Source organism: Leucobacter chromiireducens subsp. solipictus, from assembly GCF_016758195.1.
GTDB classification, from domain to species: Bacteria; Actinomycetota; Actinomycetes; order Actinomycetales; family Microbacteriaceae; genus Leucobacter; species Leucobacter solipictus.
On sequence record NZ_QYAC01000001.1, the window covers coordinates 389,766 to 501,946 of the forward strand.

The window sequence follows — 112,181 nt, forward strand, 5'->3', positions numbered from 1 at the left end:
CCGAGCCCGTCGAGACCTATTCTTCCTCCCCGCATCTCTTCGAGGATCTCAAGATCCCCGAGGGCTCGAAGGGCCGCCTGAAGGCGACGCCGACGAAGGAGCGAGCACCCCGCGCGGGCGGCGACCGTGATCGCGGCCGCGGGCGCGGCGGTTCTGGCGCGGGCCGTTCGACGAGCTCCGGCTCGGACGCTGGCTCGGAGACGGGGTCCAGGGAGACGAGCAGCCGCACGCGCACCCGGCGTCGGTCCCGCGACGCGAACCCGCAGGGGCCGGGTCGCCACGAGGCACACGGGCACGAGCAGCACGGCCACGATGCCGCCGGCGGCGGCGAACCCGGAGCTCCGCTCGCGGGCGACGGCGAGGGCACCCCGCGCCGCCGGCGCCGGCGCCGGGGCGGCTCGGGACGCTCGAACGGCGCTCAGAGCACCACGGCCGAGGGCGGTCAGGGCGCGGCGGCGCCGGGCGATGCGAGCCCCGCGAGCGAGGCCCCGGCCGCGTAGTCAGCTGGTGGGCTGAGACCTCACGGTGCCTCAGCCCACCATCGTCCGCGCCAATAGCGCGTGCAACTCCGCCTCGAGGGGCGGCACCCGCGGATCGAGCAGGAACGCATCACCGCGCGGGATCTCGCGCGTCACCGCGACCTCGCCGACGATCCGGGCCCCCGCCATCCCGTCCGTGCTCATCGCGCCCACGCCCTTCGCGCCCGGGACCGGGTCGCCCGAGTCCGCGGTGCCGGCTGGCACGCCCAGCACCAGCACTCGATCACTGAGCCGCACCGCCTCGCGAATGTCGTGAGTGACGAGCAGAATGCTCCAGCCGTGTGCTCCCCAGATGTCGAGCAGCCAGCGCTGCAGTTCGTCGCGGGTGATCGCGTCGAGCGCCCCGAACGGTTCGTCGAGGAGCAGCACTGGCTTGCCCTGCACCACGGTGCGGAGAAACGAGACGCGCTGCCGCATGCCGCCGGACAGCTGCCGCGGGTAGCGTCGTTCCGCCCCCGCCAGCCCGAACGGCCCGAGCAGCGCGGCCACCCTGGCGCGCGCGTCCCGGCGCGGCATCCCCGCGACCTCGAGCCCGATCCCGGCATTGTCACGGATGCGCCGCCACGGCAACAGCACGTCCCGCTGCGGCATGTACGCGAAGGGGCGGTCGTGGCCGAGCGCCGCCGGATCGACGGCCGCACCGCCGAAGCGGATCTCGCCGGCATCCGCCCGCAGCGCACCGATGAGGAGCGAGAGCAGCGTCGACTTCCCACTGCCGCTCGCCCCGACGAGCGACACGATCTCCCCCGCCCCGACGCGCAGGCTGAGATCGCCGAGCACCGGCTGCTCCCCAAAGGCCTTCGTGATCCCGCGCAGTTCGAGCGCGGCCCGCGGCGCGGCCGCACCGCCGGGGCTCTGCACCCCCGTCACCGTGCCGCCCCCTGCTCGATGCGGAGCCACGGCACCGCGACGCGTTCGAGCAGCGCGACGAAGCCAAACAGGGCGAGGGTGAGCACGGAGCTCACCGCCACCGCGGCGAGGACCAGATCCGTGCGGAACACGTGCTTCGCGGATTGCATGTAGACGCCGAGCCCCGCGACCGCCCCGGCGTACTCCGCGAAAATCGTGCCGACCACGGCGTACGTGATCGAGATCCGGAGCGCCGAGAAAAACGACGGGATCCCGGCGGGCAATCGCAGCAGCCGAAACACCTGCCAGCGGCTGGCCCCCATCGAACGCAGCAGATGCTCCGCGTCGGGGTCCGCGGCGGCGAAACCGCGCAGCAGCCCCACCACCATGGGAAAAAACGTCACGAACGCGACCAGCAAGATCTTGGGGAGCAGCCCGAAACCGAACCACAGCACCACGAGCGGCGCGAGCGCGATCAGCGGCAGCGTCTGACTGACGACGAGGAGCGGGAGGATCGCGCGGCGCAGCACGAGCGAGAAGTCGAGCGCCGTCGCCACGAGGAACGCGACCGCCACCGACAGCGTGAAGCCCGTCAGGGTCGCGGTGAGCGTGGGGATCGCGTGCCGCCACAGCGACGCACGCTCCCCCGCCCCGGCGGCCACCACACGGCCCGGCGAAGGCAGGAGTTCCGCGGGCACCCAGCCGGCGGACGTCGCGAACTGCCAGAGACCGAGGATGGCCACGACGGCGAGCGCCGGGGGCAGGACGATCCCGGCGACACGGCCCAGCGCGCCCGGGGCGTCGGTGCCCACCCGCACTACCGCAGCTCGTCGGTGTAGTACGTCGACCAGTCCGGCTCCGACGTGAGCGGGGTGCCCTCCGCATCGTTCAGGAAACCGCCCTCGAACAGGAACGCCCCGAAGGCGTCCCACGCCGCGGGGTCGACGGCCCCGATCTCGCGTCCCGTCGAGCGGAGGTAGCCGTCCTCGGCCATGAGCTGCGCGCTGCGGTGCACGAGTTCCGTGGCCGTGCCGAGGGTATCCGGGTTCGCCGCGATGAGGATGTCCGCGGCCTTCTCGGGGTGCTCGACCGCGAACTCGTAGCCGCGCGCCACGGCCTGCACGAACGCGCGCGCATCCTCCGGGTGCTCGGCGAGGTATGCGTCGCTCGAGATGATCCCCGTGGACTGCTGCTCCGGCACCCCGAAATCCTGGTAGCGCCAGGCTCGATAGGGATGCCCGTCGATCTCCATCTGCAGGTCTTCCCAGGTGGCGACGGAGAGGGTGAAGTCGATCCGGCCCTGCGAGAGCGCCTCGTACGCACCGGTGTCGAGCACGACCTCCTCGAACTCCCCCTTCCCGCCGTCGCCCTGGATCGTGGAACTCGCGAGCGCGCCGAACAGCGGGGCACCGAAGCCGCCGAACACGAGGCCGTCGAGGTCCCGGGGGCGCTGCAGATCCTCGCGGTCCCCCAGGACCACGAGCCGCCCGGTGTCGGTCTGGGTGATCCGGTACACCGAGATGACGTCGAGCCCGGCGGTGCGGGCCATCTGCACGCCCGACTGGCCGCCGATCCCGAAGTCCGCCTCGCCCGCGGAGACGAGCTGGCTCGCCGACGTGGACCCGTACGGCAGGATCTCCACGTCGAGCCCAGCGTCGGCGAAATAGCCCTCCGCCTCGGCGACGTACACGCCGATGTGGTTCGTGTTCGGTGCCCAGTCGAGCGCGAAGGTGACCGGGGCGAGATCGGCCGCGGCGGTGCCGGATCCGGCAGCCCCCGAGTCGGGGGACGCCGGGGCCGCGCAGCCCGCGAGGGCGAGGGTTCCGGCGGCGAGCGCCGCGGCGGCGGCCAGCAGTCGTGGGGTGCGGACAGGGGTGTGGTGACGCATAAGCGTGCCCTTTCACTCGTTGAGGGGCACGGGTACTTCAAGAGTGTCTCCCTGCGCTGGCATGATCCAGATCAGGTTCGACGGTCGAAAGTTTGAGCACTTTCCTCTCAGCCCGGCCTACCGGACTCCCGTGTGCTCCACACCGTAGCAGATTCCGTATTCGGTGCCGGATCTCCTATGGTGGTGCCGTGACCACGAACCCAGCTGCTCCCCGCCCGGCCCTCTCCCCCGTCGACTACGGCGTGGGGGCGCGCTTCACGCTCTCCGTGTACGACTCCGACTACGTGCGGATCATTCTCGACGCCCTGGCGGGCGCGAACCGCGACGGGCTCACGATCGAGACGAGCGACATCTCGACGTTTGTCGGCGGCACCGAGGCGCGCGTGCTCGAGTTCCTGCGCGAGGTGATCGCGGCGGCCGCGGCGAGCGGGGCGCACCTGTCGGCAGCGGCCCTGCTGTCGCGCGGGTGCCCGGGCGAGCTGGCGTGCGCGCTCCCGGACGGGGTGGCCGCACTCGGGGCCGAGCCCGTGGCGCTCGCGCCCACCGGGGTCCGTGCGCGGGCGCACTGGTCGCTCTACCCGCTGCTCGACGGCGGGGCGAACGGGGATCACATGAGCCCGATCTACGCCGCGATCGAGGACGCCAAATCGGCGGGGGTCTACGCGGGCTCCGACCACTTCGCGACGCGGCTCGACGGGGACCTCGCCGAGGTGCTCGCGACGGCGGCCAACGGCTGGATCGGCGTGGGCGGGGTCGTGCAGCACGTCACCACCCATCTCACGGTGTCGATCAACAGCCCGAGCCCGATCGCGGAGTAGCACTGGCGCGTCACACGGCGACACACGCTTCCGCACGGCTCGAAACCTCCGTACCGTGAGGGCATGAGCATTCACTTCCCGCCGCTGCCCGACTCCGTGATCGCGGAGCGAGTCGCGGTCGCCCCTGACGTTGAGCTCCGCGTGCTGCGGGCCGGATCCGGCGCCCCGCTGCTGCTCGTTCCCGGCTGGAACTTTTCGGGCGAGGTGTTTGTGCACCAGCTCACCCAGCTGGCCGAGCACTATGAGGTGATTGCGCTCGACCCGCGCGGCCACGGCGAGTCGAGCAAGCCGCTCACCGGCAACAGCTTCCCGCAGCGCGGCCGCGATCTCGCCGCCGTCATCGAGGCGCTGCACCTCCCGGACCTCGCGCTGGCCGGCTGGTCGTTTGGCGTGCTCGATGTGCTCTCGTATCTGGAGCAGCACGGCCACGCGCGGGTGGCGAAGCTGATCCTCATCGACGAGCCGCCGCGCGTTCCCTTCGACCCGCGTGATCCGGCCGAGTGGGGCGAGGCGGCGCTCAGCCACGACGGGCTGCCCGCGTACATCACCTTCCTCTCGACCGATCGCGCGGGCTTCCTCGCGTACATCGCGAGCGATGCGCTCGGCGTGGACCCCGCCGATGCGGCCGCGGAGCCCGCCGTGGCGCGGCTGATCGCCGACGGGGCCCGCACCCCGGAACACATCGCGATCATCACGGGCGTCGAGGGGCTCGCCACGGATCTCACGGCCCCCGCCGTCGCCTACCACGACAGCGGCAAGCCCCTGCTGTTTCTCGCGCAGGAGCGGTGGGCCGCCGAGGCGCGGCGCTGGGTCACGGCGCAGCTGCCCCGCGCCGAGTTTGACACGATCCCGGTGCACGCGGGCTTCATCACCGCCCCCGAGGCCTTCAACGCCCGCATCGCCGCGTTCCTCGACTGAGGCGCGGCAGCGGCCGCTAGCGCGACACGGCGAGGTCCGCGCGGAGCCGATCCACGACGTCGCCCGGGGTGGTGCGCTCCCCGAGCCGGTTCGTTTTCCCGGCCCCGTGGTAGTCGCTCGCGCCCGTCGTTTCGAGACCGAGCTCGGCGACGGCGGCGACGAGCGGGGGCAGCCAGTCCTCCCGGTTCTCGGGGTGGTTCAGCTCGACGCCCCAGAGCCCCGCGACGGCGAGCTCGGCGATATCCTTCGGCGTCGCCGCGCTGCGCTGCCGCATCGCGGCCGGGTGCGCGAGCACCGCGCGTCCGCCGGCCCGGTGCACCATCCGGATCGTATCGCTCGTGTCGAGCGCGTAGGTGCCGAGGTAGTACGGGGAGCCGGGATGCAGCGCCACCTCGAACGCCGTGCTGCGGTCCGGGAAGTATCCGCCCGCGACGAGCGCGTCGGCCACGTGCGGGCGCCCGACCGTGCGGGCGTCGCCATCCCCCACCACGTCCTCCCACCGGATCGCGTAGTCCCGGGACACGCGCCGCACCATCTCGCGGGCCCGCTCGATCCGCGCCGTGCGCACGTGGTCCAGGGCGGCGAACAGCTCCGCAGCGGCCGGGTCCATCCCGTACCCGAGCAGGTGGCGCGAGTACCCCGCGTGCTGGGTCGTGAGTTCCATCCCCGGGAGGAACTCGATGCCGTGCGCGGCGGCGGCCTCGCGCGCCTCGGGCCAGCCGGAGATCGTGTCGTGGTCCGTGAGCGCGAAGCCCGCGAGCCCCAACGTGGCGGCCTCGCGCGCGATCTCCTCGGGCGTCGTCGTCCCGTCGGAGTGCACGGAGTGCGTGTGCAGATCGTACGCCCGCATCGCCTCGGAATCTGCCATAGGGATCATTCTATGTCGGTGCCGCGTTCACGCATCTCCGGGTGAGAGGATGGGGGCATGACCGACACCGCGCAGACGACTCACGAGGTCGAAATCGATAACAGCAACCGCAGCACCACCCCGCAGACGCAGAGCTTCTCGGACTACATTTCGAGCGGCTGGGCAGAGCAGCCCGCCACGCTCCCCGAAGCGCTGCCCGTCGCCCCGTTCGCGGCGGCCCGCCGCGACCGCCTCGCCGCCCAGTTCGTGGGCGAGCGCCTCGTCATCGCCGCGGGCGCGATGAAGCAGCGCTCGAACGAAACGTTCTACCAGTACCGCGCGCACAGCGCCTTCGCCCACCTCACCGGCTGGGGCTCGGAGAGCGAGCCGGGGGCGATCCTCGTGTTGGATCCGGCGCAGGATCCGGCAGCGGACGGTGCCAGCCACACCGCGACCCTGTACTTCCGCGAGCGCGCGGGCCGCGACAGCGACGAGTTCTTCGCGAACCCCGAGATCGGCGAGTTCTGGATCGGCCCCCGCCCCTCCCTCGGCCAGGTCGCGGCGGCGCTCGGCATCGCGACCGCGCACCTCGCGGACTTCGTTCCCGGCGACACCGACCGCACGCTCGAGGACGCCGATCTGGCGCGCGCGGCCTCAGAGCTGCGCCTCGTGAAGGACACCTTCGAGCTCGCCGAGATGCAGGCCGCGGTCGACGCGACGGCGACCGGCTTCACGGAGGTGCTCGCGGCGCTCCCCGCGGCCAGCGCGCACCCCCGCGGCGAACGCATCGTGGAGGGCGTGTTCAACCAGCGCGCCCGGCTCGACGGCAACACCGTCGGCTACGAGACCATTGCGGCGTCCGGCCCCCACGCCTGCACGCTGCACTGGATCCGCAACGACGGCCCGGTGCGCAGCGGCGACCTGCTGCTGCTCGACGCGGGCATCGAACTCGACAGCCTCTACACCGCCGACATCACGCGCACCGTTCCCGTGTCGGGAACGTTCAGCGAGGTGCAGCGTCGCGTCTACGACGCCGTGCTCGAAGCGGCCGATGCCGCGCGCGCGATCGTGCGGCCCGGGATCCGCTTCAGCGACGTCCACGCCGCCGCGATGCAGGTCATCGAGCGCCACACGCGCGACTGGGGCTTCCTGCCCGAGGACGACGGCACGGCCTACTACCGCCGCTACATGGTGCACGGCACGAGCCACCACCTCGGCCTCGACGTGCACGACTGCGCGCAGGCGCGGCGCGAGATGTACATGGAGGGCATCCTCGAGCCCGGCATGGTCTTCACGATCGAGCCCGGCCTGTATTTCCAGCCCGACGATCTCACCGTGCCCGCGGAGTTCCGCGGCATCGGCGTGCGCATCGAGGACGACATCGTCGTCACCGAGGACGGCTGCGTGAACCTCTCCGCGGGCATCCCGCGCACCGCGGACGACGTGGAGGCGTGGATCCGCGACGCGCAGGCGTAGGCGGCAGCCGCGCGCGGGCCGGCTGAGCTACTCCGCGAGCAGCTCCAGCGCGGCGTGCGCCGCGTTGTGACCGCCGATCCCGCTCACGGCACCGCCGCGCCGCGCTCCCGAACCGCACACGAGCAGGTTCGGGAGCGCGGTCTCGACGCCCCAGCGCGCGGCCGGGGTGTCGAGCGCCTCGTCGTCCTCGGCCCAGGGCCACGACAGGGCACCGTGGAAGATATCGCCGCCGATCATGCCGAGGGATTCCTCAAGATCGGCGGTGGTGCGCGCCTCGATGCACGGTGAGCCGTCCGGGGCGATGAAGATGCAGTCGGCAATCGGTTCGGCGAGCACCGAATCGAGCGAGCGCTGTGCCGCCGCGAGCAGCTCCGCGCGCAGCTCGGCGTTATTCTCCTCGGTCACGAGCCGGTCCGGAACGTGGAGCCCAAACAGGGTGAGCGTCTGGGCCCCGGCGGCCTGCAGCTCCGGGCTCAGGATCGACGGGTCCGTCAGGGAGTGGCAGTAAATCTCGGCCGGGAGCGGCTCGGGGAGCTCCCCCGCCGTCGCCGCGGCGTGGGCCGCATCCAACTGTGTGAGGGTTTCGTTGATGTGGAATGTGCCGGCGAACGCGGCGCGCGGATCGACCTCGGAGTCCCGCAGCTTCGGGAGCCGCGTGAGCAGCATATTGACCTTCACCTGGGCACCCTCGGGGCGTGCCGGGGCCTCCCGCACGGCGGCGGCCGGGGCATTCCCCGCCGCGAGCAGGCGTTCGAGGACCGCCGGGCCGACACCACTGAGGACCAGGCGCCCGCGGACGGGAGCGGCCGCCGGATCGGCGAGCTGCACGGTGCCGTCGGCCGTGATCGCGCGCACCTCGGCGGCACCGCGAAGCTCCGCCCCCGCGTCCCGGGCGGCGCGTTCCAGCTCACCGCTGACCCGCCCCATCCCGCCGACGGGCACATCCCAGTCCCCGGTGCCGCCGCCGATCACGTGGTACAGGAAGCATCTGTTCTGGCGCAGCGACGGATCGTCCGCCGTGGCGAAGGTCCCGATCAAGCCGTCGGTGAGCGCGATCCCCCGCGCAATGTCGGTGGTCAGCGAGTCTCGGATCAGCCCGCCGAGGGGACGTTCGAACAGCGCCGCCCACAGCGCGTCATCCCCGAGCCGCCGCTGCAGCTCCGAGCGTCGCACCAGCGGATCCGTCACCGTGGGGAACAGCAGCTCGGCGACGGGGGCGAGCCGCGCATAGAACGCGTCGAAGCGGTCCGCCTCGGCGGCGTCCCCCGTCACGCGCGCGAACGAGGCGGCGGTCGCCGCAGCGTCGCCGTTGTCGATCAGGATGCCGCGGCTCGGATCCGCCGGATCCGGCGTGTATGAGGAGACGCGGCGTCGGGCCAGCTCCAGGTTCAGGCCGAGGTCCGCGACGATCTGCGCGGGCAGCAGGCTCACGAGGTAGGAGTAGCGTGAGAGCCGCGCCCCCACGCCCGGCCACGGCTCCTCGGACACCGCAGCCCCGCCGAAGTGGTCGAGGCGTTCGAGCACCACCGTCCGCTTCCCCGCCCGGGCGAGATATGCCGCGGCGACGAGCGCGTTGTGCCCACCGCCCACGATAACGACGTCGTGCGTGTACTCCAAGGCTTCATTGACCATGAGCACCACTGTAGTGGTGCGGGAGGCCGCGCCGGATCCGGCGCGCTAGCGTTCTTCCCCGTCCACGTAGCGCCAGTGGCCGTCGGGGCCGCGGCGGAACACGCTGCGCTCCGCCTGCTCGAACCGGCCGTCCGGGCCGCGCCCGATCGCGGTGAAGCTCACCCAGCCGCGGTCGTCGCCGGGGCCGCCCGCGGTGGTGTCCGAGATGAACAGCCGGCGCCACTCGATCGTGTCGTCGAGCGTGAGCTCCTCGGGACGGGTACTCGGATCCCAGCTGCTGAGCAGGTACTCGGGGAGCCCGAGCGCGAAGGCGCTAAACCGCGAGCGCATGAGGCGCTCCGCCGACGGCGCGGGGCGACCGGCGTGCAGCGGACCGCAGCACTCGGGGTACGCCGCGCCGCTGCCGCACGGGCAGGGGGCGAGCGTGTCGTCCGCGCTCACGCGCCGAGCTCGCCGCGCAGCGAGCGCTGCAGCGTGTCAAGCCGCACCCCGCCGAGCGCGAGGGCATCGCGGTGAAAATCGCGCACGTCGAAGCCGGAACCGGCCGCCGCGGCGGCCTCGTCACGCAGCTGCTCCCAGATGCGCTGACCCACCTTGTAGGAGGGGGCCTGGCCCGCCCATCCCAGGTAGCGCAGCACCTCGAAGCGCACGAAGCCCTCGTTCATGTTGACGTGCTGCGCCATGAACTCGAACGCCTTGTCCCCATTCCACGCCCCGCCGTCGGGGTGCGGTTTTCCGAGGTGCACGCCGATGTCGAGCACGACGCGCGCCGCCCGCATGCGCTGCCCGTCGAGCATGCCGAGCCGATCCGCCGGATCATCGAGGTAGCCGAGCTGCTCCATGAGCCGCTCCGCGTAGAGTGCCCACCCCTCCGCGTGCCCCGAGGTGCCCGCGAGCTGTCGCCGCCACTCGTTCAGCGTGCCGCGGTTCACCACGGCCTGGCCGATCTGGAGGTGATGTCCCGGGACACCCTCGTGGTAGACCGTCGTGAGCTCGCGCCAGGTGTCGAACTCCGTGACGCCCTCGGGCACCGACCACCACATGCGGCCCGGCCGCGAGAAATCATCGCTCGGCCCCGTGTAGTAGATCCCGCCCTCCTGAGTGGGCGCGATCATGCACTCGAGCGCTCGGATCTCCTGCGGAATGTCGAACTGCGTGGCCCCGAGCTCCGCCACGGCGCGGTCGCTCGTCTCCTGCATCCACCGCTGCAGCGCGTCGGTGCCGTGCAGCTTGCGGCGCTCGTCGCGTTCGAGCAGCGCGATCGCCTCGGCCACGATGCCCGGGTGTCGCGCGCCGCCCACGATCTCCGCGGCGATCCGCTCCTGCTCATCGACCATGCGGGCAAGTTCTTCAATGCCCCACGCGTACGTTTCGTCGAGGTCCACGCGCGCGCCCAGAAACGCTTCGGAGGCGAGCGCGTAGCGTTCCCGCCCAAACGCGTCGGTGGTGGCCGCACGCGGGGCGAGTTCGGTCTCCAGGACGTCTGCGCACTCGGCGTAGGCGCGCGCGGCGTCCGCCGCAGCGGCCTCGAATTCCGCGCCGCGCCCCGCCACCAGCTGCCCGAAGAACCCGGGGGCCGCGGCCGTGCCCGCGGTGCGCCGCGACTGGGCGGCAACCTCGGTCACCTGGCGAAGCGCGGGGGCGAGGCCGCGCTCCGCACCGAGCGTCAGCGACGCGCGGTACCCGGCGAGCGCGGCGGGCACGGCGCGCAGCCGCTCCCCGATTTCGGCCCAGTCCGCGTCCGTCGCCGTGGGCATGAGGTCGAAGCTGTCTCGGATCTGCTGCAGCGGCGACTCGATCACGTTGAGATCCCGCAGCTCCTCCCCCGCTTCATACTGCGCGAGGCCGAGCCGCAGCTCCGCGGTCAGATCCGCCCGGGTCACCGCGTCCACCGCGTCGACCGGCTGCTCGGCGTCAAGCGCCGCGAGCGCGCTCCGCTGCGCGTCGGCGAACGCCGCGGCACCCTCCGGCGAGTAGTCCGGCAGCCCGCCGCCGCGCCGACCAATGTAGGTGCCCGTCGTGGGGTCGTGTTCCACCAGGGTGTCCACCCAGGCCTCGGCGATGCGATCAATGGGGCTCAGCGGCCGCGAATTCGTCATGGTTCCAGCCTAGGGCGGGGCGGCACCCCCGGGCGAGAAAGCACGCTAGGATGAGAACATTGGCGTGTGGGCCACAGACCCGCGTGCCGCTGAGACCCGCGAGGAGAACAATCGTGAAGATCCGTACCCGTATCGCCACCGCCGTAACCGTGGCTCTCGCTTCGGTGTTCGTGGCAGCGCCCGCGTTCGCGTCGCCCATCGGACAGGACAACTCGGATTCGATGTTCTCCTCCGTTGGCCAGCCCGTGGACGTGGTGGCGATCTCGATCGTCGGCGTGATCCTGCTCGCGGTCGTGCTCATCGGCTCGACGCTCGTGGGCAACCTCTTCGAGAAGAAGTAACCTCACGCTTCCCCGGCGCGGCCGGGACGGAGTGGCGGGCGGCGATCCTCACGGGTCGCCGCCCGCCACTGTTGTCTTGGGGGCGGACCGGGCGTACGGTGACAGGCACACCGGAACTTTCGAGGTGAGCGCAGTGCGCACAGTGAGCACAGTGAGCGAGGTGAGCGCAGTGGCGGGCAGTTTGCGAGGCGGCGAGCCGACCGCGCTCCCCTGGCACCGCGTGCTGCAGGACCTGCCGCCCGCCGACCGCGACGAGGTGCGCGCCGCGGTCGCCGAGGGGTGGGCCGTGCGAATCCCGGAGCTTCGGGCGCCCGCTCAGGAGTGGGCTCTCCTCGTCAGCGCGCACTCCGGGGCGCGCCTGCTCCGCCACTGGGGCTATCTGGCGACACTCCTCGGTGCACCGCTGCTTGCCGCCGTGTCCCCGTGGTCCTGGGGGTGGGCGGTGCTGATCGCGTGTGCGCTCGCCCTCATCCCGGTGTGGACGCAGCGCCGCGGGGTCCGCGCGCAGCGCGCCGCAGAGGCCAACCGCTAGGCCACGCGCGCCGGGCTCCGTCCCTCGGGTCGTCGCCGACAGATCCGACCCGTTCAGACAGAACCGACCTGCTAGGCGCAGAAATCATGCGCGCAGCAGGTCGGTTCTGCGTCAAGAGGTCGGATCTGGGCCTACGCCTGGGCCTACGCGCCGGCGCGCACCACGCGGAAGGTCCCGACCGCGGCGTCGGCCGCGCCGCGCACGTAGCCGGTGGGCGAGGCGGCGACGGCGCGGAGGAACGCGACCGTCTCGGCCGTAATTTCCTCGCCGGGCAGCAGGTTCGGGATCCCGGGCGGGTAGGCGGCGAGCGTGTCCGCCGACACCCGGCCCACGGCGTCCGCCGCGGACACCGTCTCGCTCTCCCCAAAGAATGCCTCGCGGGGGCGCATGCGCAGCTCGCCCGCCTCCGGAAGGGCAGGGAACGCGACGGCGTCGGTCGCGGGGAGCGCCGCGGCCTCGTCGGCGACGGACGCGAGATCCCGCATGAAGCGGTCGACGTCCACGGTGCGCAGCGCGCCGATCACCAGCACCACGCTCGTCGCGGTCGACATCTCCGTGTAGGTGCCGTGGCCGTCGATCAGCCGGGCGCGCACCCAGTGGCCGCTTTGCCCGAGCGCCGACACGTCGATCGGGATGCGCAGCGCGTCGGTTTCGACAATGTCGGGGAACGCCGCGAAGTCGTCGCTGATCACGCGGAAACGGGGGTCCTGCCGCAGCCGAGCGCGAATCTCGGCGGCGGCGGCCACGGCCTCGCCGATCTGCGCGCTGCCCTGTACGAGGGCGCGGCGCGCGGTGTCGAGGGAGCCCATCAGGATCCCGCTCATGGAGGTGGACGCCGTCATCGAGAACGCGCGCGCCACGAGCGGTTCGAGCCGCTCCGCCATCGCGGTGTCGCCGAGGTGCAGCATCGCGGACTGGGTGAGGGACCCCGCGAGCTTGTGTGTGCTCGAGATCACGAGGTCCGCCCCGAGTCGCACCGGCGACTCCGGCAGACCCGGGTGGAAGCCAAAGTGGGCGCCCCAGGCACCGTCCACGATGATCGCGGCACCGTGGTCGTGGGCCACGCGGGAGAGCCCGGCGACGTCCGCGGTGGAACCGAAGTAGCTCGGCGAGACGACCAGCACGCTGTCGACTGGACGGCCGGCCTCGGCCTCACGCGTGAGGGCGGCGTCCAGCGCCGCGGGGGTGAGCCCGTGCGCGATGCCGTGGTGCTCGTCAACGTTCGGGGAAACGAACGACGGGATCAGGCCGGCCAGGAGCACGCCGTCGGTGAGGCTCGAGTGCATGCTGCGCTGGATCATGATCCGCTCGCCCAGGCCGCGCACCGCGATCGCGGCGGTGCGGTTCGCCTGCGAGGCCCCGTTCGTGAGGAACCAGGTGCGCTTGGCCCCCCACGCGTCCGCCGCGAGGCGCTGCGCCGCCACGAGCGGCGAATCCTCGCCCAGGTCGATGCCGGGCAGCATCAGCGGCACGTCGAGCTCGGGGACGCGATCGCCGAAGAGCTCGGCCAGGTGGGCGCCGCCGTGCTCGGGATCGTTGCCGTGACCCGGCACCATGAAGGAACGCGGCTCGGACGCGGCAAAGCGCTGGAGCGCCTCGGCGTAGGGAGCGCTCGCGTGTTCGGGACCGAACTGATGCGCGGCGCGGGGCGCGACGCCCGGATCCCCCGCGGGACCGGTCACGGGACTCACCACGGCGTCTCCCGCGGCGCTGATGGCGTCACCGTGTGCGGTGCGGTCGTCGTGGGGAGCGTAGTGAGAATCCTGATGCAGCATGTCTCCAGAGTGGCGGGGATCCCGGGCCGCCGGAACCCCCGCTTCACCTCCCGGGCACCAGAGACTATATTGAACTGAGGGGGCCTATTCACGCAGCGGGGTCCAGACAGGAGCGGGATACTCGATGATCGACCTTCGCCAACTCCAGGCACTCAGCGCGGTGGCCGCCGAGGGATCCGTGGCGCGCGCCGCGACCCGCCTCGGCTGGAGCCAACCCACCGTCGATTACCACCTCCGCAACCTCGATCGGCTCGTGGGTGCCGATCTCACCGTGCGCAGCACGCGCGGCAGCAAGCTCACCACCGCGGGCACCCTCATGCTCGAGCGTGGTGAGGAGATCCTGAGCCTCTCCGACCGGGCGCTGACGGACGTGCGTGACCTCGCCCAGCTCGGCCGGATCCGGCTCCGCTTTGGCACGTTCCCCACGGCCGCGGCCCGGCTGCTTCCCGGCATCACGAGCCGCGTCGCGGAGCTCGGGATCGAACTCGACGCGACGTTGGAGGAGCTCGCACCGCTCGTCACACGCGTGAACCAGCACACCCTCGATGCGGCGCTCGTGTACGCGGCCGGCGGCTACCAGCTCCCCTTCCGCGCGGAGGTGCACACGACGCACCTGTTCACGGACCCGATGCTGCTCGCCCTGCCCGCCACGCACCCGGCGGCGCACCACCGCAGTTTCGACCGGGAGACGTTCCTTTCCCTGGCGGACGACAGCTGGGTGATGGGTTCGACCCCCGGGGACACCCTCGACGACCTGGTCCGGGAGGTGTTCCTCGCCGAGGGCCACAAGATCGACGTGGCGATCCGCACGGACGACTATTCGGTGGTGCTCGGCCTCATCGCCGCCGGGATGGCCGTTGCGCTCGTGCCGAGCCTCGTCGGCAATCACCCCCCGGAGGGCGTCGTGCTGCGTCCGATCGACGACCCCCGGTTTGCGCGGGAGCTCCTGCTCGCCGCGCCCGCCGGCCCCAGCGGCCCGTCGGCGGCGGTGCGCCAACTCGCTGAGGCCGTGCGGCGCTCGATCAGCGCGCTGGGGTAGCCGGGGCCTCGGTCCCGAGTTCGGTCTCGGGATCGGCCTCGGGCGGGGCGTCGCGCACGAAGAACGCCACGAGTACGCCAATGGTCGCGGCGATGCCGCCGATGAGGAACGCCATGCGCGTGCCCGCCGCGAGCGCGTGCGGGTCCACCGCCGTCGGGCCCCCGGCGGCCTGGGTCGACACGAGGGTCATCACGGTGATGAACAGCGCGGTGCCCGCGGCCCCCGCGACCTGCTGCACCGTCGAGATCATGGCGCTGCCGTGCGAGGCGAGCTGCGGCCGCAGGGATCCCAGCGACACCGTGAACAGCGGGGTGAACACCCCCGCGAGCCCGATGCTGAGGAGCAGGTGCGTGCCGAGCACCTGCCAGAGCTGCGTCGTATCGGTGAACAGTGCCATGCCCCAGAGCGCCAGCGCGGCGACGATCGTGCCGGGGATCAGCACAAATCGAGACCCCCGCGCGTCGACGAGGCGCCCGACAAACGGTCCGAGCAGCCCCATCACCAGGCCGCCGGGGAGCAACAGGAGTCCGGTCTGCAGGGTGTCGAAGCCGAGCACGTTCTGCGTGTAGATCGGCAGCAGGATCAGCGAGCCGAACAGCGCCATCGAGCTGAAGGTGAACAGGATCACCGACAGCGCGAAGGGCCGCGACTGGAAGGTGCGCAGGTCGAGCAGCGCCCGATCCTCGCGCTGCAAGCGCAGCTGGCGCCACACGAACAGGAGCATCGCGGCGACGCCGACCACGATGGGGATCCACGGCGCGATCGGGGGTGTCCCGCTGGCGCTTTCGCCCACGAGGCTGAGCCCGTAGACGAGCCCGCCGAAGCCGAGCACCGACAGGAGCACGGAGACGAGGTCCACGCGGGCCACGCGCTGCTCCCCCACGTTGGGCAGGCGAAGCGCCCCGATCAGCAGCGCGAGCGCGGCGATCGGCAAGACGATCAGGAACAGCCACCGCCAGCTCAGCACCTGCAGGATCAGCCCGGAGATCGTCGGGCCGAGGGCGGGAGCGACCGAGATCACGATCGCGATCCGGCCCATGAGGCGGCCGCGCTGCTGCTCGGGCACGAGCGTGATGACGGTGGTCATCAGCAGCGGCATCATGATTGCCGTGCCGCTCGCCTGCACCACGCGTCCCACGAGGAGCACGGCGAAGCCCGGGGCGGTGGCCGCGATCAGGGTGCCCGCGGTGAAGAGGCTCATCGCGGTGATGAACAGGTGCCGCGTTTTCACGCGCTGGATCAGCATGCCCGTGATCGGGATCACCACGCTCATCGTGAGCAGGAACGCGGTGGTGAGCCACTGGCCGGCCACCGCCGTGATGCCGAGATCGTGCATGAGTTTGGGCAGCGCAACGCCCATGATCGTCTCGTTGAGGATCACCACAAACGAGGAGATCAGGAGCACCCAGATCGCGAGCTGCTCACGGGGACCAAACTCACGCTCGGTGCTGCGGGTGGGCGGATCGACTGGGGTGTTGCGGGAAGAAGACATAAGAGATCGATCTTATCCCAAAACCGCTCGGGATCACGACATTCTCCCGAACGGCTACTCGTCGTTCTCCGATTGTTTGTCCGACGGCGACGGCGTCGCAGGCGACTCGGTCGACTGCTGGTCCGCCCACTGCGTACACGCGGCATCGGCGTCCTCGGGCAGCCCCAGTGCCTCGCGCGCCCGCGCAGCGGCCGTGGCCGTCTCCTCCGCCCCGTCCCATTCGTATCGGGTGAGCTTGTGCGGGGGGAGCTTCACGACGCGCTTGACTTGTTCGCGGTCGGTCACGAGCGTCTCCCGGACGTCGTCGACCGCGGCCTGCGCGTCCTCCGGCCAGGTCGTTGCCGTCGGGGCGAGCCGTTTCGCCGCCGCCGAACTCGCTGCGGCGACCCGCTCGAGCGCGTCGCTCACCCGTTTCGCGTCCGCGAGCTTCGTCTCCGACGCGGTGCCCCGCGCCAGCGCCAGGCGCAGCTGCTCGAGTTCAGCGTCCGCGATATCCCAGGCCGCGTTCACCGGGCACACGGCGTCGAGGTAGGCCCCGCCAGCCTCGCTCGCGGTGAGCACCTCCGGCTCCGGCTCGGGCTCGGGCGTGCAGCCCGCGAGCAGGAGGAGCCCGGCGACGATCCCGAGGGCGGCGGACACCCGACACAACTTCTGCACCCCTCGACAATAGCCGAGCAGACCTGGCGTTCCCGGGTTAGGCTGAGCCACATGGCACGATATCTCACGGAAACGCAGGCTGCGGCGGACGGAATCCGGATCGTCCACCAGCCTGATCAGCACCGCTTTGCGCTGCTCGCGGGCGGCGATGCGGCAGTCCCCGAAGCCGGCGACCGGCTTATTGGCGAGGCCCACTACTCACTCCAGGGCGAGGCCGGCGAGCCCGAGGCCAGCGTGAACTTCGACCACACGCTGGTGCACCCGGATTTCCGCGGCACCGGGCTCTCCGGCCTGCTCGCGCACCGCGCGGTCACCTCCGAGGTGGTGCGCGGGCGTCGCGTGCTCGCGTCGTGCTGGTTCATCGAGGGGTACCTCGCTCGACACCCGGAGCTGCTGACGCCCGACGCGTAGTGCCTCGCGCGGCAGCAGCCCGCGGGCCGGCTTACGGTGCCGTGTAACCGCCGTCGACGAGGTGATAGCTGCCCGTGACGAACGAGGCGGCGTCACTCGCGAGGAACGCCACCATGTGGGCGATCTCCTCGGCCCGACCGAGGCGCCCCATCGGGTGCTTCGCGATCAGTGCGTTGCGGGTCGCCTCGTCCGCGTTCTTCAGCAGCGGGGTGTCGACGTAGCCGGGGCCGACCGAGTTGACGCGGACCCCGTGCGTCGCCGACTCGAGCGCGGCGGTCTTGGTGAGACCCACGACGGCGTGCTTGCTCGCCACATACGCGGGCGATCCCGCGCTGCCCACGCTGCCCAGAATTGACGCCATGTTCACGATCGAGCCGCCGCCGTGCTCCATCATGTGCGCCTGGTGGGCGCGCGTGCCGCGGAACACCGCGGAGAGATTGATGTCGATCACGCGCTGCCAGTCCTCGTCCGAGTACCTCGCGGTCGCCCCGACCGCTCCCCCGATGCCCGCGTTGTTCACCGCGATCTTCAGCGGGGCGAGCGCGACGGCCGCCCGGATCGTCTCGTCGATCACCTCGGCAGAGCCGGCGTCGCCGGTCACCGCGACGGCCGTGCCGCCCGCAGCGGTGATCTCCTGCACGACGGCCTCGGCGTGCGCGGCGTCCAGATCCTGCACCACCACCTTCGCCCCATTTTCGGCGAGCAGCAGCGCAACCGCGCGGCCGATCCCCGATCCGGCGCCGGTCACCACCGCGGATCGATCCGCAACCTCATACTGTGCCATAGCGTGACTCCCTTTCCGTGCGAGCTCCGGGCGAGGGCCCCCGTCCGTGTTCCCCACGCTATGCTCCGCCGGGGAAGACGGCAAGGATCTCCCGCCTATCCCACCCGACGGCGGTACATCATGGTCGCAACCAGGAAGCCGGCGATCAGAATCCCGCTGAGCCAGGCGAGGGCAGCCCACAGCTCTACGCCCACGGGCTGCCCCGTAAACAGCGCGCGGATGGTGTTCACCACGGCGGTGACCGGCTGGTGCTCGGCGAACCACGCCAGCGGGCCGGGCATCGAGTCCGTGGGAACGAACGCCGAACTCAGGAACGGGAGGAAGATCAGCGGATAGCTGAAGGCGCTGGCGCCGTCGACGGTCTTCGCGCTCAGGCCGGCAATCACCGCAACCCAGGTGAGGGCGAGCGTGAAGAGCGTGAGTATCCCGGCCACCGCCAGCCAGGCCAGCGGGGACGCCGCGGTGCGAAAGCCCAAGAGCAGCGCCACCCCGATCACGAGCGCTACGGACACGAGGTTCGCGGCGAGCGAGGTCAGCACGTGCGCCCAGAGCACGCTCGAACGGGCGATCGGCATGGAGCGGAAGCGCTCGGTGATCCCGCCCTGCAGGTCCTGGAACAGACGGTATGAGGTGTATGCGACGCCCGAGGCGATCGTAATCAGGAGCACCCCGGGAAGGAGGTAGGTCACGTACGAGGTGCCGGAACCGGTGCTGATCGCGCCGCCCAGCACGAAGACAAAGAGCAGCATGATCGCGATGGGCATGATCGCGGTCGAGATGATCGTGTCCGGGCTGCGCAACACGTGGCGCAAGGAACGCCAGGTGAGCACCCGCGTATCGGTGAGCGCATGCGTGGTCATGAGGCGGCCTTTCGTGCCGGGTCTTCGACGAGCGAGAGGAAGACGTCTTCGAGCGAGGGCCGCTTCTCGACATATTCGACCTTCGCGGCCGGCAGCAACCGCTGCAGCTCCGCGAGGGTGCCCTCTTGAATGATGGTGCCGCCGTGCAGGATCGCGATGCGATCGGCCAGGTGCTCGGCCTCGTCAAGCGTCTGCGTCGTGAGGAGCACGGTGGTGCCGCCCTCGGCGAGCGCCGCGATCGTGCGCCAGACCTCGATGCGGGACTGCGGGTCGAGCCCCGTGGTGGGCTCATCAAGGAACACCACGGGCGGGTTCCCGACGAGACTCATCGCGATGTCGAGCCGGCGGCGCATCCCGCCGGAGTAGCTGCCCGCCCGGCGTGATCCGGCGTCGCTCAGCGCGAAGCGTTCAAGCAGCGCGTCCGCGAGGCCGCCCGGGTCCGGGAGACGCCGCAGTTGCGCGACGAGGATCAGGTTTTCGCGCCCGGTGAGGACCTCGTCAACCGCGGCGAACTGGCCGGTCAGGCTGATCGATTCGCGCACCTGTGAGGCGGCCGTGGCCACATCGTAGCCGCACACCGTCGCGGTGCCGCCGTCGGCGGGGAGCAAAGTCGCGAGGATCCGCACCAGCGTTGTTTTTCCTGCGCCGTTGGACCCGAGCAGGGCGGTGATCCGTCCGCGCGGGACCGCGAGATCGACGCCACGCAACACCGTGAGGTCCCCGAATGACTTCTCGAGCCCGCGCACGCGGATGGCGAATTCACCGGGATCGCTGCGGCTAGCCATGACGTTGCTCCCCGCTCGCGACGTCGACGGCCGCGATCAGTCGCGCCCGTTCCTTGTCGATCCATTCCTTTCCGGCGTAGGACCGCGCGAACGTTTCGGCGAACTCCACGGGGTCGTCACCGACCACATCGCGGACCGGGGTATCGTCGACGGCGGCCCGCTCCCAGAGATCGACGTGGTCGCTGAGCAGTTGCACGAGGGTGTCGCCGTCGGTGAAACCCGCCCAGTACGTGAAGTAGCGCTGGAACGCTTTCGCCGCGGCGCGATAGGGCTCCGGCAGGGCCTCGAGCCTGGCGGTGTCGGCCCGGTACTGCTTCTTCTGCTCGAGCGAACCGACGAGCGTGTCCATCCATTTGGGGATCATGAGGTGTCTCCTAAGCCAGAGGTCTTGCGCTTGGCGCAAGCGAGTGAGTGAGTGTTGCGGTGCCCGTGGGCGGGTGCGCGGCGGGTGCGCGGGCGGGATCAGCCGCGCAGCTGCGTGATGCGCGCAGAGAGGGTCGTCCAGGTGTCCCAGAACTCGGCGAGCTGCGTCCGGCCGGCGGGGTTCAGGGAATACACCTTGCGCGGCGGGCCTTTTTCGGAGGGCACCTTCTCGACGTCAACCAGGCCCTTCTGCTCGATCCTGATGAGCAGCGCGTAGACCGTCCCCTCCGCGATGTTCTCGAACCCCTCGTCGCGCAGTCGGGACGTGATCTCGGCACCGTAGGCCGGCTGATCCTGCAGGATCGCGAGCACGATGCCCTCGAGCGTCCCCTTGAGCATTTCGGTCATTACCGATGCCACAGCTCCCCTTTCCCGAGTCGGGACCGCCATTCGAGCGACTCCCTAGCGTTACTACCTACCACTAGACAGTAACACTAGGTACCGGTACTTGGCAACACTAGCTACCGTACAGATTCGTCGTCCGCGAATTGCCCACGACACCCGTGCCACGCGCAAGCCGTCGCCGATCACCAGCACCGCTGCGGGCGAGGATCGGACGCCGTGCGGCCGGGAGAACCCACGTGTCCCAGATCAACTCCAGGTTCTGGAGCGCCGTCGCAGTCCCATCGCGGCGCTCAGCTATCGCGCCCTCGGGTCACGCTCGGAGGCGGAGAACACCACTTCAGGAGACCCCTCGGAGTTGGTTACGGCCCGCGCCGGGCGAACACGCGGCGATCACGCTCACGCACCCGCGGGCGGGGAGACACTGCCACAGCGCTGGGGCGAGGTTCGATCCGAGCGCATCACCGCCGTGTGGGCGCTGCGCAATCCGGACAAGCTCACCCGGTGGGGCGGCCGCTATTCCCGCTCTTTGCGCTTAAAGAAGCGCACCTTCTCCGGCTTGCTCTCCGCGGGCGTCGCGTGACCCTTCATGAGTTCCGTGAGATCCTTCTCGATGAGCTGCTGGATCCGGCTGTCGCGCGCTTCCTGGTACTCCTCGGAGTCCCCACCGCTGTAGTAGGGGTGCGTAGCGCGCTCCTTCAGCGAATCGCCAATCTCGTGCCACGCGAGATCGCGCGCCCGGAGGGCGGTCGCCTGCAACCCGGCCTCGTCAGCGGCCTTAGCGTGCAGCTCTTCGGCGACGCGCTCGTAGACCTCCTGACGGTGCCGCAGCGTGCGATTGTCGTCGTTGCCGTAGTCCGATTCGCTCCAAGAGCTGCGGCCCGTGTCCCGGATCTCGCCGCGCATCCGGGCGATGTGCTTGGCGTCGCGCTCGCGCTCGCGCGCGAGATCCTCCGTCGCTTCGCGGACCATCTCCACGATCTGCGCCTCGTCGTAGTCGACGTGCTTCTGCAGGGCATTCATGATGATCGCGTTTTTCACCGTCATCCGGATCGCGACGTCGGCGACCAGGAGCCCCTGCTCCACGATCTCCTCCACCGGCGCCAGCACACGCTTCGGCAGTCGTCGCAGCGGGCGCGATCCGCCACGCTTGCGCTTCTTTGACCAGCCGAACACCGTGCTCCTCTCGCGCGCCCGGGAGGGCACTCCCCCATTATCCCGGATTTCACGCCCGTTACGCAGTCCCCACTCCGGGCGAGTCTGTCGCCACCGTTCTCCTCGCATGGCATCCCGATGTGCGCTGGCTGGAACGGTGTGAGAAACTCCCAGACGACCCCGCACACGGGGTGCGGACGAGGGAGCAGTACCCGCACAGTGACGACTGCCAGAAAGCACCACCATGACGCTTGCCTGGATCGTGCTGATCCTGAGCGGACTGCTCGAAGCGGTCTGGGCGACAGCGCTCGACGCCTCCCGCGGATTCCGGAGGCTCTGGCCCACCGTCGTCTTCGTCGTGAGCTACCTTGCGAGCATGCTCGGGCTCGCGTACGGCATGACCGAGATCGCCGTTGGCACGGCGTACGCGGTCTGGGTCGGGATCGGGGCGGTCCTCACCGCCGCCTGGGCGATGCTGACCCGGAAGGATCGGGCGACCGTGCTCCGGGTGGTGCTGCTGGCCGGGCTCATCGCCTGCGTCGTCGGCCTGAAGGTGGTGAGCTGATCATGGCAGCACCGAGTCAGCGCAGCCCCAAGGTGGCGGGCACCCGACACTGGGTGGTGTTGCTCGCGAGCGCGGTCCTCGAAGCCGTGTGGGCGCTCGCCCTCAAGGAGTCCCAGGGATTCACCCAGCTCGGCCCCTCCGTCGTGTTCGCGATCACCAACCCGCTCAGCATGGTCGGGCTCGGCTATGCGATGCGGGGACTCCCGGTGAGCGTGGCCTACGCGATCTGGACGGGCCTCGGTGCCGCGCTCACCGTTGGCGCGTCGATCCTGCTCGGGATGGAGGCTCCGTCGGTGCTCAAGCTCTGCTTCCTGGGCGGGATCGTCGCGTGCGTGATCGGGCTGAAGTTCGCGAAGGATCCCGCGGCGAGCGCCTAGTGCGCGGCTGCCGCCGGGCGCGCGTCGCTCAAACGGCAGGAGATTCACGAAGTCCTAGGAGATGTTCTCCGGGAAACCGGACCTGGACGCAGGATCTCCGTGGTTTTGGTGGTCACGGCTGGGCGGGGGTCACGGCTGGGCGGCTGCACCTCGGGTACACTGCCAGGCCGGCACCAGACGCCTAGGCGAGGGGTGCGTCGAGGCCGTGGACGGACACCCACATCGAGGCCGCGGCGGCGGGCCCCAAACTCACGGGGTCGGCCGAGCCGGCGACCCGCACAAGCACGGCCTCGGAGTACGGTTCGCCGGGCAGGACCTCAAGCTCCGCGTCGACCACGAGGCCTCGGCTCGCGAAGTACTGCAGCATGGCGGTGTCCGAGTCGGAGATTCGCTCCACCCGCACGCGCGCCGGGGCCTCGACCGCGGCGAGGATCACGGCGTCCGGCCGGTGCACGCGGCCATCGGCGCTCGGGATCGGGTCGCCGTGCGGATCGCGGGTGGGATACCCGAGCGCCCGATCGACCCGGTTGATCAGTTCATCCGAGACCGCGTGTTCCAGCCGGTCGGCCTCCGCGTGCACCTCGTCCCACTCGTAGCCGAGCGCCTGCACCAGGAACGTCTCGAGGAGCCGGTGCCGCCGGATCATCGAGACCGCGTTCTCGCGGCCCGTGTCGGTCAGCGTTACGCTGCCGTACCGGGCGTGGCCGATCAGTTCCAGGTCGGAGAGTTTCCGCAGCGCGTCGGAGACCGTCGAGAGCCGCACCCCCGCGGACTCAGCGATCGCGGAGTTCGAGACAGGCGCGTCGGACCACTCCTGCAGCCCCCAGATGACCTTGAGGTAGTTCTGCATACTCGGGGAAAGATTGTCGACGCTCACGCACTCAGGATAGCCTGCCCGCTGTGGCCGGGCCCGGGCAGATCCCCGTGATTCCGGGCGAGTTGCCCCTGCTCAGAATGCTGAATCGATTTGGCACACCGCTTCCGGCACCCCTACGCTGGAGGAATCCACCCCGAGGACGAGGAGAGCACCCGAATGGCAGCCCCGCACCAGCCGCAGCTCCGCCCCGAACCGGCCCCCGGGATCCGGGACGCGGGGCGGCCACACACCGCGGACACCGCGAACACCGCGGCCGAGGTGGACGCGCTCCTCGCGGCGACGGTGCGCACCATGGCGGGAATCGTTTCGGACCGCGTGGCGCGCAGCCCCTGGGCGCAAGACAACCCCGCGGGGCTCCCGCCGTTGACCGGCGGCAAGTATGTCCGGGCGCGGGCGTTTCTCACGGCAGCGAGCGCGTACGGCGCCCTGCACCGCCCGGGCGCTCAGGACGCGCTCGTCGGGATCGCTGCCGCGCTCGAACTGCTCCACACCGCCTCGCTGGTGCACGACGACATCATCGACGCATCCTCCACGCGCCGCGGCGCGCCAGCCCTGCACCGGCTCACCAGCCCCGCCACCGCGATCCTGGTGGGCGACCAGGTCTTTGCGCTCGCACTCGCACACAGCGCGCCGTACGGCGTGACCGTCACTGCCGCGCTCACCCGCGCATTTGCGGACCTCTGCGAGGGTCAGCTGCTGGAGTCCGCGCTCCGCTGGGACGCGGATGCCCTCCCGGTACTCGAACGATACGGCTCCCTGAAGACGGGTGCCCTGTTCGGTGCCGCCTTCGAGCTTGCTGCGCATGTTGCCGGGCTTCCGGACCCCGAACAGCTCAGCGCGCGCGACGCCGGGATCCGGCTCGGCCTGGCCTTCCAGTTCGCCGATGACCTGCTCGACATCCACGGCGACCTTGCCGAGCTGGGCAAGGACCACGGTGCCGATCTGCGCAATGGCGTGCCCTCGTTCCCGCTGTGGCTGGCCTCGCAGCAGCTCGCGACGGAGGTCGGGCTCGCCCACCCCACCGACCTGGACGCGCTCGCCGCGACGGCAAGTTCGGCATCGATCGATGCCCGCACCCGCACCCGCATTGCCGAGTTGGTCGCGGAGGCACGATCCTCGCTCCCCGCAGCACCGGATCCGGAGCTCCTCGAGGCAGCGATTCACGCGGTGGTCGCAGTTCCGCTCAGCGCTCCGGCCCCATCGACGACCACCGAATCCGAGGAATCATGAAGCAGCGTCGCACCACCATCAAGGACGTCGCTCACGAGGCGGGGGTCTCGATCGCCACGGCGTCGGAGGCGCTCAATGGCAAGGGGCGCGTCGCTGCGACAACCCGGCAACACGTGATCGACACGGCGGCTCGGCTCGGGTACACCGCGAACCGGCTCGCCAAGAACCTGAATGCGGGCCGCACCGGCTCCCTGGTGCTCTCGGTCTCGCCGATGTCCGCGAACACGACGGCGTCGGGAGTCCAGCCCGAGTGGGATATTGACTACTACTTCCGCGTCCTGAGCGGGGCGTCTGCGCACGCATTCCAGCGGGGCTTTCTGCTGTCCATGCTGCCGTCGAGCAGCCCGTCCCCCGCGTTTCTGTCGGCGGCGGATGGCCTGATCGTCGTCGACCCCAGCGAGAACGATCCGCTCGTCCGCGCCGCCACCGCGGCCGGTCTCGCGTGCGTGACGATCGGCCGCAACTGGGACGACCTCTCCTGGGTCGACAACGATTTCGCTGCGGGAACGCTGACGGCGCTGAGCCACCTGAGCGAGGTGCGCGCCGCACGCCCGGCGCTCTTCCTGAGCGAGACCAGTTCCTCCTACGTGCGCGATGAGCTCTCCGCCTACCTCGACTGGTGCTCATCTGCCGGGGTCGATCCGGTGATCCTGCGCTCCCCCGGCCCGCGCGTCGACGAGGCCGAGGCGACCATTCGCACGGCACTCGCCGCCCCGGATCGCCGCTTCGACGCGGTGGTCACGACGCTCGACACGCTGGCGCACGCGACCGAGCGCAGCGCGCAGGCGCTCGGGCTGCGCATTCCGGAGGATCTGCAGCTCGTGAGCCTCACCGATAGCCGTTCGCTCGACTACGGGCTGAACACGCCCGTCACCGCGCTCGACCTGCAGCCGATCCGCCTGGGCGAACTCGCCGTCGATCTCCTCCTGGCGGGGCTCGACGGCACGGCGGAGCGCCGCCGAGAACTGGTCCCGACGGCGCTCACGGTGCGCGGTTCGACGCTGCAGCCGGGGCGCGCGGACTAGCCGCGAGCCGCCGCGGACGATGCCCGAGCGCGCGCACCGGGACGCTCCGCGTCATCCTCCGCATCGTCCTCGGATTCGTCGCGCTCGAAGACCACGATCGTGGATCCCGTGGTGGCGGCATGGAGGCGCTTGCGATGCACCCAGCGTTCGACGATCACGCCCAGCACGCCGACCGCGGCGACGCCGATCACCGTGGACCAGTCGCTCGCCCACCCGGCACCGCTCTCGCGGGGCCACGCGACATTCACGATCTGGAACACGAGCCAGACGAGCGCGAGCAGACTCACCGTTTTCCCGGCGCGCCCGAGGAACAGGCTCGGGTCGTCGCTCCAGCGGCCGCGGATCCGAGCCACGGCGAGCCCCAGCACAGGGAACAGGAACGAGAGGAAGAACCCGACCGACGAGAAGGAGATGAGGGCCATCTGGATCCCCTCGCTCTGGAACGGGATGAACAACAGCGCGGCGATGACCGCCGCGATGAGCACCGCGCGTCGGGGCAACCCGGTCTCCCCCGAAAGCTTCGTCAGGAACCGCGCGAACGGGAGCTCCCCGTTTCGCGCCGTCGCCCAGATGATGCGGGACACCGTGATCTGAATGGTCATCAGGCTCGCGGCGAACGCAATGACGAAGAGGGCGAGAATGCCACGGAACACCGGTTCCGGGAACGTCGCGGCGATGATCGCCACGGCCGGATCGGCAGCGTTGTCCGGATCCTGCAGGAACGCGTCGTTCGGGACGGCGAGGGTAAAGGCGAGGGTGCTGAGGAGCACGATTCCCATGATGGCGAAAAACGACACCACCATGGCTTTCGGCACGGCCTTCTTGGGGCGCTTCACCTCCTCGGCGATAGAGCTCGCGCTCTCAAATCCGATGGCAAAGTAGCTCGAGAAGGCGATGGCCATCACGAGGGGCGCGGCGAAGAACGCTCCGCGGTAGTCCCCGAGCGATTCGGGCGACAGATACTCGAGCCCCTGGTGCCGCTGGAAGAACAGCAGCCAGACCGCGACGCCGATGGATCCCACGGCTTCCGCCACAATGACGGTGACCATCAGGATCTTGATGAAGACGCGGCCCGCGAGGTTCACGAGCGTGCTGAACACCAGCATCCCGACCGCGAACCAGGTGACGATCTCCGGACCTGCGGACGGCATGTCGAAGATGGGCGGGATCAGCACGGCACCGGCGTACGCCACGGCCGGAAGCGTGATGAGGAGCGTCCAAATGTACGTCCACGAGGCGAACCAGCCGTAGCGGTGTCCGAGCAGTCGACGCGACCACTGGTAGATCCCGCCCGAGTCCGCCCACTTGGACGCGAGCATACCGAGGGTGAGGACCACGATGAACTGGCCCGCGTACAGAATCAGCCCGCCCCAGATGAACGCCGGGCCCGAGGTCGCAAGCCCCACTCCGAGGACGCTGTAGACCGCCACGATCGGCGAGACGAAGGCAAATGCCACGGACAGGGCAGAGAACATGGTGAATTCACGTTTCATCACCGTCGGCGCCGTACTCATAGAAACTCCCTTGCTTCACATCGGCGACGGGCGCGACACCCATTGGCGCGCCCGGAGGTGGATCGTCCGCGCCGGAGTGGCCCCCGTCGCGGTCGAGAGTCACGCTACCCTGGCCGAAACGTTTTAGCAAGTGGCAAACTGGCCTGCTATCGCCTAGAGTCAGCTAGTGAAACGATTTGGCACTGTGCCCGGTCACCACCCCCAAACTCGAGCGAGTCGCGCGCCCGTGCGCGGTCCGCCCGCCACACCCGAGGAGCCCCATGCACCCCCGCACGCTGCACGTCACGGTGATCCAAGACGCGCCCCGGTCCCGCGACCTTGCCGAGAATCTCCGCCGAGTCACCGCGGCCCTCGCCGCGCACCCAGACACGGATCTCCTCCTGTTCCCGGAGCTGTTCCTCAGCGGGTATCAGACCACCGCGCTTGCGGAACTCGCGCTCACGCGCAACGACCCGCGAGTCCGTGCGCTCGCCGCGGCCTGCCGAAACGCGAACACCGCGCTCATCGTCGGCTGCATCGAGGCGGCCCCCGACGGCGCGTACGACGCGATGCTCGCCATCGATCGCGACGGATCCGTGCGCGAGATGGTGCGCAAGACTCACCTCTTCGGCACCGAACGCGACGCCTTCGCCGTCGGCGACACGCTCGCCTCGGTCACCCTCTGCGACGTGTCCGTCGGCATCGTCAACTGCTTCGAACTCGAGTTCCCCGAGGTCTCCCGCACACTCGCGCTCCGCGGCGCGCAACTCATCGCGGCGGGATCGGCCAACATGCACCCTTACGCGCTCGACCACCGCATTGCGGCCACCGCTCGAGCGCTGGAGAACCGGGTTCCGGTCGCCTACGCAAACCGCATCGGCACCGAATCCGGGCACGCGTTCTGCGGCGGGAGCCGGATCGTCCTCCCGGACGGCGACACCCTCGCGGAACTGGATGCGGATGAGGCGGGATCCATCGCGGGCCAGCTCGCGATCGACACGCGCGGCACGAGCGCGACACCGGCCTCGACCACCCCGACGGACATGCTCGCCCAGCGCAGGCCGGAACTCTACGCGCACTAGCCCCCCGGCACGCCTCGGCCCCACCCCGTCGTCACTGCACGGGGTGGGGCCGAGGCGTCGACGGGGCTAGCCGATGTAAATGGGCTCGCTCGGCGATCCCGCGTGGAACGCGAGCGCTTCGAGGGCGAGCCGGCCCGCGATCAGCTGGGTGCGGGTGGAGTGATCCAGCGAGGGCGCGGGCTCCGCGATGTCCAGGCCGATGAGCCCGGCCGGGGAGATACCCCGGACGATCTCGAAGGCCTCCCGGATCGTCATGCCGCCCGGTGTCGGCGCGCAGGTGCCCGGCGCAAACGCGGCGTCGAGCGCGTCAATGTCGAAGGTCAGATAGAACCCCTCTTCGCCGACTCGCTCGAGGATCTGCTCGACGGCCCACGCCGTGCCCTTCGCCCAGATGTCCTCGAGCCAGATCACCCGGATGCCGTGGTCACGGCAGTACTGGAGCTCGGTCTTCGGATTCATCCAGCCGTTGATGCCCACGAGCACCATCTTTGCCGGGTCGTAGCCGTTGTCGACCGCGCGAGTGATCGTGCAGCAGTGGCTGAGCAGCTCACCGCCGACGTCCGGTGCGCTGTCGAGGTGGGTGTCGAACTGCACCCAGCCCGGGCTGGTCCCCGGCTTCTTGGCCGCGTTCCCGACCGGGATACTGACCGAGTGGTCGCCGCCGAACACGACGGGGATTGCTCCGCCCGCAACGATCTCGGCGATGTCAGCCTCGACTCGCGCAAAGGTCTTCGGCGTATTCCCGAGCGCGACGTGGCAGTCGCCCCCGTCGAACAGCGGCAGGTGCTCGAAGAGATCGAAGCCGAAGGTGGCCTGGAAGTTGGTGTACTGCACCGACGTCTCGCGGATCGCGCGGGGGCCGTAGTTCGCCCCGCTCCGGCTGATCGTGGTCGCATCGAAGGGGAAGCCGTACACGACCGCCTTCGCCCCCGACGCCGCGATCGCCTCGCGCGTCAGCTCTACCCGAGGCACCCCCATAAAGGTGCCGCCCAAGCCGCCGTGCAGCAGCCCATTCCACATCGTCTCGTCCACCGATACCGACGTCTCTTCACTCATGGTTTCCTCATTTCACGTGTCTCGCGGCACACCGCGCATCATTGATGAAACGTTTTGGAGCGCCATTGCTCAGCAAGGGCTGCACTGCCGAAACGCTTCGGCAAGCGTAGCAAGAGGCACCCGGGAAAGTCCAGCCCGTCTCACTTCGGAGATGAGGCACGTCGCGAAACTCGCGCGAACATCGACGTCCGGAAGCCGCTCCCGCCTGGAAACCGCTCCCCGCCCCGGACCCCGCGCGGACGCGCGGAACTCGCCGCCCCGGAAGAACTCCCCGCCCGGGACGCCCCGCGGGCGGGCGAAAACTATCCGTCGAGGATCCCGCGCAACCGCACGAGCGCGCGGTCAAACTCGGCGTCGTCGGGGCCACCCACGCCCAGCACCAGGCCGGCCAGGCCGGGCGTCCGGTCTCGCTGCTGCCAGTACCCCGCGAGGCCCTGCACCCCGAGCCCGGCCGCGTGCGCCGCCGCGAGCACCGCCGCCTCCCGCGCTGGGCCGTCGGCGCTCGTGAACTCGATCACCGTGTGGAGGCCGCCATCCATCGGGCGGACGCGCACCCCGCGCGCCGCGGCCAGGCGATCCGACACCGCGTCGCGTCGCGCCGCGTAGCGCCGCAACATCCGCGCGGTGTGCCGCCGCAGCTCTCCGCTCGCGAGGTAGTCGGCGAGCGCCGCCTGCACCACCCCGGACACGGGGCCGCCAAGCTCCCGCCGCAGCGGCTCGATCCGGGCACGCAGCCCGGCCGGCGCGAGCAGGTACCCCGCAGCCAGGCTCGGGGCCAGCGTGCGCGAAAACGTGCCGAGCAGCACCACGGATCCCTGCGCCGGATCGTCGAGCGCCGCGAGCGTCGGCAGCGCGCTGCCCGTATAGCGCAGCTCCGAATCGAAGTCGTCCTCGATCACCACCACACCCGTGCGCCGCGCCCACGCGAGCAGCTCGCGCCGCCGCGGCAGCGGCAGCGAGCCTCCCAACGGGTACTGGTGACTCGGCGTGACGATCACCGCGTCGAGCATGCCGCTCGGCAACCGGGCGGTGTCGAGGCCCTCCGCGTCCGTCGGCAGGGCCACGATCCGCGCGCCGTGCGCCTGCACCACGCCCCGCAACGAAGGCAGTCCCGGATCCTCGACCCCCACGACCAGCTCTCGGCCCCGGCCGCCGCCGAGCGCCGCAAGCAACAGCCCCAGGCCGTCCCGGGTGCCGGCGGTGACCAACACGTCGCTCGCCGCGCGTGCGGTGCCACGCATGCGCCGCAGGTGCTCGGAGATCTCGTGCCGCAGCGCGGGGTCCCCGAGCGCGGGCGGTGCCACGTCGACCCGCCCCGCCGCGCTCCGCCAGGCGGTGCGCCAGGACGGACTCACGACGGTGTCGGTGATCGGTTGCCCGGGCGTGAGCGCCGCCGGGACGGCGACGGGTTCCGGCGCCGATGCGCCTGGCACCGCCGCGCGCGTGGCGGAGCTCGGTTCCACGAGCTCCAGCGCGGGGTTCACGCGCGTCCCCTGCCCGTGCGTGGCCACGAGATATCCCTCGGCGACGAGCTGCTCGTAGGCCACCACGACGACCCCCCGCGCGACCCCGAGCCGCCGCGCGAGCTCCCGCGTCGCGGGAACCGTTTCTCCGGGCCGGAGCGTGGCCGCGTCGATCGCTTCGCGCAGTGCGGCCGCGAGTTGCACGGTGAGCGGGGCCTCCGCGCCGCGGTCGAGGTGCACGGGGAACCCCGCAGTGCCGCCGCGTTCGAGCTCGGTCATGCGAACCTCACGTCCTGATCCGCGAAGCGCTCGCGCATCACGTCGATTGCCTCGGGGTTGTCGTCGATCAGGACGAAGCGGCGATCGAGCTCCGCCGCGGCGGCCCCCGTCGTCCCGCTCCCGGCAAAGGCGTCGAGCACCCAGTCCCCCGGCCGCGACGAGGCCTGCACGATCCGGCGCAGGATCCCGACGGGCTTCTGCGTCGGATAGCCGGTGCGTTCGAGCCCCGTCGGCGAGACGATGGTGTGCCACCAGGTGTCCGTCGGGAGCTTGCCCCGCGCGGCCTGCTCGGGCGTCACCAGCCCGGGGGCCATGTACGGCTCGCGATCCACCGCCTCCGCATCGAAGTAGTAGAAGTCCGGCAGCTTCGCGTAGACCAGAATGTTGTCGTGCTTCGCGGGCCAGCGTCGCTTCGTCCGTGCCCCGTAGTCGTAGGCCCAGATGATCTCGTTGATGAAGCATTCCGGCCCGAACATCGCGTCGAGCAGCACTTTCGCGTAGTGCACTTCGCGGTAGTCGAGGTGCAGGTAGAGCAGTCCGTCCGGCGACAGCACGCGCCACGCCTCTTCCAGCCGAGGCTCGAGAAAGTCCCAGTAGTCACGGAATCGGTCGTCATAGGCAAGCGTCATCTCGCGCGTCACGTCGTAGCCCTGTCCGCGGAACCCGAGTCGGCCGCCCTCTGCGCGCACCCCCGTCACCCGCTCGGCCTGCCGGGACCGGCCCGTGTTGAAGGGCGGATCGAGGTAGACCGTTGCGAAGGCGCTCCCCGGCAGGCGCCGCAGGATCGGCAGATTGTCGCCCGCGTAGACCACGCTCGGGCCGTGGGGGTCCCAGGGTTCGCGCATCGTCCCAGCGTACCGGGCCGGATCGCGCGGGGTCCCGGCAGACGCGCGGTGCCGAATCCCGAACGTTTCGTCAACGTGCCCTTCCCGCTACGGTACAAGGAGTGGGCGGCGACGGCGGCCCGGACCCCGGAGGACACCATGATCAGACTCAGCATGATCACCATCGACACGCCAGATGCGCGGGCGCTCGCGGCCTGGTGGGCGGATCGCCTGGGCGGGGAGGTCGTGCAGGACGTGGACGGCTGGTTCTGCATGGTGCAGGCCCCGAGCAGCCCGGTCGCGCTCGGTTTCCAGAAGGTCGACACCCCCACCCCGGGGAAGAACCGCGTGCACCTCGACCTGGACCGTACGCCCGACATCGATCGTGACGCGCTCGTGGCCGAGTGGACCGGCGCGGGCGCCACACACCTCGGACGCCGCGGCGAGGAGGGCTTCTCCTGGGACACCTTCGCCGACCCGGACGGCAACGAATTCTGCATCGGGGACCCGCACTAGCTCGGCGACGGACCGGCACACACCGAGAGGACACCCCAGTGGGCACACGAAAGACCCCCGAAGAACGCGCGGCGGAAGCGCAGCGGTACATTCGCGCGCAGGGTGCCAGCTCGGACGCCGAGCTCGCACCGTTCCTGACGGACCCGAACCAGTCGATCCGGAACGCGGCGGCGCTGAATCCCGACGCGAGCCCGGCGATCCTTGCCCAGTTCGCGGCTGACCGTTTCTGGAGCGTGCGCGTCGCCGTCGCGGAGCATCCGAACACCTCGCGGGAGACGCTGCTCGGCATGCTCGAGGCGACCCCCGCCCGGCGCGGCGTTGTCCACCACGCGGCCCGTGAGCGCCTCGAGCGCGAGGGGGTCCGTTTCGGGGAGGATGGCCTGCCGAACGCGGCCGACTGAGCGCGACCCCCGGGCCCCGCCGGATAGTGTGGAAGCCTCACCGAAGAGAGGACGTCACATGGGAACCACGCGCGTGCGCGAACACCTGAGCGCGCAGGGCTGGACGGGCGAGATCCTGGAATTTGCAGAGTCGAGCGCCACCGTTGAGCTCGCCGCGGAGAAGGTCGGCACGGCACCCGGGCGGATCGCCAAAACGCTCGGATTCTCCGATCCGGCGGACCCCAGCCGCGCCATCATGGTGGTGGTCGCGGGCGATGCGCGAGTCCACGGCGGACAGTTCAAGCGCGCGTTCGGCGCGAAGCCCCGGATGCTCCAGGGCGAGGAGGTGCTCGCGCTCACCGGCTACCCGATCGGCGGGGTGTGTCCGTTTGCGCCGGCCGAGCGCGCCCGCGTGTTCCTGGACGAGTCCCTGCGGCGCTTCCCCTCGGTGTTCCCGGCGGCCGGCACCGCGACGTCCGCGGTCGAGATTCCGATCGACGCGCTCGCACGGCTCTCCGGGGCCGAGGGCTGGGTGGACGTGTCGCGCGGCTGGCAGGAGCCGGCACCCGAGGCGGAGCCGACACCCGGAGCGTAGCCGGCACCCGGGGCAGAACCGCTCCCCGAGGCAGCGCCGGCACTCTGGGCAGCGCCCGCCCTCGCCCCTCAGTGCTACGCCGCGGCGGGCAGCGCCGGATCGAGGTCGAGCGGCTCTTCGCCGGCCGCGAAGGCGGGATCCAGGATCGCGTCGAGCTCGGCGACATCCAGCTGCTCGATCGTCGCGGGCACCCAGACCGGAGTGCGGTCCTTGTCGATCACCTGCGCCCGCACCCCCTCCGTGAAGTTCGGCATCGGGGCGAGGCGTCCCAGCACCCGCAAATCGTCCGTCAAGACGGCGGCGAGGTCCAGGCCCGCTGCCCGAGTCCGCGCGAGCTGCGCGAGGGTGACGGCGACCGAGGTCGGGCACATTGCGCGGATCGTCGCCGCCGCGGCCTGAGCCTCAGCACGATCGCTGGCCTCGAGGCCAGCGATCAGACGTGCCGCCGCCGCCGCAGCGGCCGCCCCGAGCGATCCGCCAGCCGGTGCGTCCGCGCCGAGCGCGCGCTCCGCGATCGGATCCCACCACTCGGCCGCGGCGAGCACCGCGGAGCGCTCCGGGGCGGGTTCCGAGAACCGCGCGCACGCGGCACCCGGCTCCTCGCCTGCGGCGAGCGCTGCCCGGAGCGCGTCGAGGCGCTCGCTCGGCACAAAGTAATCGGCGAAGCCCAGCGCGAGCGCGTCCGCGCCGGTCATCTCCCCCGCGGTTGCCGCGAGCAGTTCTCCGAGCCGGCCCGGGACCCGGGCGAGCAACAGGTGCCCGCCGACATCCGGCGCGATCCCGATGCGGACCTCGGGCATCGCCAGGCGGCTGCGCTCGGTCACCACGCGATGCGAGGCGTGCCCGCCGAGCCCGATTCCGCCGCCCATCGCGATGCCGTCCATGATCGCAACGACGGGGACGGGCGCGGTGGCGACCCAGTGGTCGACGGCGTATTCCAGGGCCAGAATGCGCGGTGCGTCCTTGCCCGAGAGTTCCTTGATGTCGCCACCGCCGCAGAAGCCGCGCTCCCCCGCGCCGTCGATCACCACGGCACCGGGTGCGGACTGGCCCGCGGCGACCGCCTCCCGCACCTCGCGAAGCGCCTCCGCAAGCATGCGGAACATCTCCCCGGACAGCGCGTTGATGGCGCGTGGCCGGTTCAGGGTGAGGTGCGTGACCGCGCCGGAACGACGGGCGAGGACGAGCGGTTCGGGTGCGGAGGCGTCGGTGCTCATGTCAGCACCGTAGCAGTTTCCGTACCGCAGCAATCCCGCCGCTACGGCGTCGGGTGATGCGCGTCGTAACGCATGAAGCCGCGCGCCGTGCGCGCCAGGACCAGCATCGTGCCGCAGATCACGAGCCCGCCGAGCAGCGGCGGTGCCCAGAGCGCGATGAGCGTGGCCACGCCCCCGGCCAGCAGGTCGCCGACCCGCGGCCCGCCCGCGACCACCACGTAGAAGAGCCCCTGCATGCGGCCACGCACGTCGTCCGGGGCGGCGGTCTGCAGGATCGTGGTCCGGAACACCGCGCTCGCGTTGTCCGCAGCTCCCGTCCCGGCGAGCGCGATCCCCGCGAGCACGATCGCCAGGGCGAGCGGCCGATCCGGCGGGGTATCGCCCCGTATCAGCATGGTGCCGAGGAGGACCACCCCGAACAGCGCCGTACACGCTCCGAACGCGGCGATCGCGAGCGTCACGGCGCGGCCCTGCTGCCGCACGCCACCGAGCGGACCGGAGAACAGGCCGCTCAGGAGCGCCCCGACCGCGAAGGACGCGGTGAGGATCCCCACGGTGACGGGGCCGCCGCCCAGCACGAGCGCACCCGCCGCAGGAAACACCACGCGCGGGGACCCGAAGATCATGGCGACGAGATCCCACAGGAACGTCGCGCGCACGTTCGGTGCGGTGCGGAGAAATCGCAGGCTTTCCAGCACGGAACCGAGGCCCAGCGCTCGGCGTTCTCCGTCGGGCACCATCGCGGGCAGGCTCAGGATCCCGAGAAACGCCCCGGAGAAGAGCACCGCGTCGAGCAGATAGGTCCAGGAAAAACCGACCGTGGCGACGAGAACGCCCGCGACCGCCGGGCCCACGGTGATCGCCAGCCCCATCGTGATCCCGCTCAGGGCGGCGGCAGCCGGGAGCAGCTGCGGGGGCAGGAGGCGCGGCAGGATCGCGCCGCGCGTCGCCCCCAGGATCGTCGCGGACGCCGCGTTCACGGCGGCGAGGGCATAGTACGGCCAAGTCGCGGTGACCCCCAGAAACGCGATCACGGTCATGGTGCATATGCTGCCCCAGGCGATCAGCGCGGTGACGAGCGAAACGAGCCGCCGGTCGAAGGTGTCCGCGAGCGCACCGCCGACAAATCCGGCGAGGATCATCGGGCCGAGCGCCCAGAGTGCCACGAACGACACCGCGAGCGTCGAGCCGGTGAGCGCGTAGACGTGCAGGCCCACCGCGACAATCGTGACCTGCGCACCGATCTGCGCCACCGAGGTCCCCGTCCAGAGCCGCGCGAAGGCGGGGCTCTCCCGGAGCGGACTCAGGTCCACGAACACGGATCTCCGCGGCTGGGGAACCCGGTCGTCGTCGTTGCTGCTCACCGCTGTACGCTATCAGGCACCCCAGAACGGCTAGGATTTGGGTCGTGTTCGATGAGCGGTATGACGGCGATCCCCTGGCCCGCATGAAGCCCCGGCGGGGTCCCGTGGAGCGACGCGAGGTGCCGCTCGCGCGCGGCCTCGTGCTCGAACACACCGAGACCGAGTTCTGCGGTGCCGTCGTGGGCGCGCGCGATGGCCTGGTGCAGCTTGAAGATTTCGGTGGCGCGGTCCGGGCCTTTGCGCTGAGCGACGGATTCTTGATCGACGGCCTGCCGGTGCGGCTCGTCATGCCGCAGCGCGCGCCCGCGGGCCGGCAGCGCACCGCGTCCGGATCCTTCGCGGTCGAGCAGCAGCGGGCAAAGGTCGCCATGCCGAGCCGGATCTTTGTGGAGGGCAAACACGACGCCGAGCTCGTCGAGCAGGTCTGGGGCGACGACCTCCGCGTCGAGGGCGTGGTCGTGGAACTCCTGCAGGGTGCCGACAACCTTGCGGAGGTGCTCGCCGAGTTCCGGCCGGGTCCCGAACGCCGCGCCGGCGTGCTGCTCGACCATCTGGTGGAGCGCAGCAAGGAGTCCCGCATCGCCGAGTCGATCGCGCGCGGCCCGCACGGCGCACATGTCCTCATCGTGGGGCACCCGTTCGTCGATATTTGGCAGGCGGTGAAGCCCGCCCGGGTGGGGCTTGAGGCGTGGCCGACGATCCCCCGCAGCATTGAGTGGAAAAAGGGCATCTGCCTGGCGCTGGGCTGGCCAGCCGACGAACAGGCGGATATCGCCGACGCCTGGTCGCGGATTCGGGGACGTGTGCGCAACTTCCGGGATCTTGAGCCGGAGCTGGTGGGTCGCGTCGAGCACCTCATCGATTTCGTCACCGTCGGGTAGCGGCCGCGCGTTCGCCCCGCGCGTACCGGGCACCCGGCTCCGCGGGTCGCGGCGACCCCCGGAGTACGATGGGACCCTGAACACACGTGCAGGGAGGTCCCGGTGTCACAACCCGCATTTCTGGTGATGCCCGAGTGGCAGGGTTCGTCCTCATCGCGCGCCATGCGCATCGCGGAGGGTGCCGCGCTCCTGCGCGAAGATCTCCCGCTCGCCGCGCGCACCGACGTCCCGGTGCCGCTCGAGGCGGGCGACGCCCTCGGCACGCCGGTCGCCCGGCTCAGCAGCCTGATGCACGCGCGCGCGTCCGCCCGCACCGCGATCGCGGCGAGCGCCGCGAACGGCTACGACGTTCCGATCGTGCTCGGGGGTGACTGCGCCGCCTCACTCGCTGGCCTCGAAGTCGCGGCCGAAACCGCGGCAGCCGAGTCGGGCCGCCTCGCGGTGCTCTGGTTCGACGCGCACCCCGATCTCCAGCACCCCAGCACGTCACCCTCCGGCGCGGCATCGGGCATGACGCTGCGCCACGCGCTGGGTGACGGCGCTCCGGATCTCGCTTCGGCCCACCCGATCGATCCGGCGCGCACCGTGCTCGTCGGCACCCGCGAGATCGACCCGGAGGAGCGCACCGAGATCGTGCAGCGCGGGATCCGGCAGCTCGCAGCGCACGGCGACGCGGACACGCTTGCCGCCGCTGTCCTTGCGGCCATCGACGGCGCGGATCGGCTGTACATCCACATCGACCTCGACGTTCTGGACCCTGCCGAATTCATGTCCGTGCACACCGCGGTGCCCTTCGGGCTGAGCGTGTCGCAACTCACCACCGCGGTGCGCGCGGCCGTTGCCGCCGTCCCCCTGGTGGGCGCTGCGATCAGCGAGTTCGCGCCGGCGAGCCCCGAGGCGGCGGCTGATGATCAGCCGACCGTACTGCGCATCTTGGCCGCCCTCACCTCCGGCAGCGCGCGGGCGGCCGCGTGAGCCCGGCAGCTCCGACCCCGCCGCTGCGCACGCGCGTCACGGCCGGTCGCCGACCGCTCCCGTTCGCGCGGCTGGGCTATGGCTACGCGAGCTTCGTGGGATTCGTCTGGGGCGCGATCTGGAGTACCGGGCGGGTGGAGCGGCACGACGGCCTGTGGGTGTTCCGTGGCATGCCGAAGTGGACGTTCGGACGCGGTGGCAGCTGCGTCGGATCGTGCTACCTGACCGACCAGAACGTCAGCCCCGCGGTGCTCCGTCACGAGCGGGTGCACCGGGAGCAGTGGCGCCACTACGGTCTCGCGCTGCCGCTGCTCTACGCGCTCGCGGGCAGAAATCCGCTGCGCAACCGCTTCGAGGTCGAGGCGGGGCTGCGCGATGGCGGGTACGTGCGGGGGCGAAACCCCCTACACTGAGCGCATGAGCAGCGACGTTCGCCCCGGCCCGGACACCGACGACGAGTTCCGCTTCCTCGTGAGCGATGCGGCGCGGGTAGCGCGCGCCGCACCACTCCCGGAGGTCCGGCGGATCACGGTGCCCGTGAGCGACGGGCGTGTGCTCAGCGGGCTCGCCTTCGATCCGGCGCAGCCGCCGCGCCTCGTCGTGCTGCACGGTGCCGGGCTGAACGCGCACAGTTTCGACCCCGTGCTGCTCGCGCTCGACGTACCCGCGCTCGCCATCGACCTGCCCGGGCACGGGCGCAGCGATTGGCGCGCCGACGCCGACTACCGCCCGGATCATCTCGCGATCGACATCGCGACCGCGCTCGAAACGCTCGCCCCTGAGCCGGTCGTGCTCCTCGGGCACTCGCTCGGTGGCCTCACCGCGGCGCTCGTCGCGGCGGCCCGCCCCGAGCTGGTGCGGGAGCTCGTGATCGTTGATATTACCCCCGGGGTGTCGCCGGGCGGCGATGCCGGGGCGGTCGCCGAGTTCATCGGCGGCCAGCGTGATTTCGGCAGCATCGACGAGATCGTTGACCGCGCGGTGCGCTTCGGGATCGGCTCCGACCGTGCGGCGCTGACCCGCGGCGTCGCGCTGAACACTCGACGCCGTCCCGACGGCCGACTCGAGTGGACGCACCACTTCGCGCACCTGAACGGGATCTCGGCGAGCGACGACCCGTTCCCGTACGCGCCGGTCTGGGGTTCGCTACAGTCGCTCGAGCTGCCCATCACGCTCGTGCGCGCCAGCGCCGGCATGGTGAGCGCGGCGCTGGCGGCGGAGTGGACGGCGCAGTTGCCGGCGAGCACGCTCGTCGAGGTGCCCGGGCCGCACAATCTACACGAGGCCGCACCGACCGAACTCGCGGCGGTGCTCCGGCCGCTGCTCGGCCCGGATCTCGGTGCCGGCCCGGCGCGGCCATCGCACGACGCACCTGGCCGGGTGTCCGGCGCGTAGCCGGCCCGGGTGTGCCGCGCGTAGCCAGCCCAGGTGTCCGGCGCGTAGCCGGCCCGGGTGTGCCGCGCTTAACCCGCGCGGAGGTTGTTCAGGATCGCGTCGCGCAGGTCGACGGGGGCGCTGTCCGCGCGTTCGTCCTCGCAGGTGCGCCGAACCACCTCGGTGAGCCGTTCGCACACGCTCTGCTCGTTCTGGCATCCCGGGCACTGCTCGATGTGCTCGCGAATCGGCGCGGACTCTTCCGCGCACAGCTCACCGCGCAGCACCTCGTACAGATTCTTCTGGGCTGTCTCGCAATCGCAATCGCTCATCGCGCGTCTCCCTTCGCTGCGGTTGATTTCTGTGCACGTTCCGTAGTAAGTCCAACGCCTTGCTCACGCGCGTATTCCCCGAGCGACTTCCGGAGCCGCGCGCGGCCGCGATGCAAGCGACTCATCACGGTCCCGATCGGCACTTCGGCGATGTCGGCAATCTCCTGATAGCTGAACCCTTCCACGTCCGCCAGGTACACGGCCATCCGGAAATCCTCGGGAAGCGCGTTCAGCGCGTCCGAGACCACCGTGTCCGGCGTTCGGTCGATCGCTTCGGCTTCCGCGGAGCGGGAGGACATCGCCGTCGTCGATTCCGCGCCGCCCAGTTGCCAGTCTTCGAGCTCCTCGACGACACCGAGGTAGGGTTCGCGCTGCTTCTTGCGATACGTGTTGATGTAAGCGTTGGTCATGATCCGGTAGAGCCACGCCTTGAGGTTCGTGCCCTCCTGGAACGACGCGAAGGCGGCGAATGCCTTGGCAAACGTCTCCTGCACGAGGTCCTGCGCGTCCTGCGGGTTGCGCGTCATCTTCATGGCAGCGCCATACAGCTGATCGAGCAAGGGCAGCGCCTCGTCGGTGAAGCGGCGTTCGAGCGTCGCCTGATCTGCAGTCTCAGTCACACCACCGATCTTACTCGGAGGCCGACTGGGAGGCGCGGACGAGGGGAGCCGGTAGACTCAGTGGGGATGCTGATAGGAAAACTGAACCCTGGCAAAGACGGCGACGCGGTACGGGCTGGCGAAGGCACCCCCGAGGCCGTGGCGCACTGGCCCGCCCCCACCGCTGCGGGCCCCATCAGCGCGCGCGTCGCGCTCCCCGGATCGAAGTCGTTGACCGGGCGAGAACTGGTGCTCGCCGCGCTCGCCGACGGCCCCGGGATCCTGCGCGCCCCCCTGCACTCCCGCGACTCCGCCCTCATGATCGACGCTCTCCGCGCGCTCGGGACCGACATCGCGGAAATCCCCAGCGACCGCGCGTTTGGCGCGGATCTGCGGATCATCCCGGCGGCGGAGCTCACCGGCTCCACCAGCATCGGCTGCGGTCTCGCCGGCACCGTGATGCGGTTCGTGCCGCCGCTCGCGGCGCTCGCGCTCGGCCCGGTCGCGTTCGACGGCGATCCCTACGCGCGCAAGCGCCCCATGCGCCCCCTGCTCGACGCGCTCCGCGCGCTGGGCGCTGACATCGCGGACGAGGGCCGCGGCGCGCTCCCCTTCACCGTGCACGGTGCCGGATCGCTCCGCGGCGGTCGGGTGGAGCTCGACGCGTCGCTGTCGAGCCAGTTCGTGTCCGCGTTGCTGCTCGCCGGTGCCCGGTTCGACGAGGGCGTGCACGTCGTGCACACCGGAGACCGGCTCCCGAGCGTGCCGCACATCGAGATGACGCTCGCCGCACTCCGCGCCCGCGGCGTCGCGGCAGACTCCCCCGCGCCCGGCGAGTGGCGCGTGGCGCCCGGCCCGATCGGGGCGCTCGACATCACCATCGAACCGGACCTCTCGAACGCCGCCCCGTTCCTCGCGGCGGCGCTCGCCGTGGGCGGCAGCGTCACCGTCCCGAACTGGCCCGGCACCACCACGCAGGTGGGCGATCAGCTGCGCACGCTGCTCCCGGAGTTCGGCGCGGACCTCATCACGAACCCCGACGGCTCCGTCACGGCAACGGGCGACGGCACCCTGCGCAGCGTCACGCTCGACATCCCCGAGGCGGGAGAGCTCGCCCCCACGCTGATCGGCCTTGCCGCGCTCGCGGCCCACGGGACGGACGGGACCGACGGCGTGGCCAGCGAGATCACCGGGATCGGCCACATCCGACACCACGAAACCGATCGCATCGCCGCGCTCGTCGCGGAGATCCGCGGGATCGGCGGCGACGCCGAGGAACTCCCCGACGGGATCCGGATCGCTCCCGCCGCGCTGCACGGCGGGGTGTGGCACAGCTACGCCGATCACCGCATGGCGACCACCGGTGCGCTCATCGGGCTGCGCGTGCCCGGCGTCGAGGTCGAAGACATCGCGAGTACCGGGAAGACGCTGCCGGAGTTCCCGCAACTGTGGGCGCGGATGCTCGGGCATGAGTCCTGGAACGGTGCCGCTGTCGTCGAAGCCGCAGCGCCGGCGGCTGACTTCAGCGCGATCGGCATCGCGGGCCGCGCGGCCCGCTCCTTCCTCGAGGGTATCTAGACGTGAGCTGGCTGACCCCGGACGAAGACGACGAGGACGTTCCCTACGGCGAATACGCCGACCACCGGGTGCGTGAGCGCCCGAACCCCAAGGCGAACCGGCCGCGAACCAAGCGCCGCCCCGATCACGATGACGCCGTGATCGGGATGGTCACCGGCGTCGATCGCGGACGCTACGCGGCGCTCGTGCCCGCGGGATCCGACCCCGCTGATCCGAGCGAACGCGACATCGTCGCCGCACGAGCCCGCGAACTGCGACGCACGCCGATCGTGATTGGGGATCGCGCCCAGCTCGTGGGCAACACGAGCGGCGACGAGGGGACGCTCGCGCGCATCGTCGGCATCGAGGAACGCCGCACCCTGCTGCGCCGCAGCGCGGACGATAGCGATCAGGTGGAGCGGATCATGGTCGCGAACGCCGATCAGATGCTCATCGTCGTGGCCGCGGCGAACCCGGAACCCCGGGTGCGACTCGTGGACCGATACCTGGTCGCCGCCTACGACGCCGGGATCCAGCCGCTCATTTGCATCACCAAGGTGGACCTTGCCGATCCCGAGCCGTTCCTCGCCCACTTCGCGGCGCTCGAGGTGCCCGTGTTCCGTTCCGCGCAGGGTGCCGAGCCGCTCGCCGCGATCCGGGAGGTGCTCGCCGGGAAAACCACGGTGTTTGTGGGCCACTCCGGGGTCGGAAAGTCGACGCTCATCAACGCCCTCGTGCCCGAGGCCGGGCGGGCCACCGGCCACGTCAACGAGGTCACCGGCCGCGGCCGCCACACCTCCTCGTCCTCCGTCGCGCTGCGCGCCGCAACCCCGGGGGCAGTGGGCGGCGAGGCGGGCTGGGTGATCGACACCCCGGGCGTGCGCTCATTTGGACTCGGACACGTTACCAGCGACGGGATCCTGCGCGGTTTCACGGACCTCGCGGAGCTGATCCTGCGGTGCCCGCGCGGCTGCACGCACCAGGACGATGCCCCGGACTGCGAGCTCGACGCCGCGATCGCGGACGGCAGGCTGGACGAGATGGGGGCGCTGCGCGTGGAGTCGCTGCGCCGCCTCCTGAAGTAGCCCGCCGTGTCGGCGGCGCTCGCTAGGCTGGGAGCATGACTGCACGTGTGATTCTCGAACCCGGCCAGGCCGCTCCCGATTTCTCGCTCCCCGACCAGGACGGGGTGACCCGTTCGCTTTCCGACTACCGCGGCGAGAAGGTCATCCTGTTCGTCTATCCGCAGGCCATGACGCCCGCGTGCACCACGGAAGCCTGCGAATTTCAGGAGTCCACGGCCCCGCTGGCCGCGGCCGGGTACCGGGTGCTGGGCCTGTCCCGGGACTCGGTCGAGAAGCTGCGCCGCTTCGCGGACCGGGACGCGCTGGAGTATCCGCTCCTCAGCGATCCGGAGCACGCCGTGCACGAGGCATATGGGGCCTACGGCGAAAAGAACAGCTACGGCCGGATCGTCGAGGGCGTCATCCGCTCGACCTTTGTCATCGATGAGGCGGGGAAGATCGAGCACGCGCTCTACAACATCAAGGCGACGGGACACGTCGCCCGTGTGCGGAAGCTCGTCGGGGCCGACGCCGCGTAGCCGAGGCCGCGTAACCGGTGCCGCAGAGCCGGCACCGCAGAGCCGGCACCGGGCTGCCCCGCCGCCCGAGGGGGCTACTCCCCCTCGGGCGCTTCCGGCGCGTCCGGGCGCGCGAGCAGGGCGGCGACGAAGCCGACAAACGCGAGCACGAGCAGTTCGAGGCCCAGCACCGTCTGCGGGCCGATCAGCCCCTGCAGGATCCCGGTCGCCGCAGCGAAGAGCAGCACGTGGATCGTGATCGCGGAACTGCGGACCCAGCCCGGGCGCGCGCGCCGCGCACCCCAGGCGGTGATTAGGATCCAGCCCCACCAGAGGGCTGCGGCGATGAGGAGGATGATCCGGTCGCCGATCGGCTCGTCACCGGCGGCAAACATGCCCTGCACCACGTTCCACACGAGCCAGGCACCGCCGATCGCTTCAAGCACCAGCACGATGCGCAGCGCGATCCAGCCCGCGCGGATTCGCGGGTAAGCGGGAGGTGTCGCGGTCATTTCGGCTCTCTTTCCAGACAATTGCAAATTGGCTATTGATTTGCATCTGTATCCGTGAAACTATATATTCCGTCGAGTTTCGCGCACACCGACGTGAGCATTCTCAGCCACGTATCAGGTAATCGCGGCGCGAATTCTAGACTATCCAGTCTCTGCTGATTCGCGCGTGTGCGTCGTACTAAGGAGAACACAAATGGATTGGCGTGAACAGGCCGCGTGCCTCACTGTAGACCCCGAGCTCTTCTTCCCGGTCGGGAACACGGGCCCGGCGGTCGAGCAGATCGAGCGTGCGAAGTCGGTGTGCGCCCGGTGCACCGTGACGGAGATGTGCCTCCAGTACGCGATGGACACCGGCCAGGACTCGGGCGTGTGGGGCGGCCTCAGCGAGGATGAGCGCCGCGCACTGAAGCGTCGCGCAGCTCGCGCCCGCCGCGCCTCCTAAGGTTTGATGCGTGTGGCCCCGGATCTCTCGAGATCCGGGGCCACACGCATGTTTCCACGCCTGGGCTAGGCGGGCTCGATCTGTTGCCGCGGCTCGCGCCCGCCGGATCGAGACGCGCCGATCCCCGCGACGATCACCAACACGAGGCCGAGCACCGCGAGTGGCTGCGGGACCTGGGCGAGCGCGACGAAGCCGACGAGCAGCGCGATTGCGGGTTCGAGGCTCATCAGCGTGCCGAAGGTCGCGGCGTCGAGGCGGCGAAGCGCCAAGAACTCGAGCGAGAACGGCACCACCGGCAGCAGGAGCGCGAGCCCGAAGCCAGCGGCGAGCATCGGCCAGGTGAGCAGCGGAAACAGCTCGGGCGTAATCGTGAAACTCGACACGAGGGCGGCGGTCGGGAAGGAAATCGCGAGCGCCTGCAGCCCGGTGACCGTGTCCCCGGCGCGCTGCGTGAGGATGATGTACCCGGCCCAGCACACGGCCGCGGCCAGGGCGAAGCCGATGCCCAGCGCGTCAACGGTTCCCTTCCAGGGTTCAGTCAATGCCAGGACTCCGGCCGCGGCCACGAGCGCCCACAGGCGGCCGCGGCCACGGCCCCGCGCGACGGCGACCCCGAGCGGCCCGAGAAACTCGAGGGCGCTCGCCGTCCCCAGCGGGATCCGCATCACCGCGGCCATGAAGAAGATCGTCATGCCCGCGCTCGCGATGCCGAGCAGCACGCAGGTCAGGAGCGACCGGCGCGTGAAGCGCGCCCGCCACGGGCGCGCAACGACGAGGAGGATCAGGGCCGCGAACACCAGGCGGAGCCACACGACGCCGGTCGCGCCGAGGGTATGTGCGAGGTCGACGGAGACCGCAAGTCCCACCTGCACGCACCCCATCGATCCAACCGCGAGGGCCGTGCCCACCCGTGCATTGCGCGAAGAAGTTGCTGCCATGCGCCCAGTAGATCAAATCTCGCCGTCCACGTCCACGTGACGGAACTGGACGATATGTTCGAGAATCCTGGACAATGTGAGCATGGATACACGTCGTCTCTCCTTCCTCCTGGAGCTGTCCCGTCTCGGGTCCATGCGCGCGGTCGCCGACGAGCTCGGCACGTCAACCTCCACGGTCTCGCAGCAGATCGCGGCCCTCGCGCAGGAGTTCGGGACGGAGCTGGTGTTCCCCGTGGGCCGTGGGGTGCGCCTCACCCCGGCCGGCAAGCGGCTCGCGGAGCACGCGGCGAAGATTCTCGCCGAAGTGCAGCGCGCGCGGCTGACCCTCGACCCCGCCGGTGAGCCCTTCGGGACGGTCCGCGTAGCCGGATTCGCCGGCGCGATCCGGCGTACCGTGTTGCCTGTGGTGCGTGAACTCACCCGCACACATCCCGCGGTGAGCGTCGAAATCCACGAGTATGAGCCGCGGGAGGCGCTCGGTTTCCTCGCCTCCGACGCCGTCGACATCGCACTCACCTACGACTACGACCTGGCGCCCATGCCCGAATCCACGGAGTGGCACACGGCCCCACTCTGGGAAACCCCGTGGGGGTTGGGCGTCCCGAGCACGGCGGCCGAGACGGGCACCGGTACGACGGCCGCAGCGGGCACTGGCATGACGGTCCCAGCGGGCAGCGGCACGGCGGTCCCCACCCCGGGCCGCCCGCTGTCCGCGTATCAGGGGCACACGTGGATCGGGAACTCGCGGAACACGGCCGACGAGGACGCACTGCGGATCCTCGCCTCGCTGGAGGGGTTCCCCCTCCGAATTACGCACAAGGTCGACAACATTGAGCTGGCGCAGGAGCTCATCCGGTCAGGAATGGGCGTCGGGCTCCTCCCCGAGGACCGGACTCTCCTCCCCGGGGTCACGCTCCTTCCGCTGCGCGCCCCCGGCGTCACGCTCCGCGCCTTCGTGCACGCCCGAGTGGGGCGCGATACCTGGCCCGCACTCGCGCTCGTGCGTGATCGCATCATCGCGCACGCGGGGAACGGAGCCGGAGTTGCTTTCGGAACCGAACCCAGGACCGGAGTAGGAGCAGGACCGGAGTAAGAGCAGGACCGGAGTAGGAGCAGGACCGGAGTAAGAGCACGAGCTGAGGCCGGGGATGCTCGCTTGGGACGGGGAAGCCTCACCACGGGGATGCCCGACCAAGCTGCGGCGATTTCGCGCGGGGAATGCCCCCTCAGCGCGTGGTTCGTCAGAACGGGTGTTCTGTGTCGGATGGGCCGCTTCCCGGACGCGGCGCGTCCTGGGGTGGTGCGCCCGGGCCCCGTGGTGTCCGCACTTCGGAGGGGTGTACCGGGAGCGACACAAACCGCACGCGGCCCGGTGGTCGCTGCACATAGCCGCGCCCCGTCGGGCTCACCCACCGCACCGTCCCGGCCCTGTCCTGGGTCACGTCCCACCCACCATGATGCTTCACCACGTGGTGGCCGCGGCACAGATGCGCGAGGTTGTCGGTACTCGTCGCGCCGCCACGCGCCGCATCCACGGTGTGGTCCAGATCGCAACGGATCGCAGGCACCCGACACCCCGGTGCTCGGCAGTGCACATCCTCTGCGCGCTTCCGCCGCCGAATCTCGGCTCTCGGCACATACCGTTCCACCCGCAACACGGCCCCCTCACCAGTCACCGCGACCCGCTCTCGGTCCTGCTCCCGCGCACCGATCGCGAGCCGAGCCGCGGTCTCCGCGTCGATCACCCCGTGCCCCACCAACTCCCCAACCCGCGCCAGTGAACGCTTGGGCGCAGCACGCTCGGGCGCAGCACGCTCGGGCGCAGCACGCTCCAAAGTCGGCACGGTGTCAGCGGTCTCCGCCGGCGGATCCAGCCCCGATGCCACCGGGAGCCCGGAACTCGGCTGCCGGGGATGCATTGGCCCATCGTCGGCCGGCTCCGTGAGCAGCGTCTCTGGGACAATCACCTGGATATGTCCACGTATGCCCTCGCTGCCTGGCACATCGCGGCCCAGCAGCAGGTCCCGCAGTACGTCAGCGCGAATATGATCCAGCGTCCGCGCGTCTCGCCCCGACACCACATCGGTGCCGGCATCAGCACCGGCATCGGCACCGGCATCAGCACGGGCACCGGCATCAGGACCGGCACCGGCAGAGTCCTCCGCGGCGTCGACGTTCGCAGCTTCGTGGACCCGGACCACCGCGTTCTTCGCGAGGCGAGTCACCCGGTCCTTCACCGCGACCGCGTCCTCGGCCGCCAGCCGCACAATCAGATCCGCCATCCCGTCGCCCGCGTCCACGATCCGCACTCCGCGCAGCAGCAACGCCTCACGGTGCCGCTCAACCAGCGTCATCTCACACAGTGCCGCGGCAATCCGCTGCGCGATCGGTCGTAGGCGATTCGGCGTTTCCTCCCCCGCGACCCGCAACACCTCACACTCATACCGGGAACGCCGCTCCCGTTCCCCGCGGGATTCGCCCTGGCCGAGCACCCGCCCGGCATCCGCAATAACTTGCACGTGCTCTCTCGAGACCACACCCGACTTCAACGCAGCGAGGGTCCCCGGAAATTGCTGTGTCGACGAAAATGCGAGCGACAACAGGCGATCCACCATGTGCTCGCTCTGTCCCAGGGCCGCCGAGAGCTCAAGCCGCAGTGAGCGATGCGATACCTCGCCGCCCACGCCAAAACCCCGCACGATATCTTCGGCATCGTCCCGGAGCGGATCGGTCTCGCCATCAGCATTGTCATCGCCATCAGCATCGCCATCAGCACCAGCATCCAACTGAGCAGCGGACTCGGCACCCGCGGAAGGCTGGGACCCTGCGTCCCCGTCCCTGGAGTTCAGCGCCACCTCTCGCAGTCGTTCCACCAGCACCAACTGCTCCGCGTCCGTCGCCCGGCGCCGCGCCTCAAGCTCTTCAAGCTCCCCCAGCAACGCATCAGCCGTCCGCACACGCGCCGCAGCGCGAGCCCGCTGCTGCGGCGTCTGACGTCCTCGGGTCCTGGCCATGCAACAAGTACAGCAGCAGCCACCGACATTCACGGCCTGAAAACCGTTGAAAACACGAGGAACTCGGGCTCACCGCAGCGGGGTTCGAAAGACCCCCTGATGGGATCAAGCAGACTCAAGGCAGGGAGTTTTTCGACACCGTGCCCGGGACGCATGAACGCGCCCCGGGCACCGTCACACCCCGCGCCTTCGACTAGCGCTGTGCGGCCCGGTAGAGGAACGCCGCCATCGCTTCACGCGAGACCTTCCCCTTCGGCTGGTACACCGCGCCCTTCGCGCTCTGACTTCCGGTCGAGATCCCGCTTGAACGCATCCAAGCGATCTCCTTGGCGAACTTGTGTGACCTCGGCACATCCACGAAGGGTGCCTGTGCGGGTGCTTTCCCGGCACCGGGACCCTGCAGGCGGTACAGGAACGCGGCCATGGCCTCGCGCGACACCGCGGCTCCGGGCTCGTAGTATCGCTTGCCGTTCTTGGTCACTCCCGTCGAAATCTTCGCGTGGGCCATCCACGAGATCTCCCGATAGAACTTGTGATTCGTGGGCACGTCCACGAACGGCGAAACACGCGGTGCCGTGAACGATTTGGGAGCACTCTGACGGAACAGGAACGCCGCCATCGCTTCACGCGACACCGCTGCCTGGGGCTGGTAGGCCAGGCCCCGGGAGGTCTTCACACCCGTTGTGCGCCCGGTGCTCCGCATCCACTCGATCTCCGTGAAGAACTTGTGGTTCTTGGGCACATCGACAAACGCGGGCTTGGTGTCCTTGCGCAGCAGCGACACAGTGAGCCGGTATTCCTCGCCGATATACGCATCAGAGCTGGGGATCACGGACACGTAGGCGATGCCGCGAGGGAGTCGAACGTCGACCGTCTTCCCACGCCAGTCACCGGCCTTCACCGCCCACCGCTTGATCTGGTCACCCCTCGAGTTCAGCGCGGCCACGGTGTAGTAATCCGTCGACGCGGGATCGTACGCATTCCCGAAGGAAATCTTCACGCGGTACACGCCGGCTTCGGCCTTCACCGAGTAGAAGTCCTTGTCGTAACTCAGCCCGATATGCCCACACAACGTCGCCCCCAACGGCAACGCATTCGGCCGGTACGTACTATCGTTCCCGTCCCAACCATTGGGATTCTCACCCTCTGCCAGGCACCCCTCCCCGCTCGGCGGAGTATTCGCCGCGGCACCCGACACCTTCGCCACACTCACGGTGTACTTCTTCCCCACCACCTTGTCGTCCAACGGCGTAATCGCCAGGTACCCGCCGCCATTGCTCAGCGTGGAGATCTGCTTCGCGAGCCACGCGCCGTTCCCGGCCGAACCCGTCAGGTTCCAGGACTTCAGGAAATTCGCCTTGCCGTCATACAGCCACACCTTGTAGGCGTTGCCCTTCACCTTCGGATCATCGAACGTGAAGCTGACGCGATACCGGCCATCACCGTTGCCAAATTGGTAGAAGTCCTTGTCGTAGCTCAGGCCGATATGCCCACACAACGTCGCCCCCAACGGCAACGCATTCGGCCGGTACGTACTATCGTTCCCGTCCCAACCATTGGGATTCTCACCCTCTGCCAGGCACCCCTCCCCGCTCGGCGGAGTATTCGCCGCGGCACCCGACACCTTCGCCACACTCACGGTGTACTTCTTCCCCACCACCTTGTCATTCAGCGGCGTCACCGCAATGAACGATGTCCCGCTCGGGAATCGGGTCAGCTGCTTCGCGATCCACCCGCCGCTTCCGGCAGTCCCGGTGAGGTTCCAAGATGCGAGGTAGCGCTGGTTCGCGTCATATGCCCACACCTTGTACGCGTTGCCCGTCGTGTTCGGCGTGTCGAAGCTGAAGGAAATCCGGTGGGTACCCGCCGAACTCGCGAATTTGTAGAAGTCCTTGTCGTACGTGGTGCCAATCCGGCCGCAGGTGCCAGTCCCGAGCGTCAGCGTGGTGGCTGCACTCAGACTGTCGTTCTGTCCGGACTGATTTGCCTGCTCCGCTTCGGAAGTCTTGCACGTCGCCGCAGCATTGGGGACGGCGTCGGAAATCGGCCCGGGCGTGGGCACCTCTTGACCAGTCTCCGAGCCGGAGGTTCCCGCCGCGTCTCCGCCTGCGGCAGGGTCGGGCAAGACGTCCTCTTCGGGGCTCGGTGCCACGGGCTCAGGCAGTTCCGGCTCGCTGCCAAGATCGCTGGCCCCGTCGGGATCCTGCGAGGGATCTTCGCTCGGTTCGCCGTCTACTCCCCCGGCTTCGTCGGTGGGGAGCGGTTCCACGTCCGGGGCCACTTCCTCCCCGACATTCACCGGGTCAAGTGTTTCGGCCTGGACTGACTCGGCGGTGGTGGGGCTGAGCTCGCGCTCCGGGATCTGCGGCGCAAACGTCAGCGCTGACATCGCGATCACGGCGGAGGAGACCACTCCTACGCTGCCACGGAGAACTCGCCGCGCACCCCACCTCGAAACAACAACTTCACCTTTGAAACCCAATTGTCCCCCACGAAACTCACAAAGCCTATTAATAGCCCTTTCATCTTAGGGGGCGCGACGGCTCCGTGCGGACCGAGAGGTTACGCTCCCCGAGCCTGCCAGGATCCCTCTGCTCCCCGAGCCTGCCCGGGCCCATCCGCCTCCTGAGGCTGCCGGGCCCCCGCTCCCCGCCGCCGAGGTTCGGCGGGAGTTCCCGGTTCGCTCACCTCGGACAACGGTCCACGCCCCACGCAGCACTGCGGCCCCGCACCCAGAAGGGTGCGGGGCCGCAGTGCTGTCCAGCGAAGCGCCCGGCGTCGCGGGCGGCGGAATCTAGTCCGTGCCAGCGTCGAACGCGGCAGACAGGCCGAGCTCGTCCGCGTTCTCATCGATGCCGGTGACGGCCTCAGCGATCTCCGCTGCGCCGCCCTTCTCCAGCTCGCCGACGAGATCCGCGACCGCGCCGCCGACCATGCCCATCTGTGCGTACTGCTCGAGGCGCTGACGCGAGTCGGCGATGTCGAGGTTCCGCATGGTGAGCTGGCCGATCCGGTCCTCGGGGCCGAACGCCGCGCCCACGGTCCGCTCCATGGAGAGCTTCTCGGGGTGGTAGCTGAGGTTCGGACCCTCGGTGTTGAGGATCGTGTAGTCGTCGCCGCGGCGCAGACGCAGGGTGACCTCACCCGTGATCGCGGAGCCGACCCAGCGCTGCAGCGACTCACGCAGCATGAGCGACTGCGGATCAAGCCAGCGGCCCTCGTACATGAGGCGGCCGAGCTTGCGACCATCGGTGTGGTAACTGGCGAGGGTGTCCTCGTTGTGGATTGCATTGACGAGGCGCTCGTAGGTGATGTGCAGCAGGGCCATGCCCGGGGCCTCGTAGATGCCGCGCGACTTCGCCTCGATGATCCGGTTCTCGATCTGGTCGGAGACGCCCAGGCCGTGGCGGCCGCCGATGGCGTTCGCCTCAAACACGAGCGCGACCGGATCGGAGTACTCGACGCCGTTGATCGCGACGGGGCGGCCCGCCTCGAAGCGCACCGACACCTCCTCGGTCGCAACCTCGACGTCGTCGCGCCACGCAGCAACACCCATGATCGGCTCGACCACGTCGAGGCCCGCGTTCAGGAACTCGAGGGTCTTCGCCTCGTGCGTCGCGCCCCAGATGTTTGCGTCCGTCGAGTACGCCTTCTCGGTGGCGTCGCGGTACGGGTAACCGCGCTCCACGAGCCACTCGCTCATCTCGTGCCGGCCGCCGAGCTCGCGCACGAACTCCGCGTCGAGCCAGGGCTTGTAGATGCGCAGCGCCGGGTTGGCCATGAGGCCGTAGCGGTAGAACCGCTCGATGTCGTTGCCCTTGTAGGTGGAGCCGTCGCCCCAGATATCGACGCCGTCTTCCTTCATGGCGCGCACCAGCAGGGTGCCGGTCACGGCGCGGCCGAGGGGCGTCGTGTTGAAGTACGTCTTGCCGCCGGATCGGACGTTGAACGCGCCGGTCTGCAGCGCAACGAAGCCCTCCTCGACGAGGGGTCGCTTGGCGTCAACGTGACGGGCCAGCTCGGCACCGTACTCCTTGGCACGATCGGCGACGCCGTCGATGTCGGGCTCGTCGTACTGGCCGATATCAGCGGTGTAGGTGCAGGGCACAGCGCCCTTTTCGCGCATCCACGCGACCGCGCACGAGGTGTCGAGACCACCGGAGAAGGCGATGCCGACGCGCTCGCCCACGGGAAGAGAAGAAAGAACCTTGGACATACTCTCTATCCTAGAGCGCAAGCCGGGGTGCCCGCGCACGATCGCGCGAGCACCCCGTCATTTCTGCGGCGGACGGCCGCAGCGCTGGCCGCGTTAGGACGGGGGAATCAGCCCCAGCTCGGCAACCTGGTCGCGCTCGGCGACAAGCTCGGCAACCGAGGCGTCGATCCGTTCGCGCGAGAACGCGTCAATCTCGAGCCCCTCGACGACGTGCCAGCTGCCGTCCGCGGCGCGGGCGGGCACCGAGGCGATCAGGCCCTCGGGGATCCCGTATTCTCCAGTGGAGTACCGCGACACCGAGGTCCAGGCCTCACCCGTGCCGAGCGTCCAGTCCCGCACGTGGTCAATCGCCGCGCTGGCCGCGGACGCGACGGAGGATCCGCCACGGACCTCAATAATCTCCGCGCCGCGGTTCGCGACGCGCTCCACGAATGCGCCGCGTCCCCAATCCTCCCCGACCACCTCAATGGCCGGCGCTCCGGCGATGGTGGCGTGGCTCAGATCCGGGTACTGCGTGGTCGAGTGGTTGCCCCAGACGGTGACCCCGGCGATATCGGAGACGGCGGCACCGCTGTGCTGCGCGAGCAACCCCACCGCACGGTTATGGTCTAGGCGCGTCATCGCGGTGAAGCGATCCGCGGGCACGTCCGGGGCGTTGCGCTGGGCGATCAGCGCGTTCGTGTTTGCCGGGTTCCCGACCACGAGGACGCGGACGTCAGCGGCGGCGTGGTCGTTGATCGCGCGTCCCTGCGGGCCGAAGATCGCGCCGTTCGCGGCGAGCAGGTCGGCTCGCTCCATGCCCGCGGTGCGCGGCCGCGAGCCGATCAGCAGCGCCACGTTCGCCCCGGCGAACCCTTCATTCGGATCCGTGGAGATGTCGACGCTCGCGAGCAGCGGGAAGGCGCCGTCAACGAGCTCCAGCGCGGCACCCTCGGCACCCTTCACCCCCTGCGGGATCTCGAGGAGGCGCAGCGCGACCGGCTGCTCGGGCCCGAACATCGCGCCCGACGCGATGCGGAACATCGCGGCGTAGCCAATCTGGCCTCCGGCGCCGGTGAGCGTGACGGTAATCGGCGACAGTGCAGTGCTCATCTATTTCGCTCCAAACTCACGGGGATCCGGCCCGTAATTCGTGCCGGACTCGAGTGCCGTCACGAACGCGTGCTCGGTCTCGGTCAGCGCGAAGTCGAACAGGTCCGCGTTTTCGATCAGCCGCGAACGGCTGCTGGTCTTCGGAAAGATGATTGTCCCGTTTTCGATGTGCCACCGCAAGACAATCTGTGCCACAGACTTTCCGTGCGATGCGGCGATCTCCTGGAGACGGGGCTGCATGAGGAGGTCGCTCTTACCCTGCGCGAGCGGCCCCCAGGCCTCGATCTCAATGCCGTTCGCGCGGCAGTAGGCGGTCAGCTGCTGGCGCTGATGCTCCGGGTGCAGCTCGATCTGGTTGACGGCGGGGAACTCCCCGGTGGCCTCAATAATTCGCTCGAGATGCTCGATCTCGTGGTTGGAGACGCCCGCGTCGACGGTCAGGCCGGCCTCGCGAAGATCGAGCACCTGTTCCCACGCGGCGACATAGGTGTCCTGGCTCGGCACGGGCCAGTGCACGAGGTACAGATCGACGCGGTCGAGGCCGAGCTTGTCGAGACTCTCGGTGAGCGCGGCCCGCGCATCGCCCTGGCGGTCGTTCCACAGCTTGGTGGTGATGAAGAGCTCCTCGCGGGGGATCCCGCTCTGCGCGATCGCGGCCCCGACCTCCGCCTCGTTGCCGTACGCCGCGGCGGTATCGATGTGGCGGTAGCCCACCTCCAGCGCCTCGGACACGATGCGCTCGGTATCTCCCGGTTGCACCAAGAAACATCCAAAACCGAGCTGCGGGATCCGCGCCCCGCTCGTGAGTTCAATCGTGGGAATGGGCAGTGCGACGGTCATAGAGTCTCCCCTGCGAGTGTGATCTGGGCTTCGGTCAGTCCGCAGTCTACGCGCGCGGCTCACATTCGGTCCTGGGAGCTGAAATAATGGGGGGATTATGTCAAACCCCGCCGTGCGCATCGAGTTCCCCGAGGACCTGCCGGTCTCCCAGATGCGGGAGGAGATCGCCACCGCGATCCGCGACCACCAGGTGGTGATCGTCGCGGGCGAAACCGGTTCGGGGAAAACCACCCAGCTCCCCAAGATCGCACTCACGCTGGGGCGCGAACGCATCGCGCACACGCAGCCGCGCCGGATCGCCGCGCGCACGATCGCGGAGCGGATCGCGGAGGAGCTGGGTTCCGAACTCGGGGGCCTCGTGGGCTACCAGGTCCGGTTCACCGACAAGGTCTCGGCAGACACGAAGATCCGCCTCATGACGGACGGCATTCTCCTGAACGCGATCCACCGCGACCGCGACCTCACCGCCTACGACACGATCATCATCGACGAGGCGCACGAGCGCAGCCTGAACATCGATTTCCTGCTCGGCTACCTGCGGACGCTGCTCCCCCGCCGCCCCGACCTCAAGGTGATCATCACCTCCGCCACCATCGATCCCGAGTCGTTCGCGACACACTTCGCGGATCAGCGCACGGACACCCCGGCCCCGATCATCGAGGTGTCCGGCCGCACCTTCCCCGTGGAAATCCGCTACCGTCCGCTCATCGAGCGCACCGAGGTGCCGGAGCCGAAGGGCGGACCCGCCAAGGTCCGCACGGTCGAGCGGGACCTGTTCGACGCGATCGGCGATGCTGTGGACGAGCTCGCGAAGGAAGCGCCGGGCGACGTGCTGGTGTTCCTCTCCGGCGAGGCCGAGATTCGAGACGCCGCCGACGCGTTGACCGGGCGCCTGCGGGCGCACGCCCGCGCGCAGCGGACGGAAATCCTGCCGCTCTATGGCCGGCTGAGCGCCGCCGAACAGCACCGCGTGTTTGAGCGCCGCAGTGGTGCGAACGCGGGGGCGCGGCGGATCGTCCTTGCCACCAACGTTGCCGAGACCTCGCTGACGGTGCCGGGGATCCGCTACGTCATTGACGCGGGCACCGCGCGCATTTCCCGCTACAGCGCCCGCAGCAAAGTGCAGCGGCTCCCCATCGAGGCCGTATCTCAGGCGAGCGCGAACCAGCGTTCGGGCCGTTCAGGCCGCACGAGCCCGGGCATCGCGATCCGGCTCTACAGCGAAGAGGACTTCCTCGGCCGCCCCGAGTTCACGGAGCCCGAGGTGCGCCGCACGGGCCTCGCGTCCGTGATCCTGCAGATGCTTTCGCTCGGGCTCGGCGATATCGCCGCGTTCCCGTTCCTCACGCCGCCCGATCAGCGCGGGATCGCGGACGGCCTCGGGCTCCTCACCGAGCTCGGCGCGGTCACGACGGCGGCGGATCCGCGCCGGCGAACCGGAAAACGCAGCGGCGAGCGCGGCGGCGAGCGCGGCGGGAAGCGCGGCGGCGAGCGCAGCGGCGAGCGCGGCGGCGAGCGCAGCGGCGAGCGCGGCGGGAAGCGCTCAGGGGCTACCCACCGGATCACGAAGATCGGCCGGGAGCTCTCCCGCCTCCCCATCGAGCCGCGGTTTGCGCGCATGGTGATCGAGGCGAAACGGCACGAGGTGGTGCCCGAGGTGCTCGCCATCGTCGCGGGACTCACGATTCAGGACGTGCGCGAGCGTCCGCAAGCCGAGCGTGGCCGGGCCGACGAACTGCACGGCCGATTCGCCGATCCGCAGGGCGACCTGATGACGCTCCTGAATCTGTGGAATTACCTTCAGAAGGAGCAGCGTGAACGCTCCTCGAGCGCTTTCCGGCGCCTCTGCAAGGCCGAGTACCTGAACTTCCTGCGCGTCCGGGAATGGATGGACCTGTACCGTCAGATTGCGCGGATCGCGGGCGTCTCCCGTGAGGAGTCCGCGGCGCGCGAGGTCGCCGGGGGCGCGAGCGAGCCCGTGCACCGCTCGATCCTGGCGGGCCTGCTCTCCCAGCTGGGGGTGCGCGACGACCGCCAGGATCGCAGCGTGCCGCAGGGCCGCGGCGTCGCCGGGGCCGCCCGGCGCAAGCCTGCGCAGGAGTATGTCGGTTCCCGGGGCACCCGCTTCGTGCTCTATCCGGGCTCGGTGCTCGCGAAAAAGCCGCCCGAGGTGCTGATGAGCGTCGAGCTCGTCGAGACGTCGCGCCTGTTCGCCCGCTCCAACGCGGTGGTGGATCCGGCCTGGGCGGAGGAGCTCGCCGGTCCGCTCGCGAAGCGGCAGCTGTCCGAGCCGCACTGGGAAAAGAATCAGGGCGCGGCCGTCGCGTACGAGCGGGTCACCCTCTACGGAGTGCCCATCGTGGATCGCCGCCGCGTGCAGCTGTCCCGGTACGACGAGCCGCACGCGCGCGAACTGTTCATTCGCCACGCGCTCGTGGAGGGCGACTGGGATTCGCCGCAGGCCTTCGACCGTGCGAACCGCCAGCTGCGGCGCGAGCTCGAACAGCTCGAGGAGCGCACGCGCCGCCGGGACATCGTTGGCGACGACGAGGCGGTGTTCGAGTTTTACGACGCGCGGATTCCCGCGGACGTTACCTCGACGCGCAGCTTCGAGGGCTGGTGGAAGAAGAAGCGTCTCACCGACGCGAATTACCTGCACCTGCGCCGCGCGGACCTGTTGGAGGACGAGACGCAGGAGGCTGACGAGGCCGAGTATCCGCGGCAGTGGCAGCACGGCGACCAGTCGCTGAAGCTGCGGTACCGTTTCGATCCGACGGCGGAGGATGACGGGGTCACGGTGAACGTCCCGCTGCCGCTGCTCCCCCGACTCGACGGGACCGACTTCGAAAAGCTCGTGCCCGGGCTGCGGCAGGAACTCGTGACGGCCCTCATCAAAACGCTGCCGAAGGCGATCCGGAAGCATGTGGTGCCCGCCGCGGATTGGGCGCGCACCCTGCTCTCGGCGGTAGGCCCGCAGCTCGACGCCCCGGTGCCGGCGGGCGGCCAGCCGCCGCAGCTCACCGCGCTTCTCGCCACGGAGATCCGACGCCGCACGAGCGTGCCCGTCTCGCCCACCGATTTCGATCCGGCGCGCCTCCCCGCCCACCTCACCCCCACGTTCCGCGTGATCGACGCCCGCGGCCGCACCCTCGGCACCGGAAAGGACCTCGGTGAGCTGAAGGCCGCACACAAGGAGCAGGCCACGCAGGGCGTCGCGAAGGTGGCCGCCGCCGCGCTCCCCCAGAGCGACCTCGAGAAGACCGGGGTGACCACCTGGGACTTTGGCGATCTCCCTCGGCACGTCGACACGGCCTACGCGAAGGGCCGCGCGAGCGGTGCCGGGGTGGTGCGCGCCTACCCGGCGATCCGGGACCGTCGCACCAGCGTCGACCTCGTGCTCGTCGCCGACGAGCACGAGCAGGCGCGGCTCACGCGGCGCGGGATCCGGCGGCTGCTCGCGCTGAGTTCCCCCTCGCCCGCGAGCTATATCCGCGACCATCTCTCCAATCAGGAGAAGCTGCTGCTGGGTGCGGGCCCGTACCGCTCGCTCGATCAGGCCATCGCGGACGTGTCCCTCGCGGTGGCGGATCGTGTGATCCAGCGCCACGCCCCCGACGGGCTCGTGTGGCGGGCGGACACCTTCGAGACCATCGCAAACGACTACGCGCGCTCCCTCATCGACGACATCTACGCCGCGATCGCGCTGACCGCGCGCGTGCTTGACGGGGTGCGCCTCGCGCGAAAGGCCATCGACGCGGCGAAGTCGATCCAGGTGCTCGGGCAGCTCGCCGACGCCGCGCAGCAGGTAGATGGGCTCGTGTTTGACGGCTTCGTCTCGCGGACCGGACTCGCCCAGCTGGAACGGCTCCCCGTGTATCTGGAGGCCGTGCAACAGCGGATGCGTGGCCTCACCGAAAACTCGGGGCGCGATCGCGCCTGGCAGAACGAGGTGGACCGGGTGCGCGAGGCCTTCGCACAGGCGGGCGGCACCGTGCCGCTGCCGGATCAGGCACCGCCGCATCTCGTGCGCGCGCGGTGGCTGATCGAGGAGTTGCGCGTGAGCCTGTTCGCGCAGCAGCTCCGCACGGCCGAGCCGGTCTCGGCGCAGCGCATTCAGAAGGTGCTGGCCGGCTGAGCCGTGGTGGTGCCGGACCCCGGCCGGACGCTGCCGAAACCGTTGACCTCGCGGCCCAGGTGGCGGTAGAGCCGGAGCATCGTCATCCGGCTTTTCACTTCCATCTCCGGCACGAGCTGGGCGAGCCCGATCTCCGCGCTGAGCAGCCCCGGGCGATCCCGCGCGCCCATCGCGAGGATCACGTTGGCGGGCCCCGTGGACACCGCCGCGAACTGGATCGCCTTCACCGAGATAATCTTTTCCAGCGCGCTCGCCACCCGCGGCGCCGGAAGCTGCAGGAATAGCCAGTTCACCGCGGGGTACGGGGTGAAGCGCTCGGACATGTCCGCGCGCAGTTGCAGGAGGCCCTGCTGCCGCAGCCGGGCTAGCGAGTCCGCCGCGCGCTGGGCGCTGATCCCGACGCGCCGCCCGAGCTCGCCCACGGGCATGCGCACATCGTCCTGGAGCGTCTCACGCAACGCGATGGCGAGCCGGGGGTCGACGTGTTTCGCGGCCCCCGCGCGCGGCGGTCGCGGGGCCGGGATCCGTCGCGCCTGCGCCTCGCTCAGCGCTTGCACCGTCCATTCGGAGCCCTCGCGCACCACCTGGCTCACAAGGTGCGCACGCACGCCTCGGATCTCGGGGATCTCGCCGATCTGCTCCAGGAGGAACCCCGCGAGCGCGTCGTCGTTCTCCGCGAACAGGGTGACAAACAGATCGCAGGCCCCCGTTGACAGCTCGATCGACGCCACCCCGGGGAGCACCGCGATGGCCTCCGCCGCACGCAGCACCTGCCCCGGAAAACTGTCGACTTCGATGAGCGCCAGGGCGTCCAGTTGTTTCACGCCGTGCAGCGCGGTCAGCCAGGCGGCCCCGCCCGCTTCGATCCGTTCCCAGCGCCGCGCGAGCGTGTGCGCGTCCACCCCGAGCACGTCGGCGAGCGCGACCCAGCGCACTCTCGGGTCGATTTGCAGTCCGTGGATAATCTGGAAATCAAGCTCGTCCAACGTGAGTTCCGGCATTTTCTCCCCTGAATTGCGGTATTTCGGCATCTGAACTGAATTCTTGCACGTTCTGCCAGAGTACCGATTCGTCACCTATTCGCCATTTTCCCGTCAGGATTCAGCGCCCCATGACCATTGACAGTGCCGTCACCACCGCCCCGCCCGTCCACTGGCAGGCGCGGCTTCTCGTCCCCACCTTCATCGCCATCGAACTCTGCGCCGGCCTGATCCAGGGCTGGATCATGCCGCTGCTCGGCGAGATCGCCGCATTCCACGGCGTCCCCGCTGGATCGATCAGCCTCTACTTCATGGTGACGATGCTCTCGTCCGCGATGTGCGTGCCGTTCCTCTCCATGCTCGCCGACCGCTACGGGAAGCGGCTGCTCCTCGTGATCGCCGTGCTCTGCACCGCCATCGGGTCCGCGATGATCGCGTTCGCGCCGTCCTTCGGATTCGTGCTCGTCGGTGCCGCCGTCCAGGGGCCGGTCGCCGCGCTGCTCCCCATCGAGATGGGGATCGTCAAGCAGCAGCGCCCCGGGCAGGCGAATCGGATCGTGAGCGCGCTCGTCGGCACCCTGACGTTCGGGATCGCCCTCGGGAGCCTCCTCGCCGGCGCGATCATGGACGCCAGCGGGGATCTGGTGCTCACGCAGGCGATTCCCGCCGTCCCGCTCTTCATCCTCGCCGCCGCCGTGGTGATCGCCCTGCCCCGCGATGCCGGCAACCGCACGAGCACGGTCGACTGGTGGGGCGCGGTGCTCTTCAGCGCCTCCCTCGGCGGCCTCATGTACGGGCTCACGGCGGGCACCGAGCTCGGCTGGGCGCACCCCGCCACGCTCGCCGCCCTCGTCGGCGGCGTACTCGGCAGCGCCCTCTTCCTCTGGGTCGAGTCCCGGGCCGCCGCACCGCTGCTCGATTTCACCGTGCTGCGACGCGTCAAGCTGGGCGTGCCGATGGTCCTCGGCTTCCTCGTCGCGCTCACCGCGTTCGGCATGTCCACCCCCACCACGCTCTACCTCACCGCCCACCCCGGCACCGTGGGATACGGAGCCGGCATGAGCACCGGCAACGCCGGCCTCATCGTCTCCCTCGTGTTCCTCAGCTCCAGCCTCGGCGCGTTCCTCGCGCCGCTCGCCGTGCGCCTGCTCGGCACGGCCTGGGCGATCAGCGTGGCCGCGGCGCTCTCCGCCGCGTCGCTCCTCGTGCTGATGACCGCGCCCGCCTCACCCCTCTTCGTGACGGTCCTGCTCGCGATCAACTCGCTCACGGCGTGGGTGGTGCTCGGGATCCTGCCCGGCGTGATCGTGGCGCGCGCCCCGCTCAGCGTCGCCACCACGCTGAGCGGCCTCTACAACTGTCTCCGCTCGCTCGGCGGCTCGGTCGCCGGCGCGCTGGTCGCCGCGGTCATGGCCACGCTCGTCCTCGCCCAGCCCGAGCCCAGCGCCGTCGCCGTCCCGGCGCTCAGCTCGTTCCAGGTGATCTGGGGGGTCTTCGCGGCCTGCCTGCTCGCGACCGCCGCGCTCGCGCTCCTGCTATCGCGCCGCCCCTCGCAGCAGACCGAGGCGGTCATGACAGCCCCGGCCGAGCCCCTCGTCACCCCGTAACCCCACGCCCCTCCGACCGCCCACTCGAGAAAGCAGCACCATGACCACGCTCTCCCCCGCGCAGCAGCGCGCCGCCCAGTCCATCCGCGACGCCGAGGCGGCGCTGCTCGGCCTCAGTCACGCGATCGGCGCGGACCCCGAGCTGGGCTTCGCCGAACACCGGGCCGCCGCGCGCGTCGCGGCGGAACTGGACCGCGCAGGATTCGCGGTGGAGACCGGCGCGTACGGCCTGCCGACCGCGATCGAGGCCGTCTTCGGCTCGGGGGACGTGACCATCACCGTGGTGGGCGAATACGACGCGCTCCCCGGCGTGGGGCACGCCTGCGGCCACAACATCATCGCGGCCGCCGGGGTGGGTGCCGCACTCGGCCTGCGGGCCGTCGCCGACGAGCTCGGATGCCGGATCCAGTTTCTCGGCACCCCCGCCGAGGAGAACGGCGGCGGGAAGGTCATCATGCTGGAGCGCGGTGCCTGGGACCGCAGCACGTTCTCGCTCATGGTGCACGCGGCGGGACGCGGCCAGATCCGCACGGCGGGCGGCAGCAGCCAGGCCCTCGACTACTGCGAGGCCACGTTCCGCGGCAAGCCCGCACACGCGGCCTTCGCACCGCAAGAGGGCATCAATGCGGGCAGCGCCGTCACGCTCACCGAGGTGGGGATCGGGCTCCTCCGGCAGCACCTCCCCAGCGATGCGATCATCTCCTCGGTGTCCACCACGCCCTCCGCGGTGAACGTGATCCCCGAGACCGCGACGATCCAGCTCGAGGTCCGCGGCAACCACGCCGATACCTGGGCGGTCACCAAGGAGCGGGTGCGCCAGGTGGTTGCCGGCGCGGCCCTCGCCGCGGGCTGCGAGGTAGACATCGCCGTTCCCACCCCGGGCTACGCCCCACTGGTGCAGGATCCCGAACTCGCGGAGTTCTTCGACACCGCCCTCGCCGAGCTGCGGGGCGACGACGCGGCCGACTGGGGACCGGGGATGACGCTCGGCTCCACCGACATGGGTGACGTGTCGCAGTACCTCCCGTCGATCCACCCGATGATCGCGCTCGACGGCACCGACGCGACTCCGCATCAGCACGAGTTCACCGCCGCCGCGGTGTCGGAGCTCGGCGACACGGCCGTCATGCACGGTGCGCTGGCGCTGGCCCGCGCGGCGATCGCCGCGGTCGAGACCGATGCGGTGCGTGAGCGCTTGCGTGCGCAGCAGCGCGACCGCGCGCCCTATCCCCGGGGCGTGTGGACGGACGCCCCGGTCCCCGGCGACGCCGCCCCGGCGGCGAGCGCCGGGTAGCCCGCTACTCGGCGCTCGCGAGCGGGAACGTGCGCTCGCTCGTGAGGTGCCGGGCGGTGCCATCGATGGGGTCGGGGAAGCGAAGCTCGCTGGCGAGCAATTGCAGCGGGGTCGTGAAGTCGTCGATCGCGACGTCCGCGACCTCCGGGTACAGCGGGTCCCCGGCGATCGGCACCCCCAGGCCCCACATGTGCAGGCGCAGTTGGTGCGTTTTGCCGGTGCGCGGGGTCAGCCGGTAGACCCCGCGGCGTCCCGAACTCCCATCCGCCGCCGGCAACTCGCGCTCAAGCTCGATCAGGGATTCCGCGTTCACCGGCGCACCGGGCACGACCTCGCCCTGCCAGATCCCGCGCTCCTTGCGCAGATGATTCCGCACGGTCGCCGGGAGGACGAGGTCGTCGCGAATATCCGCGAGCGCCCGATACGTTTTCCGGACCTCGCCCGGGCGCATAAACATGCTCTGGTAGGCGCCGCGCCAGCGCCGCTCCGTCGCCATGAGCAGCAGTCCGGAGGTCACGCGGTCGAGGCGGTGCATCGGGGTGAGCTCGGGGAGGCCCAGCTGATCCCGCATGCGAACCACGACGCTCTCGCGGATGTGCGTGCCGCGCGGGATCGTGGACAGGAACGCGGGCTTGTCCACCACCACGATGCGCTCGTCCCGGTACACCACGCGAACCTCGCCCGGCACCGGGGCTTCCGGTGCGAGATCCCGGTGGAACCAGACAAAGGTGTTCGCCCGATACGGGGCGTCCGCCGGCAGCGGCGTGCCGTCCTGCTGCACGAATCGGTCGGCCGCGAGGAAAGCGTCCACGTCAATGTGCTCCGCCAGACGATGGTGCAGCCAGTCGCGCATCGTGGACCACGGCCGCGGATGGTGCGGGGTGCTGTCGAGCGTGCGCAGCCACGCTGCGTCGAGGCCGAAACGCTGCGGGAGGGGGGAACGCGGGGGCACCCACCGAGTCTAGTGCGCGGGCCGGTGTGCCGGCCCCCGCCGGCCCCCACCCCACGCGACGGCTGCGCCCAGACCCGGCCCACCCCACACGACGACTGCGCCCAGGACCGGCCCACCCCACACGAGGCAATTTATCTACCCCGAGCCAAATACCGCAGAATTTGACTCGCTTTCGAGAAAATGCCTCGGTATGGGCAGGGGCCGGTATGGGCGGGGGCGGGGCTGGGCGTCGGGATGGGGTGGGGTGGGCCGAATCCGGCGTGCGGGGCTTGACACGCACCCCCAGCGACGGGGATCGTTGCTCATGACCGGGCTGCGGCGCGCACGCCCGGGCCGCCAGGACGAACGGGGATGGTCATGATCCAAGTCACCACACAGATTGACGCGGTGACCCGCGAGCTCGAAGACACCACCCACGACGGCGAAGCCGCTCGCGTGCAGCGCTTGACCCAGGAGCTGCCGGCCTCGCTCGCGGAGGCCTGGGCCGCGGTGTCGGATCAGGCGCGGATCACGGCCTGGTTCCAGCCGGTCACCGGCGATCTCGCGCTCGGCGGCCGCTACCAGATCGAGGGCAACGCGGGAGGAACGATCCTCGCCTGCGATCCGCCGCATGATGGCCGCGCGGAGTACCTGGTGACGTGGGAGTTCGGCGGCAACGTCTCCTGGCTGGCGGTGCGGCTCCGGGCGGTGACGCCGGATCGTACCCGGGTCGAACTCGCCCACACCGCCCCGCTCGCGAGCGTGCCCGCGGACATGTGGCGAACGTACGGCCCGGGCGCGACGGGCGTCGGCTGGGACGGCGGCATGCTGGGCCTCGCGCTGCACCTGGGCGCGCAGGACGCCACGCTCTCCCCCGCCGAGGCCGAGGCCTGGGCGCTCAGCCCCGAGGGGCACGAGTTTTACCGCGCCTCGGCCGACCGCTGGGCCGCGGCGCACGAGGCATCCGGAGCAGACCGGGACACGGCAGCCCGCGCCGCGGACGCGACGTACCGGTTCTACACCGGCCAGCCCGAAGCGGACTAGCGCGGCGCGCGGCGCGCGGCGCGCTACTGCTGGGCCGAGTCCGTCAGTACTCGCCGCGCCTCGTGCACGAGTTCGGGCGAAGTGATGAGATCGTAGCGGCTCGCGACCATCTGCATCACCGAGGAGAAGTCGCGACGGTTGCGGTTCATCGCGTACGAGAGCACGCCGAACAGCATGCCAAACCCCGCGCCGATCGCGACCGCGGCGAGGAACACCCCGAAGATCGCCGAGTTATCGGGTTGGAAGATGAACAGCAGCAGGCCCAGGAAGAGACCGAGGTAGGCCCCCGAGAGGGCCCCCATCAGCGCGACCCGGCCGTAGGTGAGCCGGCCCGTGACCCGCTCGACGCTGCGCACGTCGTTGCCGACGATGCTGATCTGCTGCACGGGGAAACTCGCACGCGCGAGCACATCCACGGCGTGCTTGGCGTCCTCGTAGCGATCGTATGTGGAGACGATGTCACCCTTGGGGATCTCCGGCATCGCCGGCAGACGGGAGGCGGAAAGCGGCCTGGGATTACTCATGTGTTGATTCAACCACTCTCGGGCGGCCCCCGCACTCAGGCTGCCCGCGCGGCCGCGTTATTGGCCGGGAAAACTCACGATGGCCTGGGGGTATCCGGGGACGGGAAGCTCCCTGCTGGGGGCGGCACCCGGTGCATCGAGTGGGACGAGGGTGATCCCGTCCCACCCCTCTTCGCGGGTGTTGCCGCCCGCGACCGCCGCGAATTCGGCACCGGCCGCATCCCGCCACACGGCGACGGTCTCGTGCGGGACGCGCAACGGCACGACCCACTCACTGGTCGCACGGAGTTCCGGGACCGCGGTGTCGCGCACCGAGAGGTTCGGGCCGCCGGTCGCGGATCCGAAGTCGCCGGTGCCCACGGTGAGCAAGCGGGTCCCCGCCAGGGCGGTACCGTGCGCGTGCGAGTTCGCGGCGCTCGAGATCGTCTCCGTGCGCCCGCTGCGGGGGTCCAGCCGGACGATCACCTGGCCCTGCACGGGGAGCAGGATCGTGCCGGCGGGCTCGACCACCCCGTAGTGGGTCTTTTCCCAGGAGGCGAGGCCTCCCTCCGTCCCAAACGGCGCCACCTCGTGCGTGGTCACCGCGAGCGTCTCCGCGTCGACCACCGTGACGGTGAAGCTGTCGTGGTCCACGCTCGCGGCCCAGCTGCCGTCCGGCGCGACGAGCACATCGAACGGGCGCGTCCCGACGGGGACGCTCCCGATCCAGCCCGCGCTCGCCGTGTCGAAGACCTCGAGGAACGCGGCACCGGTGTCCGGCATGACCGCCACGTACACGCGCGAGCCGTCGGGCGCGACCGCGAGGCCCAGGCCGCCGGGGCGGTACTCGCCCTGCCCGATCCGCGCGGCGGGGTGCAGGTAGGGCACGAGCGCGGTGCGCCGCGCCGCGGCGGGATCCTGCACCGCGAGGTCCACCACCGCGAGGCCCTCCGCGGTCGCGACATAGCCGGTGCTCGCGCCGTCCGCCGCCGTGTGCACGCCCACGCCCCACGGCGCGGCCCCGACCTCGATCTCCCGCACGGCCTCCGCGTCGGGGCGGGCGGGATCGATCACCGCCACTGCGCTGCGGTGCGCGAGCGAGGCGAGGAGCAGCGTGGCCGCTTCGGTGGGCGGTGCCCCGTCCGCGGCCGGATCGGGTTCCGGTGCGGGTGACGGGCTGGGCCGAGACGGTGCCTCCGGTTCTGGCGCGCAGCCGAGCAGTCCGAGCGCCAGCGTGGCGGGCACGGCGAGGAGGAGGCTACGGCGGGACGGCGCGAAACGGGACATGTGCCGAGTGTGCCGGAAGTGAGCTGGGTGCGGACCGAAAAGCCGCGCTGAGGTGAGCTTTCCTCCAGCTTTCACCGCCGGAGACCCCCAGCATTCATCCGGGCGCGCTAGCGTAGAGGTGTGAGGACTTCAAGGGTATTCGTGGGGCGGTTGGCCGGGCGGAACGTGTTCGACCCGGTCGGGGACCGGATCGGTCGCGTCCGCGACGTCCTGGTCGTCTTCCGCGCGACAGCCGCGCCGCGCGTCGTCGGGCTGATCGTCGAGATTCCCGGGAAGCGACGGGTGTTCGTGCCGATCAGCCGCGTCACCTCGATTGGTTCCGGCCAGGTCATCACCACCGGCCTCATCAATGTGCGCCGCTTCGAACAGCGCGGCGGGGAAACCCGCATGATTGCGGAGCTGATCGGCCGCGACGTGCAGCTCGCGCCCGACACCCCCGGCGCGGCACCCCTCACCGCGCGGATCGAGGACGCGGCCATCGAGCGCGGCCGCGCAGGCGAGTGGCTCGTCTCGGAGGTGTTCGTGCGGCTCCCGAAGCCCGCGGCCCCGTTCAGCCGCGGCGACACCCGCACGGTGCGCTGGTCGGACGTGCGGCTCCCCAGCAGCGGCGCGCAGTCCGCGGAGCTCCTCATCCAGACCCTCGTCGATCTGAAGCCCGCCGATCTCGCCGAGAACCTGCTCGAACTCCCCCTCGCCCGCATGGTCGAGGTGGTGGGCGAGCTTCCCGATGAGCGAGTGGCCGACGCCCTCGAGGAGATGTCCGAGCAGGATCAGCTCGCCCTCCTCGCGAACCTGCGCCCGGACCGCACCGCGGACGTCCTCGACCGGATGGAACCCGACGACGCGGCCGACCTCATCTCCGCCCTGCCCGCGGCGAAGGGCGAGGAGCTCCTCGACCTCATGGAGCCCGAGGAGGCCGAGGACGTGCGCCGCCTCCTCGAGTACGACGCGGATACCGCGGGCGGCCTGATGAGCCCGTCACCGATCGTGCTCTCCGCAGAGTCGAGCATCGCCGAGGGCCTCGCCATGATCCGGCGGGCCGAGATCCCGCCCGCCATGGCATCCGCTGTATACGTGACGCACCCACCGTACGAGACACCGACCGGCGAGTTCCTCGGAATGGCGCACTTTCAGCGGATGCTGCGCTTCCCGCCGCACGAACGCCTCGTGACCCTCGTCGACACCGAGATCGAGCCGGTCACCGTACACGCGAGCGCCGCCGAGGTGTCTCGTCGACTCGCGAGCTACGACCTCGTGGCGCTCCCCGTCGTCGACGACCAGTACCGCCTTGTCGGCGTGGTGACCGTCGACGACGTGCTCGACCATCTCCTGCCCGACGACTGGCGGCACGCGGATGACGACGACGATCCGCGCCCGGCGAGCGCCGCCAATCGCGTCTCCGGGCGCACCATCATTCCGGGGAGCGCGCGATGAAGCTGTTTCGGCGCGATCCCGGCCTCGACGCGCCCCGCAGCGCCGGCGCGCGCGGCCCCGGCGCGAAAACCGGCGTCAGCAGCAACGAGCGCTTCGGACGCTGGACCGAGAGCATTGCCCGCGGCATGGGCACCCCCTGGTTCCTCCTGATTCTCACCTGCGTGTGCATTGCCTGGCTCGCGTGGAACACCTTCGGGCCCGAGCGGTGGCGCTTCGACTCCGCCGCACTCGGCTTCACCGCGCTCACGCTCATCCTGTCGCTGCAGGCGTCCTACGCCGCGCCCATGATCCTGCTCGCGCAGAATCGGCAGGACGACCGCGACCGCGTGCAGATGGAGCAGGATCGGCAGCGTTCCGAGCGCGCGCTCGCCGATACCGAGTTCCTGGCGCGCGAGGTCGTGGCGCTGCGGCTCGCGATGAAGGACCTTCCGGACCGGGAGTTCCTGCGCGCCGAGTTGCGCGCGCTGCTCGCGGAGCTCGAGACGGATCCCCGGCTCGACGCAACGCCCCTCCCGGTCGGCACTGCGCCCAGCGCGGCGTCCGGCGCGGAGCCCGGCGTCGAGTCCGGCTCCGAGGCAGGTGCCGATGCTCGCCCGACCACAAACACGAACACGACCACGACCACGAACACGACCACGTCGCACAAGGACCCCGCATGACCACCGACGACTTCGCCACCGGGCGTGCGAACGCCACCGCACAGGAACGGGCCGTCTGGGACGCGCTCGACCGGGTCCGGGACCCGGAGATCCTGCGCCCCATCACGGAGCTCGGGATGGTGCAAGAGGTCACCGTCGCGGAAGACGGCACCGCCGCGGTGTCGATCCTCCTCACGATCGCCGGCTGCCCGGCGGCGCGGCGCATCGAGGCCGACACCCTCGCGGCCGCGGCGAGCGCCCCCGGCGTCACCGACGCGGCCGTCACCGTCGGCGTCATGTCACCCGAGGAGCGGCGCGCGTTCACCGAGCGCGTGCGCGGCCCCGGGGGCACCCGGCCGCAACAGTTCGGCCCCGACACGCTGACCCGCGTCATCACGGTGACCAGCGGCAAGGGCGGCGTCGGAAAATCGTCGCTGACGGCCGGCCTCGCCGTGGCGCTCGCGCAGCAGGGCTTGTCGGTCGGGCTCATCGACGCGGATATCTTCGGTTTCTCGATCCCGGGCATCCTCGGCCTGAGCCGCGACGGCCACGTCACCCAGCCCACCCGCGTGGACGACATGATCCTGCCCCCCGTCGCGCACGGCGTGAAGGTGATCTCGATCGGCATGTTCCTCGGTGAGGCCGACCCCCGCACCACCGCGGTCTCGTGGCGCGGGCCGATGCTGCATCGCACCATCGAGCAGTTCCTGCGGGACGTCTGGTTTGGCGACCTCGACGTACTGCTGCTCGATCTCCCGCCGGGCACCGGCGACATCGCGATCAGCGTGGGACAGCTCCTCCCGCACGCGGAGGTGCTCGTCGTTACGACGCCGCAGGAGGCGGCCGCCGACGTCGCGGTGCGCAGCGCCCTCGTCGCCCGGCAGACCGGGCAGCGCGTCATCGGCGTCGTCGAGAACATGGCCGGACTGGTGCAGCCCGACGGCAGCGTCATCGACATCTTCGGCACCGGCGGCGGCGCGCTCGTCGCTGAGCGCCTCAGCGACGAGGAGCACGGCACGGTGCCGCTGCTCGGGAGCGTGCCGCTCAGTCCCGGGTTTCGCGCCGGCGGGGACTCGGGCGATCCCGCCGTGCTCACCGACCCCTCGGATCCCGCCGCCGCGCAGGTGATCCGCGTCGCGCAGCGCGTCGCCGGGCTGGGGCGCGGCTTGGCCGGACGCTCGCTCGGCATCGCGACTCGCTAGGCCCGCACCGTCGTATCGGTGCCCGGCGCCCGGCGCCGCCACGCCGGACGCAGCCACGCGGGCACCGCGTGCGCCGCGGCTACGCCGTGAGGATCATCTCCCCGATCGGCCGCGGCCGCCCAAACAAGTACCCTTGGAACGCGTCCACCCCGATCTCGCGGAGCTTCGCGAACTGTCCTTCGGTCTCCACGCCCTCGGCGACGATCTGGAGATTGAAGGCGCGCCCCAGCCACACGATCGTCTCCGCGATCGCGGCGGCCTGCGCGTCCTCGACCACGCTCGACACGAAGGAACGGTCGATCTTGAGCTGCTGCACGGGCAGCTGCTGCAGATAGCTGAGTGACGAGTATCCGGTCCCGAAATCATCCAGCGAGGACTTCACACCCTGGCGCCGCAGCATGCCCAGCAGCCCCACGGTACGGTCGAGATCCGTGTGGAGCACGCTCTCGGTGAGCTCGAGCGTCAGCCGGTCCGGACGCACGCCGTGCCGGTCGATGATCTCGCTGACGCGCTCGCCAAAACCGTCGACGCGCAGCTGTCGCTCGCTCAGGTTCACGGAGAAGGTGAGATCCGTCAGCGCGGGGTCGATGCTCCAGTCGGAGAGGGTCCGGCAGGCCTGTTCCAGCACCCACTCGCCGATCTCCACGATCGCGCCGGTCTGCTCCGCGAGCGGAATGAAATCCGCGGGCGCGACCGTGCCGAGCGCGCTGCTGAACCACCGGATCAGGCCTTCCTCGCCGATCACCCGGCGTTCGCGGTCCACGATGGGCTGCGCGAACAGGCGCAGTTCGCCGCGCTCGATCCCCCGGTGCAATTCGGAAATGAGCCGTACCCGATCCCGAGCCTCGTGCAGCATGCGCTGCTCGAACTGGCGCACCCGATGGGTTCCGCCCTCGCGGCGCACGCGCTTGCGCGCGATCTCCGAGCACTTCACGACCTCGTGCGGGTCATCGCTCACAATGTAATCGTTGGCCGGGCACCGCGTGCCCCCGGTGTGCACCGGCTCGGGACCGATCCCCACCCCGGTCCAGACGACATATCCCACGCTGGCAGACACGTCCACGAGCACGTCCGAGGCGAGTTCCATCGGCCCGGACAGTGCCGCCAGAACCCGGTCGATCAGCGCGCGGCACGCGACCGCCGCGGCCAGACAATCAGCTCCGAGATCCGGAAGGAGCACGCCAAAGGTGTTCGAACCGATCCGCCCAATCGTCGCGCCGCTCATGTCGGCCTCGCTGAGCCGGTGGGCGGACTCCAGCAGCAGCCGATCCCCCGCTTCGAAGCCGAAGGCGTCGTTCACCACGGACAGCTCGTCCACGCTCACCGAGACAAAGGCGTGGAACCCCGCGCCAGCCCCGACCGAGAACACCGAATCGATGGTGCGCAGCATTGACTCGCGGTTCACGAGCCCGGTCACCGAGTCGAAGTAGGCGAGACGACGCACGCGTTCCTCGGCCTCGTGCCGCTGCGTTTCCTCCGTGCGGATCGACACATAGCGCTCGGGCTTCCCGCGCTCGTCGAGGAGCGGGATGATCGTCGTATCGACCCAGTACTCCGAGCCGTCTTTGGCCCGGTTGCAAATCTCGTTCTTCCAGACCTCGCCGCGACCGATCACGCGCCACATCTCCTTGAAGAATTCCTTCGGGTGATGCCCCGAATTGATGATGTTGTGCGTCTGGCCCAGCAGTTCTTCGCGACGGTACTGCGAGATTTCGCAGAACCGATCATTCACATGTGTCAGGATGCCGCGGCGATCCGTGATCGCGACGATCGACGTCGTGTCGAGCGCGTACATGATCTCGTCGAGCACCTGCGCCGACGCTGTGTGCTGCGATCTCAAGGGCGGGAACGGCCCCGTCGCCTCCCCGTCACCACTGTGTGCGTTCACGCCCGCTCCTTTGAGTCACGTGGCTTCCTCGTCAAAGTAGACGCCACCCTCCGGCGGAACCGCGGCTGCGGCCGCGCTCCGTTTCGCTGACGCCTCGGCAATCCGGGCGCGTCGAGCTTCCGCATGCGCCTCGCGCTCATCCTCAACGAGCGCGTCCCGGATGATCCGGCGCGGATCGTACTGGCGCGGATCAAGCTGTCGCCAGTCGACCTCGTCGAACTCGGGCCCCATCTCGTCCTTCAGCCGGTCTTTGGCCCCATCAGCCATTCGCTTCAGGTTTCGGACGAGTTCGCCGAGCTTTTTCGCGTAGACCGGCAGACGATCAGGACCCAGCAAAAAGAGGGCGATCAGCATGATCACCATAATCTTTTCGAAGTTGAGTCCCATGGCTGTCCATCGTACCGCTCGGACGTCCACGCACGCGGAACACGCGGGGGTGAATTCCGCAGCGTACAGGCGTGGGGCGACCCGTTTCGGTTTCCGCGCCCCTACGCTAGGATCAACGCGCCCCGGGGTTCCCCACCGAGTCCCGGGCAATGCCGGAGTTCCGGACGGCGCAGGGATCATCCGGAGGGAACCGTGAGCAAGCTCGAACGCAACTGGCAGTACGCCGAACAGTACCCGGAGGAGACGGCCACGCTCGTGCGCGCCCGGCGCCTCTCCCTCGAGCTTGGCATCGAACCCGTGAGCCGCTCCATCGGGGCGCAACTGTCCGGCCTCGCCGCGCTCACGCGGGCCCAGGCCATCTGCGAGGTCGGGACGGGGGTCGGCGTCAGCGGCCTGTCGCTTCTCCGCCACGCGCCCGAGGCGACACTGACCTCGATCGAGATCGAGGCGGAATACCTGCGTGAGGCCCGAAACATGTTTGCGGAGGCCGGCGTTCCGGCCGCGCGGCTGCGCCTGATCGAGGGCGACGCCCGGCACGTGATGCCGCGGCTCAATCTGGATTCCTACGATCTCGTGTTGCTCGACGCGGATCCCGCGCAGTTGCTCGAGCACTTCGAGTACGCGCTCGGCATCGTGCGGCCGGGCGGCTGCATCGTCGTCCCGGGAGCGTTCTCGCACGGCCGGGTGCCGGATCCCGCGGCCCGAGACGCCGAAACCCAGGCGGTGCGCGACCTGCTGACCCTCGTCGCGGAGTCGAGCGCCATCGCGCCCATGCTCTCCCCCGCGGGCGACGGGCTGCTCACGCTCGTCCGCCTCGACGGCTAACACTCTCGCCCGCCAGGGTCTGGGGGTCTTCGGGACCTCGGGACCTCGGGGTCTTGGGCATTTAAGCACTTGGCGGGCCATGGAGTCTCGGCCAAGAGGGAGCGCCTCCCCAGGTCCACCCCCGAGCTCCCACCCCCTGAAGCCCCACCCGCATCGGCGCCGAGCACGCGATTTCGCACATTTTCAGCGCCAGAACGGTGCCACAGTGCGTGCTCAGTGGAGATGTGGGTGGGGCTTTGTGGGGGCAGCGGCCCGGGAGGGGTGTGGCGTGGTTACTCGGCCCCGCCACCCGCACGACGCAGGCGCGCAGCCAGGAAGGTGCCAGCACCAGCGAGGATCGCGAGCACGGCCCCGCCGACCAGCAGCCCCGGAAGCGCGTCGCCACCGGTCACCGCGAGCTTCGCGCCCGCCGTGGTCCCCGCGTCGGCCCCGCCCGTCGGCGTGGTGCCGGGCGTCGGCTTCAGACCGCCGTCGGTGCTGGGGTCGGTCCCCGGCGTCACGCCAGGTTCGGTCCCGGGATCAGTGCCCGGATCAGTGCCCGGGTCAGTCCCGGGATCGGTGCCCGGATCGGTCCCAGGATCGGTGCCCGGATCAGTGCCCGGATCGGTCCCGGGATCAGTGCCCGGATCCACCACCGGCGTCACGGACAGGGGCTGGGTGATCTCGGTCCCGTCCGCTCGGAGGAGCGCGAGCGTGTGCTCGCCGGCGGCGGTGTCCGCGGGAATCGTCAGCCCCGTGGCGAAGCCGCCCGCGCTGTCCGCCGTGATCGTGCCGAGGCTCACCGGCGTGGAGCGAAGCTCGACCGAGACCGATTCCTCGGGCGCGAAGCCGGTGCCGGTCGCGGTAATCACGCCTCCCGCGGCCACGCTCGGAGCGGACAGCGTCACCGTCGCCGGAGCGACGGGCGCGTCGGGCTGGCTGACCCGCAGCTGGTCGATCACCCAGAACGCCGAGTTATTGCCCGAGTACGAGAACTGCAGGCTCATCGTCTGCGGCAGCGCGCCGTGCTCGTCGCGCGGCAGCTCGATCGTGTGACGTTCCACCGCGTTCACGGGGTTCTCGCGGGTGCCGTCGGCCTGGTAATCGAGCAGCTTCTGGCGCGGGATCCCGGACGCCTCGTCGAAGGTCAGCCACACGCTCGCGCCCTGCGGGCCGTCGACGGCGTAGTCGGAGACGAACGAGACGTCCGCGGTCGCCGCACCGTTAAGCGGGTACGCGGGGCTCACGAGGGTGGAGTCGAACTGATTGCCGCCGCGCGGGGTGACGTCCGCCCACTCGTCCGAGTCGGCCACGGCGAACACGTCGCGCGAGCGCACGTTGTTTTCCCGGTGCTGCCCGAGCTCCACGTTCGAGAAGAAATCGTCGGTCATGAACGTCCAGCCGCGGAATTCCGGGGCGCCGCCGCTCGGCATCCGGGAGTTATCGACGCTCCAGCCGTCGGGGGCCACGTCGGTCCAGCCCAGCAGCTGCTCCGGGCCCTGCTCCTGGACGGCCGTGCGCAGCTGCGGGCGCAGCGTGTCGAAATCGTCGGGCATGATCTCGGGCACGTTGAGCCCGTCGAGATCCCAGGCGGGGTCCGCCGCGAGGCCGACGTGCGACAGCACGGTCGGGGCGATATCCGAGATCCGCACATCGTGTCGCACCGAGCCCGGCGCGAACTCGCCGCCCTGCGCGACCACGTAGGTCTGGCGCTCGAGTTTGGTGGAGCCGCCGTGACCGCCGCGCGGCGTGTGCCCGTGGTCGGAGGTGACGATGATGAGCCAGTCCTCGGTCGCGGCCTCGGGGCGTGCCTGCACCGCCGCGATCATCTCGCCGATCTGCGCATCCGCCTTCTCCAGTGCGGCCAGGTAGGCGGCAGAGCTCGAACCACTGCTGTGGCCCGCCCCGTCGACCTCATCGAGGTGCACAAACACGTCGTCGGTCTCCGGCTTCTGCAGTTCCTCGACGACGCGCGCGGTCGTGGCCGCGTCGCCCGCGCCCCGCTCCCGCAGGTCGACGGCCGGGCCGAACACGGTCGTGGAGATCGGGCCCCAGGTGCCGATCGCCGCGGTCGCGCGATCCGGCGCCGCGGTCTCGATGCGCGTCAGGTAGTCCGGGTACTGCGCGTAGTTCGGGGCCGTGAAGTTGTTGTCTACGACGTTGTGCTTGTCGGGCCACACGCCCGTCGCAATCGTCGACCATCCGGCGCCCGAGACGGTGGGGGCCATCGGGTTGCCCGGCAGGTTGCTGGCGGCGGTGAGTCCGCCGGCCTGCAGCGCCTGCACGTTCGGCATGCTGGCCCCGGCCATCGTGCCGAACGTCGCACCATCAACGCCGATCACCAGGGTCTTCGGTGCGGCAGGTTCCCCGGCGGCCGCGCCGGGGGCCGCCATCGCCGCGGGGGCGACTCCGGCGCACACACCGGTCACCCCCAGCGCGATGGCCCCCAGCGACGCCGCAAATGCGTGTTTCCTCACAGTGAGTCACTCCAGATGTCTTGAGAAGCAGTGGATCGGCGCTCCTCGTGCGAGAACCGCCACTTCCCAGTCTCCGCATCGGATCGCAACCCGGACGCGACACGCATTGCGGCTACGCACCCTTCGCCCCGGGGTCACCCGGCGTTCAGTTGTCCACACAACTCTGGGTGCCGCGATAGCCCAATACTCGGCCCGTCCCGGCGAGGTTCCCAGTTCGCGGGATCGCCACGGTGTGCGGATACACGCGGCCGGGAAACGACACGGCCCCGAGGCTCAGTGAGCCTCGGGGCCGAATCGTTTCCGGGCTGCATCCCGGTGACGGTGATTAGCCGTCGAGTACTCCAGCGAGCACGTCTCGCAGCTCCGCCGCTTCCTGGTCGTTCACCGAGACGACAAGACGTCCACCGCCCTCGAGCGGAACCCGAACGACGATCAGCCTGCTTTCACGCACCGCCTCCATGGGTCCATCCCCAGTCCTCGGTTTCATTGCAGCCATGACGCCTCCTCGCATAGTTTGGTGGTTCGAATCCATTTTATCGGTGCGCGAGGTGCCAAGGCGAACCCGTGCAATAAACCGTGATGTCTGGGCGCGCATTCCGAGCTCCCCGCAGCGGGATTACGGCTGCGTCAGCCACGCGCGCAGCGCCGCCGCGCTCGCCTCGATCTGCGCCACGGGAACGCGCTCGTCGTCCGCGTGTGCCAGCAGGGCGTTCCCCGGCCCAAAGTTCACGGCGGGGATGCCGAGCGCGGCGAAGCGTGCCACGTCCGTCCAGCCGAGCTTCGCGGTGGGCACGGCGCCGACCGCGGCCACAAACTTCTGTGCGAGCGGCGCGTCCAGGCCCGGCCGGGCACCGGGCGAGAGGTCGACGATCTCGACGGCATCGGCGTCGGCGAAGCACTCACGCACCACCGCGATCGCCTCCTCCGCGGAGCGGCTCGGGGCGAAGCGATAGTTCACCTCGATCGCGCAGCGATCTGGAATGACGTTCCCCGCGACTCCGCCCTCGATCCGCACCGCGTTGAGGCCCTCACGGTATTCGAGGCCATCGACCACGATCCGTGCGGCCTCCCATGAGGCCAGCCGCTCGAGCAGGGCCCCCGCGCGGTGGATCGCGTTGACTCCCATCCAGCTCCGGGCCGAGTGCGCGCGCGTGCCGTGCAGCTCCACGCGCGCGCGGAGCGTGCCGTTGCAGCCGCCCTCGATCGTGCCGTTCGAGGGTTCGCCGAGGATCGCGAAGTCCGCGTCGAACAGCCGTGGGTGGTTCCGCATCGCCCGCCCGAGACCGCTCAGCTCCGAGGCGACCTCCTCGTGGTCGTACCAGATCCAGGTGAGATCCACCGCGGGATCCGTGAGCTCGACGGCGAGCGCGAGCTGCACGGCGACGCCGGCCTTCATGTCGACGGTGCCGCGCCCCCAGATCACGGCCTCTCCCGTGTGCGGGTCGGTCTCGTCGCGCACGGGAAGGTTCTCGTTGATCGGCACGGTGTCGAGGTGTCCGGCGATCGCGACCCGCCGCTCCCGCCCCAGTTCCGTCCGCGCGATGAGCGTGTCCCCGTCCCGGGTCAGGCGCAGGTGCGGCGCGTGCACCCGCAGCATGGCCTCGACCGCATCGGCGATCCGCCGCTCGTCGCCGGAGACCGAGGGAATGTTGCACAGCTGCCGGGTGAGTGCCACGGCGCCGGCGCTCGGATCGAGTTCGGGGTGCGGGTGCGAGGCGTCCGAGACGGTCATCGGTCCAGACTACGTGTTTCGCTCCGTGTCCGGCGCGTATCCGCGCGGACTTTCGCGCCATTACCATGGGATGCATGACAGACTCTCGCATCGCCTGGGCCGCCGGAATCGCCACGATCGCTGCCGATGGCACGACACTTGACGCCTGGTACCCCGATCCCGTGCTCGGGAAGCGCCCGGCCGATCGGGATCCGTGGATCGCTCCCGCGGAACTCGCGGGGCTCACCGGGACCGACTCCGCCCGCGGTGTGGAGTTGCGCTTCGTGAACCTGGAGATCGATCTGGACGTCGCCCCCGCGTCCACGGAGGACGCCTACCTCAGGCTGCACCTGCTCTCGCACTGCCTGGTGCTCCCCAACTCCCTGAACCTGGAGGGGATCTTCGGCAAGCTCCCGAACGTCGCCTGGACCACGGCCGGCCCGATGCTGCCGCAGGACTACGCTGCGCGGCTGCCGCTGCTCAAGCGCGCGGGGATCACCGCCGTCGGCGTCGACAAGTTCCCCCGCCTCACGGACTACGTCGTGCCGGAGGGGGTGCGGATCGCCGACGCCTCGCGTGTGCGGCTCGGCGCGCACTTGGCCCCGGGCACGACGGTGATGCACGAGGGTTTTGTGAACTTCAACGCGGGCACCCTGGGCGCGTCGATGGTGGAGGGCCGGATCTCGCAGGGCGTGGTCGTCGGCGACGGTTCGGACATCGGTGGCGGCGCGTCGATCATGGGCACGCTCTCGGGTGGGGGGACGCAGCGGATCACGATCGGCGAGCGCACCCTGCTCGGAGCGAACTCGGGCATCGGGATCTCGCTCGGCGACGACAGCGTCGTCGAGGCGGGCCTGTACGTGACCGCGGGCACCAAGGTGCACCTGCCGCGCGGCACCGCCGCCTCTGCGGGCGAGGCGCTCGAGGTGAAGGCACTTGAGCTGTCCGGGGTGCCGCAGCTCCTCTTCCGGCGCAACTCGCGCTCCGGCGCGGTTGAGGCGCTCCCCCGCGAGGGCAGCGGGATCGTCCTGAACGCGGCACTGCACGCGTAGCTCCCGCGACCACACGCGACGGCGGGCCACCCGGATGCCTCCGGGTGGCCCGCCGCTGCGTGCGGGAGGCTAGTCGCCGACAACCGGCAGCACGCGCGTGCGCGCGTGGCCCCGCGCGCCGCGCCGGCCGCCGAAGGCGAGCGCCCCGGTGCCCACGACGCCCAGCACCGCGGCCGCGAGCAGCGCGAATCCGGCCGGATCCCCGCCCGTCTTCGCGAGGGTGCCCGCGGCCCGTGCGTCCGCGGCTTTCGGGGCGGCAACCGGCGTCTGCGTTCCCGGCGTCTGCGTTCCCGGCGTTCCGGTGCCCGGCGTCTCGGTGCCCGGAGTTTCCGTGCCCGGCGTCTCCGTGCCGTCGGTGGGCGGGACCGTCTCTGACGCGCTGAGCGCCCCCACGTGCAGCGCGCGCGTCGTCACGCCGTCGGTGAACCACCAGGCGGGGCGGGATCCGGCGCTCGCGAGGGAGGCCGGAGCGGTGGCGAAGCCCTCGTTGTTCGTGTTGGGAAGATTCGCGGGACGCGCGAAGTGGGCAACGTCCGGTGTGTCGGTCCCGTTGAGCGTGAGGAAGGCGGAGGCACCGTCGCAGCCGTCATCGCAGACGGCCCAGAGCCCGCCACGCACGGTGTCCCAGTCGAGCGCCATCACGCCCGGGAGGCCCGGCTGTAGCTCGGCGATACGTTGTGCGGTCCCGTCCGTGTTCAGGGCAAACGCGAACACCTGCCCGCCGTCCTCCAGCGCGACGAAAAACAGGCCGCCACCGTGCAGCGGGTAGCGCGCAGGATCGTAGGCGGTGCCCGTGTTCGCGTCGACGAGTTTTCCGGCCAGATCCGCGTCGGCCACCCACTCGACCGCCTCGATGCCAAGGTTGGCGCTCACCTGCGGCAGGAGTGCGGTGAGATCCCACTCGGTGGTGGCGACCACGTCCGGGCCGCTCGCCTCGGGGTCCAGCTGCAGGACCACGTTGAAGTTCACGCCCTTCGCGCTGTTGTCGCGCTCGGACGCGAGGTAGACGAAGCCGTCATCCGCGACGGTGATGCCCTCCGTGTCGGGGCCCGCCGCGCGCGGCTGCTCCGCGTCCTTCTGGAACCGGGCGCGCTTGCCCGTCTCCCACCCGGGGGCAAACGTGGCGCTCCCGTCGGCCGCGACCCGCAGCTTCCAGAAGCGACCCTCGCCGTTGTCGACGGCCCACAGGAACGTCCCGTCGGCGGTCTCCTGGGTGTCAAGCCCCGAGCTGTCTTCGAGGAACATCGGGGCCGTGTCGATGGCGGTGGCGTCCGGCGAGCCGGGCCAGGCGGCGGTCTCCAGGGGCGGCTGCTCCGTCCCGCCGTCGTCACCCGTCACGCACTGATTCGCCGCGCCGGGCGTGGGATGCGCCAGCACAAACGGCCCGGTACCGAGTTCGCACCGCGCGAGCGTCGCCTTGGCGGCGTCGCCATCGAGCGTGGCGTGCGCGGTCCAGGCCCCGGTGTCGTCGAGGAGCACGCCCGCCGGGTCGAACAGGCGAATCTGATCGGCGCTCCCGATCCCGATCGCCTCGGGGAACAGTCCGGTCCCCGCCCCGATCACGCCGTGGGAGGTCTCGTCCACGACGAGATACGCTCCCGCCGCGATTGTGCTCCCGGCCGGGAACTTCCAGCTGTGATCGTCAGAGTTGTCGCGCAGCTCGAAGCCGGAGATATCGAGCGCCTCGGTGCCCGTGTTCACGAGTTCGACCCAGTCCGCGGGCTGGGAGTCCACCTCGCTCAGACGCAGCGCCGATTCCGGCGTCGCCGGATCGGCGAAGGTGTTCGGTGCGCCCTTGGTGGGACCGCTCGTGTCGCGCCAGTCGCCGTCCGCCGTGCGGCCGAGCGTGGTCGCGGCGTGCCGCGACCAGGTCACCTCTTCGACAAGCGCGCCCGCGGCGTCGAACAGTCGCACCCGGTCGTCCTTCCCGAGGCCGAAGTCGAAGTGTCCCGCCCCGGATTTCTGCACCTCGTCAAACACCACATACGCGCCGGGGGCCACGACCGTCCCCGCGGGTATGGCGAAACTGTGGCTGTCGTCGCTGTCGCGCAGGACCGCCCCCGAGAGATCGACGGGACTCGATCCCGCGTTGAACAGCTCGATCCAATCGCCCGGCTCCCCGCCGTTCGATTCGATTTCCGAGAGCTGGATGCCGGCGAGGCCGACCGGGGCGACCGCGACGGCGGCGGCCACCGGGCCGAGGGCCAGGCAGCTCGCGCCGAGCGCGCCAGCGGCGAGAACAGCGAGTGGGCGGTGAGATCTCAAGTGTGGCTCCTTCGCGGCGAGTGGATGTCTCCATCGCACCAGCCGCGGGTAGCCGGAAACCGACGCGCGGGTAACGCGCGGGTAACGCGGACCCGAAGGTTCCCCGCGTCACCCGCGCGATGCGCCGCGGTCTACTGCTGAGCGCTGAGCTTCTCCATGAGTCCCGGGGCCCGGCGATCGTACAGTGTGCCGCCCCAGCGCACGCCGATCCAGCACACGGCTGCGCCCCAGACGAGCCCGACGCCGAAGGTCAGCCACACCCACAGCGGGTCGCCCGTGATGCCCGCGGCGATCGTCAGTGCGGCGACCGGGAGGGTGAGCACGAACAAGGAGCCAAAGTTCGCCGCGGTCCCCACGAGGCTGAGCACCGCGGCGCCCGGCTTCGACACAAACGGGTTCTCCCCGGATTGCGGGACGGGCATGACGAACAGGGCGGAGCTCACGCTCGCGATTCCGAGCCCGCTCAGGAGCACCGCACCCGCGAGGCCGAGCAGCGTCGGCAGCTGATCCAGCCGGCCGACGATCACGCTCGTGACCACCGCGACGAGGATCACGAGCGGGGCGGACACCAGGCCCGTCGCCCAGGCACGGCCGATCCGGTCGTCGATCCCGCGGACCCCGCGGAGCAGGTGGGTGCTGAACGCCGTGCCGTCGTACGAGAGGTCCGTGAAGGTGGTGAGAGAGATCATCGCCGCGACAAAAATCGTCGAGGCCGGGAGCATGATGGGCTGTTCGGTGCTCCCCGCGAGGAAACCGAACACGACCGGCATGACCAGGACCACGATGAGGCTCTGCAGGTACCGCGGGTCGCGGATCCAGTAGGTGAATGAGCGAGCTGCGATCGCGCCCCGCGGCGTCGCCGGGAAACGCCCGAACCAGCCCGTGCCCGCCTTGCCCTTGGCCTGGGAACCGCCAGCGAAGGTCCCGAAGTTGGCGAGGTACAGGCCGCGCCAGCCGAAGAACAGCGCGGCCACCGTCGCGAGCGCAATGAGCAGCTTCAGCGCCGCGATTCCCCAGTTCCCGGCGGCGACCTCGACCGGAACCGACCACACGGCCCCGAGCGGCGTCCAGCCGAGAACCTGGGCAAAGCCCGGCAGCTGTTCGCTGAACGTCGTCACGCCCGATCCGATCCCCGCGAGCAGCGGGCCGGCGAGCACCAGCAGGAGCAGCAGGAGCCCGCCGATGATCTCCCGGAACCGGCGGTTCGCGGCGGCTCGGGTCATCAGCGTCATGACGAGCTGGCAGGCGAGCACGCAGGTCACCGCGGCGAGCGGTGCGAGGACGACCGCGACCACCGCGGCACCGGGGGCGCGCAGCCAGGCGAGTGCCGTGGCGGCCGACACCAGCATCGTCACGATCCCGGGCACTCCGAACAGGCTCGCCACCGCGATTCCCGCGACCTGCGTGCCCGGACTCATCGGGAACATCACGAGCCGCGCCGGATCGAGGGTGCGATCCATGCCCGAAACGAGGATCGGGCCGATCATCCACCCGAGGACCAGCGCGGAGCCGCCCAGCACGAGCGCGGTGCGAGCGAGCCCCGGGTCCGCCCACGACAGGGCCACGAGCCCCGTCACGGCGAGCGCGAGCAGGCCGAGTCCGTAGAGCGCGCCGATGATCGCACCCACCAGCTGCCAGGGGTGACGGCTCAGGGTGTTCCACAGCACGCGGAAGCGGAGCGCCACCATGACGCGGATCCGCGCCACGGGCCCGCTCCGCGCCGCGGACACGGCATCGGGATGCGGCGGGAGGACACTCACCGGGGTCAGCCCTGGTTCAGCCACGACGGCCCCTCCAGGTGCTGACGGCCGCCGACGAGCTCGACGAAGCGTTCCTCGAGGGTGGAGGCCCCGCGGACTTCGGCCACCGTGCCGGCGGCCAGCACGCGGCCCTGGGCGATCACCGCGACGTGATCACAGATCCGCTCCACGAGGTCCATCGAGTGGCTCGACACGATGACGGTGCCACCGCCGCGCTGGAAGCCCTGCAGGATATCGCGGATATTGGCTGCCGACACCGGATCGACCGACTCGAACGGTTCGTCCAGCACGAGCAGCCGGGGCGCGTGCACCAGCGCGCACGCGAGCGCGATCTTCTTGGTCATGCCCGCCGAATAGTCGACCACGAGCGTGGTGCCCGCGGACTTCAGATCCAGCATGTCCAACAGATCCGAGCAGCGGCGGGCCACCGTCTCCGCGTCGAGCCCGGCGAGCAGGCCGTTGTAGGTAATGAGCTGCTCGCCCGTGAGGCGGTCGAACAGCTTCACCCCGTCGGCGAGCACGCCGACGAGCTGCTTCGCCTCCTGCGGCCGTTCCCAGACGTCGATCCCGGAGATCAGCGCCTGGCCGAACTCGGGGCGCAACAGCCCCGTGGCCATCGAGAGGGTGGTGGTCTTGCCGGCCCCGTTCGGGCCGACCAGGCCGTAACACGATCCGGAGGGGATCGTCAGCGAGATCCCGTTGACGGCGATCTTCTCACCGAATCGCTTGGCAAGGCCACGCAGTTCGAGCGCGGGAGGGAGAGGTGCGGAGTCCATGATTCCACCCTACCGAGCCTGATCGGCCCGTCACCTCCCCCGCTCGGGGGAGATTTAGCGGTCGAGGTGCCGCTCGGGCGAGCCGATGTAGAGCTGCTGCGGCCGGCCGATCTTGGTCTGCGGATCCTCGCGCGCTTCACGCCACTGCGCGATCCAGCCGGGGAGCCGGCCGATCGCGAACAGCACGGTGAACATGCGGGTCGGGAAGCCCATCGCCTTGTAGATGACACCCGTGTAGAAGTCCACGTTCGGGTAGAGCTTGCGCTCCTTGAAGTAGTCGTCTTCGAGCGCGATCTGCTCAAGCTCGCGAGCGAGGCCGAGCAGCGGATCGTTCACGCCGAGCTCCGCGAGCACCTTGTCGGCGCTCTCGCGTACGATGCGTGCGCGCGGGTCGTAGTTCTTGTAGACGCGGTGTCCGAAGCCCATGAGCTTCACCCCGTCCTCCTTGCGCTTGACCTTCTCCACGAAGGTTTCCACGCTCTGGCCGGAGTCGCGGATCTGCGCGAGCATGTCGAGCACGGCCTCGTTCGCGCCGCCGTGCAGCGGGCCGGAGAGGGCGTTGATGCCGGCCGAGACCGAGGAGAACATGTTCGCGCCGGTGGAACCGACGAGGCGCACCGTCGAGGTGGAGGCGTTCTGCTCGTGGTCGGCGTGCAGGATGAGGAGCTTGTCGAGCGCGTCGACGAGCACCGGGTTCATCTCGTACTTCTCGGCCTTGTTTCCGAAGTTCAGGCGGAGGAAGTTCTCGACGAAGTTCAGGTTGTTGTCCGGGTACAGGAACGCCTGACCCACGGACTTCTTGTGCGCGTAGGCCGCGAGCACCGGAAGCTTCGCCAGCAGGCGGATCGTGTTGACCTCGACGAACTTCGGATCGGTCGTGTCGAGCGAGCTCTCGTAGTAGGTCGACATCGTCTGCAGGCCGCCGGAGAGCACCGCCATGGGGTGCGCCGTGTGCGGCACGCCCTCGAAGTAGTAGCGCATGTCCTCGTGGAGCAGCGTGTGGCGCCGGATCTCCTCGTCAAAGGCACCGAGCTGGTCGGCAGTGGGGAGCTCACCGTAGATCAGGAGGTAGGCAACCTCAAGGAACGTGGAGCTCCGCGCGAGCTCCTCGATCGGGTAGCCGCGGTAGCGCAGAATGCCCTCATCGCCATCGATGTAGGTAATCGACGACTTCGTCGATGCGGTGTTCACAAAGCCGTAGTCCAGCGCGGTGTACCCGCTCTGCTTCGTCAGCGTGCTGACGTCGATCGCGGCGTGGCCGGAGGCTGCCTCACGGATGGGGAACTCGGCGGAGCCACCCGGGAACGTGAGTTTCGCAGTGGCCGCGTTCTGGCCCTGAGTCGATTCGGTCACGTCGTCTCCTCGTGGGGTCTCAATACTGACTGGGCATCGGGTACGACGCCGTTGTTCACCACCTTATCGGCTCCTCAGGACGCCGAGCACCCCCGGGTGGTTCGCGAGGGCGCTCCTGAGAATATATCTCGACGTCGAGCAAAAAGTCGATTCGTGAGGGGATCAGGCACGGGATTGCGGATCCTGCGAGAGATCCGCGATCCCGCGCAGGATCCTCAGGCGAGTCACGAAGATTCGCGCAACCGCCGTGCTGCCGTCGCAATATCTGCGTCGCTCGCGGTGAGCGCAAGACGCACGTGCTGCGGGGAATGCTCGCCGTAGAAGTGTCCCGGACCGACCACGATGCCGCGCGCCGCGAACTCGGCGACGCTGTCCCACGCGTCGACTCCGCGTGTCGCCCACAGGTACAGGCCCGCCTCACTCCCGGAGATCTCGTACCCGGCGGCTTCGAGTGCGGGGCGCAGGATCTCGCGCCGTGCGCGGTACCGCTCACGCTGTTCCGCCACGTGGGCCTCGTCCCGGAGCGCCACGATCATCGCGGCCTGCACCGGGGCGGGAAGCATGAGACCGGCGTGTTTGCGCACTGTGAGCAGGCGTTCCACGAGTTCCGGATCGCCCGCGAGGAAGGCCGCGCGGTATCCCGCGAGGTTCGACTGCTTGCTGAGCGAGTACACGCTGAGCACGCCGCGGTGATCGTCGCCGACGACCGCGGGGTCCAGAATCGAGGGGATCGCGGCGGTGTCCCAGGGCGCGTCCCAGCCAAACTCCGCGTAGCACTCGTCCCCCGCGATCACCGCGCCGAGTTCGCGGGCACGCGCGACGGCGGCCCGGAGCCGGTCGGTGCTGAGCACCCGGCCGTCGGGATTTGCGGGCGAGTTCAGCCACACCAGCCTCGTGTGCTCGGGCCACAGCGCCGGATCGTCCTCCGCGATCGCGTCCGCGCCGACCATCGCCGCGCCCATCGCGTAGCTCGGGTAGGCGATCCGCGGGAACACGACGGCCTCCCCCGCCCCGAGACCCAGCAGGAACGGCAGGAGCGCGACAAGTTCTTTGGATCCGACGGTCGGGAGCACCGCTTCCGGCGCGACCGTGACGCCGCGGCGGCGGCGGAACCACTCCGCGATGGCCTCCCGCAGGCGGGGGCTGCCCGCCGTTGCGGGGTACGCGTGTGCGTCGGTCGCCGCGGCGAGCGCCTCACGCACGCCCGCGGGGCTCGGGTCGACGGGTGAGCCGACCGAGAGGTTCACGGCCCCGTCGGGGTGGCGTTCTGCCTCGGCCGCGAACGGCGCCATCGCGTCCCAGGGATAGTCCGGCAGCGCCGCGCGCATGCGCTTACTCGCCCTGCGGCGGGAGCGCCGCCACGATCGGGTGATCGAAGTCGTACACCCCGGTCTTTGCCGCTCCGCCCGGGGAGCCGATCTCCACGAAGAAGTCCACGTTGGCCGTGTAGTAGTCGGCCCACTCGCTCGGCAGGTCGTCCTCGTAGTAGATGGCCTCGACGGGGCAGACGGGCTCGCACGCACCGCAGTCGACGCACTCGTCCGGGTGGATGTAGAGCATCCGGTCGCCCTCGTAGATGCAATCCACGGGGCACTCATCCACACAGGCGCGATCCTTCACGTCCACGCACGGAAGCGCGATCACATAGGTCACGACGCCCACCTTTCACTCAGCACAACGGATACATTTCAGTCTAACGCCGCCACGCTGAGTGGCGTGCACGCCGGGAGGCCGTGCGTGGCCCGGGCCCGCGCCTCACCCGGATACCTCGCCCCCGTGCGCACCCCAGCCGAACGCGAGCGCCGTCCAGCCGAACGCGAGCGCCGTCCAGCAGGCGAGCAGCAGGATCGGCCCCGCGGCGAAGGACGCCCGGCCGCGACGGCGGGCCACCGCAGCGGCGAGCAGCAGGCCGAGCACCAGGGCGCCCAGATACGCGGTCGCGAGCAGCGCGGGATCGAGCGCCGCGACGGGGAACACGGTCAGCGGCACGAGTTTCAGGTCGCCCGCGCCGAGCGCGGCCGGGCGTGCCAGCCAGCCCAGCACCGCGGCCCCGAGCCCGCACCCCGTGACGGCGAGCGCGGCAAGCAGCCGGGAGCTTTGCCCGCTCACGAGCAGCGCCGCGACGCTCGGGACACCCACGGTGAGGCTCGCCCACCCCAGGACCGGGTTCGGCAGCCGGTGTGTTCGGAGATCCACGCGCGCGAGCCACACGCTCCACCCGCCGAGCAGCGTGACGGCGATGACGGCGAGCGCCGCAGCTGCGAGCGCCGCAGCTGCGAGCGCCGCACCGGAGAGCGACGCACCGGGGACTGATGCACCGGAGACCGATGCCGCCGGCGCGGCTCCCATCGTGCCGAATCTTGCGGCAGCACCCCGTGCAGGATCTCCCCATGCGGCAGCGCCCCATGCGCCGGCTCCTGCGAGGACAGCACCCGCGGCGATCCACCCCCGGTCCGCGACCGTGAGGGTCGCGGCCTCGGCGCGCAGACCGCGGGTGCCCGGAATCACGGCACGACTTCGGTGCCGATCCCCCGCTCGGTGAAGATCTCGAGCAGCACGGAGTGCGGCTCGCGCCCGTCGATGATGGCGGCCTTGGGGACGCCGCCGCGCACCGCGTCGAGGCAGGCGCGCATCTTCGGGATCATGCCGGATTCGAGCGTCGGGAGCAGCTCCTCCAGTTCGCTGGCCTCGATCGAGGACACCAGGGAGTCGCGATCCGGCCAGTTCGCGTAGAGCCCGGCCACGTCGGTGAGGATCACGAGCTTCTCGGCGCCCAGCGCGGCGGCGAGCGCCCCGGCCGCCGCGTCCGCGTTCACGTTCAGCGAGTCGCCGGGGCGATCCGCGTCGGGCGCGATCGAGGACACCACCGGGATCAACCCGGCCTCGAGGAGCGCGAGCACGGGTTCGACGCGCACGTCGACCACGTCGCCCACGAGGCCGAGGTCCACGACGGCGCCGTCCACGGTGATCGGGGGCCGACGGCGGCCCACAAACAGGCCGGCGTCCTCGCCCGTCGTGCCGGCCGCGAGCGGGCCGTGGGCGTTGATCTCGTCGACCAGCTCGGGGTTCACCTTGCCGGTCAGGACCATTCGCACCACTTCCATGGTTTCCGGGGTCGTGACGCGGTAGCCGCCCTGGAACTCGCTCTCGATCCCGAGGCGCTCGAGCATCGCGTTGATCTGCGGCCCGCCTCCGTGCACCACGACCGGGCGGATGCCGGTGTGGCGTAGGTAGACCACGTCCTCGGCGAAGGCGCGCAGCAGCGACTCGTCGATCATCGCGTTGCCGCCGAACTTGATCACCATGATGGCGTCGCGGAACTTCTTGAGCCAGGGCAGGGATTCGATCAGCACCTGCGCCTTCGCGGCGGCCCGGGTGTGGTCGAGGGTCTCAGTTGTCGTGGTCATGCAGCGTCCTTAGCTCGAGTACGCGCTGTTCTCGTGCACGTAGTCGTGCGTGAGGTCGTTGGTGCGGATCGTCGCGGTGTGCTCCCCGGCGAACAGTTCGATCTCGACGTGCGTGCGGCGCGGCGTCAGATCGCACTCCTCAACCGGGCGATCGGGCGCGCCCGCGTGGCAGAGCCGCACCCCGTTGAAGGAGACGTCGACCTGGTACGGGTCGAACGCGGCCTCGGTGGTGCCGATCGCGGCGAGCACGCGGCCCCAGTTCGGGTCGTTGCCGAAGATGGCGGCCTTGAACAGGTTGTTGCGTGCGACCGAGCGCCCCACGTCGACGGCGTCGGCGATGCTCGCAGCCCCGCGCACCTCAATGTCGATGTCGTGGCTCGCCCCTTCGGCGTCGGCCTGCAGCTGTGCGGCGAGGCTGTCGCACACCCCGGCAAGCGCCGCAGCGAACTCTGCTTCCTCGGGGGTGATCCCCGAGGCACCGCTCGACATGAGCGTGACCTGATCGTTGGTCGACATGCAGCCGTCGGAGTCGAGGCGGTCGAAGCTCGGCGCGGTGGCCGCGCGCAGCGCGCGATCGAGCGCGGCATCGTCGAGGGCGGCGTCGGTCGTGATGACAACGAGCATGGTCGCGAGCCCGGGCGCAAGCATGCCCGCCCCCTTGGCCATCGCTCCGATGCTCCAGCCGTCTCCCGCGTGCACGGCGGTCTTCTCGACGGAGTCGGTGGTGAGGATCGCGGCGGGCGCGGTCACGTCGGTATCGCTCAGTCGGGTCAGCAGTTCGGGCACGCCGCCGACGATCTTGTCACGAAAGCTCTGGTCGCCCGTGCCGATCAGGCCCGTGGAACACACCAGGATTTCTTCGGCTTCGCTCGGCAGGCCAGCCGCCGTCAGCCCAGTCGCCACGGCTTCCGCGGTGAGCCGGGTCGTGTCGTAGCCGAAGTCGCCGGTGAAGCAGTTCGCCCCGCCCGAGTTCAGGATGATCGCGCGCGCGGGGCCTTCCTGCACGACCTTGCGGCTCCACAGGATCGGATTCGCCTGCGCACGGTTGCTCGTGAACACCACCGCGCTCGCCGGGGCAGGCCCGTCGTTCACGACGAGGGCCAGATCCGGCTTCCCCGTGCTCTTCAGGCCGACGGCGATCCCCGCCGAGCGGAATCCTGCTGGGGTGGTGACGGTCACGATCTCTCCTTGCGCGTTCAGTGGTGCGGGTCTGTGGGGTGTGCGGGATGCGAGCGAGGCGCTACGGGGCGACGCCGTTCACGCTCAGCCCGGTCTGCTCGGGAAGGCCGAGCGCGATGTTTGCGGACTGAATTGCCGCGCCCGCGGTGCCCTTCGCGAGGTTGTCGAGCGCCGCGACGACCACGACGCGGTCCGCGGCCTCATCGATCGCGAGGCCCATCAGGCAGGTGTTGGCCCCCAAGGTATCCGCGGTGCGCGGGAACTCCCCCGCTGGTAGCACGTGCACGAAGCTCTCCCCCTCGTAGGCGCGCTCCCACGCGGCACGCACCTCCGCGGCGCTCACGCCGGGGACGAGCTTCGCCGTCGAGGTCGCGAGGATGCCGCGGCTCATGGGGACGAGCACCGGCGTGAAGCTGAGCGTGACCTCGCCGCGCGCGCCGGCCCGGCGGAGCGACTGCTGGATCTCGGGGATGTGGCGGTGTGTGCCGCCGACGGCGTACGGGTTTGCGGTCCCCATGAGCTCTGCGCCGAGGAGGTGGGTCTTCGCGGCTTTGCCCGCGCCGGAGGGCCCGACCGCAAGCACCGTCACGATGTCGTCCGGCTCGATCACCCCGGCTGCGATGCCGGGGGCGAGGGAGAGCGCCACCGTGGACGCGTTACACCCGGGGGCCGCGATCCGGGTCGCCCCGACGAGCGCGTCGCGCTGGCGATTTCCGCCCTCTGCTGTGGGGTCGGCGACGATCAGTTCGGGGACGCCGTACGTCCACGCTTCGTGGTGCTCGCCGCCGTAGAACGCCGCCCAGTCGGCGGCGTCGGTGAGCCGGTGGTCGGCCCCGCAGTCCACGGCGAGGCGCACGTCGGTGAGCTGCGCGGTGAGCGCGCCCGAAGCACCGTGCGGCAGCGCGAAGAACACGATGTCGTGGCCGTCGAGCACCTCGGCGGTGGTCTCCCCCAGCGTGAGGTGCGCGAGCGACCGCAGGTGCGGCTGCGTCGCGATGAGCGGCTGACCGGCGGTGGAGTGCCCCGTGACGGTGCGCACCTCGAATTCCGGGTGCCCGGCCAACAGCCGCAACAGCTCTCCTCCGGCGTATCCCGACGCCCCTGCAACCGCCACGCTGTACGTCATCGACGCTCCTTCCGCATGCCAACCCCTCTATTCTGGCACTTCGCCGGGCACGGCCGGGCCCGCCCTCCACAGGGCCGGGCCCGGTACTCCCCGAATTTCGAGCGGATGCCACGCTGTGAGCGACACCCGCGCGGCGGCTTAGCGATGCGTAAAGTTCGCGTCCCGCTTCTCCGCGAAGGCGCGCATGCCCTCCTTCTGATCCGCGGTGGCAAACGCTGCGGCGAACGCGAGGCGCTCAAAGCGCAGCCCCTCGGACAGCGGCATTTCCTGCGCCGCCTGCAGCGCGTCCTTCGCCGAATAGAGTGCCGGCAACGACTTCGCGGCGATGGTCGCCGCCGTCTGTTCGGCGTCGGCGAGCAACTCGTCGGCCGGCACGACGCGCGCCACGAGCCCGGAGCGCTCGGCCTCGTCCGCCCGCATCATGCGGCCGGTGAGCACCATCTCCGCGGCCTTCGCCTTCCCGATCGCGCGCGGAAGTCGCTGCGATCCCCCGAAGCCCGGAAGCACGCCCAGGTTGATCTCGGGCTGACCGAATTTCGCGGTGTCCGCCGCGAGGATGAAATCGCACATCATGGCCAGTTCGCAGCCACCGCCGAGCGCAAAGCCCGCGACCGCGGCGATCACCGGGGTCCGCATCCGCTCGAAGCCGCCCCAGCCCGGGAACGGGCCGCCCAGGAACATGTCGCTAAAACCGAGTTCCGCCATCTCCTTGATGTCGGCGCCCGCGGCGAATGCGCGCTCGGACCCCGTGATCACGATGCAGCCGATCTCGGGCGAGGCGTCGAACGCGAGCGATGCCTCGATCAGTTCGGTGACGAGCGTCGAGTTCAGCGCGTTCAGCGCCTCGGGCCGGTTCAGGGTGATCCACCCGACCCGGCCGCGCACCTCCGTCAGGATTGCCGTGTACTCGGGCTGTGCTGCGTCGCTCATGTGGGCCTCTCGCTCGGGGTGCAGGGTCATGGGGCGCTCGCGCAACCGCGCGCAAGGCTTCCCCTCACCCTAAGCCTCCCACCCCGCACCCCGCGCCGAAAGCGCGAAAACGCACCGCGCCACGGCCCGCGAGCGTGCGATCCCGCGCCCATCGCCTGCCCCACCTGCCACCGGCCACCTGCCACCGGCCACCGGGCTCACCAGCCCGGGGCCCCGCGCCCCGAGAACCACCGCCTGACCGAGTCACCCTGCACGACCCTTATGAGCGCGCCCGAGCCAAATTCCCGCGAAAATGGGTCGGTTTAGATAATTTGCCAGGGTTTCGGTGCGACATCCCGGCGGGACGCACCACCGCGGCACCCCGGCGGGACGCACCACCGCGACACCCCGCCTAGAGCTCCGCGATGATCAGCTTCTTCATCGTCAGCATGCGTTCGAAGGCGCCGGGGTGCTCCATCAGCTCCCCGATGTTCTCCGGGACGATCTGCCAGCTCACCCCGAAGCGGTCCGTGAGCCAGCCACACGCCTCCGCCTCCGGCACCGCCGACAGCGCGTCCCACAGCCGGTCGATCTCGGCCTGATCGGGGCACCGCACCTCGAGCGACATCCCGGGGGTGAACGTGAAGTCTTGCGGCACCCCGGAGTCCATCGCGGTGAACCACTGCGCGTCGGGCCCGGGACCCCCGACCCGAAACTCTCCGAACATGATCGATTCGGGGGTGGCCGGCCCGGTCTCCTGCCCGTAGGGCACACGCGTTCCCGGCGCGGCGTCCGCGAGTACTTCCGTGTAGAACGCCACCGCCTCGCTCGCCCGATTCTGCGCGGCACCGCCGAACATCAGGCTCGGCATGACGAACGGTCGCGGGTCCCCCTCGGGGTTCGTGAGGATGAGCTGCCAGCTCACCCCGTAGCGGTCCTCCACCCAGCCGTAGCACGGGCTGAACGGATATTCCGCGAGCGGCATGAGCACGCGCCCGCCCGCGCTGAGCGCGGCCCAGCTGCGCTCGAGCGCGGCGCGCGCCGCGGCGGCCTGCGCCGCGTCGTCTCCGGCGTCGGCGAAGAAGAGCGGATCGAAGTTCAGCATGAGCGAGAGCGCGGGATTCGGCCGGAACTCCCCGCCCGCGTTGATCAGCACGAGCCGGGTCCCCCAGACGTCCACGGCGACCGTGAGCGGCTCACCCGCGAACGGTTCTTGAAAGTCGAGCAGCCCCGACATCGGGTAGCGCGACTCGATCTCGAAGCTCGTGTGCGGCAGCGCGGCAGCGTAGAACGCGCCCGCCTCGGCCGCGGTGCCGACGCACCAGATGTTGGGCACGATGCGTTGCAGCGTCGGTGCTGTCGGTTGCGTCGTCGGTGCCATGGTCCTCATCCCCTCACCCGCACGCGGGCCGGATCGGCCCGCGCCTGGGGCAAGTATCCGCCCGCGGGGCGCGGATCACAACCGGGAGTTTTCCCCGAATACGGCGCAGGCCGACCCCAAGTGGGGCCGGCCTGCGCCGCGCGGAGTGCCGGATCAGTCGCGCAGCTTCGCGTCGAACGCGAGCTCGGCGGCGGCCACACCGGCGAGCTTCGCCTCGCTCGCCTCCTCGGCCTTCAGCGTGCGGTCCGCAGCGCGGAACCGGAGGGCGAAGGTCAGAGCTTTCTGTCCCTCGGGAATCCCGGTGCCGCGGTAGTCGTCCACGATCCGTGCCTGCTCGAGCAGTGCGCCCGCGCCGACCGTGACGACGGCGAGCACGTCACCGGCGGGCACCTCCGCGTCGACCACGAGGGTCAGATCCTGCGTGGCCGCCGGATAGGTGGAGAGCTGGTGCGTCTCCGGCTCGCGCGGGGCGAGCTCGATGAGCCGATCCAGGTCGAGCTCGAACGCCATCACCCGGCCGGGCAGGTGGCTGTCCGCGGCGAGTTCCGGCAGCAGCTCGCCGGCGACGCCCACGGGCTCCAGTCCGTCGTCCACGCGGATGCTCAGCTCGGCGGTGCGGCCCGGGTGGAAGGCGCGGTGCGCCCCCTGGGTGACCACGAGTTCCGCGGACACGGCCTCAGCGACCGTGCGTGCCGCGTCGAGCGCGTCGGCCCAGTCGAAGGCGCGCGGGGTTTCCCCCGCCTGCTTCGCGACGGCCTCGCCGAGGAGCAGGCCCGCGGCGCGGCGCGGCTGGGCCGGGACCGAGGCGTACAGCGCGTCAAGCGTCTCGGTGTCCGGCTTCTGCGCGAGCGGCGGGACGTCGGCGGTGCCGAGCCCGGCGGCCGGCACGAACACCGCGCCGAACTCCACGAGCGCGAGGTCGGTGAGCCCGCGTGACGCGTTGCGCCGCGCCGCGGTCACGAGTCCGGGCAGCAGCGAGCGCCGCATGAACGAGAATTCGCTGTCGAGCGCGTTCGCGAGCTTCACGGCGGGCACCGGGGCCCCCGCGGCCACGTGGCCGGGGCTCGCCACCTCCTGCGTGACCCCGTCGATCACGGGGGCGACGGGCTCCACGCCCGCGCCGAAGGCGTCGAGCTGCGCCTGGCTCACGAAGGGATAGCTCTGCACCTCGTCGAGGCCCGCGGCGGTGACGACGTTCGCGGCGCGGCGGCGCAGGCGCTGCGCGCGGGTGAGCCCGCGCCCGGGGGGCGCGACGGGCAGCACGGACGGGATGCGGTCGTAGCCGACGACGCGCGCGATCTCCTCGATCAGGTCGGCGGTGCGGCCGAGGTCGGAGCGCCAGCTCGGCGGGGTCACGATCAGCTCGGTGCCGGCGGCGTCCGCCTCCGTCACGGTGCAGCCGATCATCTCGACGGCGCCGCGCGCCTCCGCGTCGCTGTAGTCGGCGCCGGTGAGGCCGTTGACGCGTGCCAGCGGCAGGCGGACCTCGCTCGGGGTCCAGGGGGCCACGACCTCCGCGCCCAGCTCGTCCGCGGTGCCGCCGGCGAGCTCGACAAGCAGCTCCACCATGCGCTGCGCGGCCGCGCGGGCCACGAGCGGGTCGACGCCGCGCTCGAAGCGCTTGGAGGCCTCGCTCGAGAGCTTGTGGCGGCGCGCGGTGCGCGCGATCGACACCGGGTCGAAGGTCGCCGCTTCCACCAGCACGTCGGTCGTCGACTCGTCGGCCTTCGTCGATTCCCCGCCCATGACGCCGGCGAGGCCGATCGCGCCGGACTCGTCGGCGATCACGAGGTCCTCGGGGTGCAGCGTGCGCTCCTGGCCGTCAAGGGTGACGAGCGTCTCCCCCGCCGCCGCGCGACGCACCGTGATCCCGCCGTTCAGCTTCGCGAGGTCGTAGGCGTGCAGCGGCTGGCCGAGCTCGAGCATCACGTAGTTCGAGATGTCGACCTCGAGCGACAGGCTGCGGATCCCCGCGAGCTGCAGCCGGGCCACCATCCAGGCCGGGGTCGGCCGCGACTGGTCGATCCCGCGCACCGTGCGCGCGACGAAGCCCGTGGCACCGGCGCGCTCGCGGATCGGGGCCTGATCGTCCAGGGTGACCGGGAAACCGGTCCCCGCCACCGGGGTGACCGCGAATGCCGGATCGCGGAACGCGGCCCCCGTCGCGTGCGACAGCTCGCGGGCGACGCCACGGATCGAGAACGCGTAGCCGCGGTCCGGGGTGACATTGATCTCCACCGCGGTCTGGTCGAGCCCGAGCAGCGCCTTCGCGTCCGCGCCGGCGGGGGCGTCGATGCCGAGGCGCGAGAGCACGATGATGCCGTCGTGGTCGTCACCGAGCGTGAGTTCCCGCGCGGAGGCGATCATGCCGTCCGACACGTGACCGTAGGTCTTGCGGGCCGAGATCTCGAAGCCGCCCGGCAGCACCGCGCCCGGCAGGCTCACGACGACACGATCGCCCGCGTCGAAGTTGTGCGCACCGCAGACGATGCCGCGCACGTCGGCACCGCCGTCGGCGGCGAGCTCCCCCTCGGGGGCGACGCGCACCTGGCACCAGTTCACGGTCTTGCCGTTCGAGTGCTCCTCGGGTTCGCGGGACAGCACCTCGCCGACGACCACGGGCCCCGTGACGTCGAATCGGCGGATGTCCTCTTCCTCGAAGCCGACCCGGACGAGGTCCGCGTGGACCTGCTCCGGGGTGACCGCTGCGGGCAGCTCGACGTATTCGCCGAGCCAGCTGAGTGGAACGCGCATTAGACCAGTCCTCCGAACTGACGGTTGAAGCGGACGTCGCCCTCCACCATGTCTCTCATGTCATTAATGTCGTGGCGGAACTGCAGCGTGCGCTCCAGCCCCATGCCGAAGGCGAATCCCTGGAACTCGTCCGGGTCGATTCCGGCCGCGGCGAGCAGCTTCGGATCGACCATGCCGCACCCGCCCCATTCGACCCAGCGCGCCCCGCCCTTGGCGTTCGGCTGCCACACGTCCATCTCGGCCGAGGGCTCGGTGAACGGGAAGAAGTTGGGGCGGAGCCGGATCTTGGCCTCCGCGCCGAACATCTGGCGCGCGAAGTGCTCGAGCGTGCCGCGCAGGTGCGCCATCGTCAGGCCGCGGTCGATCGCGATGCCCTCGATCTGGTGGAACACGGGGGTGTGCGTGGCGTCGAGCTCGTCCGTGCGGTAAACGCGGCCCGGTGCCACGACGTACACGGGGAGTTCGCGCTCGAGCAGCGAGCGGATCTGCACCGGCGACGTATGGGTGCGCAGCAGCAGGTGCCGGTCGGCGGGCTCGACGAAGAACGTGTCCTGCATCGCGCGAGCCGGGTGGTCGGGATCGAAGCCGAGCGCGTCAAAGTTGAACCACTCGTGCTCGATCTCGGGCCCCTCGGCAACCTCCCAGCCCATGCCGATGAAGATGTCGGACGCCTCGTCCTGCAGCTGCGCGAGCGGGTGCCGCGACCCGGCGTGCCGGCGCGTGGGGGCGGCGGTCACGTCGACGGTCTCGGCGACGAGCCGCGCGGCCGCTTCGAGCTCCACGAGCTCGGCCTCGCGCGCCCTAAAAGCGCCCTCAACCCGGCCGCGAGCCTGCCCCATGAGCTTGCCGGTTGCGGCCTTCTCGTCCTTGGGCACCTCGCGCATTCGCGCGTTGAGCTGGGCGATGGCAGAGCCATCGCCGGCGTGCTCGGTGCGCGCGGCTTTCAGTGCGGCAACCGATTCGGCTGCGGTGAATGCGGCGAGCGCCGCCGCGACGGCCGCGTCGGCGGCTTCCTGGGTGATCGGATTGAGGTCAGACACGGGTGTTGAGTCTACCCTGTGTGCCGCCGCTCTGGCTCGGGTTCCAGCCACATCCGGGTAGCATGGGGCCATGCAGAGTTCGCGACACGCAGCGCGCGCTCGCCCGGCGATCCGGGTGAGCCGCGGTGCCCGCGTTCTCAGGGGGGCTGCGGGGGCGCTCGTCGCGACGCTGCTTGCCGCGGCCTCGCACGGGATCGCGGGCGGCGTCATCACCTGGGCCTCGGTCGTCGCGACCGTGATCTTCACGCTGCCGTTGTGCGTCGCGCTCGCCGGGCGCGTGGGTTCGCTGTGGCGGCTGAGCGTCGCCGTCGCCGCGTCGCAGTTCGTCTATCACTGGACCTTTGCGGGGCTGGGGCTCACGAGCGGCGCGGCCGCCGGCACCCCGATGGCCTCCCCGCACGCCGCCCACCTCGCGGCGATCCAATCGTTTGCACCGGATCTGGCGTCGGCCGGGGCCGCCGATGCCTCCATGTGGTTCTGGCACGCGGTCGCCGCGGCGCTCACGATCGGGCTTCTGGCGCGCGGCGAGCGGGCGGGCAGCGCGCTGCTCCGCACCCTCCTTCGGGCCCTGCCGGTTGCGGTCGTGCGGACCCCGCTCCCCGCGCCTCGTCCCGCGCTGCAGCTCGCGGCACCGCGCTTCCCCCTGCGCGATCAGCTCTTCTCCTCGGCAGCGATCACGCACCGCGGCCCGCCCTGCGCGGTCTGATCCAGTTTCTTCTCCATTTCTCCTCGGCTCGGGATCACGCGGCAACCGCCGCCTGGCGAGCCCTCATTCCGGCGACCCCGCCGAAGGAAAGCAGACCGCTATGTCCCGTCCGAACACCCGCTCCCTGACCCCGCTTGATTCCGCCCGCGCCCGCGTGCGCACGGCCACGCGTCGCACGCACGGTGCCGCTGCGGCGGTGCTGCTGCTCGCCGGCGCGTCCCTGTTCGGGGTCGCTTCCCCGGCACTCGCGCATGACGAGCTCATCAACACCACCGTCGTGGCGAATGAGGCCTCGGGCGAGGCGCAGGCGTTCCAGCTGACGTTCAGCAACAGCATCATCGAGGTCGGCACCGAGATCCTGGTGACGGGACCCGACGGCGAGGATGCGGCGGACGGCGGCCCGGAGATCGAGGGACCGAAGGTCACGCAGGCCCTCGCGGCGGATCTCGCCCCCGGCGACTACGCCGCGGCCTGGCGCGTGGTGTCGAGCGACGGCCACCCCATCGAGGGCGTCTTCGGGATCGCGATCGCTGCGGACGGGAGCGGCGAGATCGTCGCCGCCCCCACCCCCTCGGGCACCACATCGGAGACAGAAACTGAGATCACGGCCGAGGGCGATTCCGCGCCGGCCGAGGAGTCCGACGGCCTGCCCGTCGGCGCGATCATCGCGATCGCGGTCGGCGGGGTTGCGGTCGTCGCCGGCGGCGTCACCGCCGCGATCGTCGCGAATCGCCGACGCGCACAGGGCATGGCCGCCGACGCGGCACCCGGCGCGGACTCCTGATCCACCGAGATTTCACTGACACACACTTGCTGAAAGGCACACTCTGATGAACCAGATTTTTGCACGCCCCACCCCCGCACGCCGGGTCCTCGCGATCTCCGGGGCCGCGCTCGCGGCGACGCTCCTGTTGAGCGGCTGCTCCAGCGCTCCGGCCGCATCCGATCCGAAGGCTTCGGCGGAGACCGCGACGGATGCGACGGCGGCCTTCGAGCTCGCCGACGGCTGGGCCAAGGCGGGCGACGGGATGACCGGCGTGTTCGGATCGCTCACGAACTCCGGCGACGAGGATCTCACCCTCGTCAGCGTGGCGAGCCCGGCGGCCGGGATGATCGAGCTGCACGAGACGGTCACCACCGGCGCGAACGCCACCATGCGCGAGAAGGAGGGCGGCTTTGTGATCCCGGCCGGCGGATCCTATGAGCTCGAGCCGGGCGGCGACCACATCATGTTCATGGACCTCGCGCAGCCCCTGCTCGCCGGCGACGAGGTGAAGCTCACACTCACCTTCGCCGATGGGTCCACCGTGAAGACCAGCGTGCTCGTGAAGGACTACGAGGGCGCGCAGGAGAACTACGAGGATGTCGAGGGCATGGACCACGGCGACATGGAGGGCATGGACCACGGCGACACGGACCAGAGCGACACCGACGCGGGGGCGTCACATGCCGAGCATGCCGGATAGCACCCTCGACGCTCGCACGCCGCCGGAGGCCCGCGACGCGCGGCGCTTCGGGCGGCGTGCCCTGCTCACCGGGGGTGCCGCGGGTGCCGGAATCGGGGCCGCGCTCGGCCTCGGTGCGGCGCTCGGGATCCCCGCGCTCCGTGATTCCGCGGGTGCCACGGCCGAGGCCGTCGCGTTCGGGGGCGAGACGCTGCCGTGCCACGGCGCGCACCAGGCCGGGGTGACCACCCCGCCAACCGCGCACCAGCGCTACGTCGCCTACACGCTGAAGCCGGAGACCGACCGGGCCGGCCTCGTCCGGATGTTCCGGATTCTGACGGGCGACGTCGAGGGGCTCACCTCGGGGGTCGCTCCCCTCGCGGATTCCGAGCCGGAGCTCGCCGCGCGCCCGTCTCGGCTCACCGTCACCGTGGGCGTGGGTCCCGGCCTGGTTGATCGCGTCGATCCGGCGCTCCGGCCCGAGTGGCTTGCACCGCTGCCGAAGTTCAGCCTCGATCAGCTCGATGGGCGGCATGACGGGGGCGATCTGCTGATCCTGCTCCAGGCAGACGATCCGCTCCCGATCGCGCACGCCGCCCGCATGCTGCACCGGGATCTTCGGAGCTTCGCGGATCACGCCTGGACGCAGCAGGGGTTCCGGCAGGCGCGAGCGTCCGAGCCTGACGGCACCACCATGCGCAACCTCATGGGGCAGGTTGACGGCACCATCAATCCCGACCCCGCCGACGAGGACTTCTCCGAACTCGTGTGGGTACAGGCATCGGATGCTCGGCCGGCGGCGACCGCCTGGCTCACCGGTGGGAGCGCGCTCGTGCTGCGCCGGATCCGGATGGAGCTCGACACCTGGGATCGTGTGGATCGGCCGGGCCGCGAGCAGACCATCGGGCGCACGCTCGCCGATGGGGCACCGCTCACGGGCGGAACCGAGCACACGCCCGTGGACTACGAGGCGAAGAACGAGATCGGTTTGCCGGTCATTCCGAGCTACGCGCACATTCGGCGCGCGCGCTCGGAGGACCCCTCCGAGCGGATCTTCCGCCGCGCGGTGAACTACGACGAGGGCGGCGAATCCGGCCTCCTCTTCGCCTGCTACCAGCGCAACCCGCTGCGGCAGTTCGTCCCGATTCAGCAGCGACTCGACGAGCTCGACCTGCTCAACGAGTGGGTGACCCACACCGGCTCGGCCGTGTTTGCGATCCTGCCCGGATTCCGGGACGGGCAACTCCTCGGGGGCACGCTCCTGGGAGAGACGCCGAGCGCCGGGTAGCTCCGCGGCGCACTGAGGGGTCGCTGTGAGGCGGCGGCGAGACCTAGCGTCCTGCCGCCGCCTCCGTCGTATCGTAGGCGTCACGGTGCGCGACGATGTCGGCCTGGTGCGTGCTCGCCCACTCGGCGATCGCCATCACCGGCCCCACGAGCGTGCGACCGAGCTGCGTCGCCCGGTATTCGACCCGCGGCGGAATCTCCGCGTACACGGTGCGCTCCACCAGCCCGTCGCGTTCGAGTTGGCGGAGCGTGAACGTGAGCATGCGTGCGGAGATCCCGGGGGTCATCCGCTTGAGCTCGGTGAACCGATACGGCCCCTCCTGCAGCATGCCGATGAGCATCATGCTCCACTTGTCCCCCACGCGACTCAGGATGGACCGGAACACCTCGGCCTCGGCCCCGTCCACGTCGCAGATGTGCTGCATATTCGGCTCGTCGCCGGCGGGTGCGACGGAAGCAACGGGGGCCGGGGGCCCGGACGGGAGGACGTCTGCGCGCATACGGGGATTCCTTTCCACTCCTGAGTGCGGCCGGGGGTCGTTACACGGAGGTAACTCAGTCACGTTGCGGTGCCTGCCCCCTCATGCTTGATACTTACTCACTGTACCTCAGTTACCGTTAGTTACTCTAGGAGTTCACGCCATGCTTGCCCTGACCATCACCACGTGGGTCCTCTCCGGAATCCTTGCGTTCATGTTCCTCATGGCCGGGGGCATGAAGCTCGCAAAGCCCCACGCCGAGATGCCCATGCCCACGCTGCAGGTGCTCTCGCCCGGTCGGGTGAAGTTCATCGGGGCCGCGGAGGTCCTCGGCGTCGTCGGCGTCATTGTCCCGCCGCTGCTCGGGATCGCGCCGATCCTGGCCCCCATCGCGGCCGTGGGCCTCGCGATCATCCAGATCCTCGCCGTGTCCGCTCACCGCCGCCTGAACGAGCCGTTCATCATGAACATCGTGCTCGCCGTGCTTGCCGTCGCGGTGGCGGTGCTCTCGACGCTCACCTTTGTCGGGGTGCAGCTGTGACCTCTCCCGATACCCACACCACGCCCGACACCGCGCCCGTCGCCGGGGCGGCACCGGCCCCCGGGAGCACGCGCGCGATCTGGCTGATGCTCGGCGCGGCGTTCGTCACGATCCTGAACGAAACCGTCATGGGCGTCGCGCTGCCCCACCTCACCGCGGATCTCGACATCACGCTCAGCGCCGCCCAGTGGACCACGACGGCGTTCATGCTCACGATGGCCGTGGTGATTCCCACGACCGGATACCTGCTCCAGCGCTTCACGACGCGGCAGATCTTCACGATCGCGATGACGCTGTTCACCGCGGGGACGCTCCTCGGCGCGATCTCCCCGACCTTCCCGGTCCTGCTCGGTGCCCGCATCGTACAGGCTGCGGGGACGGCGATGATGATGCCGATGCTGATGACCGCCATCATGACCCTGATCCCCGCGGCCTCACGCGGACGCTTCATGGGTCGGATCACGATCGTCATGGCGGTCGCCCCCGCGCTCGGCCCGACGGTATCCGGCCTGATCCTGAACGCGTTCTCCTGGCGCGCACTGTTCTGGTTCGTGCTCCCCATCGGCGGCTTCATGCTGATCCTTGGCCTGCTCCAGCTGCGCAACGTCGGCGAGACCCGCGCGACGCCGCTCGACCTGCTCTCGGTCCCGCTTTCGGCGCTCGGCTTCGGCGGACTGGTGTACGGGTTCTCGACGATCGGGGCCGGCGGCGAGGGCCAGCTCACCACCGGGATCATCACCCTGATCGTGGGCGCGGCCGCCCTCGCACTGTTCGTGTGGCGGCAGATCGTGCTGCAGCGCGACGATCGTGCGCTGCTCGATCTTCGGGTGTTCCAGTCGCGGTCCTTCGCGCTGGCCGTCGCGCTCGTGGTCGTGATGATGGCGGCGATGTTCGGCACGCTGATCCTGCTCCCCGTCTACCTCCAGAACGTGCTCCTGCTCGATCCCGTCACGACGGGGCTGCTGATGCTGCCGGGCGGACTCATCATGGGCCTCATCGCCCCGCTGATCGGCCGCCTCTTCGATCGCTTCGGGCCGCGACCGCTCGTGATCCCCGGGGCGATCGTCGCGAGCGCCGCCCTGTGGTCGATGACGTTGCTCTCTGAGCACACGGCCCCGGTGGCGGTGATGCTCGGCCACGTCGCGCTCTCGCTCGGCCTGGCGATGATGATGACCCCGCTGCTCACCTCGGCCCTCGGCTCGCTTCCCGCACCCCTGTACTCCCACGGCTCCGCCACCGTGGGGGCGATCCAGCAGCTCGCGGGCGCGATCGGCACGGCGCTCTTCGTCACCGTGCTCGGCATTCGCTCGGCCTCCGCGGCGGCCGCCGGTGCCACGGAGGTCGCCGCCTCCGCGGACGGGATCGCGTTCGCGTTCACCGTGGGCGCGGCGCTCTCGCTGCTGACCGTCGTCGGCACCTGGTTCGTGCGCCGGCCCGCCGCGCACTGACGCGACACCGCACGACCACGAGGCCCGTGCCCCCATGGATGGGGCACGGGCCTCGTGGGTGATTCCCGTAAGTTAGACGGCGCTCAGGTGCGCTGCCGCGAGCCGCTCGCGAATCTCCGGCGCCGTGAACGAGCCCGCAAAGATCTCCGACCCGGGTTCGAGCGCCGCCCCCAGCCGCAGCGGGGTGCTCGCGATCACGTCGAAGCCGAAGCTCGACACGAGATCCGCCGCGTGCTGCGCCGCGGCCGCGTCGTCGGACACGGCCGCCAGGCCACGGCGATCCGGCGCGCCCTCCGGCCGCGCGTCGTCTTCCATCTCGTGATACCCGATGTGATTCAGCGCCTTCACGACCCGCGATGCGGCGAGGTGACGGGCCACGACGGTGCTCGTGTCCGAGGCGCCGTCGAACACGGCGGGCAGCGCCCCATCGGTGGGTGCCCAGTGATTCATCGCGTCGATCACCGTATGGCCCGCGAGCAGCTCCGGGGACAGCGTCTCGAGCTTGGGGAGCGGGATCGCGAGGATCACGATCTCCGCGTCTCGCACCGCCTCCGCGGCCGCAGCCACGCGCACCCCCGGCGCCATCACCTCGACGATGAACTGCACGGGTGCCGGATCGCCCGATCCGGCGATGGTCACGTCGTGGCCCGCTGCGTGCGCCGCACGGGCAATCGCGGTGCCCACTTTCCCGACGCCCAGAATGGCGACGCGGCTCATTCCCCGGCCTCCGCCGCCGCACCGGCGACGCGCGCGTCGAGCGGGTTCGGGACCACCTCGGGCTCCGGCCCGAGTTCGGCGTCGACGAGCGGCTTGACCCGGGTGCCGAGCAGTTCGATCGACCGCAACAGGTCCCGTTGCGGCAGCCCCAGGAAGTCCATCTGGAAGAACTGGCGCATGTGACCCATCGCCCCGTGCAGGCGAATGATGCGCTCCGCAATCTGCTCGGGTCCACCGATGAACAGCGCGCCGTGCTCCGCGTCAATGTCGTAGTGCGCGCGCTGGGGTGGCGCGAAGCCGCGTCGCTTGCCAATGTCCGCCATGCCTCGGTACCAGGTCGGCCAGAAGGTATCGCGCGCGGACTGATCAGTGTCGCCGATGAAGCCCGGGTTCCCCACCGAGATCTGCGGGAGCCGTTCCGTCGCGGGGCCGGCCGCCCAGGCCCGCCGGTAGAGGTCAGCGAGCGCCCGGAAGCGCACTGGGTCGCCGCCGATGATGCCGTAGGACACCGGGAGTTGCAGCTGACCGGCGCGCACGGTCGAGTTCGGGCTGCCGCCGGTGCCGAGCCAGATCGGGAGCTCGCCACGGTCGGGCCGGGGCACCACGAGCTCGTCGTTCAGCGCGGCGCGCATGGTACCGGACCAGCTCACCCGCGGACCCGCGTTGAGCGCGAGCAGCAGCTCCAGCTTTTCGGCGTAGAGCGTGTCGTAGTCCTCGAGCTTGTAGCCGAACAGCGGGTAGGACTCGATCGAGGATCCCCGCCCCGCCGTGATCTCGGCCCGGCCGTTCGAGAGGGCGTCGAGCGTCGCGAACTGCTGAAACACCCGGACCGGGTCCTCGGTGCTGAGCACCGTCACGGCGCTGCCGAGCCGGATCCGCTTCGTCCGCGCGGCCGCGGCGGCGAAGATCACGGCGGCGGCCGATGCGGGCATCTCCTCGGTGTGATGCTCGCCGATGCCGAAGAACTCGAGGCCCACCTGGTCGGCGAGCTCGATTGCCTCCAGAAGGTCGCGCTGAGCCTGTGCGGTGCTCACAAGCTTCCCGGTCGCGGGATCGGTGGCCTGGTTGCCAAAACTATAGACGCCGAGCTGCATGTGCTGGATCCTCCATCTCGTGTGTGGTGTCTCCACTCTCCTCTCGAGGACACACTCGCTCAACTCACAGGTGAGCCACTTACTATTGGTAAGCATGAGCACCGCGACCACCGCCCCGCCGCATCCCACGCCGGACCCCGCACTCCCCCACGCGATCAACGAGGCGGAGTGCCGACTCTTCCGCGAGGCCGCCGAGCTCGCGGGCCGGAAGTGGACCGCGGCCGTGCTGCTCGCGCTCGCGCGCGGGGCACAGCGCTTCTCCGAACTCGCGAGCGGGATCGATGGCATCTCCGACCGCCTCCTCGCCGCACGCCTGCGCGAGCTGGAGGCGCAGGGGCTCGTCACCCGCACAGTGATCCCCAGCACCCCCGTGCAGATTCGCTACGGGCTGACGAGTTCCGGTGCCGAGCTGATCCGGATCTTGCACCCGCTCGTGCAGTGGGCGCGGCGTTCCGGGGCGGCGGTGCCGTCCGAGACCCCTAGCCCCGCTGGCTAAACGCGGTCTCGTAGATCAGCACGCTCGCGGCGGTCGCGAGGTTCAGCGACTCCGCCTGACCGAAGATCGGCAGCTTCAGCGAGCGGTCGGTGAGGCTGCGCTCGGCCTCAGACAGCCCCCGCGCCTCGTTGCCGAACACCCAGGCGACGGGTCCCGCGAGCACGCCCTCGGCCCGCGCCGCGAGCAGATCCGTGCCGCGCACATCGGCCGCGAGCGTGGTCAGTCCAGCGGCCCGCACTGCGGCCACGACCTCCGCAAGATCCGGGGCCACCACAACGGGGAGGTGGAACAGCGAGCCCGTCGTTGAGCGGACGACCTTCGGGTGGAACGGGTCGATGCTCTCCCCCGCAAACACCACCGCGTCGGCGCCGGCGGCATCGGCCGCCCGCAGCACCGCGCCCGCGTTCCCCGGATCCCGCACCTCGTGCATGATCACCACGAGGCGGGCGTCCGCACACGCGTCCGCGAGTGGCGTCTGCCAGGTCCGGGCCACCGCCACGACTCCCTGCGGCGTCACGGTCTCGGTCATCGCGGCGAGCACGGGCCCGGTGACGCGTTCGACGTCCACACCGGCCTCGGACGCGAGCTGCGCGATCTCCCGCTGCCACGCCTCCTCGCCGTTCGTCGCGAACACCACCTCGGCAAGCCCCGGCTGGAAGGCGAGCAGCTCCCGGACCGCCTGCGGCCCCTCCACCAGGAAGCGGCCGTGCTCCCGGCGCTCCCGCTTGCGGGCGAGCGCCGCGGTCTTCTTGACACGGCCAGACTTGGGGTTATCGATCACCCTCCCACTGTAGCGGCCCACGCGGACCCGGATCGCGCCCCAAAAAAACCGCGGGCCCCGTCCAGTTGGACGGGGCCCGCGGTCACAGCTGCGGAGCGGGTTAGGCAGCCTTGGGTGCCGAGGTGTCCTCGGGCAGAGCCTGCTTGGCGACCTCGACGAGCGCGGCGAAGGCCTGCGGCTCGTTCGTGGCGAGCTCGGAGAGCATACGACGGTCAACCTCGACGCCCGCGAGGCCGAGGCCCTGGATGAAGCGGTTGTACGTCAGGCCGTTCGCGCGGGCACCAGCGTTGATGCGCTGGATCCACAGGCGACGGAAGTCGCCCTTCTTCTTGCGACGGTCGTTGTACGCGTAGACGAGGGAGTGGGTGACCTGCTCCTTGGCCTTGCGGTACAGGCGCGAACGCTGTCCGCGGTAGCCCTCGGCACGCTCGAGGATTACGCGACGCTTCTTGTGGGCGTTGACGGCCCGCTTGACTCTTGCCATTTCAGTTTTTCCTTACAAACTCTGTGTGTAAAAGCGTGGTGCTCGCGTCTTAGTGACCGAGGAGCTTCATTGCCTGCTTGGCGTCACCCTTGGACAGGATCTGGTCCGCACCGAGGCGACGCTTGCGGCGGGTGGACTTCACCTCGAGGTTGTGGCGCAGGCCAGCACGCTGCTTCTTGAGCTTGCCGGAACCGGTCAGCTTGAAGCGCTTCTTAGCACCCGAGTGGGTCTTCTGCTTGGGCATCGATTTCTCCTTGTTGTGTGCGCGCCCGAGGGCTGCGTTGTGTCCGGCGAGCTGACTCAGCTCTGCCGAGAACTATTCGGCTGCAGCCTCAGGCTCAGCGGCCTTCTCTGCCTTCCGAGAGGCCTTTTCCTCGGCGCGGCGAGCGTTGAGCTCGGCCTTTGCCTCGGACTTGTTCTTATGCGGGGCGATCACCATGACCATGTTGCGGCCATCGATCCGGGGGTTCGATTCCACCGTGCCGTACTCGACGATGTCCTCGGCGAACTGCTGCAGCAGACGCACGCCCTGCTCGGGGCGCGACTGCTCGCGACCGCGGAACAGGATCATTGCCTTGACCTTGTCGCCCTGGGCGAGGAAGCCGATCGCGCGCTTGGTCTTGGTCTCGTAGTCGTGCTTGTCGATCTTCAGGCGGAAACGGACCTCCTTGAGGACCGTGTTTGCCTGGTTGCGGCGAGCTTCCTTTGCCTTCTGCGCGGCCTCGTACTTGAACTTCCCGAAGTCCATGATCTTGGCAACGGGAGGCTTCGAGTTCGGGGCGACCTCTACGAGATCGAGATCGGCGTCTGCCGCCATGCGCAGCGCGGTTTCAATCGGCACGACACCGACCTGCTCGCCACCGGCACCAACCAGTCGCACTTCGGGGACGCGGATTCTGTCATTCGTACGGGGATCGCTGATCGCCGGCTCCTCTGCTTCAGTGTGAGTACTCCCCCTCGGGGGAATCACGGCTGAGGAAGATCCGGACCGCGCACGCGCCGTCCCACGCCCTTTGTGCTGCCTCCTGGGAGGCGGGGCGTGAACAACCCGGTAACCTAGATGAGGTGCCGGGTGGGAGAATCTCCTCTTCCGCATCTCGGTGCGATACCGAGAACAGTCACCAATACTAGCACACGACCGTGTTTCCACACGACCGGGTGCTCCGCAACCGCCGCGACAGTCAGGACAGCATGAGCGAGAACCCCAGCGACCACCCGCAGAGCCCGGAGGCCGCACCCGAGCAGGACGACGTGGCGCAGGCCACGCGCGACATCGCGGACGTCGCCGCCGTCGAGGTCATCACCACGGCCGCCGTGCACCTGCTCAGCGCCGCCGCGGTCAAGGTCGGCCTCGCCGACGACCCGGACACGCAGATCGACCTCGACGAGGCCCGCAAGCTCATCAACGCGCTCGCCGGCCTGATCACCGCGGCCGCCCCCGAGGTCAGCGACATGCACGCCCGCAGCCTGCGCGACGGCCTGCGCTCCGTGCAGCTCGCCTTCCGTGAGGCCTCCGCGATCCCCGACGCCCCCGGCAAGGGCCCGGGCGAGAAGTACACCGGCCCGGTCAACTAGCTTTTCACGCGCAGCTCCCGCTTCTCCGGATTTCCGGGGCGTTCAGCCCTTGATGTTTTTCATGGAGAAGTGGGAGCTGACCTTTCCCACACCCCGAATGGACATGATCCGCCCCGTTAAGAACTCCTCGTATCGCGCGAGGTCCGCCGCGGCGATCCGCAGAAAGTAGTCTGGCGAGCCGAACAGTCGCTTCATCTCCACGACCTCAGGGAATCCGCCGGCCTCGGCCTCGAAGTGGGCCACCACCGCCGCCTCCTGGGTCACGAGATCGACGTGCAGGATCACCTCAAAGCCCCGCCCCACCGCCGCGGGATCGAGCTCGGCTCGGTACCCCCGGATCACGCCGTCCGCTTCGAGGCGTTGCACCCGCCGCAGGCAGGGACCCGGCGTGAGCCCGACACGCGAGGCGAGTTCGACATTTGTGATCCGCCCATCCCGCACAAGCTCGTCAAGAATTGCGTGATCGAGTGCATCCATTACTCTATATTGCCGAGTCGTCCCGGGTTCTGCATCTTTCCGCACCCATATTGCGCGCGATCTCCGCCACACTGGTTCTATGCCCGCACCCCCGCCCCCGCACGTTGGGACCCCCGCCTCACGCCGCGCCCAGATCGGGGCGGGACTCAGCGATTCGCTCGGCGTCGGGCTCGGGATCTTTCCGCTCGGCATCGCCCTCGGGGTGCTCGTCGTCCAAGCGGGGCTGCCCTGGTGGGTCTCCCCCGCCCTCGCGGTCGGCGTGTTCGCCGGCTCGGTCGAGCTGCTCCTCGTGGGCATGCTCGCCGCGGCGACACCCCTCGTGACCATCGCGGTCACCGTGCTGGCGGTGAACTTTCGCCACGTGTTCTACGCGCTCTCGTTCCCGATCACCCGGCTTCGCCCCGGGCTGCCACGCGCCTACTCCGTGTACGCCATGGTCGACGAGGCCTACGCCACCTACGCACTCATGCCGCCCGAGAAGCTCAGCCCAACCCGGATGGTCACGGGCCAGCTCGCGATGCAGCTGTACTGGGTCGGCGGCGGGCTCCTCGGCGTCTGGCTCGCCGGTGCCCTTCCCTCCCCGATCGAGGGCTTCGAGTTTGCGCTCGTCGCCCTGTTCATCGTGATGACGCTCGACGCGCTCCGCAGCACGCGCGAACTCCCCTCGGCGCTCCTCGCCGGGCTCGCCGCCGCGGTCGCGCTCGTCGCGTTCCCGGACCAGGCGCTGCTGGCGGCACTCATCATCTTCACGGTGAGCTTGGCGCTCCGATACGCCCTGACCCGAGGAGCCGCACGTGCCTGATCTGGGCTATCTCATCTCGGCGATCGTGCTCGCCGGGCTCATCACCCTGCTGCTCCGGGCCCTGCCCTTCGCGATCCTGAAGCCGCTGCGCACGTCTCGGTTCGTGCAGGCGCTGGGGCGCTGGATGCCCGTCGGCATCATGCTCATCCTCGCGGTGGTGGTGCTCCGCGACGAACTCGTGCAGCGCCCCGGACAGGCGTGGATGGTCGCGGCCGCGGCCGCGGTGACCATCGCCGTCCACCTGCTCGGGAAACGGCGGGCGCTGTTGAGCATCGCCGCGGGAACCGCCTGCTACGTGCTGCTCCTCAACCTGCTCTAGCGCGCGGCGGGCCGGCGCCCGCTACTCGATCCGCTCCCCGCGTCCGTCCTCGCCGCCAGCCGGGTACTCGGCAACCTCGGGCCGGCGCATCAGGAAGACGGTGCTGGCGATCAGCCCGCCCCAGATGATGATCAGCGCCAGCACCAGGAACGAGATGGCAATGGGGGTCATCGTGCGGTCTCCTTCGCTGCGGCGGCGCCCACGGGCGGCCAGGGGGTGAAACGGTCCGGGTTGTACCGCCAGGGACTCATGGTGAGGAGGATCGAACAGATGATCATCACCGCGATGGAGCCCCAGCCGACAATCGCGAGGTATCCGGTGTCGTAGCCCGAGAACGGGGTGGCGAGCAAGTCGACGATCGTCGCGACCAGCATGTAGCCGAGCACGACGGGGCCCAGCACGGAGACGCAGACGAGCCAGACCCGGCCCACCTTGAACGTGGACAGCGCGCTCAGGTGTCCGCTGAGCTCGGTCCCGGCGCGCCGGATCCAGAGCACGGTGATCGTCATGACCACGGCGGAGGCCACGATGCCGATGTTGTTGGCCCAGTTGTCGATCGTGTCCAGCGCGGTCAGTCCCGAGGTCGTGCCGAACAGCACCACCGAGATCACGGCGAGCACGCCGCCGATCCCGTACACCGCGCGCTTTCGGGTAAGCCCGAACTTGTCCATCACGCCGGCGAGGATCACCTCCATGATCGAGATCATCGAGGTGAGTCCGGCGAGGGTGAGCGCGCCGAAGAACAGCGCGCCGAAGATCTCGCCGCCCGGCATCTGCGTCGCGATCGCCGGGAACGTCATGAACGCGAGCCCGACCCCCTTCAGCCCCTCGAGCTCGCCCACGCCCACGCCCTGCTGGTGCGCGAAGAAGCCGAGCGTCGCAAACACGCCGATGCCGGCGAGGATCTCAAACGAGGAGTTCCCGAATGCGACGACGAGCCCGGGGCTCGTCATGTTCGAGCGCCGCTTGCGGTACGACGAGTACGTCATCATGATGCCGAAGGCCACCGACAGCGAGAAGAAGATCTGGCTGTACGCCGCGACCCAGACCGAGGGATCCGCGAGGGCGGCGAAATCCGGGGTAAACAGCGCGTTCAGGCCCTCCGTGGCCCCCGGGAGGAAGAGCGCGCGGACCACGAGGATCACGAAACCGACCACGAGCAGCGGAATCGCCACCATGTTCAAGCGCTGCACGCCCTTGACCACGCCGGCGCCGAGCACGACGAGCGCGACTCCCCACATCAGGATGAGCGGGATCAGCACCGCGGGCACGAAATCGAGCGTGAACGGCTGATCCGCGAGCTTCAGGTATTCGCCCGTGAAGTAGCCCGCGGCGTCCTCGCCCCAGGAGAGGTTGAAGGAGAACACGAAATAGCTTGAGGCCCAGGCCAACACCGCGGTGTAGTAGATCGCGATAAAGACGCAGATCATCACCTGGAACCAGCCGATGCCCTCGCCGAGCTTCCCGGCGACGCGGCGCAGCGCGAGCGGGGCCGAGCCCCGGAAGCGGTGCCCGATCGCGTAGTCCAGGAAGAGGATCGGAATCCCGGCGGTCAGCAGCGCGACGATGTACGGGATCAGGAAGGCACCGCCACCGTTCTCATACGCGACGCCGGGGAAACGCCAAATATTGCCGAGCCCCACCGCGGAACCGATCGCGGAGATAATGAACCCGAACTGGCCGGTCCATTCGGCGCGCGCCGGGGCGCTGGCTGTCGTCGTCGTCTGGCTCATCACTCTCACTTCGTCGGCGGTCCGGGGCGGACCGGGGCACCCGGAGAGCGTAGCAGGGTTCCCGTTCCCGGTGTCAGTTCGCCGGTTGCGCGATGGGGCGCACCCGCATCGAGTCGACCCGCTCCGCGATCACCTCGGAGCGTGCCCAGTGGGTCTGGGCACGCTGCAACAGTTCCGCGAGCTCCTCGCGCGCGAGGCCCGGCACGATCGCGAGGTTCACATCCACCTCGGGAGCGAGGAGGCGCCCCTCCGGATCGCCGGGCGACAACCACAGATCGGACACCGCGGGATTCCCGGCGACGGCGGCGCGGAACGCGGCGAGCACCTCCTCGTCGGCCCACGCCGGGACGTACCGCTCGCCCAGCGCGAGCGCGCGCAGCGACGGACGACGCACGCCGTACTCGGCCTCCGGGGTCGCGGCGTCGATGATCATCAGATCCGTGAGCTCCTGCACCGCGGCCAGCGCGGCCTGGGTCGCCGGAACCGGTATCGGTCGCGCCTCGGGGTGCCAGCGCGCCAGCGTGTCGACCGAGCTAAACACGGGGAGCACACGCCGGCCGTCGGGTGCCGCGACCGTCACGATCGAGAGCTCCTGCGTCTTCTCGACGGTCTTCCCCTCGGGGGTCACCCCAAGGTCGCCCGCCTCCGCAAGCATCGGGACGAGCACGCGGCACTCGCCGAGTGCCGCGATGACGGCAGCGTGGGCCTCTGCGATCTCGGCGACCGCGGCCCAGTGCGCGTCCGCCGATGTCGCCGTCCCGGCCGCGCTTGCGGCGGCGCGCAGCCCGGCGACCGCGGCCGCAAGCGCCGCGGGGGTGTCCCCCGCGTCGTCGGCGAAGGCCGTGCCGTGGTGGTCGAAGGTGCGGCCTTCCCACGGGAACCCCGCCGAATCGCCCGCGCCCCCGGGGACGAGGCTCTCCGGAACGCCCGTCGAGCGCGGCGCGTCACCCGTGGACGGGAGCTTCTTGATCGCCATGTGACCCCTGACTTCCCCTTGGCCGTCGCGTTCCCGCGCGCGAACCGCTAGTCGCGTGCGTCCGGTCGGCCCGCGACATCGAGTGCCGCGGGGAGCGTGAACGCCCCGTCGTAGAGCGCCTTGCCGATGATCGCGCCCTCGAGCCCGGCCGGCACCAGCTCGCGCAGCGCGACCAGGTCGTCGAGCGTCGATACGCCGCCGGAGGCGACGACCGGACGATCCGTGCGCAGGCAGACCTTGCGCAGCAGCTCGATGTTCGGGCCGCGCATCGTGCCGTCCTTCGTCACGTCGGTGACGACGTAGCGGGAGCAGTTCGCGTCCTCGAGACGGTCCAGCACATCCCAGAGGTTGCCGCCGTCCTCGGTCCAGCCCCGGGTCGCCAGGGTTTCGCCGCGCACGTCAAGACCCACCGCGATCTGATCCCCGAAGCGCGCAATGACGGAGCGCGTCCACTCCGGGTTCTCCAGCGCGGCCGTGCCCAGGTTCACCCGGCGCACGCCCATCTCGATCGCTGCCTCCAGGCTCGCGTCATCGCGGATGCCGCCCGAGAACTCGATGTCGATCGCATCGCCGGCGCGCTTCACGATCTTCCGCGCCACAGCCACGTTGCTGCCCCGACCGAACGCCGCGTCGAGATCGACGAGGTGGATCCACTCCGCCCCCTGCTCAATCCAGTCCATCGCCGCGTCCACGGGGCTGCCGTAGTCGGTCTCGGTCCCGGCCTCGCCCTGCGTGAGACGCACGGCCTTCCCGTTGACCATGTCGATCGCGGGCAGCAGTTGCAGCTTGGGGCCCTCGGTGAACTCGCTCATGTGTATTGCACTCCTTGTGAGGCGGTCGTCGTGTGTGTTCCGGCGGTGCGGCTCGGAACGGGTGGCGCGCGGCCGTTAGCAGGTGGCGATCCAGTTCCGGAGGAGCTGAATACCCGCGTCCCCCGATTTTTCCGGGTGGAACTGCGTCGCGCTCAGCGGACCGTTCTCCACTGCGGCGACAAATCGCTCGCCGTGCTCCGCCCAGGTGACCCTGGGTCGCGTGGCTTCCGTGCGTCCCTCCAGCGTCCACTCCGTGGCCGCGTTCGAGTGGACGAAGTAGAACCGCTCCGCCTCGATCCCCGCGAACAGGCGGGAATCCGCGGGCG

112 protein-coding genes and 1 riboswitch (2 of these 113 cut by a window edge) are annotated in these 112,181 nt (G+C 70.3%); of the genes, 44 read left to right on the forward strand and 68 right to left on the reverse strand.

Annotated features, from left to right (window positions below; genetic code table 11):
* Nucleotides 1-500, forward strand: the end of a protein-coding gene (locus D3230_RS01790) for a DEAD/DEAH box helicase (protein ID WP_202343639.1). The gene continues 1,063 nt to the left of window position 1, outside the view; only the last 500 of its 1,563 coding nucleotides appear in the window; its start codon lies beyond the left edge, outside the window; the stop codon is at nt 498-500.
* Between the two features lie 30 nt (nt 501-530).
* Here the strand turns inward: D3230_RS01790 and D3230_RS01795 are convergent, their stop codons facing one another.
* From D3230_RS01795 to D3230_RS01805, 3 genes are read right to left on the reverse strand one after another with little or no spacing between them, the layout of a single operon-like run.
* A complete protein-coding gene (locus D3230_RS01795) occupies nt 531-1,409 on the reverse strand; it encodes an ABC transporter ATP-binding protein (protein ID WP_337249044.1) in 879 nt (292 codons plus the stop codon).
* On the reverse strand, nt 1,406-2,206 hold the full coding sequence (locus tag D3230_RS01800; RefSeq protein WP_337249045.1) for an ABC transporter permease: 801 nt from the start codon (nt 2,204-2,206) through the stop codon (nt 1,406-1,408). The genes D3230_RS01795 and D3230_RS01800 overlap by 4 nt, the downstream gene beginning before the upstream one ends.
* The gene (locus D3230_RS01805) at nt 2,206-3,276 is read right to left on the reverse strand and encodes an ABC transporter substrate-binding protein (RefSeq protein WP_237466648.1); all 1,071 of its coding nucleotides are present in this window, start codon (nt 3,274-3,276) and stop codon (nt 2,206-2,208) included. Before D3230_RS01805 ends, D3230_RS01800 begins: the two co-directional genes overlap by 1 nt.
* 30 nt (nt 3,277-3,306) lie before the next feature.
* Nucleotides 3,307-3,418: riboswitch (TPP riboswitch) on the reverse strand.
* Between the two features lie 46 nt (nt 3,419-3,464).
* Between D3230_RS01805 and D3230_RS16295 the strand changes: the two genes are divergently transcribed.
* Nucleotides 3,465-4,094 carry a YkoF family thiamine/hydroxymethylpyrimidine-binding protein gene (locus D3230_RS16295; RefSeq protein WP_337249046.1) on the forward strand — a complete coding sequence of 210 codons (630 nt, stop codon included), beginning with the start codon at nt 3,465-3,467 and terminating at the stop codon, nt 4,092-4,094.
* A 63-nt stretch (nt 4,095-4,157) separates the two neighbouring features.
* Nucleotides 4,158-5,012, forward strand: a complete 855-nt coding sequence (locus D3230_RS01815; protein WP_202343284.1) for an alpha/beta fold hydrolase — start codon at nt 4,158-4,160, stop codon at nt 5,010-5,012.
* A 16-nt stretch (nt 5,013-5,028) separates the two neighbouring features.
* Here D3230_RS01815 and D3230_RS01820 read toward each other — a convergent pair whose 3' ends face one another.
* On the reverse strand, nt 5,029-5,880 hold the full coding sequence (locus D3230_RS01820; protein ID WP_202343285.1) for a PHP domain-containing protein: 852 nt from the start codon (nt 5,878-5,880) through the stop codon (nt 5,029-5,031).
* A 57-nt stretch (nt 5,881-5,937) separates the two neighbouring features.
* Here D3230_RS01820 and D3230_RS01825 point away from each other — a divergent pair, with 57 nt between their 5' ends.
* A complete protein-coding gene (locus D3230_RS01825) occupies nt 5,938-7,335 on the forward strand; it encodes an aminopeptidase P family protein (RefSeq protein WP_202343286.1) in 1,398 nt (465 codons plus the stop codon).
* Nucleotides 7,336-7,362: 27 nt separating this feature from the next.
* On the opposite strand, the gene D3230_RS01830 is transcribed toward D3230_RS01825, so the two are convergent.
* Genes D3230_RS01830 through D3230_RS01840 form a run of 3 tightly spaced genes read right to left on the reverse strand, consistent with a single transcriptional unit; the run spans nt 7,363 to nt 11,066 of the window.
* Nucleotides 7,363-8,967 (reverse strand): phytoene desaturase family protein, encoded by a 1,605-nt coding sequence (locus tag D3230_RS01830; protein ID WP_202343287.1) that lies wholly within the window; start codon nt 8,965-8,967, stop codon nt 7,363-7,365.
* Between the two features lie 45 nt (nt 8,968-9,012).
* Nucleotides 9,013-9,408 carry a YchJ family metal-binding protein gene (locus D3230_RS01835; protein ID WP_202343288.1) on the reverse strand — a complete coding sequence of 132 codons (396 nt, stop codon included), beginning with the start codon at nt 9,406-9,408 and terminating at the stop codon, nt 9,013-9,015.
* Nucleotides 9,405-11,066: a DUF885 domain-containing protein gene (locus D3230_RS01840; protein ID WP_202343289.1), complete on the reverse strand. Its 1,662-nt coding sequence runs from the start codon at nt 11,064-11,066 to the stop codon at nt 9,405-9,407. The genes D3230_RS01835 and D3230_RS01840 overlap by 4 nt, the downstream gene beginning before the upstream one ends.
* Nucleotides 11,067-11,179: 113 nt before the next feature.
* On the opposite strand from D3230_RS01840, the gene D3230_RS01845 reads away from it, so the two are divergent.
* Nucleotides 11,180-11,407, forward strand: coding sequence for a hypothetical protein (locus D3230_RS01845; protein WP_202343290.1), 228 nt, complete (start codon nt 11,180-11,182; stop codon nt 11,405-11,407).
* A gap of 151 nt (nt 11,408-11,558) precedes the next feature.
* Nucleotides 11,559-11,939: a hypothetical protein gene (locus D3230_RS01850; protein ID WP_202343291.1), complete on the forward strand. Its 381-nt coding sequence runs from the start codon at nt 11,559-11,561 to the stop codon at nt 11,937-11,939.
* A 143-nt stretch (nt 11,940-12,082) separates the two neighbouring features.
* On the opposite strand, the gene D3230_RS01855 is transcribed toward D3230_RS01850, so the two are convergent.
* The gene (locus D3230_RS01855; protein ID WP_202343292.1) at nt 12,083-13,714 is read right to left on the reverse strand and encodes an aminotransferase class I/II-fold pyridoxal phosphate-dependent enzyme; all 1,632 of its coding nucleotides are present in this window, start codon (nt 13,712-13,714) and stop codon (nt 12,083-12,085) included.
* Nucleotides 13,715-13,838: 124 nt separating this feature from the next.
* Between D3230_RS01855 and D3230_RS01860 the strand changes: the two genes are divergently transcribed.
* Nucleotides 13,839-14,753: a LysR family transcriptional regulator gene (locus D3230_RS01860; RefSeq protein WP_202343293.1), complete on the forward strand. Its 915-nt coding sequence runs from the start codon at nt 13,839-13,841 to the stop codon at nt 14,751-14,753.
* Here D3230_RS01860 and D3230_RS01865 read toward each other — a convergent pair.
* Entirely contained in the window at nt 14,737-16,245 is a 1,509-nt protein-coding gene (locus D3230_RS01865) for an MDR family MFS transporter (protein WP_202343294.1), read from the reverse strand. The two genes, D3230_RS01860 and D3230_RS01865, sit on opposite strands and share 17 nt — an antisense overlap.
* A 54-nt stretch (nt 16,246-16,299) precedes the next feature.
* Nucleotides 16,300-16,902: a hypothetical protein gene (locus tag D3230_RS01870; protein ID WP_202343295.1), complete on the reverse strand. Its 603-nt coding sequence runs from the start codon at nt 16,900-16,902 to the stop codon at nt 16,300-16,302.
* Nucleotides 16,903-16,953: 51 nt separating this feature from the next.
* Here D3230_RS01870 and D3230_RS01875 point away from each other — a divergent pair, with 51 nt between their 5' ends.
* Entirely contained in the window at nt 16,954-17,313 is a 360-nt protein-coding gene (locus D3230_RS01875) for a GNAT family N-acetyltransferase (RefSeq protein ID WP_202343296.1), read from the forward strand.
* A gap of 31 nt (nt 17,314-17,344) precedes the next feature.
* On the opposite strand, the gene D3230_RS01880 is transcribed toward D3230_RS01875, so the two are convergent.
* From D3230_RS01880 to D3230_RS01905, 6 genes are all read right to left on the reverse strand, one after another.
* On the reverse strand, nt 17,345-18,097 hold the full coding sequence (locus tag D3230_RS01880; protein WP_202343297.1) for an SDR family NAD(P)-dependent oxidoreductase: 753 nt from the start codon (nt 18,095-18,097) through the stop codon (nt 17,345-17,347).
* Between the two features lie 95 nt (nt 18,098-18,192).
* Entirely contained in the window at nt 18,193-18,957 is a 765-nt protein-coding gene (locus D3230_RS01885) for an ABC transporter permease (protein WP_202343298.1), read from the reverse strand.
* Nucleotides 18,954-19,742 (reverse strand): ABC transporter ATP-binding protein, encoded by a 789-nt coding sequence (locus D3230_RS01890; RefSeq protein WP_202343299.1) that lies wholly within the window; start codon nt 19,740-19,742, stop codon nt 18,954-18,956. The genes D3230_RS01885 and D3230_RS01890 overlap by 4 nt, the downstream gene beginning before the upstream one ends.
* Nucleotides 19,735-20,106, reverse strand: a complete 372-nt coding sequence (locus tag D3230_RS01895) for a DUF1048 domain-containing protein (protein WP_202343300.1) — start codon at nt 20,104-20,106, stop codon at nt 19,735-19,737. Before D3230_RS01895 ends, D3230_RS01890 begins: the two co-directional genes overlap by 8 nt.
* Before the next feature lie 98 nt (nt 20,107-20,204).
* Nucleotides 20,205-20,513, reverse strand: coding sequence for a PadR family transcriptional regulator (locus D3230_RS01900; protein ID WP_202343301.1), 309 nt, complete (start codon nt 20,511-20,513; stop codon nt 20,205-20,207).
* 510 nt (nt 20,514-21,023) lie between these two features.
* Nucleotides 21,024-21,683 (reverse strand): asparagine synthase, encoded by a 660-nt coding sequence (locus D3230_RS01905; protein ID WP_202343302.1) that lies wholly within the window; start codon nt 21,681-21,683, stop codon nt 21,024-21,026.
* 223 nt (nt 21,684-21,906) lie between these two features.
* On the opposite strand from D3230_RS01905, the gene D3230_RS01910 reads away from it, so the two are divergent.
* Entirely contained in the window at nt 21,907-22,227 is a 321-nt protein-coding gene (locus D3230_RS01910) for a DMT family transporter (protein WP_202343303.1), read from the forward strand.
* Nucleotides 22,228-22,229: 2 nt separating this feature from the next.
* Nucleotides 22,230-22,604, forward strand: a complete 375-nt coding sequence (locus D3230_RS01915; RefSeq protein WP_202343304.1) for a DMT family transporter — start codon at nt 22,230-22,232, stop codon at nt 22,602-22,604.
* A 181-nt stretch (nt 22,605-22,785) separates the two neighbouring features.
* On the opposite strand, the gene D3230_RS01920 is transcribed toward D3230_RS01915, so the two are convergent.
* Complete coding sequence (locus D3230_RS01920; RefSeq protein ID WP_337249047.1) at nt 22,786-23,481, reverse strand: metal-dependent transcriptional regulator; 696 nt, start codon at nt 23,479-23,481, stop codon at nt 22,786-22,788.
* Between the two features lie 156 nt (nt 23,482-23,637).
* Between D3230_RS01920 and D3230_RS01925 the strand changes: the two genes are divergently transcribed.
* Together D3230_RS01925 and D3230_RS01930 are read left to right on the forward strand one after the other, a co-directional pair.
* On the forward strand, nt 23,638-24,711 hold the full coding sequence (locus D3230_RS01925; protein WP_202343305.1) for a polyprenyl synthetase family protein: 1,074 nt from the start codon (nt 23,638-23,640) through the stop codon (nt 24,709-24,711).
* On the forward strand, nt 24,708-25,736 hold the full coding sequence (locus D3230_RS01930; RefSeq protein WP_202343306.1) for a LacI family DNA-binding transcriptional regulator: 1,029 nt from the start codon (nt 24,708-24,710) through the stop codon (nt 25,734-25,736). Before D3230_RS01925 ends, D3230_RS01930 begins: the two co-directional genes overlap by 4 nt.
* On the opposite strand, the gene D3230_RS01935 is transcribed toward D3230_RS01930, so the two are convergent.
* Entirely contained in the window at nt 25,733-27,250 is a 1,518-nt protein-coding gene (locus D3230_RS01935) for an amino acid permease (RefSeq protein WP_202343307.1), read from the reverse strand. The genes D3230_RS01930 and D3230_RS01935 overlap by 4 nt on opposite strands.
* A gap of 260 nt (nt 27,251-27,510) precedes the next feature.
* Here D3230_RS01935 and D3230_RS01940 point away from each other — a divergent pair, with 260 nt between their 5' ends.
* The gene (locus tag D3230_RS01940) at nt 27,511-28,311 is read left to right on the forward strand and encodes a nitrilase-related carbon-nitrogen hydrolase (RefSeq protein WP_202343308.1); all 801 of its coding nucleotides are present in this window, start codon (nt 27,511-27,513) and stop codon (nt 28,309-28,311) included.
* Nucleotides 28,312-28,377: 66 nt separating this feature from the next.
* Here the strand turns inward: D3230_RS01940 and speB are convergent, their stop codons facing one another.
* From speB to D3230_RS01955, 3 genes are all read right to left on the reverse strand, one after another.
* Nucleotides 28,378-29,367, reverse strand: a complete 990-nt coding sequence (gene speB, locus D3230_RS01945; protein WP_202343309.1) for an agmatinase — start codon at nt 29,365-29,367, stop codon at nt 28,378-28,380.
* Nucleotides 29,368-29,669: 302 nt separating this feature from the next.
* On the reverse strand, nt 29,670-31,109 hold the full coding sequence (gene pdxR, locus D3230_RS01950) for a MocR-like pyridoxine biosynthesis transcription factor PdxR (protein WP_202343310.1): 1,440 nt from the start codon (nt 31,107-31,109) through the stop codon (nt 29,670-29,672).
* A complete protein-coding gene (locus D3230_RS01955; protein ID WP_202343311.1) occupies nt 31,106-31,954 on the reverse strand; it encodes a DNA-methyltransferase in 849 nt (282 codons plus the stop codon). The genes pdxR and D3230_RS01955 overlap by 4 nt, the downstream gene beginning before the upstream one ends.
* A gap of 48 nt (nt 31,955-32,002) precedes the next feature.
* Here D3230_RS01955 and D3230_RS01960 point away from each other — a divergent pair, with 48 nt between their 5' ends.
* Genes D3230_RS01960 through D3230_RS01970 form a run of 3 tightly spaced genes read left to right on the forward strand, consistent with a single transcriptional unit; the run spans nt 32,003 to nt 33,424 of the window.
* Nucleotides 32,003-32,449, forward strand: coding sequence for a VOC family protein (locus D3230_RS01960; protein WP_337249048.1), 447 nt, complete (start codon nt 32,003-32,005; stop codon nt 32,447-32,449).
* Nucleotides 32,450-32,487: 38 nt separating this feature from the next.
* The gene (locus tag D3230_RS01965; RefSeq protein ID WP_202343312.1) at nt 32,488-32,850 is read left to right on the forward strand and encodes a hypothetical protein; all 363 of its coding nucleotides are present in this window, start codon (nt 32,488-32,490) and stop codon (nt 32,848-32,850) included.
* 58 nt (nt 32,851-32,908) lie between these two features.
* Entirely contained in the window at nt 32,909-33,424 is a 516-nt protein-coding gene (locus D3230_RS01970; RefSeq protein WP_202343313.1) for a YbaK/EbsC family protein, read from the forward strand.
* Between the two features lie 74 nt (nt 33,425-33,498).
* Here D3230_RS01970 and D3230_RS01975 read toward each other — a convergent pair whose 3' ends face one another.
* Together D3230_RS01975 and D3230_RS01980 are read right to left on the reverse strand one after the other, a co-directional pair.
* A complete protein-coding gene (locus tag D3230_RS01975) occupies nt 33,499-34,641 on the reverse strand; it encodes an enoyl-CoA hydratase/isomerase family protein (RefSeq protein WP_202343314.1) in 1,143 nt (380 codons plus the stop codon).
* A 41-nt stretch (nt 34,642-34,682) separates the two neighbouring features.
* Nucleotides 34,683-36,005: an MFS transporter gene (locus tag D3230_RS01980; protein ID WP_202343315.1), complete on the reverse strand. Its 1,323-nt coding sequence runs from the start codon at nt 36,003-36,005 to the stop codon at nt 34,683-34,685.
* A 44-nt stretch (nt 36,006-36,049) separates the two neighbouring features.
* On the opposite strand from D3230_RS01980, the gene D3230_RS01985 reads away from it, so the two are divergent.
* The 4 genes from D3230_RS01985 (at nt 36,050) to D3230_RS02000 (ending at nt 39,256) form a co-directional block, all read left to right on the forward strand.
* Complete coding sequence (locus D3230_RS01985) at nt 36,050-36,886, forward strand: DUF3097 family protein (protein ID WP_202343316.1); 837 nt, start codon at nt 36,050-36,052, stop codon at nt 36,884-36,886.
* A 102-nt stretch (nt 36,887-36,988) separates the two neighbouring features.
* A complete protein-coding gene (locus D3230_RS01990; RefSeq protein ID WP_202343317.1) occupies nt 36,989-37,861 on the forward strand; it encodes an arginase family protein in 873 nt (290 codons plus the stop codon).
* 23 nt (nt 37,862-37,884) lie between these two features.
* On the forward strand, nt 37,885-38,274 hold the full coding sequence (locus tag D3230_RS01995) for a Fe-S oxidoreductase (protein ID WP_202343646.1): 390 nt from the start codon (nt 37,885-37,887) through the stop codon (nt 38,272-38,274).
* Between the two features lie 4 nt (nt 38,275-38,278).
* On the forward strand, nt 38,279-39,256 hold the full coding sequence (locus tag D3230_RS02000) for an alpha/beta fold hydrolase (RefSeq protein WP_202343318.1): 978 nt from the start codon (nt 38,279-38,281) through the stop codon (nt 39,254-39,256).
* Nucleotides 39,257-39,324: 68 nt separating this feature from the next.
* On the opposite strand, the gene D3230_RS02005 is transcribed toward D3230_RS02000, so the two are convergent.
* Nucleotides 39,325-39,567 carry a zf-HC2 domain-containing protein gene (locus D3230_RS02005; protein ID WP_202343319.1) on the reverse strand — a complete coding sequence of 81 codons (243 nt, stop codon included), beginning with the start codon at nt 39,565-39,567 and terminating at the stop codon, nt 39,325-39,327.
* The gene (locus D3230_RS02010) at nt 39,564-40,187 is read right to left on the reverse strand and encodes a sigma-70 family RNA polymerase sigma factor (protein ID WP_202343320.1); all 624 of its coding nucleotides are present in this window, start codon (nt 40,185-40,187) and stop codon (nt 39,564-39,566) included. Before D3230_RS02010 ends, D3230_RS02005 begins: the two co-directional genes overlap by 4 nt.
* Before the next feature lie 66 nt (nt 40,188-40,253).
* Between D3230_RS02010 and aroA the strand changes: the two genes are divergently transcribed.
* From aroA to bcp, 3 genes are read left to right on the forward strand one after another with little or no spacing between them, the layout of a single operon-like run.
* Nucleotides 40,254-41,744: a 3-phosphoshikimate 1-carboxyvinyltransferase gene (aroA, locus tag D3230_RS02015; RefSeq protein ID WP_202343321.1), complete on the forward strand. Its 1,491-nt coding sequence runs from the start codon at nt 40,254-40,256 to the stop codon at nt 41,742-41,744.
* Between the two features lie 2 nt (nt 41,745-41,746).
* Nucleotides 41,747-42,808 carry a ribosome small subunit-dependent GTPase A gene (rsgA, locus tag D3230_RS02020; RefSeq protein WP_202343322.1) on the forward strand — a complete coding sequence of 354 codons (1,062 nt, stop codon included), beginning with the start codon at nt 41,747-41,749 and terminating at the stop codon, nt 42,806-42,808.
* 35 nt (nt 42,809-42,843) lie between these two features.
* A complete protein-coding gene (gene bcp / locus D3230_RS02025) occupies nt 42,844-43,326 on the forward strand; it encodes a thioredoxin-dependent thiol peroxidase (RefSeq protein ID WP_202343323.1) in 483 nt (160 codons plus the stop codon).
* 74 nt (nt 43,327-43,400) lie between these two features.
* On the opposite strand, the gene D3230_RS02030 is transcribed toward bcp, so the two are convergent.
* Nucleotides 43,401-43,817, reverse strand: coding sequence for a hypothetical protein (locus tag D3230_RS02030; protein WP_202343324.1), 417 nt, complete (start codon nt 43,815-43,817; stop codon nt 43,401-43,403).
* A gap of 193 nt (nt 43,818-44,010) precedes the next feature.
* On the opposite strand from D3230_RS02030, the gene D3230_RS02035 reads away from it, so the two are divergent.
* Nucleotides 44,011-44,259, forward strand: a complete 249-nt coding sequence (locus D3230_RS02035; protein WP_010156721.1) for a WhiB family transcriptional regulator — start codon at nt 44,011-44,013, stop codon at nt 44,257-44,259.
* 65 nt (nt 44,260-44,324) lie between these two features.
* Here the strand turns inward: D3230_RS02035 and D3230_RS02040 are convergent, their stop codons facing one another.
* Complete coding sequence (locus tag D3230_RS02040) at nt 44,325-45,197, reverse strand: EamA family transporter (protein ID WP_202343325.1); 873 nt, start codon at nt 45,195-45,197, stop codon at nt 44,325-44,327.
* 82 nt (nt 45,198-45,279) lie between these two features.
* Between D3230_RS02040 and D3230_RS02045 the strand changes: the two genes are divergently transcribed.
* A complete protein-coding gene (locus tag D3230_RS02045) occupies nt 45,280-46,290 on the forward strand; it encodes a LysR family transcriptional regulator (protein WP_202343326.1) in 1,011 nt (336 codons plus the stop codon).
* Between the two features lie 148 nt (nt 46,291-46,438).
* On the opposite strand, the gene D3230_RS02050 is transcribed toward D3230_RS02045, so the two are convergent.
* The 5 genes from D3230_RS02050 to D3230_RS02070 form a co-directional block, all read right to left on the reverse strand.
* Nucleotides 46,439-48,211: an HNH endonuclease signature motif containing protein gene (locus tag D3230_RS02050; protein WP_202343327.1), complete on the reverse strand. Its 1,773-nt coding sequence runs from the start codon at nt 48,209-48,211 to the stop codon at nt 46,439-46,441.
* 193 nt (nt 48,212-48,404) lie between these two features.
* Nucleotides 48,405-50,600: an S-layer homology domain-containing protein gene (locus tag D3230_RS02055; RefSeq protein ID WP_237466808.1), complete on the reverse strand. Its 2,196-nt coding sequence runs from the start codon at nt 50,598-50,600 to the stop codon at nt 48,405-48,407.
* Between the two features lie 405 nt (nt 50,601-51,005).
* A complete protein-coding gene (gene argG, locus D3230_RS02060) occupies nt 51,006-52,427 on the reverse strand; it encodes an argininosuccinate synthase (RefSeq protein WP_202343329.1) in 1,422 nt (473 codons plus the stop codon).
* A gap of 93 nt (nt 52,428-52,520) precedes the next feature.
* Complete coding sequence (locus D3230_RS02065) at nt 52,521-53,519, reverse strand: malate dehydrogenase (RefSeq protein WP_202343330.1); 999 nt, start codon at nt 53,517-53,519, stop codon at nt 52,521-52,523.
* Nucleotides 53,520-54,359 (reverse strand): aldo/keto reductase, encoded by an 840-nt coding sequence (locus D3230_RS02070; RefSeq protein ID WP_202343331.1) that lies wholly within the window; start codon nt 54,357-54,359, stop codon nt 53,520-53,522. It abuts the gene before it with no gap.
* 97 nt (nt 54,360-54,456) lie between these two features.
* On the opposite strand from D3230_RS02070, the gene hrpA reads away from it, so the two are divergent.
* Nucleotides 54,457-58,494: an ATP-dependent RNA helicase HrpA gene (hrpA, locus tag D3230_RS02075; protein WP_202343332.1), complete on the forward strand. Its 4,038-nt coding sequence runs from the start codon at nt 54,457-54,459 to the stop codon at nt 58,492-58,494.
* On the opposite strand, the gene D3230_RS02080 is transcribed toward hrpA, so the two are convergent.
* The gene (locus D3230_RS02080) at nt 58,473-59,495 is read right to left on the reverse strand and encodes an Lrp/AsnC family transcriptional regulator (RefSeq protein ID WP_202343333.1); all 1,023 of its coding nucleotides are present in this window, start codon (nt 59,493-59,495) and stop codon (nt 58,473-58,475) included. The genes hrpA and D3230_RS02080 overlap by 22 nt on opposite strands.
* A gap of 110 nt (nt 59,496-59,605) precedes the next feature.
* Here D3230_RS02080 and D3230_RS02085 point away from each other — a divergent pair, with 110 nt between their 5' ends.
* Complete coding sequence (locus tag D3230_RS02085) at nt 59,606-61,081, forward strand: MFS transporter (RefSeq protein WP_202343334.1); 1,476 nt, start codon at nt 59,606-59,608, stop codon at nt 61,079-61,081.
* Between the two features lie 40 nt (nt 61,082-61,121).
* A complete protein-coding gene (locus tag D3230_RS02090) occupies nt 61,122-62,375 on the forward strand; it encodes an amidohydrolase (RefSeq protein ID WP_202343335.1) in 1,254 nt (417 codons plus the stop codon).
* A gap of 4 nt (nt 62,376-62,379) precedes the next feature.
* Here the strand turns inward: D3230_RS02090 and D3230_RS02095 are convergent, their stop codons facing one another.
* The gene (locus tag D3230_RS02095) at nt 62,380-63,327 is read right to left on the reverse strand and encodes a pseudouridine synthase (protein ID WP_202343336.1); all 948 of its coding nucleotides are present in this window, start codon (nt 63,325-63,327) and stop codon (nt 62,380-62,382) included.
* Between the two features lie 357 nt (nt 63,328-63,684).
* Between D3230_RS02095 and D3230_RS02100 the strand changes: the two genes are divergently transcribed.
* Nucleotides 63,685-64,350 carry an SRPBCC domain-containing protein gene (locus tag D3230_RS02100; protein WP_202343337.1) on the forward strand — a complete coding sequence of 222 codons (666 nt, stop codon included), beginning with the start codon at nt 63,685-63,687 and terminating at the stop codon, nt 64,348-64,350.
* A 23-nt stretch (nt 64,351-64,373) separates the two neighbouring features.
* On the opposite strand, the gene D3230_RS02105 is transcribed toward D3230_RS02100, so the two are convergent.
* Together D3230_RS02105 and D3230_RS02110 are read right to left on the reverse strand one after the other, a co-directional pair.
* Nucleotides 64,374-64,874 carry a YflT domain-containing protein gene (locus tag D3230_RS02105; protein WP_237466652.1) on the reverse strand — a complete coding sequence of 167 codons (501 nt, stop codon included), beginning with the start codon at nt 64,872-64,874 and terminating at the stop codon, nt 64,374-64,376.
* 57 nt (nt 64,875-64,931) lie between these two features.
* Nucleotides 64,932-66,140 (reverse strand): YncE family protein, encoded by a 1,209-nt coding sequence (locus D3230_RS02110; protein ID WP_202343338.1) that lies wholly within the window; start codon nt 66,138-66,140, stop codon nt 64,932-64,934.
* A gap of 120 nt (nt 66,141-66,260) precedes the next feature.
* On the opposite strand from D3230_RS02110, the gene D3230_RS02115 reads away from it, so the two are divergent.
* From D3230_RS02115 to D3230_RS02125, 3 genes are read left to right on the forward strand one after another with little or no spacing between them, the layout of a single operon-like run.
* Nucleotides 66,261-67,574, forward strand: a complete 1,314-nt coding sequence (locus D3230_RS02115) for a magnesium transporter MgtE N-terminal domain-containing protein (protein WP_202343339.1) — start codon at nt 66,261-66,263, stop codon at nt 67,572-67,574.
* On the forward strand, nt 67,571-68,233 hold the full coding sequence (locus D3230_RS02120; RefSeq protein ID WP_202343340.1) for a DUF1003 domain-containing protein: 663 nt from the start codon (nt 67,571-67,573) through the stop codon (nt 68,231-68,233). Before D3230_RS02115 ends, D3230_RS02120 begins: the two co-directional genes overlap by 4 nt.
* Nucleotides 68,230-69,414, forward strand: a complete 1,185-nt coding sequence (locus D3230_RS02125) for an Mrp/NBP35 family ATP-binding protein (protein WP_202343341.1) — start codon at nt 68,230-68,232, stop codon at nt 69,412-69,414. The genes D3230_RS02120 and D3230_RS02125 overlap by 4 nt, the downstream gene beginning before the upstream one ends.
* A gap of 79 nt (nt 69,415-69,493) precedes the next feature.
* On the opposite strand, the gene D3230_RS02130 is transcribed toward D3230_RS02125, so the two are convergent.
* Together D3230_RS02130 and D3230_RS02135 are read right to left on the reverse strand one after the other, a co-directional pair.
* A complete protein-coding gene (locus D3230_RS02130; RefSeq protein ID WP_337249049.1) occupies nt 69,494-71,302 on the reverse strand; it encodes a putative bifunctional diguanylate cyclase/phosphodiesterase in 1,809 nt (602 codons plus the stop codon).
* A gap of 15 nt (nt 71,303-71,317) precedes the next feature.
* Entirely contained in the window at nt 71,318-71,689 is a 372-nt protein-coding gene (locus D3230_RS02135; RefSeq protein ID WP_202343342.1) for a twin-arginine translocase TatA/TatE family subunit, read from the reverse strand.
* A 192-nt stretch (nt 71,690-71,881) separates the two neighbouring features.
* Between D3230_RS02135 and D3230_RS02140 the strand changes: the two genes are divergently transcribed.
* Nucleotides 71,882-72,514, forward strand: coding sequence for a class I SAM-dependent methyltransferase (locus D3230_RS02140; protein ID WP_202343343.1), 633 nt, complete (start codon nt 71,882-71,884; stop codon nt 72,512-72,514).
* A 272-nt stretch (nt 72,515-72,786) separates the two neighbouring features.
* Here D3230_RS02140 and D3230_RS02145 read toward each other — a convergent pair whose 3' ends face one another.
* From D3230_RS02145 to dapE, 3 genes are all read right to left on the reverse strand, one after another.
* Nucleotides 72,787-74,970: an alkaline phosphatase family protein gene (locus D3230_RS02145; protein WP_202343344.1), complete on the reverse strand. Its 2,184-nt coding sequence runs from the start codon at nt 74,968-74,970 to the stop codon at nt 72,787-72,789.
* A 325-nt stretch (nt 74,971-75,295) separates the two neighbouring features.
* Nucleotides 75,296-75,466 (reverse strand): DUF3117 domain-containing protein, encoded by a 171-nt coding sequence (locus tag D3230_RS02150; RefSeq protein ID WP_075201434.1) that lies wholly within the window; start codon nt 75,464-75,466, stop codon nt 75,296-75,298.
* 120 nt (nt 75,467-75,586) lie between these two features.
* Nucleotides 75,587-76,702 (reverse strand): succinyl-diaminopimelate desuccinylase, encoded by a 1,116-nt coding sequence (gene dapE / locus D3230_RS02155; RefSeq protein WP_202343345.1) that lies wholly within the window; start codon nt 76,700-76,702, stop codon nt 75,587-75,589.
* 74 nt (nt 76,703-76,776) lie between these two features.
* Between dapE and dapD the strand changes: the two genes are divergently transcribed.
* The gene (gene dapD, locus D3230_RS02160; RefSeq protein WP_202343346.1) at nt 76,777-77,733 is read left to right on the forward strand and encodes a 2,3,4,5-tetrahydropyridine-2,6-dicarboxylate N-succinyltransferase; all 957 of its coding nucleotides are present in this window, start codon (nt 76,777-76,779) and stop codon (nt 77,731-77,733) included.
* A 69-nt stretch (nt 77,734-77,802) separates the two neighbouring features.
* Here dapD and D3230_RS02165 read toward each other — a convergent pair whose 3' ends face one another.
* From D3230_RS02165 to pheS, 14 genes are all read right to left on the reverse strand, one after another.
* Nucleotides 77,803-79,998, reverse strand: coding sequence for a lamin tail domain-containing protein (locus D3230_RS02165; RefSeq protein WP_202343347.1), 2,196 nt, complete (start codon nt 79,996-79,998; stop codon nt 77,803-77,805).
* 131 nt (nt 79,999-80,129) lie between these two features.
* Nucleotides 80,130-81,782: a transporter gene (locus D3230_RS02170; RefSeq protein WP_202343348.1), complete on the reverse strand. Its 1,653-nt coding sequence runs from the start codon at nt 81,780-81,782 to the stop codon at nt 80,130-80,132.
* Complete coding sequence (locus D3230_RS02175) at nt 81,764-82,534, reverse strand: ABC transporter ATP-binding protein (protein WP_202343349.1); 771 nt, start codon at nt 82,532-82,534, stop codon at nt 81,764-81,766. The genes D3230_RS02170 and D3230_RS02175 overlap by 19 nt, the downstream gene beginning before the upstream one ends.
* A 54-nt stretch (nt 82,535-82,588) precedes the next feature.
* On the reverse strand, nt 82,589-83,887 hold the full coding sequence (locus D3230_RS02180) for a citrate synthase (protein WP_202343350.1): 1,299 nt from the start codon (nt 83,885-83,887) through the stop codon (nt 82,589-82,591).
* Between the two features lie 224 nt (nt 83,888-84,111).
* Nucleotides 84,112-85,215: a succinyldiaminopimelate transaminase gene (gene dapC, locus D3230_RS02185; RefSeq protein ID WP_202343351.1), complete on the reverse strand. Its 1,104-nt coding sequence runs from the start codon at nt 85,213-85,215 to the stop codon at nt 84,112-84,114.
* Between the two features lie 4 nt (nt 85,216-85,219).
* The gene (gene fdxA / locus D3230_RS02190) at nt 85,220-85,540 is read right to left on the reverse strand and encodes a ferredoxin (RefSeq protein ID WP_202343352.1); all 321 of its coding nucleotides are present in this window, start codon (nt 85,538-85,540) and stop codon (nt 85,220-85,222) included.
* 102 nt (nt 85,541-85,642) lie between these two features.
* The gene (locus D3230_RS02195; RefSeq protein WP_202343353.1) at nt 85,643-86,236 is read right to left on the reverse strand and encodes a hypothetical protein; all 594 of its coding nucleotides are present in this window, start codon (nt 86,234-86,236) and stop codon (nt 85,643-85,645) included.
* A gap of 155 nt (nt 86,237-86,391) precedes the next feature.
* Nucleotides 86,392-87,294 (reverse strand): acetylglutamate kinase, encoded by a 903-nt coding sequence (gene argB, locus D3230_RS02200; protein ID WP_202343354.1) that lies wholly within the window; start codon nt 87,292-87,294, stop codon nt 86,392-86,394.
* A gap of 9 nt (nt 87,295-87,303) precedes the next feature.
* Nucleotides 87,304-88,473: a bifunctional glutamate N-acetyltransferase/amino-acid acetyltransferase ArgJ gene (gene argJ, locus D3230_RS02205; RefSeq protein WP_202343355.1), complete on the reverse strand. Its 1,170-nt coding sequence runs from the start codon at nt 88,471-88,473 to the stop codon at nt 87,304-87,306.
* A gap of 61 nt (nt 88,474-88,534) precedes the next feature.
* Nucleotides 88,535-89,599, reverse strand: a complete 1,065-nt coding sequence (gene argC / locus D3230_RS02210; RefSeq protein ID WP_202343356.1) for an N-acetyl-gamma-glutamyl-phosphate reductase — start codon at nt 89,597-89,599, stop codon at nt 88,535-88,537.
* A 138-nt stretch (nt 89,600-89,737) separates the two neighbouring features.
* Nucleotides 89,738-90,529: an enoyl-CoA hydratase gene (locus D3230_RS02215; protein ID WP_202343357.1), complete on the reverse strand. Its 792-nt coding sequence runs from the start codon at nt 90,527-90,529 to the stop codon at nt 89,738-89,740.
* A 391-nt stretch (nt 90,530-90,920) separates the two neighbouring features.
* Nucleotides 90,921-91,889, reverse strand: coding sequence for a VOC family protein (locus D3230_RS02220; RefSeq protein WP_202343358.1), 969 nt, complete (start codon nt 91,887-91,889; stop codon nt 90,921-90,923).
* Nucleotides 91,890-92,042: 153 nt separating this feature from the next.
* Nucleotides 92,043-94,643, reverse strand: a complete 2,601-nt coding sequence (gene pheT / locus D3230_RS02225) for a phenylalanine--tRNA ligase subunit beta (RefSeq protein ID WP_202343359.1) — start codon at nt 94,641-94,643, stop codon at nt 92,043-92,045.
* Nucleotides 94,643-95,683 carry a phenylalanine--tRNA ligase subunit alpha gene (gene pheS / locus D3230_RS02230; protein WP_202343360.1) on the reverse strand — a complete coding sequence of 347 codons (1,041 nt, stop codon included), beginning with the start codon at nt 95,681-95,683 and terminating at the stop codon, nt 94,643-94,645. Before pheS ends, pheT begins: the two co-directional genes overlap by 1 nt.
* Before the next feature lie 70 nt (nt 95,684-95,753).
* On the opposite strand from pheS, the gene D3230_RS02235 reads away from it, so the two are divergent.
* From D3230_RS02235 to D3230_RS02250, 4 genes are all read left to right on the forward strand, one after another.
* Entirely contained in the window at nt 95,754-96,389 is a 636-nt protein-coding gene (locus D3230_RS02235) for a hypothetical protein (RefSeq protein ID WP_202343361.1), read from the forward strand.
* A gap of 100 nt (nt 96,390-96,489) precedes the next feature.
* On the forward strand, nt 96,490-97,173 hold the full coding sequence (locus D3230_RS02240) for a copper resistance CopC family protein (protein ID WP_202343362.1): 684 nt from the start codon (nt 96,490-96,492) through the stop codon (nt 97,171-97,173).
* Between the two features lie 46 nt (nt 97,174-97,219).
* The gene (locus D3230_RS02245) at nt 97,220-97,855 is read left to right on the forward strand and encodes a copper chaperone PCu(A)C (RefSeq protein ID WP_202343363.1); all 636 of its coding nucleotides are present in this window, start codon (nt 97,220-97,222) and stop codon (nt 97,853-97,855) included.
* On the forward strand, nt 97,845-99,122 hold the full coding sequence (locus D3230_RS02250) for a Dyp-type peroxidase (protein WP_202343364.1): 1,278 nt from the start codon (nt 97,845-97,847) through the stop codon (nt 99,120-99,122). The genes D3230_RS02245 and D3230_RS02250 overlap by 11 nt, the downstream gene beginning before the upstream one ends.
* A gap of 43 nt (nt 99,123-99,165) precedes the next feature.
* Here the strand turns inward: D3230_RS02250 and D3230_RS02255 are convergent, their stop codons facing one another.
* Nucleotides 99,166-99,621 carry a winged helix-turn-helix transcriptional regulator gene (locus D3230_RS02255; RefSeq protein WP_337249050.1) on the reverse strand — a complete coding sequence of 152 codons (456 nt, stop codon included), beginning with the start codon at nt 99,619-99,621 and terminating at the stop codon, nt 99,166-99,168.
* Between the two features lie 142 nt (nt 99,622-99,763).
* Here D3230_RS02255 and D3230_RS02260 point away from each other — a divergent pair, with 142 nt between their 5' ends.
* Together D3230_RS02260 and D3230_RS02265 are read left to right on the forward strand one after the other, a co-directional pair.
* Nucleotides 99,764-100,141, forward strand: a complete 378-nt coding sequence (locus D3230_RS02260) for a DoxX family protein (protein WP_237466657.1) — start codon at nt 99,764-99,766, stop codon at nt 100,139-100,141.
* Entirely contained in the window at nt 100,138-101,589 is a 1,452-nt protein-coding gene (locus tag D3230_RS02265; protein ID WP_337249051.1) for an MDR family MFS transporter, read from the forward strand. Before D3230_RS02260 ends, D3230_RS02265 begins: the two co-directional genes overlap by 4 nt.
* 72 nt (nt 101,590-101,661) lie before the next feature.
* Here the strand turns inward: D3230_RS02265 and D3230_RS02270 are convergent, their stop codons facing one another.
* Complete coding sequence (locus D3230_RS02270; protein WP_202343365.1) at nt 101,662-102,306, reverse strand: NADPH-dependent F420 reductase; 645 nt, start codon at nt 102,304-102,306, stop codon at nt 101,662-101,664.
* Entirely contained in the window at nt 102,303-103,400 is a 1,098-nt protein-coding gene (locus D3230_RS02275) for an LLM class flavin-dependent oxidoreductase (protein ID WP_202343366.1), read from the reverse strand. The genes D3230_RS02270 and D3230_RS02275 overlap by 4 nt, the downstream gene beginning before the upstream one ends.
* Nucleotides 103,401-103,494: 94 nt before the next feature.
* Between D3230_RS02275 and D3230_RS02280 the strand changes: the two genes are divergently transcribed.
* Nucleotides 103,495-103,896: a winged helix-turn-helix transcriptional regulator gene (locus D3230_RS02280; RefSeq protein ID WP_202343367.1), complete on the forward strand. Its 402-nt coding sequence runs from the start codon at nt 103,495-103,497 to the stop codon at nt 103,894-103,896.
* On the opposite strand, the gene D3230_RS02285 is transcribed toward D3230_RS02280, so the two are convergent.
* The 4 genes from D3230_RS02285 to infC all read right to left on the reverse strand — a co-directional run bounded on the left by D3230_RS02285 (nt 103,880) and on the right by infC (nt 106,083).
* Nucleotides 103,880-104,677 (reverse strand): TrmH family RNA methyltransferase, encoded by a 798-nt coding sequence (locus tag D3230_RS02285; protein WP_202343368.1) that lies wholly within the window; start codon nt 104,675-104,677, stop codon nt 103,880-103,882. The genes D3230_RS02280 and D3230_RS02285 overlap by 17 nt on opposite strands.
* A gap of 100 nt (nt 104,678-104,777) precedes the next feature.
* Nucleotides 104,778-105,161 (reverse strand): 50S ribosomal protein L20, encoded by a 384-nt coding sequence (gene rplT / locus D3230_RS02290; RefSeq protein ID WP_202343369.1) that lies wholly within the window; start codon nt 105,159-105,161, stop codon nt 104,778-104,780.
* A 49-nt stretch (nt 105,162-105,210) separates the two neighbouring features.
* A complete protein-coding gene (gene rpmI / locus D3230_RS02295) occupies nt 105,211-105,405 on the reverse strand; it encodes a 50S ribosomal protein L35 (RefSeq protein ID WP_202343370.1) in 195 nt (64 codons plus the stop codon).
* A gap of 72 nt (nt 105,406-105,477) precedes the next feature.
* The gene (infC, locus tag D3230_RS02300) at nt 105,478-106,083 is read right to left on the reverse strand and encodes a translation initiation factor IF-3 (protein WP_337249071.1); all 606 of its coding nucleotides are present in this window, start codon (nt 106,081-106,083) and stop codon (nt 105,478-105,480) included.
* Nucleotides 106,084-106,352: 269 nt separating this feature from the next.
* Here infC and D3230_RS02305 point away from each other — a divergent pair, with 269 nt between their 5' ends.
* Nucleotides 106,353-106,736, forward strand: coding sequence for a DUF1844 domain-containing protein (locus tag D3230_RS02305; RefSeq protein ID WP_202343372.1), 384 nt, complete (start codon nt 106,353-106,355; stop codon nt 106,734-106,736).
* 42 nt (nt 106,737-106,778) lie between these two features.
* On the opposite strand, the gene D3230_RS02310 is transcribed toward D3230_RS02305, so the two are convergent.
* Nucleotides 106,779-107,213: an Lrp/AsnC family transcriptional regulator gene (locus tag D3230_RS02310; protein ID WP_202343373.1), complete on the reverse strand. Its 435-nt coding sequence runs from the start codon at nt 107,211-107,213 to the stop codon at nt 106,779-106,781.
* Nucleotides 107,214-107,292: 79 nt separating this feature from the next.
* Here D3230_RS02310 and D3230_RS02315 point away from each other — a divergent pair, with 79 nt between their 5' ends.
* Entirely contained in the window at nt 107,293-108,015 is a 723-nt protein-coding gene (locus D3230_RS02315) for an AzlC family ABC transporter permease (protein WP_202343374.1), read from the forward strand.
* The gene (locus tag D3230_RS02320; RefSeq protein ID WP_202343375.1) at nt 108,008-108,334 is read left to right on the forward strand and encodes an AzlD domain-containing protein; all 327 of its coding nucleotides are present in this window, start codon (nt 108,008-108,010) and stop codon (nt 108,332-108,334) included. Before D3230_RS02315 ends, D3230_RS02320 begins: the two co-directional genes overlap by 8 nt.
* A 21-nt stretch (nt 108,335-108,355) precedes the next feature.
* Here the strand turns inward: D3230_RS02320 and D3230_RS02325 are convergent, their stop codons facing one another.
* From D3230_RS02325 to hisH, 5 genes are all read right to left on the reverse strand, one after another.
* Nucleotides 108,356-108,505, reverse strand: coding sequence for a methionine/alanine import family NSS transporter small subunit (locus tag D3230_RS02325; protein WP_202343376.1), 150 nt, complete (start codon nt 108,503-108,505; stop codon nt 108,356-108,358).
* The gene (locus D3230_RS02330) at nt 108,502-110,067 is read right to left on the reverse strand and encodes a sodium-dependent transporter (RefSeq protein ID WP_202343377.1); all 1,566 of its coding nucleotides are present in this window, start codon (nt 110,065-110,067) and stop codon (nt 108,502-108,504) included. The genes D3230_RS02325 and D3230_RS02330 overlap by 4 nt, the downstream gene beginning before the upstream one ends.
* A gap of 73 nt (nt 110,068-110,140) precedes the next feature.
* A complete protein-coding gene (locus D3230_RS02335; RefSeq protein ID WP_202343378.1) occupies nt 110,141-111,043 on the reverse strand; it encodes an SseB family protein in 903 nt (300 codons plus the stop codon).
* Nucleotides 111,044-111,090: 47 nt separating this feature from the next.
* Nucleotides 111,091-111,855, reverse strand: a complete 765-nt coding sequence (gene priA, locus D3230_RS02340) for a bifunctional 1-(5-phosphoribosyl)-5-((5-phosphoribosylamino)methylideneamino)imidazole-4-carboxamide isomerase/phosphoribosylanthranilate isomerase PriA (RefSeq protein WP_202343379.1) — start codon at nt 111,853-111,855, stop codon at nt 111,091-111,093.
* Between the two features lie 75 nt (nt 111,856-111,930).
* A protein-coding gene (gene hisH / locus D3230_RS02345) for an imidazole glycerol phosphate synthase subunit HisH (RefSeq protein WP_202343380.1) crosses the window boundary here: on the reverse strand, nt 111,931-112,181 show its 3' portion. It continues 388 nt past the right edge of the window; 251 of the gene's 639 nt are visible here — the last part of the coding sequence; its start codon lies beyond the right edge, outside the window; its stop codon occupies nt 111,931-111,933.

Bases quoted from the DNA above. Each gene is read 5' to 3' on its own strand.
- D3230_RS02100 (WP_202343337.1), top strand. From the start codon at position 63,685: ATGATCCAAGTCACCACACAGATTGACGCGGTGACCCGCGAGCTCGAA.
- speB (WP_202343309.1), bottom strand. From the start codon at position 29,367: ATGAGTGAAGAGACGTCGGTATCGGTGGACGAGACGATGTGGAATGGG.
- D3230_RS02330 (WP_202343377.1), bottom strand. From the start codon at position 110,067: ATGAGCCAGACGACGACGACAGCCAGCGCCCCGGCGCGCGCCGAATGG.
- D3230_RS01830 (WP_202343287.1), bottom strand. From the start codon at position 8,967: ATGGTCAATGAAGCCTTGGAGTACACGCACGACGTCGTTATCGTGGGC.
- D3230_RS02235 (WP_202343361.1), top strand. From the start codon at position 95,754: ATGCAGAGTTCGCGACACGCAGCGCGCGCTCGCCCGGCGATCCGGGTG.
- argC (WP_202343356.1), bottom strand. From the start codon at position 89,599: ATGACGTACAGCGTGGCGGTTGCAGGGGCGTCGGGATACGCCGGAGGA.
- D3230_RS01860 (WP_202343293.1), top strand. From the start codon at position 13,839: ATGATCGACCTTCGCCAACTCCAGGCACTCAGCGCGGTGGCCGCCGAG.
- D3230_RS02335 (WP_202343378.1), bottom strand. From the start codon at position 111,043: ATGGCGATCAAGAAGCTCCCGTCCACGGGTGACGCGCCGCGCTCGACG.
- D3230_RS02105 (WP_237466652.1), bottom strand. From the start codon at position 64,874: ATGAGTAATCCCAGGCCGCTTTCCGCCTCCCGTCTGCCGGCGATGCCG.
- D3230_RS02135 (WP_202343342.1), bottom strand. From the start codon at position 71,689: ATGGGACTCAACTTCGAAAAGATTATGGTGATCATGCTGATCGCCCTC.
- D3230_RS01840 (WP_202343289.1), bottom strand. From the start codon at position 11,066: ATGACGAATTCGCGGCCGCTGAGCCCCATTGATCGCATCGCCGAGGCC.
- argB (WP_202343354.1), bottom strand. From the start codon at position 87,294: ATGACCACGACAACTGAGACCCTCGACCACACCCGGGCCGCCGCGAAG.
- D3230_RS02050 (WP_202343327.1), bottom strand. From the start codon at position 48,211: ATGGCCAGGACCCGAGGACGTCAGACGCCGCAGCAGCGGGCTCGCGCT.
- D3230_RS01970 (WP_202343313.1), top strand. From the start codon at position 32,909: ATGGGAACCACGCGCGTGCGCGAACACCTGAGCGCGCAGGGCTGGACG.
- priA (WP_202343379.1), bottom strand. From the start codon at position 111,855: ATGAGCGAGTTCACCGAGGGCCCCAAGCTGCAACTGCTGCCCGCGATC.
- pdxR (WP_202343310.1), bottom strand. From the start codon at position 31,109: ATGACCGAGCTCGAACGCGGCGGCACTGCGGGGTTCCCCGTGCACCTC.
- D3230_RS02275 (WP_202343366.1), bottom strand. From the start codon at position 103,400: ATGCAGCTCGGCGTCTATAGTTTTGGCAACCAGGCCACCGATCCCGCG.
- D3230_RS02065 (WP_202343330.1), bottom strand. From the start codon at position 53,519: ATGAGCACTGCACTGTCGCCGATTACCGTCACGCTCACCGGCGCCGGA.
- D3230_RS01875 (WP_202343296.1), top strand. From the start codon at position 16,954: ATGGCACGATATCTCACGGAAACGCAGGCTGCGGCGGACGGAATCCGG.
- D3230_RS02260 (WP_237466657.1), top strand. From the start codon at position 99,764: ATGCTTGCCCTGACCATCACCACGTGGGTCCTCTCCGGAATCCTTGCG.
- D3230_RS01815 (WP_202343284.1), top strand. From the start codon at position 4,158: ATGAGCATTCACTTCCCGCCGCTGCCCGACTCCGTGATCGCGGAGCGA.
- D3230_RS01925 (WP_202343305.1), top strand. From the start codon at position 23,638: ATGGCAGCCCCGCACCAGCCGCAGCTCCGCCCCGAACCGGCCCCCGGG.
- D3230_RS02045 (WP_202343326.1), top strand. From the start codon at position 45,280: ATGGATACACGTCGTCTCTCCTTCCTCCTGGAGCTGTCCCGTCTCGGG.
- D3230_RS01975 (WP_202343314.1), bottom strand. From the start codon at position 34,641: ATGAGCACCGACGCCTCCGCACCCGAACCGCTCGTCCTCGCCCGTCGT.
- rpmI (WP_202343370.1), bottom strand. From the start codon at position 105,405: ATGCCCAAGCAGAAGACCCACTCGGGTGCTAAGAAGCGCTTCAAGCTG.
- D3230_RS02255 (WP_337249050.1), bottom strand. From the start codon at position 99,621: ATGCGCGCAGACGTCCTCCCGTCCGGGCCCCCGGCCCCCGTTGCTTCC.
- D3230_RS02150 (WP_075201434.1), bottom strand. From the start codon at position 75,466: ATGGCTGCAATGAAACCGAGGACTGGGGATGGACCCATGGAGGCGGTG.
- D3230_RS01890 (WP_202343299.1), bottom strand. From the start codon at position 19,742: ATGGCTAGCCGCAGCGATCCCGGTGAATTCGCCATCCGCGTGCGCGGG.
- D3230_RS02270 (WP_202343365.1), bottom strand. From the start codon at position 102,306: ATGAGCCGCGTCGCCATTCTGGGCGTCGGGAAAGTGGGCACCGCGATT.
- D3230_RS01865 (WP_202343294.1), bottom strand. From the start codon at position 16,245: ATGTCTTCTTCCCGCAACACCCCAGTCGATCCGCCCACCCGCAGCACC.
- bcp (WP_202343323.1), top strand. From the start codon at position 42,844: ATGACTGCACGTGTGATTCTCGAACCCGGCCAGGCCGCTCCCGATTTC.
- argG (WP_202343329.1), bottom strand. From the start codon at position 52,427: ATGTCCAAGGTTCTTTCTTCTCTTCCCGTGGGCGAGCGCGTCGGCATC.
- aroA (WP_202343321.1), top strand. From the start codon at position 40,254: ATGCTGATAGGAAAACTGAACCCTGGCAAAGACGGCGACGCGGTACGG.
- D3230_RS02215 (WP_202343357.1), bottom strand. From the start codon at position 90,529: ATGAGCGACGCAGCACAGCCCGAGTACACGGCAATCCTGACGGAGGTG.
- D3230_RS02250 (WP_202343364.1), top strand. From the start codon at position 97,845: ATGCCGGATAGCACCCTCGACGCTCGCACGCCGCCGGAGGCCCGCGAC.
- D3230_RS01895 (WP_202343300.1), bottom strand. From the start codon at position 20,106: ATGATCCCCAAATGGATGGACACGCTCGTCGGTTCGCTCGAGCAGAAG.
- D3230_RS02090 (WP_202343335.1), top strand. From the start codon at position 61,122: ATGACCACGCTCTCCCCCGCGCAGCAGCGCGCCGCCCAGTCCATCCGC.
- D3230_RS01855 (WP_202343292.1), bottom strand. From the start codon at position 13,714: ATGCTGCATCAGGATTCTCACTACGCTCCCCACGACGACCGCACCGCA.
- dapC (WP_202343351.1), bottom strand. From the start codon at position 85,215: ATGCGCGCGGCGCTGCCGGACTATCCCTGGGACGCGATGGCGCCGTTC.
- D3230_RS02315 (WP_202343374.1), top strand. From the start codon at position 107,293: ATGCCCGCACCCCCGCCCCCGCACGTTGGGACCCCCGCCTCACGCCGC.
- D3230_RS01805 (WP_237466648.1), bottom strand. From the start codon at position 3,276: ATGCGTCACCACACCCCTGTCCGCACCCCACGACTGCTGGCCGCCGCC.
- D3230_RS02325 (WP_202343376.1), bottom strand. From the start codon at position 108,505: ATGACCCCCATTGCCATCTCGTTCCTGGTGCTGGCGCTGATCATCATC.
- D3230_RS02120 (WP_202343340.1), top strand. From the start codon at position 67,571: ATGAAGCTGTTTCGGCGCGATCCCGGCCTCGACGCGCCCCGCAGCGCC.
- rplT (WP_202343369.1), bottom strand. From the start codon at position 105,161: ATGGCAAGAGTCAAGCGGGCCGTCAACGCCCACAAGAAGCGTCGCGTA.
- D3230_RS02055 (WP_237466808.1), bottom strand. From the start codon at position 50,600: ATGTCAGCGCTGACGTTTGCGCCGCAGATCCCGGAGCGCGAGCTCAGC.
- D3230_RS01820 (WP_202343285.1), bottom strand. From the start codon at position 5,880: ATGGCAGATTCCGAGGCGATGCGGGCGTACGATCTGCACACGCACTCC.
- D3230_RS02310 (WP_202343373.1), bottom strand. From the start codon at position 107,213: ATGGATGCACTCGATCACGCAATTCTTGACGAGCTTGTGCGGGATGGG.
- D3230_RS02040 (WP_202343325.1), bottom strand. From the start codon at position 45,197: ATGGCAGCAACTTCTTCGCGCAATGCACGGGTGGGCACGGCCCTCGCG.
- hrpA (WP_202343332.1), top strand. From the start codon at position 54,457: ATGTCAAACCCCGCCGTGCGCATCGAGTTCCCCGAGGACCTGCCGGTC.
- D3230_RS02005 (WP_202343319.1), bottom strand. From the start codon at position 39,567: ATGAGCGATTGCGATTGCGAGACAGCCCAGAAGAATCTGTACGAGGTG.
- D3230_RS01915 (WP_202343304.1), top strand. From the start codon at position 22,230: ATGGCAGCACCGAGTCAGCGCAGCCCCAAGGTGGCGGGCACCCGACAC.
- D3230_RS01940 (WP_202343308.1), top strand. From the start codon at position 27,511: ATGCACCCCCGCACGCTGCACGTCACGGTGATCCAAGACGCGCCCCGG.
- D3230_RS02000 (WP_202343318.1), top strand. From the start codon at position 38,279: ATGAGCAGCGACGTTCGCCCCGGCCCGGACACCGACGACGAGTTCCGC.
- D3230_RS01930 (WP_202343306.1), top strand. From the start codon at position 24,708: ATGAAGCAGCGTCGCACCACCATCAAGGACGTCGCTCACGAGGCGGGG.
- D3230_RS02070 (WP_202343331.1), bottom strand. From the start codon at position 54,359: ATGACCGTCGCACTGCCCATTCCCACGATTGAACTCACGAGCGGGGCG.
- D3230_RS01900 (WP_202343301.1), bottom strand. From the start codon at position 20,513: ATGACCGAAATGCTCAAGGGGACGCTCGAGGGCATCGTGCTCGCGATC.
- pheT (WP_202343359.1), bottom strand. From the start codon at position 94,643: ATGCGCGTTCCACTCAGCTGGCTCGGCGAATACGTCGAGCTGCCCGCA.
- D3230_RS02220 (WP_202343358.1), bottom strand. From the start codon at position 91,889: ATGGCACCGACGACGCAACCGACAGCACCGACGCTGCAACGCATCGTG.
- D3230_RS01955 (WP_202343311.1), bottom strand. From the start codon at position 31,954: ATGCGCGAACCCTGGGACCCCCACGGCCCGAGCGTGGTCTACGCGGGC.
- D3230_RS02195 (WP_202343353.1), bottom strand. From the start codon at position 86,236: ATGGGAGCCGCGCCGGCGGCATCGGTCTCCGGTGCATCAGTCCCCGGT.
- dapD (WP_202343346.1), top strand. From the start codon at position 76,777: ATGACAGACTCTCGCATCGCCTGGGCCGCCGGAATCGCCACGATCGCT.
- D3230_RS02030 (WP_202343324.1), bottom strand. From the start codon at position 43,817: ATGACCGCGACACCTCCCGCTTACCCGCGAATCCGCGCGGGCTGGATC.
- D3230_RS02110 (WP_202343338.1), bottom strand. From the start codon at position 66,140: ATGTCCCGTTTCGCGCCGTCCCGCCGTAGCCTCCTCCTCGCCGTGCCC.
- D3230_RS01910 (WP_202343303.1), top strand. From the start codon at position 21,907: ATGACGCTTGCCTGGATCGTGCTGATCCTGAGCGGACTGCTCGAAGCG.
- D3230_RS01825 (WP_202343286.1), top strand. From the start codon at position 5,938: ATGACCGACACCGCGCAGACGACTCACGAGGTCGAAATCGATAACAGC.
- D3230_RS02080 (WP_202343333.1), bottom strand. From the start codon at position 59,495: ATGCCGGAACTCACGTTGGACGAGCTTGATTTCCAGATTATCCACGGA.
- D3230_RS02280 (WP_202343367.1), top strand. From the start codon at position 103,495: ATGAGCACCGCGACCACCGCCCCGCCGCATCCCACGCCGGACCCCGCA.
- D3230_RS02240 (WP_202343362.1), top strand. From the start codon at position 96,490: ATGTCCCGTCCGAACACCCGCTCCCTGACCCCGCTTGATTCCGCCCGC.
- D3230_RS01885 (WP_202343298.1), bottom strand. From the start codon at position 18,957: ATGACCACGCATGCGCTCACCGATACGCGGGTGCTCACCTGGCGTTCC.
- D3230_RS01935 (WP_202343307.1), bottom strand. From the start codon at position 27,250: ATGAGTACGGCGCCGACGGTGATGAAACGTGAATTCACCATGTTCTCT.
- D3230_RS02125 (WP_202343341.1), top strand. From the start codon at position 68,230: ATGACCACCGACGACTTCGCCACCGGGCGTGCGAACGCCACCGCACAG.
- dapE (WP_202343345.1), bottom strand. From the start codon at position 76,702: ATGACCGTCTCGGACGCCTCGCACCCGCACCCCGAACTCGATCCGAGC.
- D3230_RS02245 (WP_202343363.1), top strand. From the start codon at position 97,220: ATGAACCAGATTTTTGCACGCCCCACCCCCGCACGCCGGGTCCTCGCG.
- D3230_RS02035 (WP_010156721.1), top strand. From the start codon at position 44,011: ATGGATTGGCGTGAACAGGCCGCGTGCCTCACTGTAGACCCCGAGCTC.
- D3230_RS02175 (WP_202343349.1), bottom strand. From the start codon at position 82,534: ATGGACTCCGCACCTCTCCCTCCCGCGCTCGAACTGCGTGGCCTTGCC.
- D3230_RS02305 (WP_202343372.1), top strand. From the start codon at position 106,353: ATGAGCGAGAACCCCAGCGACCACCCGCAGAGCCCGGAGGCCGCACCC.
- D3230_RS02085 (WP_202343334.1), top strand. From the start codon at position 59,606: ATGACCATTGACAGTGCCGTCACCACCGCCCCGCCCGTCCACTGGCAG.
- D3230_RS01880 (WP_202343297.1), bottom strand. From the start codon at position 18,097: ATGGCACAGTATGAGGTTGCGGATCGATCCGCGGTGGTGACCGGCGCC.